Consider the following 115,343-nt stretch of genomic DNA (forward strand, 5'->3'; position numbering starts at 1 on the left):
CAGCTTCTCCCCCAAAGGTTCTACTAACAAAATTGAGTAGCTTGTTCATTATAGATTATCGGGTTGGTTAATATTTTTATTGTTAGGATTTTGTGCATTAAGAGAAGTGATGTAGAGAAGGATTTCTCCAATAGCTTCATACGTCGACTCTGGAATAAACTTCAACTCTTTTCCTTCATCCCAAAGCTGATGCGCCAAAGGCACATTCCTCATGATAGGAATACCATATTTTTCAGCTTCTGTGATGATTCTTTTTGCACGTAAATTAATTCCCATAGCAATAATCCATGGAGCTTTATATTTTTCCGGCATATAACCGATAGCTACAGCTATGTCCTTAGGATTAGAGACTACCGCACTCGCATGCTTAATTTGAGAAGAGGTATCTTCATAAGCGATTTCTTGAGCAATTTGACGACGGCGTCCCTTGATCTCCGGATTACCTTCTGTATCCTTAAATTCCTGTTTAACCTCAAACTTTTCCATTTTTAGTTCTTTAGCAAAGTTCTTTCTTTGATACACTAAGTCAAGAACGGCAACGACTAAGAAAAAAATACCAATTGATGTGACCGCTTTATAAAGTATCTGTTTAAAGATGACGGCAATAACAATTGGAGAGACTCCTGCAGTTTCTATAATCAACGGCACACGGTTTTTTAGTGTAACGTACAGAATTAAGGCGGCACCAAAAATTTTTAAAATAGACTTTAGTAATTCGATTAAAGTCTTTACTTTAAATTTTTGTTTTAAATTTTCAATAGGATTGAACTTTTTTAAGTCGGGTTTGAAAACCTCGGTAGAAAAAGTTGGGCCTACAACAAGAAATCCAACAAGAATACCAACAAAGCCTACTGCTCCAAGTAATGGAAGAGAAGTCGTAAGAATTAAAGTTAAGCAGCTATGTAAATAGTATAACGTGACTCTAGGATCGTGATTTGTAGGAGCTTCCTTAAAAATAGAAACTAAAAAACTACCAAGATGTTTTGCGAAAAATGACGATAAATAAAATGTTGTGAACATCGAAACGATAAAAGTCACCGCGGAAGGAAAATCCTGAGATTTTGCTACCTGGCCTTTTTTTCTAGCGTCTCTAAGACGCTTCGGGGTCGCCTTTTCTGTTTTTTCACCCATCGCTTGGCCAAATTTAAATAAAGAGCATTAAATAGGAATAATCTGGAAATTACCTTATAAGCGTGTTTTTAACAAGAGAGAAGCCTAGGGGATTGAATCTTAATCATTATAAATTTGCATTTCCTTGATAAGAGTTTTTTAGATTTTTTTAGAAAGATCTAATAATAAGTTGTTAAGAAAATATTGGTCGGTAAACCTCAAATCCTTTATTGTCTTTAGTGATCACACTAAAGGTGCTAGGTTCGAAATATTAAAGAGCCTAGTGCAAACTCCCACAGGCGTAGGATCAACGATCCTAATGTTTGTGGGAATTCTTCCCTACTGAAAGGTGAACATTAAACAAAAGATGACATATGGGGCATACAGAGTGTGGGATCGTAGGACTTCCTAATGTAGGTAAGTCAGGGCTATTTAATGCCCTTACTGGAGCACAAGTAGCTTCTTATAACTATCCCTTTTGTACAATTGATCCAAATATCGGTATTGTTCCGGTTATCGATAATCGTCTAGATATTTTGGCTAAGATGAGCCAAAGTCAGAAGATTATTTATGCTGATATGAAATTTGTTGATATCGCAGGTTTAGTAAAAGGAGCCGCAGACGGTGCCGGATTAGGAAATAGATTTCTTTCTCATATTCGCGAGACTCATGCTATAGCTCATGTTGTTCGTTGTTTTGATAATGATGACGTTACCCATGTATCTGGAAAGATAGATCCTAGTGACGATATTTCAGTCATAAATTTAGAGTTAATTTTCTCTGATTTCTCTTCAGCAACAAGTATTCGTAGTAAATTAGAAAAGCAAGCCAAGGGTAAAAAAGACCTCGGGATTGTCTTACCTTTATTAGATAGGGTGATTAAGCATTTAGAAAGCGGTCAGCCTGTACGTACTTTAGATTTGTCTTATGAAGAGGAGGTACAGTTAAAGCCTTATCCATTTTTAACAGCGAAGCCTATGTTATATATAGCCAATATAGGAGAGGATTCTATAGCAACTATGCATAATGATTATGTTGCTGTTGTTCAAGAGATTGCTAAGAAGGAAAATGCTCAAGTAGTTCCAATTTGTGTCCAATTGGAGGAAGAAGTGATCTCTTTGCCCACGGAAGAGCGTCAGGATTTTTTAAATAGTTTAGGTCTTGAGGAATCGGGCTTGAATCGACTAGTGCGTGCTTCCTACCAAACACTTGGATTGATTTCGTACTTTACAACCGGACCGCAAGAAACTCGAGCTTGGACTATTCCTATAGGATCTTCGGCTTCAGAAGCCGCAGGGCAGATTCATACAGATATTCAAAAAGGATTCATTCGTGCAGAGGTTGTTACTCTTGAAGATATGATAACGTATGACGGTCGTACAGGAGTTCGTGAAGCTGGTAAATTACGCGCAGAAGGTAGAGATTATATCGTTCAAGACGGCGACATTATGCTTTTCTTACATAATTAGTATTAAAAAATATTTTCGCATCAATCATGTCTTTATGAATAGCTGTTGATAAATCTTCTCTAGAAGGAAATTTTTTTTCTTTCCGAAGGAATTTCTTAGGAGTTACAGAAACTGTCTCGCCATATAAGTTCCCAGAAAAATTAAATAGATGGGCTTCTAAGCATAGGAAATCCCTACCTACTGTAGGAGCTTCTCCAAGATTCATAATTCCTTGATATGAGGTAGTACAATGTTCTATTTCACATGCATATACTCCGTAAGGCAGCAAGCACTGCTCTTGAGGAAGGTTAATAGTGGCAACTCCTAATTTTGTTCCCAAACCATAACCTCTTTCGATTTTTCCTATATATTTATAGGAATATCCTAAATGCCGGTTCGCATTATCTAGATCGCCTTCTGTTAAAAATTGGCGAATTTTTTTACTAGAAACTATCTCATTATCAATTTTATATGGAGGTATCTCGATAATTTCGATTCCTAAAGATTTTGTCAGAGGTTGCAATGTTGTGGCATTTCCTTGTCCTCCCTTGCCCAATCTAGAATCATATCCTAATATTAAACGTTTACATCTTAAGGTCTGATGTAGGGAAAGTATGAAATTTTCAGCAGATTGATTAGCAAAATCCTTCGTAAAAGGAAGAATATATAAATAATCTATAGAGAAATCTTGTAAAAGGAGGAACCTTTCTTTTGTACTTGTAATTAGCTTAGGATTGAGTGGTTGTAAAATCGCTTGAGGATGTAAATCGAAGGTAATTATTCCCGATGTCCCAGGGAAAGAAGATAGGGCAGTAAGCAGCTGTTTATGACCTAAATGACAACCATCAAAAAAACCTATAGTTATAGAATCCACAGAATGGGGGATCGATATTAAACTATAGAATGTTTCCATTGAAGTCTCTTAGGTAAGGAGATATGTCAAATTCAGGACAGTCTAAAAGACAACCGTCAATACATTGATCTATAGAAAAACTTCCACTACGTAAACGTCTGAGTTCTTCCAAATAAGCTCCACAGCCTAACATGTTTCCTAGTTCATGAGCAATACTACGAATATAAGTTCCTTTACTACACTGCACAGAAAAATGTAATAAGGGATATTCGTATTTTGTAATTTGTAGACTTACCTGAACTGTAGATTGGCGACGCTCTATTGATAACCCTTGTCGGGCGTATTCATAGAGTTTTTTCCCATTGATCTTTTTTGCAGAAAACATTGGAGGGATTTGTTGGATTTCTCCCTGAAAATATTGCGAAGCTTCGATTATTTGTTCATAGGTTGGCACCTTTTTTGACCTACCAACAATTTTACCATCGCAATCATAAGAATCCGTAGTTGTGCCTAGATGGGCAACTGCAGCATATTCTTTATCTTCAAATAACAAAACATCAGAAAGTCGTGTAAATTTACGACCTATTAACATGACCATCACGCCTGTAGCAAAAGGATCGAGAGTCCCCGCATGACCAATTTTTTTTACTCCGATTGATTTTGTTAAAGTGCGAATGAGACTAAATGAAGTTCTTCCTTGAGGCTTATCTACTAGAAGGATACCTTCTTTAAGTTCTGTAGCAAGTTCCATAATGATGTCGTCAATGTTAGATGATCTTTCTAGGCAGATAATATTAATTCTTATCTTGTTCTCGTATTTTCCAGAGCAAGTTTTCTATATGATCTTGTGGAGAAAAAATATCTTCGAGATAAAAATGTATCTCAGGAAAATACTTAAGTACAACGCCTTTAGAAGCTTTATAACCAATATATCCTGCTGATGCTTTTAACGCTTCCAAAGTTTCTGCTGATGTATTTTCGTGAGGCATAATTGAAACATAGACACGAGCTGCATGTAAGTCTTTAGATAAACACACCCTAGTAACTGTAATCCAACGATTCGAAATTTTCGGGTGCTTTACATCTTTTAAGATCACATTGGCAATCGCTTCACGAAGTAATGAATTAACCTTTTTTATACGTCTATTTTCAGTCATAGTATTTTAAAGTTTTTGTGGATGATAGATTACTTCGTAGCATTGTAGAATATCGCCTACCTGAGCATGTTGATATCCCTCTAATAAAATACCACATTCAAGCCCTTTCTTAACTTCTCTAACGTCTTCTTTAATTCGTTTTAGAGAGGATAAGTTGCCCTTCCAAATAACTTCATTATCACGTACAACACGAACTTTTTGATTTCTAGTCATTATACCTTCAGAAACCAAACAACCATAAATTGTACCTAATTGGGAAGATTTAAAGGTTTCTTTGATTTCGGCAGCACCTAGATTTTTCTCTTCAGCAATAGGGTCAAGTAATGCTGTCATCATTTCCTTAACAGCATCTACAGCGTGGTAGATAATATTAAATAGTTGAACCTTCACCCCTAAGTTCTTGATTAGAGATTCGGCGTGACTTTCTATCCCAGTGTGGAAACCAATGATAACGGCTTTAGACGCTGCAGCCAAACGGATATCTGATTCAGAAATCTCTCCAACGCTATTAGAAAGAATTTCTGCACTCACTTTATCGGATACGATCTTTAAGATAGAATTGGCTAAAGCTTCGATAGATCCTTGAACATCGGCTTTGATAATCAGTTTCAATATTTTTTTATTTTGCAACATAGCGTCAAAATTAGGACGTTTTTTCTGCAAGGCAAATTTTTGTTGACCGGCAAGTCTAGCTCCAATGATTTCTTTAGCTGTTTTTTCGCTCTTAACAACTACGAAAGGATCACCAGCTTTTGGCATGCTAGATAATCCAGTGATTAAAGCAGGAACGGAAGGGGTAGCCGCGGTCATTAGCTGATTATGCTCGTTATGCATTGTTTTAACTTTACCGTAGCAATCGTTAAAGACTAATGCTTCACCAAGATTAAGAGTTCCGTTTTGTACTAAGATAGTCGCAACCGCACCTAAGCCTTTATGTAGCTCAGATTCAATAACGATTCCGCGAGCACGAGCAGATGGGTTAGCTTTGAGTTCCAAAACTTCTGCTTGTAGAGCAAGCATTTCTAAAAGTTCAGATAAACCTTCCCCAGTTTTCGCAGAGGTATTAATTGTTACAGTTGTGCCGCCCCAAGCTTCTGGCAATAGTTCGATTTCAGAAAGCTGTCTGTAAATAGTTTCTGCATTAAAATTGGGTTTATCGCACTTATTAATAGCTACAACGATTGTAATATTTGCAGCTCGAGCATGTTTGACAGCTTCTAATGTTTGTTCTTTAATTCCTTCATCACCAGCAACTACGAGAACGATAATGTCACAAACTTCTGCTCCGCGAGCTCTCATAGCAGAAAAAGCTTCGTGGCCAGGGGTATCTAGGATAGTAAGATTACCAACAGGTGTTGAACAACAGAAGGCTCCCATGTGTTGAGTAATAGCTCCAGCTTCTACAGCTGCTACATTAGTTTTTCTTAATGAGTCAATCAAAGTAGTTTTTCCATGATCAACGTGACCCATAAAAGCTACAATGGGCGGGCGAATAATCAGTTTGCGTGGATCTGTTTCTTGGATTTCTTCTTTAACAGTATTACTTTCAATACAGAGTTTATCTTGTTCGGATGAATCGATATCGATTGTACAACCAAACTCTAAACCAATAAATTGCACAGTTGTTTCATTATCCACAATATCGTTTACAACATAAGTCATACCATGAATAAACATCTTCTGAATAAGCTCAGAAGCCTTGAGCTTCATCTCTGCTGCAAGATCTTTGATCGTGATAGGCAGAGGTACTTTAATGTGCGTAGGCCGTTGTATAGTGTGTTCGTCATAGTGTTTTTTTGTTTTCTGAACACGTTTTTTTCTCCACTTATCATCGTCGCTACTATCATTCAGTCCATAGCGATCTCTTCCAGTAAATGCTTTAGGATTGTCATCTTTTTTCGCACGATCTCTAAAATCAGATCCTGGTTTTTTGGACATGTCTCTACGGTAAAATGGTTGAGATGTCCGATTATTTGGAGAATGTTGTTTATCGTTTGTAGTCTCAGAAGATTGCTGAGGCTTTGCCTGAGGTGTTCCTGTTCGTTCTTTTGGAACGGGCTTGTCCTCTTTTTTTGGAGCTTTAAACGTTTTAGCTAACAAATGATTAATATGCTTCCCAGTAGGTCCAAAATTAGATTTTATAGAAACAACATTCCTGGGAGGCTCTTTTTTAACTACAACTTCAGGCTCTTTTTTCGGAGCAGGAGGCTCTTTAGCAATTGCTTCAGGTTCTTCAACTGCAGAAGAAGGAGTTGACTCTGAGATTTCTTGCTCTCCATCTACGAAAGAATCCGATTCTTCTATTGCAGAATCCGACAACATAGCAGCGTCAGAATCCTCTGCAACTGAGGAAGAAGTATTTAAATCCTCAGACACAAATGATGAACGATTTTTAGCTCGAATTCTACGTGGAGAAATTTCAGTAGAGACGGGCTCAGTCATCGTAGGCACACTTGGATCTACAACACTCTTTTTCTTCACGACTTTTTCTTTTGTAACTTTTTCAGGAACCTTTGTTGAAGGCTTTTCTGAAGAGTTTTTCGTGTCTGAAGATCCTGCCTGAGCTAATTTTTGCTTTAACTTGTCTAATCCAGCAGCTTTCGTTAATTGAGCGTTTTTAATCTTCAATTTTAGGTTTTTCGTCAACTTTGCCTTCTCCATATTTGCTGACTTGCTCAAGGATCTTATAAGCAAGTTCTAAACTGATTCCAGGAACAGAAGCAAGATCATTAGCACTAGCTAATAATACCTTTCTGATCGTGTCGTATCCTGCGTGTACAAGATTCTGGACAACCAACTTACTAATGCCTTCCATATCTAGCGGCTCATCTAACTGAGGATTATCAAATTCCGCTAACTGTAGGCGTTGAATTTCTAATAGTTTATTGTATTCGCTCATACGTTGGACTTCGAGCTCGTAATCTAAAATTTGACTAATTAATCGAGCGTTAATTCCTCGCTTACCGATTACTGTTGCATAATCAGCATCTTGAACGACTATAGCAATAACCTTGTCATCTTCTAAGATCGCAATCTTTTGAATTTCTATGGGGCAAAGCAAATTTTGTAACAATTCTGTGCTTACGGGAGAATAGTTTACAATATCTATTTTCTCGTCGTTTAGCTCTCGAATGATATTCTTCACTCGAGAACCTCTCATTCCAACAAAAGCTCCTACAGGATCTGTTTTGGGATCGGATGAGCTTACAGCTAATTTAGTTCTGTAGCCTGCTTCACGAGCAATTTTAACAATTTCTACAGAACCTTCTTCCAGTTCTGGAACTTCTTGTAAGAAAAGTTGTTTAACAAATTCGGGATGGCTACGGCTAAGAATAACTTCAGCACCACCATTTTCAGATTCTTGAACTTCGTATAATAAAGCGTAAATCTTATCACCGACTTTGTGTTTTTCTGTTTTTGGATAACAACGGGCGGGTAGAAGTCCTTCAACTTTTCCTAAATCTATGACTAAATTTGATCCTTTGGCAAATCGTTTGACGACACCAGAAAGGATTTCATTGACCCTATGTCGATACTCTTCATAGACAACATCTCTTTCAGCATGACGTAGTTTTTGACCGATAATTTGTCGGGCTGCATGAGCAGCGATTCTTCCGAAATGCTCAGAAACAAAGGGGACGTCCATATATTGCCCGACCTGGCATTCAGGATCATACTCTCTAGCTTTGTCCAAAGGAATCTCTTTACTAGGATTCTCACATACTTCTACGATTTCTTTCTCGCAGAAGACTTCTATATCACCAGTTCGAGAATTAATATTTACAGAAACGTTAGCATCATCTCTTAGTGTTTTTTTTGCTGCAATTTTTAAGGCTGATTCAATGGCACCTATGATAACAGGGCGTTGAATTCCTTTTTCCTTCTCCATGTAGTCAAAAATAGCTACAAGATCTTTATTCATTATACTCCTCTTATAAATAAGGAAACAGACAGAGTGCTAAACCAAGGCAAGCTTATGTTATAAAGAACATAAGCTCAACCTTTTAAGTGTATATTATTTCCCTTTTTTCTTTTTGTCTGAACCAACTAAATCTTCTAGGTCCAAATTATTTAAATCTGTATCCATATGATTATGTTGTTTATCAGATAAGTATTCTTTCACTGAAAGAGATACTTTCTTGTGATCCGGGTCGAGTTTGATGACTTTTGCAGACACAGAATCGCCAATTGAGATAATGTCTTCAATTTTTGAAAAAGGTTTTTCAGATAGTTCTGAAACGTGAATCAGACCTTCAATACCATTTTGTAGTTCTACAAATGCGCCAAATGCAGTAATTTTTGTTACTACGCCAGAAATATTACTTCCTGTTGGGAACATTTCTTCAATTTCATTCCATGGATTTGAACTTAATTGTTTAACTCCGAGAGTGATTTTTTTACTTTCTTTGTCTACAGAAAGAATAACAGCTTCAACAGTGCTACCTTTTTTGAAGAGTTCTGAAGGATGTGATACTTTTTTTATCCAGCTCATATCAGATATGTGAATAAGACCTTCGATACCTGGCTCCAATTCAACAAAAGCTCCGTAATTCGTTAGATTTTTGATTTCTGCATGTACATGTAGACCGATAGGATATTTCTCCTCGATATTATCCCATGGATTATGCTCTGTTTGTTTTAGACCCAAGGAAATTTTACCTTCCTCTTTTTGAATCGATAGAACGATAGCCTCAACTTCATCGCCTTTGTTTACTACTTCGCTAGGATCAACAACATTTTTCACCCAAGACATTTCGGAAACGTGGATTAAGCCCTCGATACCTTCTTCAATCTCAATAAAGGCACCATAGGGGAGAAGTTTAACAATTTTACCAGTAACACGTTTTCCTGGAGGATATTTCTTCTCAATATCTTCCCAAGGATTATGTTCTTTTTGCTTAAGACCTAGGGCAACGCGTCCTTTTTCTTTGTCAACGCTTAAAATAATGACTTCAAGCTCTTGATTGAGTTCCACCATTTCAGATGGATGACGGATTCGTTTCCATGTCATATCTGTAATATGTAAGAGACCATCAATCCCGTCTAGATCTAGGAACACACCAAAATCTGTAATGTTTTTAACAAGACCTCGGCGGCGTTCACCAATATTAATTTGCTCGATAAGTTCTGCTTTTTTAGAAATCCGTTCTGCTTCTAGGAGTTCTCTTCTTGAAACAACAACATTTCTTCTGTCAATGTTGATTTTAAGAATTTTAAACTCGCAGACTTTGCCTACATAATCATCTAAGTTTTTAATTTTCTTATTATCGATTTGTGATCCAGGGAGAAAAGCTTCCATCCCAATATCAACAATAAGACCACCTTTGACTTTGCGTATAATTTGTCCCTTGACGATAGAGCCTTCTTCACAGTGAGCTAGAATATGTTCCCACTGTCTTTGGCGAGTAGCTTTTTCTCTAGATAAAACAACCTTTCCTTCTTCGTCTTCAGTTTGGTCTAAGTATACCTCTACTTCAGCACCGAGAACTAAACCTTCAGAAGAATCTATGAATTCTGACATTGGAATGACTCCTTCGGATTTTAATCCAACGTCAACGACTACGAAGTCCTTATTGATATCAACTACAGTACCTTTTAGGATGGCGCCAGGTTGTATCTCACTGGTAGTTTCCTCGTCGCTTGAAGTAATTCCGTGTGTTGAGCATAGAAGATCTTTGAATTCAACAACGTCTTCCGAGAGGCAATCTATAGTATCAAGAATTTTTTTGGATCCCCAAGTGTATTCGGATTGTTTTGGCATTTAATGTTATTCTCCTAAAAACTACAAAGTCAAAAAAGATAGTGTAAATATAAACCTTAAAAAAGGCAAGATCTCCCTTGCAGCAGTTTTTTATTCTAATTTGTTGCTTAAAAATTTTTTATTTGTTTTAGATTTTATTTCTAAATTATTCGGTAGGGTAAAAATAAATGACTCACACTAAAGTAATTATTATTGGTTCTGGTCCTGCAGGTTATACCGCAGCGATTTATGCTTCAAGAGCACTTTTAAGTCCTATTTTATTCGAGGGATTCTTTTCTGGGGTTGCTGGTGGTCAATTAATGACTACTACCGAAGTAGAAAATTTTCCCGGATTCCCTGAGGGCATATTAGGTCAAAAGTTAATGGATAATATAAAATCTCAATCTAGACGTTTTGGAACTCAAATTCTTCCAAAAGATGTCAGTTCGGTTGATTTCAGCGCACGTCCTTTTGTGGTAATGTCCAATGAAGAAAAATATACATGTGATACATGTATTATAGCAACGGGAGCTTCCGCAAAACGTTTAGAAATTCCAGGAGCATTGGATAATGAATTCTGGCAAAAAGGTGTTACAGCATGTGCTGTGTGTGATGGGGCTTCTCCTATTTTTAAGAATAAAGATTTATATGTGATAGGGGGAGGAGATTCTGCTTTAGAGGAAGCAATGTTTTTAACTCGTTATGGAAAACGTGTATATATTGTTCATAGAAGGGATACTTTAAGAGCCTCTAAAGTCATGATAAAAAAGGCAGAATCCAATGAAAAAATTACTTTTCTCTGGAATAGTGAAATAGTGAAAATTTCTGGAGATTCTATTGTTCGCTCAGTTGATATTTTAAATAATGTTTCTAATGAAATCTCTTCATACGATGCTGCGGGTGTGTTTTTTGCTATCGGGCATAAACCAAATACAGATTTCTTGGCTGGTCAATTGGCTTTGGATGAACATGGTTATATTATTACTGATAAAGGAACATGTAGAACTTCTATTCCTGGGGTATTTGCAGCAGGAGATGTTCAAGATAAACATTATAGACAAGCTATTACAGCTGCGGGAAGTGGTTGTATGGCTGCTTTAGAAGCTGAACGTTTTTTAGATTAGAGCTATAGCCACAGCTGTAGCGTATTCACGACTATGGCTAATGGATAGCAATACTTTAGAGATTCCTAATTTTTTATATATCCTTGAAGGTAAGAGGACTTCGGGTTGTTTTGATGATTTAAGAATCTCTATGTCTTTCCAGGAAACGATCTTTCCTATTCCTGTTCCTAAAGCTTTAGACACAGCCTCTTTTCCAGCAAATCTTGCTGCAAAAGAAGGATAGGGATTAGTTAGTCTTAAACAATACTCTTGTTCCTTTTTGGTGAAAATTCTATCCAACATTCTTCGGTTGTGAGTTTGTATTGCTTTGCGAATTCTAGAAATTTCAATAATGTCTGTTCCTATATGTGCAGTTTGCATGATGAAAATCTATATTTAAATACTTTCTAAGAACGTTTTGTGAGATTTAGCGAAATAGGTCAAAGCCGTTTTAATAAGAGCGTAACCAATAGTAGAGCGAATGAAGAATAGAATAGCTTGGTTATCAATATATCTACGTAGCAATAAAGATATAGAAATCATTGCTATCATGATTAAGAAGCGTTTGGAAATAAAAGATTTTTTTATGTAAATTTTCTTTGATATAGTTTCCGAGAGTAGTTGGTAGGAGAGTTCATTTTGAGAAGATACGGATTTTAATAATAAATACCGGTACTTCAAAGATGCAATAATCCATGCTCCCATAGCTAGGGGAGCAAAAATTTTAAAGGAAAAGTCAGGTTGATAGACAACCACGGAAGCTTTTAAAAGTAGTTTAACTCCTGCTGACAACCAAAGAATGCCTGGGAGACAAATAAGTAAATAATTTTTATTATTAGTCATATGTTTTGTCTGTTGTAGTTTAACCATTCTATATGGAAGTTATATTTTTTTCTATTTTGGATTGAGTAATGCGAGTCTTCTTATCAGTAATATATTGGAGTCATTCAAAATTTTTATGGAATTCAGATAATTTACCTATTAGAGTCCCTTGGTATGGTCTCTGCTTTTCTTTAGGTATTTTACTTGCTTCTATACTTGGTATTTATCTGGCATTATCTTCTTATCATATGGAAGATAAAAAAAGATTTTCCAAAAATCAGCTTCGTGAAGCTTTAGAAAATTTCGCTCTCTACTCTCTTTTATTCATCATTCCAGGATCACGGATTGCTTATATTCTATTTTATGGAGGTGATTTTTACTTTAAACATCCCCAAGAGATTTTAAAAGTTTGGAATGGGGGATTGGCAAGTCATGGAGGTATGGTAGGTCTAATTCTCTGGGCTATTATTTTTTCTTGGAGATATAGGAAAAAAATCCCTGTCTTAACCTTTTTATTCCTTAGCGATCTTTGCGCTTCTGTATTTGGATGCGCGGCCTTTATGATTCGTATTGGAAATTTCATGAATCAAGAAATTATAGGCAAGCCTACAAACCTACCGTGGGGGATCATTTTTTCATCTCCTACACAAGGAAGTTTGGGAGTGTCTGTGCATCCTGTACAGTTATATGAAGGAATTGGTTATTTATTACTTTCTATAATACTGTTTTTCTTAAGTTATAAACGTTATTTTCGTTTAGGTTCTGGATGGGCGACATCTCTGGGATTAATAGGCATATCTTTAATCCGTTTTTTTGCTGAATTTTTTAAAAGCCATCAAGGTAAGGTTATAGGTCCAAATAGTTTGTTGACAATGGGACAAATTCTATCATTACCTTTATTTATATTTGGTGTGTCTTTGGGGGTGGCTTGTTTTATTAAAAATAAAAAGGGTACATCTTCCACTTCATCTATAAAATAGAAACAGTTTCATGTGTAGTTAGGAATCTCTTATGGGAGATAAATAGATACTATGGTATTTTAGCTTTTTAGTTTAATTTTTCAGAGTTTATCAGATGAATAAACGTTCGTTGTTGTTTGTTTCTTTAGTTGGCGTAGCTTTTGTAGGGTGCCAGATCTTTTTTGGTTATAATGATTTTCGTTCTTGCAAGGCTCTCACAGAGAAACAGAAAACAATTTCAGAACAAGTACTTGCTGCAACAAAGTCTGCGGGATTAAGTGTTTCTCCTTGGACTGCATCTCTTGAAGAAGAGATAAATAAAAATCATTACGCTGTGCGTGTTGGAAATAAGTTGCTCCTTTTGAATCAAGGAGGATCGGCAAGTTCAGTTTATTCTTCTGGAATTCGTTGGGATTTTATAGAAGAAACAACAGCTTGTGATAATATTCATGTTGCTTTGTATAGTGAAGCCAACGAATCCTCAGATCCTTTAAATACAGGAAAAGTATTTCTTCCGGTAACTACCGAAGCCCTTCCTGTTTTAGTTGTTGAGTTTCGTAATAATCAAGAACCTGTTGTGTTCTTAGGTCAATATAAGCAAGAACAGGGTAAGATTTATAATAAGGATAGTGTTGTTTATGGGACTTCTTTGGTCTTTTGGAGATCGGGGAATGAATATCTCCCTTTAGGTATTTATAATTCCAAAGAAGAAAGACTAGAATCCTTAGATCTCCCAATTACTAAGGCTGCTATTTTTAATGATTCCCAATCATCAAGTGTCGATCTGAATTCTAGGCAACATTTTGTTCTTTCTAATGAATATATGCAGTTGGTTGTTTCTCAGGAGAGTGGTTCTATAGAAGGAATAAACCTCCCATTTTCTTCTGAAGATAATAAGAGTATAGTCAATGAAATCGGCTTTGATAGAGATTTAAAAGCTCAAGTTCCTAGCGAGGCTTCTTTTCCCGGGCTTCCTTCGATAGATGCGAATAAAAAAGAAATTTCCGATACTATAGGAGGATATTATCCTTTATTACGTAGAGGGATGCTTTCTGATGTTAAAAAACGCACTCCTTCTAGTTATCATGCTTTAAATATTGTTTCCGGAAGGGATCTTGTCAAATCCGTGGCTTCGGGATACCGTGTTTCTATTTTTAATAGTACTGTGTTGGAATTGGAAAGCAATGACGGTTCTATTAAGAAAACTTATAAATTACCTGAAAAGCAGCCTTATGCTTTTGAAGTTGAAGTTGGTATAAATCAAGCTGGCGACGACATGTGGATAACTTCTGGAGTCCCCGAAGTTGAAATTATGTCCAACGCATTTACTCCATCTATTAAATACCATGTTATTAAAAAGAATAAGGGACAATTAGATAAGGTGAAATTACCTAAGGCTAAGGATCCTTTAGCTTTGCATAGTGGAGTATATCCCCAATGGATACTAAACTCTAATGGATACTTCGGTATTATCTTATCTCCACTTACAGACGCGCCCGCAGGATATGCTGCCTCCTATGTTTCTGGGAGTTCTGTCCCTACACGTTTGTCTCTATTATCTCCTAAAAACCAAGCTTATCCTGCTTCTAAATATCCTGGATACGAAACTTTACTTCCTTTGTCTAACCAGAAAGGAACACATCGTTTCCTCGTTTATGCAGGGCCTCTAGCCGAACCCACTTTACGCGCTCTGGATCAAGCTTATACCAATTCTAAAGGTGAGAGTCCTCAGTATCTTGATTGTATAACTTTCCGAGGATTATTCGCGTTTATTACTGAGCCTTTTGCAGCTTTACTTTTCATTATTATGAAGTTTTTCAGAATGATCACAGGATCATGGGGGATTTCTATCATTCTACTTACAGTATTCTTAAAATTACTGCTGTATCCACTGAATGCTTGGTCAATACGTTCTATGAGACGCATGCAAAAGTTGTCTCCCTATATTCAAGAAATTCAACAGAAATATAAGAAAGAGCCTAAACGTGCTCAAATGGAAGTCATGGCTTTATATAAGACTAATAAAGTGAATCCTATTACAGGCTGTCTGCCGTTATTGATTCAGTTACCGTTTCTTATAGCTATGTTTGATTTATTAAAATCCTCATTCTTACTTCGAGGAGCATCTTTTATACCTGGATGGATTGATAATTTAACAGCTCCAGATGTTTTATTCTCTTGGACTACACCAATTTGGTTTCTTGGAAACGAATTCCATCTTCTTCCTATCTTATTAGGGATTGTAATGTTTGCTCAGCAGAAGATCTCTGCTTCGAAGAAAAAAGGACCTGCTACGGATCAACAAAGACAGCAGGAAACAATGGGAACAATGATGGCTATCTTGTTTACCTTTATGTTCTATAATTTCCCTTCAGGTTTAAATATTTATTGGTTTTCTTCTATGCTTCTTGGATTGATCCAACAATGGGTTACCAATAAGGTTTTAGATAGCAAACATCTTAAAAATGAAATTTCTGTTAATAAGAAAAGACAAAGGTAACAACTGAAAAAAAAGCTTTTTTATATTAAAAAAGATATATGAAAACTATTTAGATGAGATAGTTTTATGCGGGCGTGGGAAGACTTTCTTTTGCTACAAGAAAAAGAAATTGGTACAACTACTGTAGACAAATGGTTAAGGTCGTTAAAAGTCCTGTGTTTTGATGCGTGTAATCTATACCTCGAAGCTAAAGATTCTTTTCAAGTGACCTGGTTTGAAGAACATATACGCCATAAGGTTAAAGCTAATTTAGTGAACAATAATGGAAAGTTGATCCGCGTTCACGTAACTTCTTTAGATAAAACCACGCCTTTTTATAAAGAAAAGCAAATCCAACAGGAAAAAACTGCCTACTTCACTATGCAATACGGCAATGTAAATCCTGAAATGACTTTTTCTAATTTTCTTGTAACTCCTGAAAATGACTTGCCGTTTCGTATTCTACAAGAATTTACTAAGCCCGGAGAAGATCCTACGGGTTTTCCATTTAATCCTATTTATCTTTTTGGACCCGAAGGTTCTGGAAAAACACATTTGATGCAGGCTGCTGTAAGCGCGCTTCGAGAATCTGGAGGAAAAATTCTTTATGTTGCTTCAGATTTATTTACAGAACACTTAGTCTCAGCTATACGTTCAGGAGAGATGCAAAGATTTCGTTCTTTTTATCGTAATGTCGATGCTTTATTTATAGAAGATATAGAGTTATTCTCGGGTAAAGGAGCTACTCAGGAAGAATTTTTCCATACGTTTAATTCCTTGCAGACAGAAGGTAAATTGATAGTTGTTTCCTCTGCATATGCACCCGGAGATTTAAAGGCTGTCGAAGAGCGACTTATCAGTCGTTTTGAATGGGGTGTGGCCGTTCCTATTCATCCTTTAACAAAAGAAGGGTTAAGAAGTTTTCTTATCCACCAAGCCCAACAGTTATCTATTCGAATAGAAGATACTGCTTTAGATTTCTTGATTCATTCTCTATCTTCCAACGTAAAAACATTAATAGATGCCCTCACGTTGTTATCGAAACGCGTTGCCTACAGAAAATTAGCGCAGCAACTACTCTATGAGGATGATATACAATCTTTGCTCCATGATGTGTTAGAGGCTGCAGAGAGTGTTCGATTAACTCCCTCAGGAATTGTTCGTGCTGTTGCTAAATATTATGGCGTGTCCCCGGAAAGTATTTTAGGGCGTTCGCAATCTCGAGAATATGTATTGCCTAGACAAGTGGCTATGTATCTATGTCGCCAGAAATTATCTTTATCTTACGTGCGTATAGGAGATGTCTTCTCTAGAGATCATTCAACAGTAATTTCGTCAATACGCACTATTTCTCAGAAGGTGGAGGAAGGTGGGCACGACATTAGTATCGCTACACAAGAACTAATGAAATCTCTTACTTCAGCGTATAAGAGCCTTGAATTCTTCCCCGAAGAAGGAATCCCTTGTTAGTGGTTACTAATCTTGTCCACAGAATTTAGAGGTAATCTCTTTTCTATACTTAATAATTAAGCAAGTAATAGATATGATTATTAAGACAATTTGTATAATTAATGCCACAATAATCGTAGGCATTGAAAGACATCCACTCGCTAACAATAAGCAAGCTGATAAAGCAGCAGTCAATCCTAAAATCACCCATAGAGCTGTATGCTGAACCATTGGACATGTGGGATGTCTGTCGACGCAAGGCCTAGCTATACTTACTGTACGCCCGGTTGTGCCTCTGGAAGTTGTAGGAGCATCAGGGTCGCGTTTTTTAAAATCATCTAATGTAAAAACGTTTCTACTTGAACGTCCAGCAAATGCTCCATACCCGTGGGCCGCAGTCATAATATTCTCGCGAATAAAAAAATCCTCAAGAAATTTAGCATATTTTTATTTTCAAATCAATTTAAACGAGATGTATTTCTTTGATTTCTAGCTTTTTAGGATGAAAAAAATTCTTACTTTTAAAATTAAAAAATCAATACTTTATAGAGAATACAGCATGTTTTTTTTAATTTTATTTCTTCTCTTTTCTAAGTGCTTTCCTTTTTTTTAGATTTTTCTTATGGAAATACAAAAATCACTTCCTAACTACTCTTTGATTTGGACGACTTATGAGTTTTGATAAGAATTTGGTAAATATAGAAACCATGAAGCAGGCGATTTTAAATCGTCTATATTTTGGAGTGGTGCAATCTCCAGAATCTGCTTCGACTAGGGATATATTTACAGCAGTTTCAAAAACTGTAATGGAATGGTTAGCCAAAGGTTGGCTAAAGACTCAGAATAGTTATTACGAACAAGATGTTAAACGTGTCTATTATATTTCTATGGAGTTCTTACTTGGTAGAAGCTTAAAGAGTAATCTTTTGAATTTAGGAATATTAGATCTTGTTCGAGATGCATTAGCAGAGTTAAATTACGATTTCGATAGTTTATTGCAAATGGAAGCAGACGCAGGATTGGGAAATGGAGGTTTAGGAAGACTTGCAGCGTGTTATTTGGATTCTATGGCAACATTAGGAATTCCAGCTTATGGTTATGGAATTCGCTATGATTACGGAATTTTCGATCAGAAAATTGTAAATGGATATCAAGTAGAAGCTCCTGATGAGTGGTTGCGTTATGGAAGCCCTTGGGAAATATGTAGAGGAGAATATCTTTATCCAATTCGTTTTTATGGTAGAGTGATTCACTATACAGATGCTAGGGGGAAAGAAGTTGCAGATCTTGTAGATACACAAGAAGTATTAGCTATGGCTTATGATGTACCTATTCCGGGATATGGAATAGATACTGTGAATACCTTGCGCTTATGGCAAGCGCAGTCTCCACATGGATTTGAATTCAATTATTTTAATCATGGGAACTACATTCGTGCTATAGAGGATATTGCATTAGTAGAAAACATCTCAAGAGTGCTCTATCCAAACGATTCTATTTCGGAAGGTCAGGAACTCAGATTAAAGCAGGAGTACTTTTTAGTCTCTGCAACAATTCAAGATATCCTTCGTAGATATACAAAAATGCATATTTCTTTAGATAATCTTCCTGATAGAGTGGCTGTTCAGTTAAATGATACACATCCTGCTTTAGGAATAGCAGAAATGATGCATATCCTTATCGATAGGGAAGAGCTTGCCTGGGATAAAGCATGGGATATGACAACTCGTATATTTAATTACACGAATCATACGATATTACCTGAAGCTTTAGAGCGTTGGTCTATAGATCTGTTTTCACGATTATTGCCTAGGCATTTAGAGATTATTTATGAAATTAATAGCCGATGGTTAGAGCAAGTTTCTCAGAGATTTCCTGGAAATAATGATAAGCGAAGAGCCTTATCTATCATTGAAGAAGGAAGTGATAAACATGTGAATATGGCAAGCCTAGCTATTGTAGGCTCTGCTAGAGTTAATGGTGTATCTGCTTTCCATTCTCAACTTATAAAAACAACCTTATTTAAAGATTTCGTAGAATTTTTTCCTGATAAATTCATTAACGTAACTAACGGAATTACTCCGAGACGTTGGTTAGCTCTATGCAATCCTCGTCTAAATACATTATTAGATCAGACAATTGGAGATGCGCATCTTATAGATCTTTCTCAAATTCATAAGGTGATACCTTTTGCTAATGATGTGAGCTTTAGAGAACAGTGGCATCAAATTAAGCTAAAAAACAAACAAGACTTTGCATTGAAACTTAAAAAAGAAATCGGAGAAAAAATAGATCCTGAATCTCTTTTCGATTTTCATGTAAAGCGTATTCATGAGTACAAACGTCAATTAATGAATATCCTTAGAGTTATTTATCTTTATAATGATCTTAAGGAAAACTCTGTATCCAAAATTGTTCCTACAACAGTAATTTTTGCTGGTAAAGCCGCACCAGGATATGTCTTTGCTAAACTCATCATTAAACTTATCAATAGCGTTGCAGATTGTGTAAATAATGACCCTCAAGTTAATGAAGTTTTAAAGGTTCTTTTTCTTCCTAATTATCGTGTGACCATGTCCGAAATGATCATGCCTGCTTCTGATATATCAGAGCAGATCTCAACAGCGGGAATGGAAGCTTCTGGTACCGGAAATATGAAATTTGCTTTAAATGGTGCTCTAACGATAGGGACTATGGATGGAGCTAACATAGAAATGTCAGAATATATTGGTCGCGACAATATGTTTATTTTCGGTTTATTAGAAGAAGAAATAGCAAAAATGCGTCGTGAGTATTACCCACAAGGAATATGCAACGATAATCCTAAGATTGCACATGTATTAAAATTACTAGATCAAGGATTTTTCAATACTTCGGATAAAGATCTTTTCAAACCTATAGTGCATAGGTTGCTTCACGAAGGAGACCCTTTCTTTGTTTTGGCAGATTTAGAATCTTATATTCGTGTTCATGAATCTGCAGCCAATTTATTTACACAAACTGACGAATGGGTTAAGAAATCTATTTATAATGTTGGTGGTATGGGGTTTTTCTCCAGTGATAGAGCGATTGCCGATTACGCTAAAGATATATGGAATGTCCCTACGAATTATAACTTTTAAGTAAAAAGAGCTTCTATTTTAGATGGGAGTTCATCTTATTAGAAACGCTTTCTACTATATCAAACAATGATAAGCATATCTTAATTTAATAAAAGTACTGAGGGTGCTTCTAATATCTTTTGTAAGCGTTTCATAAACATCGCTGCAGGATAACCATCGATCACGCGATGATCTATGGATAATGTCAACATGCATGTAGAACCAATCACAATGTCTCCATTCACTACTACAGGTTCTTCGTGAGTACTACCTACAGCAAGAATGGCGGCTTGGGGAGGATTAATAATTGCTGTGAATTCGGTAATTCCTGTCATGCCTAAATTAGAAACGCAAAAGGACCCGCCCTTAAACTCTTCCTCTTTTAAGGATTGAGATTTAGCTTTAGAAGCTAAACTTTTAATTTCTGCGGATATCATTCCAATATTCTTACGATCAGCACAACGTACAATCGGAGTAATTACGCCGTCAGGGATAGCCACAGCTATGGAAATATCAATAGTTTCAAAACGTACAATTTTATTGTCTACGCTGTTGAATCCTGAATTTATCTCTGGGAATTCTTTCAAGGTTAAAGCACAGGCACGGACGATACAGTCGTTGATAGAGAGCTTGATTCCTTGGATTTGTAACTCCTTAAGCAGAGCCAATAGTGGTGAGGTATAAACTTTTTGCCGTACATAAAAATGAGGTATGAAAGTTTTTGCAGCTTGTAATCTTTGTGCAATAATTTCTCGAACAGGAGAGAGAGATTCTTCATTATAGGCTCCTGGGTGGACTTCAGGAGCTTCAGGATAACCGAAACCTGCAATACCTTTAGCCGGAGCCTTTTCAAGATCTTTTTCAACTATACGTCCTCCAGGACCGCTACCTTTAATTCCAGAAATATCCAAATTTTTTTCTTTGGCTACGCGTTTAGCTAAAGGAGAAACCGGGGATTTTGAAGAATCCTGTTTTAAAGATAGGGGTTTAGAAAGAGGAGGTTCGGGTTTAAACCCAAAAGACACTATCATTGAGGAACCCTGATGAGATATATCAGATAGGGCTTCCTCTTTCTGTTCGCTATTTTCTGGAGAAGGTTGTGAACTTGGAGATTTTGGAAGTAATTCCTCTAAATTAAAAGACTCGTCTTTTTCAGAAGATATGACAGCTATGGGTGTACCTATTTGTACCTTTGTCCCTTCTTTAATAAGACATTCTCGAAACCAGCCGTCTTCAGATGCTGTATGCTCTAAAACAGCTTTATCAGTCGATATTTCGACGAGAACATCACCAAACCCTATCTTATCACCACTGCTTTTATGCCACTTTACGATTGTTCCAACTTCCATAGTTGGAGAGAGTTTGGGCATCTTTAATAGAGAAATCACAAATTTACCTCATGATTTTTTCGATAGTATCTAAGATACGATTTACATTTGGGAGAGTCGCTTGCTCTAGAGTCTTATTATAGGGCATAGGAGTTTCTTTTTGACATACCCTTAAAGGAGGGCTGTCCAGGCAATCAAAAAGGTGTTCTGTAATTTCAGTGATGATTTCCGCAGAGATTCCCGCAAAGTAGTGGCCCTCTTCTACAACTATACAATTTCCTGTTTTCTTTACTGAAGAAAATATTCCGGAGATATCTAGAGGTTTAATTGTGCGTAGATCAATAATCTCTATAGAAAGACCGTAGCGTTGTTTGGCTACCTTTACAGCTTGTTTTACTATAGAAACCATACGGCCATAAGTAATAATTGTCAGGTCTTTACCTTCCTCAATAATATGAGATTTCCCAATAGGAACTAAATATTCTTCAATAGGAACTTCACCTTTTAGATTGTATTCCAACTCATTTTCTAAGAAAAGAACAGGGTTATCATTTCTAATTGCGGATTTCAATAATCCTTTAGCATCATAAGGAGTTGAGGGAGAAATGACAATTAAACCTGGAATATTAGCGTATAGAGCTTCTACGCAATGAGAGTGCTGACAAGATACTTGTGCTGCGGCTCCATTAGGTCCACGAAATACAATGGGAACAGAAAATTTTCCACCAGTCATATAGTGCATTTTTGCAGCATGAGAAATAATCTGATCTGCGGCGACTAGAGAAAAGTTCCAACTCATAAATTCTATAATTGGACGCAGGCCTGTTAACGCGGCTCCTATACCAATACCTGTAAATGCTGCTTCACTGATTGGTGTATCAATAATTCTTGATGATGACCATTTGTCTAAAAGTCCTTTTGTAACTTTATAAGCACCGTTGTATTCGGCAACTTCTTCTCCTAATATGCATACATTAGGATCCCTAGTCATTTCTTCATCAATAGCTTCTCTAATAGCTTCTCGGATTTCTAATGTAACGTATTTAGGCATAAACCCCTTCTTCTAATGTGGCAATCGCTGGTTCCGAATCTGATTTTGCTTCAGTGAAAGCCCGTAAGACTTCATCTTTACATTCTTGACGCAGCTCTTGAAATTTCTCTTCTGAAAGCACTCCCAGTTGGGTTAACCAATTTTTCGCAAAAGTAATAGGATCTTTTTTTATGAGACATTGCATCTCTTCTTTACTTCTATAGAGATTAGGATCAGAAATGGAGTGTCCTCTAAATCGTGAGCATAAACACTCAATGAGGACGGGAAGATGAGTCTTTTGCATATATTCGTAAGCTTCCTTAAAGCCTAAAAGACAATTAAAGAGATCAAAACCATTTAAAGTAAATGAACGTATTCCATAAGACGATCCTTGAGATTCTCCTATGGGCTGCTTTGCAATAGCACGTTTAAGAGCTGTGCCCATACCCCAACCATTATTTTCTATAACAAGCATAAGAGGAAGACTGTGTAGGGAAGCAAAATTTAATGTTTCATGAAATAATCCTTGGGCAACAGCACCATCCCCAATAAATCCTAGAGAAATTTTATCTTCACCACGATATTTCATAGCAAATGCTGCTCCAGCAGCTAAAGGAATTTGTCCTCCTACAATACCAAATCCTCCGGGGAAATTTGGACCGCACATATGCATAGATCCACCTCGACCTAGTGCACAACCCGTTTCTTTCCCTAATAATTCTGCTGCAAGTGAACTTAGGGGAATATTTAATAATACTGCTAGAGCATGACAACGATAGGATGAGAAAAACCATTGATCTAATCCCGTATTGGCTAATGCCGCAGTGGCAACAGCCTCTTGACCACTATAGGAATGGTAGAAACCACCAACTAATCCTTCTAAATACGCTTCTTCACCACGAGCTTCGAATTCACGAATTAATAACATATTTTTCATGAATTTTAGACATCGATCTATGCCGTAGATAGCAATAATATTTTCTATTGTAGCCTCATCTGATTTCTTAGAGGCGATGTTGTAATGAGAAGAGTCGGGCATACTTGATACGAGAGTTGCGTCAAGGATTAAGTTTACCCCATTATAAAGTCATGGATTTGAAAAGACAAGACCAAAAAAGTAATTAAGTTTTTTTAAAAAAGAAAAATCTTTAATATCTTTCCATTTGTATATTTCCGACCAAGAAGTAAAGGACTGTGGACACATGGACGTTTTTAGCAGACTAAATCGTCAGAATCATTTTTATGTGGAACAGATAGATAGTGTCATGAGAGACCCGAATTCTCATGATGACAACAATAAGAAAGACAATGAATTAAAGAAAAAATTATTAACCATAACGAAGCGAGTTGTTACTTCAGCTCAAGAATTTCAGCGTGGAAGAGAGGGAGCTAGTAATTATTTAAAAAAAACCCAATGGATGCCCTATAAAAATGAAGAGCTAGAAGAGACTAAAGAGCTATTTTCGATGCTTACCTCAATAGATAGAAAATTAGCTCAGTTATTTTTTTATGCCCCTTCTTGTGGTTTAGAATGGGATGACTTTACTACAACCGTTAACCAAATTGAAGAGAACCGTGGATTAGGTGGTGTATTATTATCCTGTGGTTCTTTTGACAAGCAATGTAGATATATTCACGATTTCAATAAATCTCAGGCGATTCCATTACTTTTAGGGTGTTCTATATCTCATAGTTTACAGTTCTATTTATCCTATCAGAATTTATCTTTGATGGATTGTAAGAATCTATATGACATAGGAGTCAACATAGGAACACTACTCAAAGATTATGGAGTGGCTATTTCTTTAATTTTTAAAGAAATTGTTAGTATGGATTTGACTAATTATTCTGAATTGGTGAGGGGATTAAAACATTCGGGGAGTATACAAGGAAAATTACATCATTGTGATTTTTCTTCTACAACAACTACACCCAGTCCTATCGCTTTACGTTATAGCTTGGCAAATACTATTCGTGGCCTAGCTATAGACGTAGATTTTTCCAGTATGAAATTTATGGGTTGCTCTATGCTTGCGAATATTGAGAACACGATTAAAGCATTAAATTATGGAGTCGAGTGTTTTACTTTTTCTAGTTTGAAGGAGCTTCGAGAGGGTATAAAGGCATTAACACAACTAATCTCTTTAGGAAAAATTAGCCCGGCAATCATCAATAAAAATGTAATCAAAGTATTAACTCTTAAAAGACGTTTTAAAACGATGAAAGTATAATTTAACTAAGGGATTATTGGTGCTTCTTCGGATTTTGCTGATAATCCCTTAATCTTTTCTTCTAACATTCCTAAACGTTCTTCTAATTTAGGTAGACTGCGGATCTTTGCAATTTGACGATGAATTTCTTGATAGGGGCGTGCCGGAGCTCCTCCATAGATTCCTGGAGAAGAAATAGATTTAGTAACTCCTGTTTGAGCCATCATAATTACATGGTCCGTTATGGAAATATGACCTGTAATTCCTGTCTGCCCGCCAATAATAACGTGGTTACCAATTTTTGTAGAACCTGCGATTCCTGCCTGGGCAACAATCATGCTATGTTTCCCGATCTCCACGTGATGAGCTATCTGAACTTGATTATCGATTTTCGCGCCTTCACGTATGATGCTATTTTTGAAACGACCTCTATCTATGGTAGTATTCGCTCCTATTTCAACATCGTCTTCAATAATTACCTTGCCAAGGTGTTTTAAATGCTTATGACGACCAAAAGCATTAGTTATGTAACCAAAACCACATGATCCAATAACAGCTCCGGGTTGAATAATGACTCTTTTGCCTATTTCAACACGTTCACGGATAACTACTTTAGGATGAACAAGACAACTTTCTCCGAGAGCTGAATATGCCCCTATAACACTCCCTGCTCCAATATATGAAAAATCCCCAATATAAGCATTTTGACATATAACAACATAGGGTTCTATACAGACATTTTTGCCGATATGTGCTGTAGGGTGTATAACAGCTGTAGGGTGAACTCCAGGAAATCCTGATTTAACATGAGGGATAAATAGCTCTATACATTTCTGGAAAGCTATTGATGGGAACTCAGAAACTATAAGAAAGTTCTTATTTAAATGCCCATACTTTTGAGCTTGAGCTTTTGACAGAATAATAGCTCCAGCTTCAGTAATTTTTATAAAACGAGAATACTTCTCATTATCTAAAAAAGTAACATGATGAGCTTGAGCTTCACTTATTTCTTCAACACCAGAAATAGGAGCTTCTGTATTTCCTTGAACTTCAACTTTTAATAAGTCCGCTAACTGTTGAAGAGTATAGACCTGTTCCTGAGGCATACAAAACTCCTTGGTTCTTGAGGTATCTTAATTATTTTTGAAAGATTCATCAAGAATTTTGATAATCTCATTAGTTTTATCAGCACTAGAAGCAATGGATAGAACCACTTCATCATTAAAAATAGCTAATAAACCTTCTTTCACACGTACTACTTCAGAAGCTTTTTTTACTTCCTGTATCAGTTTCTGCACTCTTTTCATATTGCTTTGGTTCAACATTTGATAATATTGAGACTGTAAAGCATTATATTCTGCAGAGAGGTTTTCAAACTTTTTTCTTAGCTCATCAGCAGCTGAAGAAGAGAGGCTCTCGATGTAGTCTTCGTCTTGTAATTTATTATAAAGTGCTGTCAGTTCTTCTTCCATTTTCTCGGAATTCTTTGAGAACTGTTCCTTCATATTTTCGAGTTCTTCTGTTTCTTTTTTTCCAAAAGCAGATTCTTCTAAACAACGCTTTAAGCTAACAACACCTAAATTACCCTCAAGAGAGTCGTTGTCAGCAAAAACTTGTTGTGTACCTGCTAAAGTTAGTAAAGCTAGAAAAACAGAGCGTAATGATTTTTTCATATTAACCTTTATAAGATCTAAGAGATGAAGAGCTTTAGATTAGCAAAAGCTCTCTCTGAAGACAACCAAAGATTTAGAGTTTCTTTTACTTTCTTGCTTAGCTATATTTAGAAGACGCCTCCTAACGCAAAGAAGAAGCGTTGTGAAACATCGATCTTTTCACCTTCAAATACTTCTGTGGGACGGAATGGCCAACCAAAACCTAACATAACAGGCACGTTGTTCATTACGTCGAAGCGTAGACCAAATCCTGCACTACCACAAAGATCTTTTAATCGGATAGTGTATTCTTTAAGTCCAATAAATCCTGAATCTAGGAAAACAAAAGCACTAACGTTAGGCTGATTGATCAAAGGATATTGGAACTCCTCAGTAAGTAGGAGAGAGGATAGACCTCCCTGAGGTTCTGTAGGAGAGAATTTAGGACCAATAATAAATGGTTTATACCCACGAACTGTAGTTTCTCCACCTAAGAAGAAACGTTCGCTAATGGGGATACCTTCTAGAGTCGTATCGCCAAACGGTTTAAGAAATTGGGCTTCTCCCTTAATTTTCAATACACCTTTTCTTGTCAGTTTTCGGTATATCGAGCTGTTTATGGAGAGCTTTGTAAAATGGTATGTACCACCAAGACCGGAAACTTCAAAGTTTATACCACTGCGTATTCCTGTAGTCGGGTTTCTAGGGTTATTTACAGAATCGTAATTTAAATTTACCCCAGCAGCAGATACGAAACCTTTATTGGCAGCAAGATCTGGTCCTGCTTGATTTCTTTTCTTTTTATGTAAGCTAGTTTGAGTACCGCGATAGTAGATTCCATATTTTAATTGTTGATTTAAGATATATGTAGTGCTGACATTTCCACCATAAGTCTCAACAGAATAATCTTTAGAGAGAGCTCTATTGATTGATTTGTCAAGCTCAACACCTAGAATCCATGGCGTATTTAAAAAGTGGGGCTTAGTCCATTTAACAGTATAATCAGTAACCTTATCTCCAAAATTAGCTTTTAGAAATAGATATTCTCCACCACCTCTTAAGCATTTAAAGCCTTTAGAGAATAGATGTCTAATACCTAGAAGATCAAAATTACTTTCAGATAATTCAACACCTCCAAACAAATTATCTAAGGAGCTAAATCCTAGAAATAGTCCTAAGTTTCCTGTTGTGGTTTCTTTAACATCTATAAAGATGTCACGATATTCTTCAGAATTATCCAAAGGATCTAATTGAGAGCGTACCGTGTAAACACTGACACTTTGGAAATAACCTGTATTTCTTAACCGTTGCTCTGTGTCTTCAAGTTTTAATCTATTGAAAGTGTCTCCTGGAAATAGACTGCTTTCGTGTAGGATAACATCGTGTTTGGTATGAGTGTTTCCTGTAATTTTGATTAAACCAACTTTATACGGAGATCCTTCACTTACTTGATAGGTTACGTCATACACAGAACGTGATGCATGAGGAGAAAAAGTTACGTCAACATTAGTGTTGATATATCCATATTTAGCATAGATATTCTTAATTTTTTGAGCACCATCCCATATGTTTTCCGGACAGTAAATATCATTAGGACCTGCGGATAATTGTTTTTCTACAAGTCGTTTAGGTAGTAAATTAAATCCTTCAATATGAACATGTCCTAAAGTATAAAGAGGACCTTTGTCTACATCCATATAAAGTATGATATTTCCACATTCATCAACTTCACGTTTTGGAGTAACCGTTGCATCTGCATAACCTAAATTATGTAAGTAATTAGTAATTGCAAATGAATCTTGTTCAACAACATCTGGATGATATAGACCACTCCCTGTAAACCAACTAGTAGTTTTTGAATACTGCTTAGTAAGGATAATTTCTTTGACATCAGCCTTTTCACATCTATTAAGACCACAGATCTCTAATTTTTTAATTTTACCACAAGGACCTTCTTGAATTCGAACAGTGATATCAATATAGCCACGATGTTCGTTATGATCTAAGTCATAGGATAGATTAGACTCAAAATAACCACGCTTAAGATAATAAACCCTAAGTTCATCAAAATTTTTTAAGAACTTCTCTCTATCAAATACATCATTTTCATAGATTTGTAGAGTTTTGAGAATCTTGTGATTAGGTACGGCTTCATTTCCTGTAATGCAAATCTTTCGAATGCAAGGTTTGGCAATAAGAACTAAAGAGATCGTAGTCTTTCCATTGGAAAAATCAACTTTTGGCTCTACTCTATCGTAGTCTTTGGATAGATTCCGTAGATCTTCATCAAAGTCCGCTTGAGAAAACAAAGCTCCACTTTTTGTCTTTAATTTTGGTAGTGGATGTTTGTTTAAAGAATTTTCACCTTCAGTTGTAATCGTAATAGATTCAACTAGTGTATATCCTTCCTTAACTGTTTCTGTAGCCAATAGAGCCAACGGGGCTTGGATTAGCGCTAAAACAGTAAACCGCAGAATAACTTTATTTCGCATCATGAACATTCGAAAGAATTTCCCCTAGGACAGAAAAACTTGTTTATTGAAGTAAGCACAAAAATAAGGACTAGGATGTTTTTTAACAAGATCTTACTATCTTGAATATTTACAGTGCTTCTAAAGATACTTATGTTTTTATAGTCAAAAAAATTTAAAAATAGAAAAATTTTATTTCAAGTTTAATATGGATTTCTTCCAGAAAATGCTCTGGCAAGCGTGCCCGAGTCTATATAATCAAAAGACAACCCTATAGGCAAGCCTAAAGCTAAACGAGAAATGGAAACTGAAAAATCAGCAAGTTCTTGTTTTAAAAAAAGAGCGGTAGCGTCTCCTTCTAGAGTGGCATCTAGGGCTATAATAATTTCTTTTGGTTTTAAAAACTCTATACGCTGTTTTAATAAATTCATTCTTGCTTTATCGATACTCTTTCCTGTTATTGGAGATAATAACGCTCCCAAGACGTAATAATGACCTTTGAAAATTTGAGAACGTTCTAAAGAAAAAATATCTTTAGGAGTTGCTACGATGCATAACTTAGAGGTGTCTCGGTTGGTTTGACAAAACTCACAATTGCTATCTGGAAAATTCTTTAAGGAAAAACAGGTGGAACAGTGACTTCGTGCTGAAGACACTTCATAAAAAGCTTGACTCATAGCCTCTAATTGATCTTGATCCCAGTCCAATAATTCAAAGGCTAATTTTTCTGCTGTCTTAAATCCTATTCCTGGAAGTTTCCTAAGAAAAGAGATCAATTTGGATAAATAATCTGGGTACTTTAACATTTTAGAACTATCTATATTTTTTGTTTTTTCTCAGGACTTCAGAACAGACTTAAATACCTAAAATAAAAGTTAGGGTATAAACTCTTTGAATAGTATACTAGCTTTTTTCTTTATTTATGGTCGTGTGTGAAAAAAACAAGAAAGGCATCTATCTGGGCTACGGGTTCTTATCTACCCGAAAAAATCCTATCTAATTCTGATCTTGAACAGATGGTAGATACTTCTGATGAATGGATAGTAACAAGGACCGGAATCAAAGAAAGACGTATTGCTGCAGTTGGTGAATATACATCGATTATGGGAGCTAAAGCAGCAGAGAAAGCAATCCAGAAAGCTGGCCTCACAAAAGACCAAATAGAATGCATTATTTTTTCCACCTCAGCTCCCGATCATATTTTCCCATCTAGTGCGGCTTTAGCTCAAGCTTATTTGGGGGTAAAAGAAATTCCTGCATTTGATTGTATGGCTGCTTGTACTGGTTATTTATACGGCTTATCAGTGGCTAAAGCCTTTATTGAATCGGGAATGTACAACAACGTTTTACTTATTGCAGCAGATAAACTTTCTTCTTTTGTAAATTATGAAGATAGAAATACTTGTGTGCTTTTTGGTGATGGGGGTTCTGCCTGTGTTATTGGAGAAAGTCGTCCAGGAGCTTTAGAAATCACTAATGTGAATTTAGGAGCTGACGGAAGTGTAGCGGATTTATTAAGTTTACCTGCTGGGGGTAGCCGTATTCCTGCTTCTATAGAGACTGTAACAGAAGGTAAGCATTTTATTGCTATGGAAGGCAAAGAAGTGTTTAAGCATGCAGTAAGACGGATGGAATTTGCAGCCAAAGCATGTATTGCTGAGGCAGGTCTAGGGGAAGATGATATAGACTGGTTAGTTCCACATCAAGCTAATGAAAGAATTATCGATGCTATAGCTAAGCGTTTCAAAATAGATGATGCTAAGGTGTTTAAAACTTTATCCAGGTATGGGAATACGGCAGCCTCTTCTGTATGCATAGCTCTAGATGAATTGTTGCAATCGCATGTAATTAATTCTGGGGAATATCTGCTTCTAGTTGCTTTTGGAGGTGGATTATCTTGGGGGGCGGTTGTTTTACAACAGGTAGAAGGTTAATTCATGACAAGAAAAATAGGATTCTTATTTCCCGGCCAAGGTAGTCAATATGTTGGTATGGGTAAAGATTTGGTGGAACATTATCCAGAGGCTGCTGAAATATTTGCTTTGGCTGATGAGACATTAGGTTTTTCTTTGTCTTCAATTATGTTTGATGGACCTGAAGAAAAATTACTTGAAACAGCTTACAGTCAATTATCTATATATTTACATAGTTTAGCTATAGTAAAAATTTTAGCTTCAAGAACTTCTATAATACCTACTGTAGTTTCTGGATTAAGTTTAGGAGAATATAGCGCTCTAGTTGCCTCTGGACGTATTTCTCTAATTGATGGTTTTAATGTCATTAGTAAACGTGCCCAGTTTATGAATCAAGCTTGTAAACAAAGCCCTGGAGCTATGGCAGCGATCCTTGGATTGACTGCAGATATTGTTGAGCAAAATCTAGAAAGCTTGGGAGAGGGTATTTGGATTGCTAACTATAATGCTCCTAAACAGCTTGTGATTGCTGGGTTACGAGAAAAAATAGAAGAGGCCATTACATTATTTACGGATTTAGGAGCAAAAAGAGCAATTTTTTTAAAAGTATCAGGTGCTTTTCATACGCCGTTAATGCAGACAGCAGAAGACGAATTGGCTCCTTATTTGTATAATTTAGATATGAATAGTTCTGAAGTGCCTTTCGTATCTAATGTGGTGGCAAATTTTTTAACGAATAACGATGAAATTCGTCAGTGTTTAGTGAAGCAGATGACTTCTCCTACATTATGGTATCAAAGTTGTTCTAAGATAGATTTAGAAGTTGATGAATTTTTAGAAATAGGCCCGGGCAAGGTTCTTGCAGGCTTAAATCGTTCTATAGGGTTAAACAAACCCATTAAAAGTTTAGGCACAGTAGAAAGCATCAATAATTTTTTAGCGGAGCTATAGATATATGAATAATGTATTGTTGGGGAAAAAAGCGATCGTTACAGGAGGATCTAGAGGTATAGGATTTGCCATAGCCAAGCTTTTTGTTCAGCAAGGTGCTGATGTTGAAATATGGGGAATAAATGTTGAAGGTGGTAAGCAAGCCGCTGAAGAATTATCTGGAATAGGAAAACCAGTAACCTTTGCCAAGGTTGATGTTAGTAATAATCAGTCTGTAAAAGATGCTGTTCAGAGTTTTATTGGAGCACATGGTACTATTGATATTTTAGTAAATAATGCAGGGATTACTCGAGATAATCTTTTAATGCGTATGTCTGAAGAAGAGTGGTCCGCTGTTATCAATACGAATTTAAATTCCCTATACTACGTGTGTTCAAGTGTAATTCGTCCTATGATTAAAGCTCGTTCTGGATCCATAATCAATATTAGTTCTGTTGTTGGTTTAATGGGTAGTCCGGGACAAACTAACTATGCAGCTGCAAAAGCAGGTATTATAGGATTTAGTAGAGCTTTAGCTAAGGAAGTTGCTGCGAGAAATATTCGAGTGAACTGTATAGCTCCAGGATGTATTGATACCGACATGACTAAAGTGTTAAATGATAATTTAAAAACAGAATGGTTAAAAAATGTTCCTATGGGGAGAATGGGTTTCCCAGAAGAAATTGCTAATGTTGCACTATTTCTCGCTTCACCCTTATCTTCTTATATCACTTCTCAGGTAGTGAGTGTTGATGGAGGCATGACACACTAACATAGATTACAAACGATCTAGATTGAAAAATTGGATTTTTGTGATACTAGATGTTCTTCTCTTTTTCAGGAATTTTTAGATAATTGTGTAGATAAAACATAAGGATATAGCAATGAGTTTAGAAGATGATGTAAAGTCAATTATTGTTGAGCAGCTTGGCGTAGATGCAAATGAAGTAAGTGAAAGTTCTTCATTTATTGAAGATCTTAATGCTGATAGTTTAGACTTAACAGAGTTGATAATGACTTTGGAAGAAAAGTTTAACTTTGAAATTTCAGAGCAAGATGCAGAGAAATTACGTACTGTAGGTGACGTCATTATGTATATTAAGACACGTCAGGGTTAGTAATTTTATACAAACCTTTTGGGGTGCGTTGGTACCTTAGTGCATCATCTTTTCACTAAAATAGCGCACCATTTCATTTTATTTTTTTCAGTTTATTCTTATTTTTTAAGTTGTATTTTTAGATGTGCTTCTATGATGAAGGATGTCTAAAAGTGATTTGCTTTGCGTAGAGTTCTAGAAGTGACAGGGCAACAGAGGGGCATTCTTCAACAATACTAAGAAACTGTCCTTTGCTTAAGATTAGCGTGCGTACTTGAGTTATAGCTTCGGCGTTATATTCTCGAAGTTTATTACTAAATAAACTTTCCTCCCCAAAACAATCCTGTGACGAAATCGTAACCGATAAAGAGGAGTTGTTATCAGTAATTTTAACATAACCTTCTACTATAATATACAAGCTGAAGCTGGGTTCTTCTGTTGAGAAGATCTTTACCCCGGGTTTGAAAATCATAATCTCTGTTTTATCTGAAATAGCGAGGAGAACATCCATATCTAAAGAATTAAAAATAGGATTCTTCTTTAGAAGGAAGGCGCGGTCAATTAGATTCATTAAGAGACTCCTGGCTAAATAGTGAAGAAGGGAACTAGACTGTCAGAGTCGTCTTTATTATGATGATCATACTCTTCATCTAAAGTTGAATAAGGTGGTGCTGGTTGAAAATCAGCATCACAGTTTGCTAATTCTTCCTTTAACTGTCTTGATGTAAGTTTGCTTAAATACGAAGGAGAGTTTTCCATCATATTCAATAATTCTTTTAAAGTTAAAGGAATAACCCCGCATTTGAGGTAGTATTTTTCACTGCGCTTTCCTGTATCGTTAATAAATGGATCAAGTAGAGAAAATAGATAATCTTCACAGTTTTTCTCTAGAGATTCTAAAGCTTGAGCCTTTGCCTTTTTATTTTTCCCTGTTAGTGCTCTTATAAGAATATCAGAATGTTCTACAGATCCTAAAATACCTAAAAATTCAAACATAAAGTTAACTTCTGATTGGTAATTAGATTCTAAAGTATTAACTAATAGGTTGAGATTGTATTTTGGATAGGATTTTTGAATATAATTTTTATGATAATCATAAAAAATTGCTTTAAGAGCTTTAGATTTTACAATTTTATAAGCATTTTTTTTGAATAGCTTATTGTCAATTTTGCAGAGAGCTTTTGCGGCAAGAATTCGACAGCGATTATGTGTGCTATTATCAGAAAGGATCTGAAGAAATGAGTTTGCTGTCTCTTTAGGAAGTTCTATGATTATGGCCTCAGCATATTTTCTTGAGGCGCTTTTTAATAAAGATGAGGTGATAAGGAAGTCTTTTACTAGGGAAGCATCTAAGATTACTCCAATTGTTTTTAGTAAATAATAACAGGCCTCATCGTTATGCACATTCTGTTTTAAGACTTGTATCAATTTTTTACAGTAGGGTTTATGAGTAGCCTTTACAGATGCTTGTAGCGCTTTGCATATTTGAATGAAAATTTCATTACCCACGTTATCTAGAAACTCAATTAAAATTGGGAAATTATCAGGATTTCTTTCTAGAGTTAAAATGGAAAGACCAATGGATACTGTTTGAGGATCCATAGAATTGAGAAGTTCTTTAAGTCTTGAATCTGCAATATCACGATATTGCCCACTAATTTCTTGCCGGCGTACGGTAAGAATCGCAGCCAGAAGTCTATCCCCCGGTTCATCATAAAGATCTTCGGAAATATCAGATATTCGCAATAGATCATGTTCCGCAAAATAGAGGTGGATTCCTATGGCTATTGAAGGGTGTGGAGTGGTCGATGACCAGCGTTTCAGGAGTTCCAGAGTAAGAAAATCTTTTGCCCATAGACTATTCTTTAACATTTCCATAGTCTTTAGCTTGCTAGGCAAGCTTAGCTTATTCATATGAGCTAGTAGGCTAGGAAGGACACTGCGGCTTCCTAAATTTAATAAATGTTGAAAAGCAAATATCTGATGCCGTTCATGTTGATGCTTGAGATGTGTAAGTAATAAGAGTTCGATTTGTCTTCTCTCTTTTGAAGTCATGGCTTTTATCCATTCCAACATTGTCTTTTTTAAATGGATGGCTTGAGAAGAGAGATTTCTTAGAATAGCCCGTGCATAATATGAACGTAATAAATAGGCGAGAACTACTGTAATCAAAGATATAGTTAGACAAACTGTGTATTGATAAGAAATAGCGAAACACACCAGAGCCCATACAAACATGCCTATAGGTTCAATAAAGCATTCTATCGCGATTCTAATTTGATTTCGTATACTATTTGGAACACCGTAAATCAATAATTGTAGGTTGTTATCATCTAGTGCGTAGGTAAGTCCTTCTCGAGCCACCATACCAATAGTTGCAATTGCAATTGATGTTTTGAAAGACCAGCAAAGGAATAGATTGGTGAAACATAGGGGGGCGAATAAGATGATATTATTCACGCCTATGTTTTTTACTATCCTACTATAGGCAAACAGAGCGAAACACATGTTGGTTAGAGAAATCCAGGAGGACCACTTAGTTATATGTGCTGTAAGTTCGTATGTATTTCCATTTGCAAAGTGAGTTTCAAAAATTTTTAGGTAATTGAATTCTGTTGCAATAGCAAGTAGCTGCATTAGGAAATAAAAACATAGTAGATAAAAAGTATAGCTATCCTTCAGACAGAGTTTAAAAGCTTTGGATACAGATGGGGGGTGACCAGTATCTAAGAAGTGATCATGATCTTCTGATAACTCCTTCAAAGATTTAGATACATAGTGCACTAGTGGGTAGCAACTTAATAGAATCACTATGAAGAGTATCAGAATCGTTTCTATACCTATATATTGGATACGATTGACAATTCCGGAACCGATAGCATCTCCTAGGAATATGATGGCATTGAATATACTGAAATGTCTTTTAGCATCTTGAAGATTAAAGAATTGATCTACAAATCCCCAAAAATTTGTATATGCCAATATAATCAAGCTCCAAGAGAGCATGCGATAAACAAGTAGAGGTGTTGAAGGAATTTCATTGCATGTTGTTGCGTAACAAAAGAGATAGAGGTTACATACAATTATGCTGGTTATAGGTAGTAAAAATAATGTTTTAGGTGAAACTCTTTTTTTGAATAAATTATAAAGAATTAGTGAGGATAGAAGACATAAAATGGAAGATGAACCCAAGTAAATGGAGGGTAGACCTTCAGTTCCCACATTTTCAAGAAAAAGCCCTTCGCTTAATGCAAGGGACCCGTAGCATCCTATTCCCCAGATTAAGCCTAAAACCAGGAATAGAAGCGCTCTTCTCTCTTCTCCATGATGCAAATTCAATAGCAGACGAAGGGCTTTTTGCATAACAAACCCACCTAAGAAAATAATATATTAACTGATGAAATCAATTAATTTCAAGGTGAGTTGAGAGATTAAACAAAGAATAAATTTAATATAATTTATTTTTTAATTTCCCGCAGGTCCAGTTTCAATAGGTAAGGGTTTATGGTGTCGAATTAGCGTTACGCATAATACGCTAATTAGGCAGATTACCGCGACTATCGAAGCGCTAACAATAGCCCATACAGTGTTTGCTGTATTAACTAAAATAGCTGCGGCTTGAGGTAATATACCTGCAAGGCCTAAAGAGGCTAAAACAATAATGATAATGGCGACTAAAGAGATGGCTAAAAGAAACGAGGCTAAGGCCATAGGACCGCTGCAAACACCTGTTGGGGTAGATAACCCCTGCATTCTTGTTTTCATTGCAGTAACTTCGGTTCTTAATTCGGACACTGTTGCTGAGGTAGTTGCCATATGAGACTGCATGATACGCATTAGATAACTCTGATCTATAGCAGGTCCTGTAGGATGTTGTGGCCAGCCACCTAAAGGATGTTGTTGTATCCCGGCTAGAGCCGTTTGAAGATTAGATAACTGCGTTGCAAGATCACCCGGATTTAATAAAGAAGATGAGAGTGCGGTGGGATCGGACGGATTTAAATCATTTCTTACAGAGGTCATAACGCTTAGTTTCTCCTAAATATTCTTTTATAATAATTAAGATCCTATTTGAGAATTATTGATCATATAGATTGCAGGTTTGCTTCTTAATAAAGAGCTGATAGACAGTGAGCAGAGAATCATGAGTGAAACTGCGGCACATGAAATAATAGGTAGAGATATACAAGCGCCAACTGTGTACATGTTAAGTAGAGAAATGAATACTGGAAAACCACCGCAAACAGCAACGATACAAATAATAAGTATAGCGATAGCAATTAAAGCTAAAATTGTTAACGCTAAGGCCATAAGTTTAGAGCAGGTAGAAGGGGGTGTGCGTCCTATTATGTAACTGGTGCCTTCTGAACGAGGCGTAGCTCCGGGGATTCCTGAAAAGCCTGGTTGAGTTAACAAGCCTGTAACTGCAGTTAGGCATTCTTTTAGCTTGTCAACCTCATCTCTTAAAAGAAATAGATCTGTCGCCACGTTATTACCCGTAGTAAGGGCTAGGGAAGAAACTCTATCCATTTGGTTGATTTTGCTTTCAATGCCTTCTACTTTCCTGTTTAAATCATTTATTTTTCCATTGAAGCTCAGCAAAACTCTATCTAGTGAACCCTCTTGATTTTGTGCTTGATTTGGTGAAGATACTGATGTTGTTGACATATGCTTCCTTAATTGTCTTGAGAAAAATAATAAAACTTAAGATAGGATATCTTAAGGAAGAGAATATATCAAGATCTAACCTTTTAATTTTCTAAGTTATAGAAAGAAAAGCGTTTGGAAATTTTTTTATTTAATGACCATAAAATAATTAATCCAATAGACCACTGTAAAATCAAACTAGAAAGACTGTATATTGATATAGGATTCCACCAGTACCCATCTTCAGGGAAAAGCCCTTCGTAAAAATACCATAAAAGTAAAACTATTCCTTCAATAGGAAGTAAATACTTTACCATAGAGTCAAATGTTTTATTGAGATGAATATCTCCTGGAACTGCGTTAATGATCTTCTTTTTTAAATGTGTGAGCCCGTAACTGATTGCGGCGTAGATAAAAATAAGACCGTTAATAATTAATCCAATGCCCCAAACAGTATCTTGGTTTGCAAATACAGCAAGACTTAAAGATGAAGGCACACCAAGAATAAAAGCTATGATTGTCGCTGAAGATTCCGCTACATGTTTTTTTATTCCAAATTCCGAAAGAGTTTGTGATAACAAAAATAACATTGAAATCATTGATGAGAGGGCTGCCATAGCAAAGGCAAGAAAGAATATAGAACTAAAAATGGCCGGTAAGTATGTAGATCCGGGAATTCTTGTAAATAGTTCTGGTAGATAGATAAAAGCTATGCCTATGCTTGAAGATCCCGCGCCTTGTTGTAATTGTGTGGTCCCTAAAATATCTAAAGAAGAGCATGTGGCAAATACAATAATTCCCATAATTAGGGAAACCAAGTTATTCGATATAGCAGTAAGAGCTCCATTGCTAACGACGCCAGTTTTCTTTGAAGCAAATCCAGAATATACTAGGAGCAATCCCCATCCAGCTCCTGTATCCCAAGCGTTTTGTGTTAGAGCTTCTAACCATAACTTATAACTAGAAAGAGAGGCGAAATCAAAAGTAAAAAGTTGTTTGATTCCTTGAACGGCGTTAGGAAGAGTCACTGCTCTAAGGAGTAGTACCAGAGTACAGACAAAGAATGAGGGGATAAGAATTTTATTACATTTCTCAATACCCTGTACAATACCTTTACGAATAATCATATAGGCTAAAAATAGAGATAAGAAATGAAATAGTAGTGGGAAAGAGCTTTGATAATGAGTTTCCCATAATTGGGAAAAATTATTTCCAGAGTAAATTTTCCCAGAAATTGAGTAGTAAAAATAGCTCAGACCCCATCCAACGATATTAGAGTAGTAGGCTAAAATACACGTTGTTACTAAAGTAACAAATCCTCCTAACCATGCGTATTTAGGCCCCGCTGTTTTAATTAAGGTGCCTATAGGGGCTTTTTTAGTTAATTTCCCTAGAGAAAGCTCTATAATAATCAGTGGAATTGACCAGATAAATAGGAATAGAAGCCAAATCAAAATAAAGGCCCCACTACCATTTTGTGCTGCAATTCTAGGGAAACGCCAGATATTTCCAGCACCAACAGCTATTCCCATCATAGAGAAAATAAAACCTAGTCTTGAAGAGAATTGTGTCTGATTTTTGTTCATTATATTTACTCTAGTTCAACAAATTTATCTGAAAAGTGCTTGTCTGTCACACTAACAACGCAGCAATCGGACCATACATTTAATGATGTTTCGATCATGTCTAATATAGTGTAGAAGGGAAGAATTAATCCCAATAAATGTAGCGGGATATGCATCGAAGTGATCAAAGAAGATGCAAGAAAGAAGCATCCCATAGGCACTCCGGCATTGCCAATCGCACATAACGTTGCAATGAATATCCAACCAATCATCGAAAATAAAGAAAAACTAAGGCCGTTAGATATTCCTACAAAGAGCACCGTAATTAAAATAAAGGCGGCACAACCGTTCATATTGATAACAGAACATAGAGGGAAGGCTAGTCTTGATAACGAGGGTTTAATTTTCAGTTCCTCTTCAGCTAATTCCATCGTTAGAGGGAGAGTGGAGGCTGAAGATTTTGAAAAAAATGCTGTAACTAATGCCGGAGACATTTTCCTGACAATTTTCAAGGGTGAAAGCTTATTTGCTTTCAAAAGCCATGGCAAAACAATAAACCCTTGGATTAGATTGGCTCCCACTACGCAAAGAAGGTACTTGCTAAAGATAACTAAGTTTCCTTGACTTTGTGTGACTTCCTTATAGAAGAGAATAGAGAAAGCCAGTGTGGCCGGAGCGAGTAATTTAAGAACGCCTTTAGCAATATTCAAAAGTATAGAAAAGAATGTTGAAAATAGGGTCTGAGTAAAATCTTTTTGTTTTTCAGGAAGAAATAGGGAGGCAATTCCTAGTAAAGCAGCTAAAAATGTAGCTGAGATAACATTATTATCTATAAATGGCTCTAGAATATTCCCAGGAATAGTATTTGACAATACTTGAAGATATCCGGTTGAACATGCGGTTGAAGATGTTTCTAAATTCCCTTCTAAAGGCATAACAGGATAGATAATAATAAATAATCCTAGGCCAATTGTGGCAGCTATAATTGTAGTGAGTAGTGTATAGTATAGTATTTTTCTTCCCAGAGACAACATTATCTGAAAATTTTTAATTGATGTAATCGTTGCTCCGATAGCAAAAAATACTAGAGGAAGACTTAAAAACCTTAACAGTTTTAAAAAAATTCCTGATATAATTTCTGCACTTTGAAAAATTAAGGGGGAATTAAGGGAGGCTAGAACCAGCCCTATTAACATGCTTCCCAGTAGTAGGAGATTATAATTCGATTTTGCGATTTTCTTTCTCATGAATGGCACTAAAAAATTTTAATAAAAACGTAATGAGAGTATAGTGGTTCGAGAATTTCTTTTCTTTGAAATTGAAATAAAATAAAACTTTTTAAAAGTGTAACATGTCTTGTTTTAATTTGCCCACAGTTAATGAAAAATTAATGCCCGTTAGATCTAGTAATTTTCCAGATCAAGAAGAATGGGAGAATACTTTCCAGACAAAGATCACGAAGAATTCGGGCACTCATTTGAATCTAGAAAAGTATCAAGCAAATCGTCAAATACGTGTTGCTTTATTGGCACTATCTGTGTTGATAACTTTAGTTTTGTTGGCCATGCTTCTTGGTACCCTACAATTCCAAGCGTTTGTCATGACCTGGGTCTCAGTTGTGGTGGCAGTGGCTATTCCAACTATTTTATTGACCGGTGGAATGTACATTTTACATAGAATTAGCAAAAAGGTGGATATTTTATCGGGCTCAGTAATTAAACCTTTTGGGAATAGAATCTGGGCTTCTATGCCCATATGTTACTATTCTACACCTAAGGCGGATGAAAAGGAAAATATTCAAGAGATAGTTCAGGAAAACCATATAGATTTATCTACTTTAGATGCAACTAACTCTGGTGTGGCATTAGTGTATTATTATCAAGATGGTGTGGATTATAGAATTACAACTTTTGTTTTCCCTATACTTGCCACACCCTCTCTTGTTCTTATTAAGATGATCTATAACTTAATTAGATTTATTGTGATTCCTTTCCACATACTGTTGCAAATGGTTATCCAATACTTTTCTAAGAAGGATATTTCGATAGAAGACCGTTTTATTTTAAAAGATATTGTTAGAGAAATGGGACGATCTTTGGTTAATATGTTTAAGGCTCCTTTTTATGGCACAGCTTCAATGATGACAGTCTTTTATGGATTACTTAATCCTTTAGGCGGTCGTGTTGCCTATGCATGTGTAGAAAGGGACTGGAATGATGACGTCATACGTTCTCGTGGGTTGTGGTTAGCTAATCCTCAACGCAACTTTAAATTCGAAGGTGGTGGTACACGCCAAGGATTGGGACAATTTAGTCACTACTTAATTGGATGTTTCCAGCCGATTTGTATGTTCTTATTTAAGGATGGGCAGATTATTTCAGGATCGCATATATCTGCCCAATATTATCCAAATGCGCACCTTCCTGTTTATCCTGGAATAGCTGTTGTTACTGCTCCAACTCCAGAGGATAGTGAGGATAATAATGAGACGGAGACTAACGCTAGAGACACAAGGTCTTAAAGCGTTGTAAGGATTGGATTTCTTTTAGCATTCTCATGTAAAATATTTTTGATGAAAAACTTAAATAAGCTAAACTAGTTCCAAAGTTTTTCTGTCAGACGCTTTTATATTTAATATCTAAATACATCAGTTTTGAAATTCTTAGCTTTTCGTCTCGGAAAATCTTAAACAATAGTATATTATCTGGGATTGTATCCTGTGTTAGGGGTAGAAATTCAATCTTTTAGAACATCCTCTAGATTATATGAGGAAAAGAATATGACAGTACAGCAGTCACAAGATGGGATCATCCTTACCTTTCATTTCTTCTAAAAATTTCCATAGACAATCCGATGTATTCCATGAATTCGGTTGCTCTGAAGCATTTGTAAATTTTCTTATTTCTGAATTGATAGATTTAGAGGGAAGTTCTGCGATCGGGGAGGGATATTTATCTCTGTCTGAGAGTTTATTAATGCTTACTTGTGATCACGTTGTGATCCTGAAGAAGGTTATCTTCTATGGAATGCATTATGGTATTAATAAGAAGAATTCTCAAATTTTAATTGATACCTTGTCATACATAGACCTTTTATTTAAAAAATTAGGGATAAGTTCTTCAGATAGACTATCTTTATGCTCAGCTAAAATATGTGCGAATTTTGAGTTATTTTCTTTAACTGGGGATACCAGATTTCTTGATCACATTGTTAAAGATTTTCATGTGATGGAGCAGCTATTAAAAATTAATCCTCATTTAGATAATAACTTGGGTTGGCAACATTTTTGTCGGGGTGAAAAACATGAAGAGACTTCTCATTCAGCCACTGCCTATGTATATGAAGTTATAGGAAAAACTTTTTTAACTTTATACTACAAGAATAAAGAAAAGGAAACTCTAATACGAAGTTCCAATTCTTTTTCTAGGGTATTAAATTTGCTTCCACATCGAGCAAGTGCTCATGCGGATTATGCTGAATGCCTACAAATTCTCGGATTAGAGTTTGGAAACTCATCATATTTACAACAAGCTATAGATCACTTATCTAAGGCGATTTTCCTAAGTTTTAATCGTCATATTGATAACTCTGCTTATGAAAATTATCGCTATAGCTATGCTGTGGCTAAGGTAAGACTATTCGACCTTACTTATGAGAAAGAGCATTTTCATCAGGCAAATAGAATATTGTATCAAACTGTTCAAGCTTTTCCTCATATTGCTGAATTATGGGTTTTATGGGGGGAATTATTAATTCGTTCGGGTTGGCTTAACAGTAATATGAAACATATAGAGATGGGGTTAGATAAGTTAGCGTCAGCTCAGAGGAAGGGGGCTGATCCGATTATTCTTTCTGCTTTGTTGGCTAATGGTATAGCTGTATTAGGATTATACTTAGATGAACCAAATTTATTTAGAGAAAGTCGTACACGATTAGTTGCTGCTATGAGAGCTTTCCCAGGAAATCCTCATTTAATTCACGCTTTAGGATTAGTCCAGCTTTGTTCTGCTTTATATTTCAGCGATGATGCCAATTTCGCAGCTTCTGCTTCTTGTTTTAAATCTTGTATTGAATGGGATTCAGAAAATATCAACAGTTGGCAAAAATTATTTGATGTATATTTTGCATGGGGTGTGAGAAAAAAGAATGTAAGATTACTTCAGAAAGCTGTTGAAGTAGTGAAAAGACTATGTTCTTTACGTCCTGAAGTATTTTTATTTTGGAGTGATCGAGGCCTTGCGTTAAAATGTTTAGCTGAGGCAACAACAGATCTTGTTTATAAGGAAATTTATTTAGAAGAGTCTTTATTATATTATCGTAAAGCTTGGGATATTACTCATCGAATGGAGATCTTGGAATTATGGGGACATTCTTGCTATTTGCTGGCCGATCTTCAAGAATCTCAAGATTATTATGACGAGGCGTACACCCTATTATCTAATATAGATGAGGAGAAGCAGTCTTTTAGAGCTAAAATTATTCTTGCTTCTACCCTTTTAGGAAAAGGAAAACTATTGCAAGATGAGGCTCTAGTCGAAGAAGCTTTAATTATTTTAAATTCATTAATCGATGCGTATCCTGATCAAGAGGATTTATTACTCTTATTAGGAGAAGCCTGGTTATTTTTATTCTGGAAGCGACGTTCTTTGGAATCCGAAGAATTAGTTAGGGTATACTTAGAACAGGCGATTGCTTTAGGTTGTAGCGAGGCTTACTATACCCTAGGCAAGTTCTATGCTGTTAAAAAAGAGATTGGCCAGGCTTGGGCTATGGTAATGCGTTCTGTAGATTTTGGTTTCAAAATCACAGAATCACGATGGCTGAATGATCCGTGTTTAGCAAATTTACGGGCTGGACATGCATTTCATGAAGTCGTAGCTAATCAAAGAGGTAAACTATGGTGGGCGAACAAAACAGAGGCGAAGAGAAACTAGATGCGGCTCTTGGTTCAGGAAACTTAATGGATTCGAAAACTAGTCATCTCGATGATGAACTAAGTTTTAAGTTAGAGAAAGCGTTTACCTGTTTGTCTACGGATATACATTCTCATGATCTTTCCAAGATTGTCAGTGAGTATAATCCTATAGATTTAGCCTATGCTGTTTCTTGTCTTCCTCCAGATTCTCGTGCGATTCTTTATAAAAATCTCTCATGTATAGCATCGCGTGTGGCTTTTATTATAAATACAGATTCTGCTTCTCGATGGGCTATTTTTCGTAAATTGACCGACATAGAAGTCTGTGCATTAATTGATCAGATGCCTCCCGATGAAGCTGTATGGGTATTAGATGATATTCCTGATCGACGTTATCGCAGAATATTAGAATTAATAGATTCTAAAAAATCATTAAAAATTCGTGACTTACAGAAACACGGCCGTAATACTGCAGGAAGACTTATGACTAATGAATTTTTCGCATTTTTAATGGAAACTACCGTTAAAGATGTTTCTGCATGTATTAGAAATAATCCTGGGATAGATTTAACTCGACTCGTTTTTGTTTTGGATTTTAAAGGAGAACTTCAAGGTGTTGTTACTGATAGAAGTTTAATAATTAACCCTCCTGAAATTTCTTTAAAACAGATTATGAATCAGGTAGAACATAAAGTTTTGCCTGATGCAACTAGAGAAGAGGTTGTCGATTTAGTAGAACGCTATAAGATAGCTGCTCTCCCTGTTGTTGACGAAGAGAATTTCTTAATAGGTGCTATTACTTATGAAGATGTTGTAGAGGCTATAGAAGACATTGCTGATGAAACAATAGCTCGTATGGCAGGGACTACGGAAGATGTGGGGTATCACAGCTGTCATGTTGTTCAGAGATTTCTACTTAGAGCACCTTGGTTGCTAGTAACTCTCTGTGCGGGGTTGGTGAGTGCCTCAGTAATGGCATACTTTCAAAAAATTGCCCCCTCGTTATTAGCTCTGGTTATTTTCTTTATTCCTTTAATTAATGGGATGTCTGGGAATGTTGGTGTTCAATGTAGTACGATTTTAGTTCGAAGTATGGCTACGGGAACGCTTTCTTTTGGACGTCGTAGAGAAACAATCTTTAAAGAGATGAGCATTGGTTTATTGACAGGAGTTGCCCTTGGGATTCTTTGTGGGATTGTTGTTTATCTTATGGGTTTTATAGGTATGAATCTTTTTTCTGGAGGAGGGTTGCAGTTAGGAGTTACTGTAGCAGCCGGAGTGTTAGGAGCATCGTTAACAGCTACAACTTTAGGAGTTCTTTCACCATTTTTCTTTGTAAAATTAGGAGTGGATCCAGCTTTAGCCTCAGGACCTATAGTTACTGCACTAAATGATATTATGTCGATGGTGATATTCTTTTTAATCACAGGATTTCTGAACTTTTTCTTTTTCAGTTAATAATCCTTCTCAAATTATTATTTGATCACTTAATTTCATAAAGGTCCTTATTTCTTCTATATTTCACTTACATTCTAAAAAAGATCATCCAGATCTATCTTTAGATACTCAAAGGTACAAGCGATGTGTTTCTAGAGATGTCATTATTATGGTCATCTTTTTTTCTATCATCGCTGTTCTTGCCATTGTAGGTGTAGTACTTGTTGGATCTAATGTTCTTACATCTTTGATCGCGTTACTTTCCTTTGCTTGTATTGCTACATCAGTATCTTTGATAGGTCTAGTTCTAATTTTCATTTTAAATGCAGAAAAAAGAATTTTCCCGAAAATCGTTCTTCCTGATGAGATGGAATTTTCTAATGAGGAACAAACTTTTCTACAAACATTACAAAAATTATCTATTCCTGAGCAGATTAAAGAGAGGGAAATTCCAATATTATCAGAAGGTATTCCTGAGCGTGTGTTTATTAGTGGAACATTTTACCGGGAGAATCCAGAGTATAGGAATAATATTTCTACACGAGTAGAAAGTCTAGGAACATCTCTAATGAATTTTGCTAATACCTTCACTAAAGCTGTCGTACATTGCGGTAAGGAGTCGGGAAACTTAATTCAAGGGATAGTTAAGGAAATTAAGTATCTATTTATTCCTTCAATACATTCTAGGAAAAAAGAGACTTCACTTTGCTATTGTTTACAAATTTGGAGTGAGCTGTTAATGCAGCACTCTTTTGTAGACTTTATTGTTCTTGTTCTTGAAAAACCAGATATTAATCGTTTCTTAATTGAGAATTTTATAGAAATTGCTGAATCTTGGCGTATCAATCACGGAGATCCCGCCTATATTTGTAGAGCCCTACAGTCATTTAATCTTTGGCTTTATGGTTTATATATGGGTGAGCCGTGTATCGATATGCTAGAATCTTATAATCCTGATCTTCTTACTGAAGATGTTCGATCTTATTTAGAAAGTGGCAATTTTGTTCAGCTAATTTTCTCGCGAGCAGAGCCTGATTTACGTGATAAATTTGCTGAGTTTTTGGAAGGATCGATTCAGGCTTTAGCTGCTACAGAATGTCATAAAATTCGTCGCGGGATAAACTCTGATGGATATATACAAAATGATCCTTCGTTACGTTCTGTAATCGATAATCTAAACTTAAGAATGAGCTTTTGCTTGAATTTACCTTCATTTTCTTCTTGGAACTTTAGATTTGCTTTAGCAAGAAATTTAAACGGAATTTTCAATTTAAACGAATTTATTATCGATAACTATTATGACTTAGTTGCTAATCCCTTTCTGCTTATAGAACTTCTTCATAGTCATTCTAAATACCAGAGTTTTATTCAAGGATTACTCATAAAAGCCATGCCTATAAGTCATTGGAAATCTTTATTTAAGCCGATGATTGTAGGCTTATTCAGCGCAGGGATAGCTAATAAAAGAGAGTTAGAAGTAATGGCAAATCACCTAGGAGTAAGTATAGAAGATTTAACTGATGTAATTTCTTCAAACCGTTTTTTAGAAGTCTTATTTTCCAACTTATTCGAAGAATAGTTATTTAAATTCAATTTTGTGTTTTTTGGCAGAGAAGGCTGGGAAACAAGAAAAATATGAAAAAGCAATTCCTCAAAACTTTTTAAGGAATTGCTTCCATGGTTTTATTAAACCTATTTGATTAGTTTCTTATGAGCATAGTAAATACCAAAAGGTATCATGCAGTTTATAGAAAAGGCTAATAGTAGAAAGGCTGAATAACCTATTTTACCAGCTCCTGACAACTGCGTAACCTCTTCAGGAGGTAAAAAGCTAATCCATAAGGCAAATAAACAGGAAAGTATTCCTAGGAACGAAAGTAGACAGATACCAAAAAATTTTCCAGGAACTGAATACAAACGTTGTGCTTTTGGCTCCTTAATACGAAGAACTGGACCTGCAATAAATAAACAAATGTACATAGCTAAATACATTTGTATGCTTAATGCACTAAGAATCCAATAGGCTAGGTCTGCTGAATCTAAGCATAAAAAGATCAAAGTAAACAAAGTAACTACAATTGCTTGAAATAGCATAAGGTTTGTAGGAACGTTTCTTGAGTTTACTTTTTTAAACATTTTAGGAAGACAATCGTTTTGTGTAGAGACAAATAGTCCTTTAGTTCCAGCGAACATCCATGCATTCAGTTCTCCCAAGGATCCGGCAATTGTCATAACAACAACAATACTAGTCATCCAAGAAAGATTATACTTATCAAAGAATAGGGAGAATGCTTTAACAAGACCTGAAACTAGGCTAATTTCTTCTTTAGGAATAACGATAGCTATAGAAAGTGATCCTAAAACTAAGATGGCAAGTGTGGCAATTGCTCCAATAAATACTGCTCTAGGGTAATTTTTTCTAGGATTTACCATATCTGAAGCTAGGTTGGCATTTGCTTCTAATCCACAAAGCGCTAAGAGCATGCCTGCAAGCAATACAAAGGACGACATACCATTAATTTCAGGGAGTAGATCGCCCCAAGAAAGAGAAATGGCTATGGGATTTCCGGAGACGATCCAAAAAATAGCTAGAGCAACTAAAATTGCTCCTGGAATTAAAGTTCCTATAATAACACAGACTGAGCTGAAAAGAGCCGACGTACTAATTCCGAAGAAATTAAAAAAGGTCAGTCCCCAAAATCCAGCAAGGATAACTGTTGCTAAATAGATTTTATTATGGGCTAGATCTGGATTGATTTTATATACAAGTGTACTTGCAATGAAAGCAAGCATCGCAGGATACCAGGTCATATTATGAAACCACTGCATCCATATAGAAAAGAACCCCCACCATTTGCCCAAGGCATCACGAGTCCAGATATAGATTCCTTGAGGTTTAAAAGATGCTAATTCGGCTGAAATAAGCGCGTAGGGGATCATAAAACAGCCCACGGCAAGAGCATAAAAGAAAAGCGTTGATAAGCCGTGTTTTGCTGTTAGGGGCAAGTTCCTTAAACTAATTACTACCGCTAGAGATAACATTCCAACAGTAAACGTGCCCAGGGGTTTTGAGGGTTTTGAATGGGTATGCATAAGAGCCTTCTTTAGATTACGCTATTGTAATACTCGGGTCTAAGTAAATATCTTGAATCAAATTTAATAATTGTACGCCTTCAGTAAGAGGTTTTTGAAAAGCTTTTCTTCCCAAAATTAGCCCCATACCTCCAGCTCTTTTGTTAATCACAGCAGTTTTCGCAGCTTCTGCAAAATCATCTTTTCCCGAAGGACCTCCGGAATTAATAAGACCTACCTTACCACAGTAGCTATTCAGTACTTGGTAACGACAAAGGTCAATTGGATGATCTGAAGAGAGTTCGGAATATACTCTATCATCTGTTTTACTAAATTTGATAGCTTTAAAACCGCCATGGGATGTAGGCAGCTTTTGTTTCACGATATCAGCGCCTAAAGTTGCTCCTAAATGATCTGCCTGACCAGTTAGATCTGCGGCTGTATGATAATCTATACCATTAACAATAAAATTAGGGTTTCGTAAATAACACCACAATACTGTAGCTAACCCTAATTCCCTAGCTTTTGCGAACGCTCGAGAAACTGCGACAATTTCTTCAGAAGATGTCTTAGAACCAAAATAAATCGTTGCTCCCACAGCAACAGCTCCCATGTTATAAGCACTTTCTACTTGAGTAAAGAAAATCTGATGATATGTTGTTGGGTAAGATAGAAGCTCGTTATGGTTCAGTTTCAACATAAAGGGGATTTTATGAGCATATTTTCTTGAAAGTAGGCTCAAAACCCCGTAAGAGGAAGCTACAGCAGAGCAACCTCCTTCAATGGCTAATCGAATGATATTTTCTGGATCAAAATAAATAGGGTTTGGCGAAAAGGATGCTCCGGCTGTGTGTTCCACTCCCTGATCCACTGGAAGAATTGAAAGGTATCCGGTATTTGCTAATCTTCCATGAGAAAACATAGATTGTAAAGATCTTAATACAAGATTGCTTCTATCAGAGTAAGAGAAAACTTTATCAATAAAATCAGGGGAGGGGAGGGTAAGATTTTCTTTAGGAATATGTTTGCATTCATATTTCAACAAATTTTCCGCGTCATTGCCTAGCAAATCATATATCTTCGACATACAGTTCAGACTCCTTAAGTGGTAACAATGGTCAGTTTGTGGTTAATCAGTAAGATTTGTCAAGAATCTTTATAAAGTAATGATTAAAAAATAAAAAAGTATATTTTTAAAAATCTTTCAACATTTAAAATAGAAGGGCACTTCGTTTGTTTTAGAGTGAAACTAAATGTCACAACCCACAATTAATCCAAATTCTCATCCAGATAATCACGCTGAATCACTTCCTATTACTCCTAAACAGAAAGACACTGCTTGTAAAATACGACAATCGCAAATTATTAGCTTGATTTCAGCAGTAGTCGCAGCTGTTTTGTTGTTGACGATTCTTATTCTTCAATTGATTCCAGGAGTTCCCGTCGCCTTTAGTATAATATTGGGTTTAGGTCTTATTGTTGCCGCAGCAGTATCTTTAATATTTTTTGCTTCTTATTTTCTCCAAATTAGAAAAGTACTTTTTGAGCTTTCCAAAGCTTCAACAGAACTTCGAGAAGCTTTTGCTAATTTTTCCTTGGATTTAATACGGAATATAGAACCACAAAGAATTACACGACCTCCACGATATGGTTTGAGAACTCGACCTAGAGGTCCGAGATTGATTTCAACTCAAGTGTCTTCACCAACACCCACACCAGCTCCTACACCAACTATACAGACAGTCTCTCCAGAGCCTCCTCAAGAACAACCAATAGAAACTCTCCCACCAACTCCTAGAGAAGAACCTTCATTACCTCCAGAAGTTCCAATTCAGGTTGAGGAAGGAGCGGTTCCGGGTATTGTTCCTGAACCTGTTGCTGGACCATCAGTAGAAATGGACGTAGATTCCCTATTTCAAAGTAATCTATTGCGGTTACTTGATCTTGCTGAGGGAGGAACTATATATCCCGGCATAGATAAACATCCGAAATACCAAAAAGAGCATCAAAACGCCTGTAAAATATTTTCTAACTTTTGCGGAGGAGTGGCGAGACTTTTGGATAAGATGAGAAAAGGAGAGGTACCCATAACTCATGGGGAAATACTCTCAATGTTTACTCCCCCAATTTTTGGTAGGGATAGCCACTCAATATTATGTATTACCTGTAACGGAAAAAATGCATTTTCAAGCGACTTTTCAGGCGCTTTTTGGTTGCATAATGCTTTTAAAGATTCTAAACATACAAAAGGCTTATTTGATATTGTTCGGATCTTGAAAAAATCGAATCAGCTAATGGAAAACGTTGAGGATCAACAGACAGCCTACACAGCAACTCTAGTCAGTCTAAACGTATTGTTATCTGGTTGGTGTCTATGTAATCAGAGTCTTGCTGCGAATATCGTGGGTTCTGTACAGGCATTAAGAAGATCTGAAGAAGATAAAAGGATCATCCTTGAGATGTTGAATTCTGGAAATGTTCTTGGAGCTTTGGTGTTTACGCACGGCGATAGAAATCCGGATATAAAAGCGATTATGCGCATCAATGATTTAGATTTAGAAGGTGAACCTCTACCAAATCCGCAAAATGCGCTTGAAATACTGTATGAACATATCGATCCTTATAACGTGCGTGCAATTACGGTAATGGGAGACTTGGCAGAAACATCTTCAGAACAAAATGAGAATCTTATCAGACAATCCCGGAGTATTTTCGAGAAATTGGGTGAAAGCTTGCCAACGACTGCAGCGGGATTAGGTTATGATATATGGAAGCGTAGTAATGTAAATCTAAATGCAAGATATAATGAAACAAGGAGATTCTTAGCTGAGCATCCCGCCACATCTACATCTATGATATTTTCATTCCTACGAGCTATTCGTGGCGCACCAAAATTACAATCACGTATAAAAAATTATCTTCCTTATGCAGGTAAGGAGGCTGTGGGTTCTCTTTTATCGACATTAATATTGGGCGGATACTCTTTAGGGCTATTTACCTATCGACAAATTGAAGGGTTATGCAATGCTCTAGAGATTTCTGAGCGAGACTTAATCCGGCTCATTGTGTCTAGAAAAATAGCAGAAACGATCCTTCCTAGATTGTTGTAATAAAAATGAATTTTAGCTTTATAAGCGGTATCATAAATAGGGATTTTGATAATTTAATCCCTATTCACTTTTTATATTTCAAACATTAAACTTGATCTTAAAATATAGCCCTCATGTTAATAGCATAGACTTAATTTTTATAAAATTTCAGGTTTACTTCGTGTTTGAGAAAGACTCTCCTATTATTTCTGTGAAAAATTTAAATAAAGAAATAGGGCATCATCGTATTTTAAATGATATTTCTTTCTCTGTTTATTCAGGTGAAATTTTTGGGGTTATCGGACATAGCGGTTCTGGGAAAAGCACATTATTGCGTTGTTTAGATTTCCTTATTTCACCAACTTCAGGATCTATCTCTATTGCAGGATTTAATAATCTTAACTCAAACAAAAAAATTTCTCGTTTAGTCTTTGCCAAGCGTGTTGCTTACATTTCTCAAAGTTGCGGATTATTTTTAGCAAAAACGGTATTCGAAAATATAGCTTATCCTTTGAAAATTCGTTATCCTGATATGACGAAATCTCTAATTGAAGAGAAAATAGACGATGCTTTGCATTTCCTAAATTTGTATGAAAGGAAGCACGCATACCCTAGTAGATTAAGCGGAGGACAGAAACAAAAGGTCGCTATCGCGATAGCTATTGTATCTGATCCTATTGTTTTACTTTGCGATGAAATTACCTCAGCGTTAGATCCAAGATCAACTGAAGATATTACTGATAAATTATTACAGTTAAATGAGGAAAGAGGGATTACTCAAGTTTTTGTTTCTCACGAAATTGAGGTAATTAAAAAACTCTGTTGTCAAACTTTAGTTATCCATCAAGGTGCTATTGAAGAATTAGGTCCTACAGATAAGCTTTTTTTAAATCCTCATAGCTCGGTTACTGAAGAACTTTTTCATATGAATTCGATTGCTAAAGGAATTTACGATCATAGAGAGAATGAGGAAATTTTGAGACTAGGTTTCCCAAAAGGTTTAGCAGTTCAAGGGATGATCAGTCAACTGATTCAAAATGGAGAAATAGCTATCAATATCCTTTCTGGAGATATCAATCTCTTTCGTAAGATTCCCTTGGGTTTTCTGATTGTGGCTTTATCTGGAAGTAGAGAACAAAGAGAGCGGGCAAAAGAGATTCTTGTAACAAAGGGAGTTATTGTACAACAATTCCAGAAGTCAAGATAGTGGGGGATGAAATATGCAAAGAGATATGATCTATCTATTGATTAAAGAAACAGGAAGCACCTTATATATGGTGGCCGCGTCTTTTTTCTTCTCATCAATTTTAGGCGGACTTTTAGGATTGGGACTTTTTGTAACAGCTCCCTATGGGTTAAAACCAATGAAGAGCATTTATTCTGCAACTTCTGTTGTGTTGAGCTTCCTCACGGCTATTCCTTTCGCTATTTTAATTGTTATCCTATTCCCGGTAACGCGATGGATAGTGGGAACATCTTTAGGAGCAACGGCCTCTATAGTCCCTTTGACTTTGGGAGCGTTACCTCTAGTGGCTTCTTTTGTGTCCGATGCGTTGCGTACAGGAGCATTGACATGTGTTGAGCCCTCCATTGCTTTGGGGATACCTAGATTAAAAATAGTAAAAGACATTCTTTTCCCAGAAATTTTTCCGCAGCTGATCTTTTCATTAAAATCCTTAATTGTGCATCTAATTGCTTGTTCTACCTTTGCTGGATTCGTTGGAGGTGGAGGATTAGGGCAGATTTTATTGCAATATGGTTACTATCGCTTTGACTTTTCCATAACTTTATCTGTGTTGGTTATTACTTTGTTTTTTATTGAAGGTATCCGGATTTTGGGAGATACTTGGGGCCGGCGCATATTAAGACGTCGGGGGATTTTATGAAAAAAATAAAATTACTAGCGCTAGTTGCTTTGCTAGTCTCTTTAACTGGATGTAATAGAAATTCTGAAGAGATTTTACGCATTGCTGCAAGTCCTACACCACACGCAGAGCTTCTCTACAACTTGCAAAAAGAAGCAAAATCCTTCGGATTATATCTCAAAATACTTCCTGTAGATGATTATCGTGTGCCCAATCGTTTGCTTTTAGATAAACAAATAGAGGCTAATTACTTTCAACACGAAGATTTTTTAAAAGATGAATGTAAACGTTATCATTGTGAAGGAAAGCTTGTTGTTTTAGCTAAAGTTCACTTAGAACCTATGGGGTTATATTCTAATAAAATTCAGTCTCTTGAAGAGCTTAAAAATAAAAAGCAATTACGCATAGCTGTTCCTGTAGATAGAACAAATGAACAACGTGCCCTGGATCTATTGCGAGATTGTGGTTTAATTGCTTATAACGAAGTTTCTAATCTAGATATTACTGCGAAAGATGTTTGTAGTTGTGGAGATAGAAAAGTTGTTATTATAGAGATAGCAGCACCTTTATTGGTATCTTCGTTACCCGATGTAGATGCTGCCGTTATTCCTGGAAATTTTGCTGTTACTGCCGGATTTTATCCCCATAAAAATAGTCTTTGCTTAGAAGATGTCCACACATCTAAATATACTAATATTGTTGTCGTGCGTGCTGAAGACGTAAATGATCCTCAGATACAAAAACTACGTCAATTGTTTGAAAGTGATTCAGTGAAAGACTTCTTTAACACAAAATACAAAGAAAGTTTTTTACTCCAATAATAAATCGAACCCACACATTAAAGTGGGCTGAATGAATTGATAGGTTCCTCTATAAAAATATACATTTTCAGATAGTAATTTTTCTTGAGGTATTTCTTGTTGTGACCTATCCTTTTCCCTGATTATTAGTAATTTGAAAAGAAATAAGGGCGGGTCTATGTCAGGTTTTATAAATTTAGGTCCTAAAACTCCTCTAGGCTCTCCTTTTGAAGTCTCGTTGTTGCCTGATAACGCAGGAATCAATATTTTAGGCTCAATTCCTATAATCGGAATATGGTTTGGTTTAAAACGCATTGCTGCAATTTCTGAGTATAGTACAATTTTTGGACCTCATACGGGAATCAATCGAGTTATTATCAAGGATCTGGGTAGTGGAAATTATCATACGCAAAGTATAACTTCTTATACGCGAGGCCACTATTTCAGAGGAATTGCAGAAATTTCAGGTTTAGGGGTTGTTCTGACAATTCTAGAATTCATAGCTAGTGTCCTTCAACTTATTATTCTGATTGCGCTTCTTTTGACCGCAATTCTTACACTTATTGTTGTTATTCCATTTACTTTTGTGTGTTCGGCGGTTTTAGCTAGAAAGCAGATCATTAATAAGTATAGATTCCAAGATATGAGTGAAAGCAAATATGAAAAGAAGATAAAAGAAGAGAATGCAAAAAAGAATAGAATTGGTTGGCATGAAGAGCCAGTGAATTTGATATCAATATTTAATAACATATTGTTCTCTTCTTAAATATTCTGTCTGATTATTGTTTAATTTTTATCAAGAACACGACATGAATAAGTCATGTTGTTGTCTAGAAAAGATGGCTAAAAGGAACGTTTAAAGCTGTATTGACTTTTTTCGTGTTGCTGGATATAAGGCATTCTTTTAATGCAACGTATGATTCGACATTTATGTTGTATTTCTTTTAGGTGTTTTATGTTTCCTTTCTTTAAAAATCGAGAGTTGCACAAAACGAAAACTTCTAAAAAAACAGCTTCTACAATTAAACATGCAAAGCATTACTTAAACGGGTATTTAAAGAAAATAGAGCACATTGTTGCTGCCAAACCTAAAGAAGTGATAGAAGCATGGAATGAAATGTTAGGAACCAAGTATAATGGAATGTTCCAAGCTTTAGGATTTAAGGATCATATTCTATTAGTAAAGATTTACAATTCTTCTTTATACGCTTCACTAAAGCAAACGCATCAAAGTAGTTTAATCGCTCGCTTGCACCAAGTAGTTCCTCACGCCAAGATCAAGGAAATACAGTTTTTGTTAGGATAATGTATGGACGCAAAAGAAAAAAGTTACGACGCCTCAGCTATTACCGTTTTAGAAGGGCTTCAAGCCGTTCGTGAGCGTCCTGGGATGTATATTGGAGATACTGGGATTGCAGGACTTCATCATTTAGTTTATGAAGTTATAGATAACAGTATTGACGAAGCTATGGCTGGATATTGTTCTGAAATCCATGTGAGGATTTTAGAAGATGGCAGTATTACTATATCTGACAATGGTCGAGGTATTCCAATACAGATTCATGAAAAAGAATCTAAAAAACAAGGTAGAGACGTTTCTGCTTTGGAAGTTGTTCTCACGGTACTTCATGCTGGAGGGAAATTTGATAAAGATAGCTATAAAGTATCTGGAGGATTGCACGGTGTTGGAGTATCTTGTGTTAATGCTTTGGCAGAAAAACTTGTGGCAACGGTTTATAAAGATAAGCAAGCTTATCAAATGGAGTTTTCTAGAGGGATTCCTGTAACAGCTTTACAAGCTTTAGGAGCTACGGATAAGCAAGGAACAGAAATCACTTTCTATCCCGATAATAAAATTTTTTCCTCTTGTATTTTCGATCGTTCTATTCTCATTAAAAGAATAAGAGAACTCGCGTTCTTAAATCGAGGCGTGACCATCATTTTCGAAGACGATCGTGATGTGAGTTTTGATAAGGTTGTTTTTTTCTATGAAGGAGGAATTCAGTCTTTCGTCAGCTATTTAAACCAGAATAAAGAGAGTCTTTTCCCCGAGCCTATTTATATTTCAGGGATTCGAGCGGGGGATGACGGCGATATTGAATTTGAAGCAGCTCTTCAATGGAATTCTGGATACTCTGAATTAATTTATTCTTATGCAAATAATATTCCTACCCGTCAGGGGGGTACGCATCTTACAGGATTTTCTACAGCATTAACTCGTGTACTTAATGCCTATATTAAAGCTCACAATCTAGCTAAAAATGATAAGTTGTCCTTAACAGGAGAGGATATTCGCGAAGGACTCACCGCGGTGGTTTCCGTTAAAGTTCCCAACCCTCAATTTGAAGGTCAGACTAAGCAAAAATTAGGAAATAGTGATGTAGGCTCTGTATCGCAACAGATCACAGGAGAAACGTTAACGACATTTTTTGATGAGAACCCTCAGATCGCCAAGATGATTGTGGAAAAGGTTTTCATTGCAGCTCAGGCTAGAGAGGCTGCGAAGAAGGCTCGAGAGTTGACGTTAAGAAAAAGTGCTTTAGATAGTGCACGACTTCCAGGGAAACTTATCGATTGTTTAGAAAAAGATCCTGGAAAATGTGAGATGTATATTGTGGAGGGAGATTCTGCTGGAGGCTCAGCTAAGCAAGGTAGGGATCGTCGTTTCCAAGCTATTCTTCCTATTCGAGGTAAAATCTTAAACGTAGAAAAAGCTCGTTTACAAAAGATTTTCCAAAACCAAGAGATTGGAACAATCATAGCAGCTTTAGGTTGTGGCATCGGTTCGGACAATTTCAATTTAAGTAAGTTGCGCTATCGACGTATAATTATCATGACAGATGCTGATGTTGATGGTTCCCACATTCGCACACTACTATTAACATTCTTCTATCGTCATATGACTGCATTAATTGAAAATGAATGCGTCTATATAGCCCAGCCTCCTTTATATAAAGTAAGTAAGAAAAAAGATTTCCGCTATATCCTTTCTGAAAAAGAAATGGATGATTACCTCTTAACACTAGGAATTCGAGACAGTAAACTTGTTTTCAAAAATGGAGATCGTGAAATAAGCGGAGAGGCTCTAGATAACTTTGTAAAGCTTATTTTAAACGTAGAAAACTTTATAGTTGCTTTAGAGAAAAAAGCGGTGCCTTTCTCTGAATTTTTAGAGATGCGAAAAGAAACTTCTGGATATCCTCTATACTACTGTCCTCCCAAGAGTGGCAAGCAAGGAGGACGTTATTTCTATTCTACTGAAGAGAAGGATCAAGAAATTCTAAATTCTGAAGACCCTGATTCTGTAAAGGTTATCGAATTATATAAAACAGCTGTTTTCGCAGAGATTCAAGAAGAGCTTCGAGACTATGGTTTAGATATCCGTCATTATCTTAACCCAAAAGATTCTGAGATGGTAATTATAAATGAAGATTCAAAAACACTTCCATATACTTGCTATACTTTGAAAGAAGTTATCGATCATCTTAAAACCCTCGGAAGAAAGGGAATAGAGATCCAGCGTTATAAAGGTCTTGGAGAGATGAACGCAGATCAACTTTGGGATACAACTATGAATCCTGAACAAAGAACTTTAGTACGTGTATCATTGAAAGATGCTGTAGAGGCTGATCATATCTTCACCATGCTTATGGGAGAAGAGGTTCCTCCAAGAAGAGAATTTATCGAAAATCACGCTCTATCAGTTAAGATGAACAATTTAGATATTTAGGAGACAGTTATCATTATGTTTAACAAAGAAGAAATCATTGTCCCTAAAAATCTAGAAGAAGAAATGAAGGAAAGTTACCTTCGTTATTCTATGTCGGTAATTATTTCCCGAGCACTTCCTGATGTTCGTGATGGTTTAAAACCTTCACAGAGACGCATTCTTTATGCAATGAAACAGCTAAATCTTACGCCCGGAGCCAAACATCGTAAATGTGCTAAAATTTGCGGTGACACCTCTGGAGACTACCATCCTCATGGTGAAAGTGTTATTTATCCCACATTGGTCCGTATGGCTCAAAATTGGGCGTTGCGTTACCCATTGGTAGACGGTCAAGGAAACTTTGGTTCTATTGACGGTGACCCCGCAGCTGCTATGCGTTATACAGAGGCTCGTCTAACACATAGCGCAATTTTCCTAATGGAAGATTTAGATAAAGATACCGTAGACATGGTCTCGAACTATGATGAAACGAAACATGAGCCTGTTGTCTTTCCTTCGAAATTCCCTAATCTTCTTTGTAATGGTTCTTCAGGTATTGCTGTCGGTATGGCAACAAATATCCCTCCGCATAATCTTGGGGAATTAATTGAGGCCACCCTATTAGTATTGAGTAACCCTAATACTTCTATTGAAGAAATCTTGGAGGTCATGCCTGGTCCTGATTTTCCAACAGGAGGATTAATTTGTGGTGGTGAGGGTATTCGCTCTACTTACCATACAGGAAGAGGAAAGATAAAAGTCCGCGCACGTCTTCATGTAGAAGAGAATGCAGACAAGCATCGGGAGAATATTATTCTTACTGAGATGCCTTATAATGTAAATAAGTCCAGATTAATCGAGCAAATTGCAGATCTTGTTAATGATAAAACATTGGCAGGAATTTCAGACGTTCGAGATGAATCAGATAAAGATGGTATCCGAGTTGTTCTTGAGCTAAAGAAAGGAGAATCTTCGGAGATTGTTATCAACCGTCTCTACAAGTTTACTGATATTCAAGTAACCTTTGGTGCAAATATGCTGGCCTTGGATAAAAATCTTCCAAGGACCATGAATATTCATAGAATGATTTCTGCCTGGATACGTCACCGTACAGAAGTCATTCGCAGAAGAACACGTTATGAATTGAATAAAGCTGAAGCACGTGCGCACATTCTTGAAGGTTTCTTAAAAGCTCTTTCTTGTTTGGATGATGTTGTTCGCACAATTCGTAACAGTGACAGCAAGGAACATGCTAAGCATCAGCTGATTGAGAATTTCGGATTTACCGAGTATCAATCTGTAGCTATCCTTGAATTGCGTTTGTATCAACTTACAGGATTAGAAGCTGAGAAAATTCAAAAAGAATACGATGAGTTACTAAATAAAATTGCCTATTATAAACGTGTTCTTTCTGATGAAGGTTTAGTCAAAGATATCATTAGAAATGAACTACAAGACATTCAGAGAGTTCATAAAACTCCTCGTAGAACTACGATAGAATTTGATGCTGATAATATTCGTGATATTGAAGATATTATCAATAATGAACCTGTAATTATTACCATATCTGGTGATGATTACGTAAAAAGAATGCCTATAAAAGTCTTTAGAGAGCAGAAACGTGGTGGTCACGGGGTTTCTGGATTCGACATGAAGAAAGGTTCAGATTTCTTAAAAGCGGTATATTCAGCATCCACAAAAGACTACCTATTAATCTTTACCAATTTTGGCCAATGTTACTGGCTAAAAGTATGGCAGTTACCGGAAGGTGAAAGACGCGCTAAGGGTAAACCAATTATTAATTTCCTTGAAGGTATCCGTCCTGGAGAACAACTTGCTGCAGTTCTTAATGTTAAGAATTTTGAAAATGCTGGATTCTTATTCCTGGCGACAAAGCATGGTGTTGTTAAAAAGGTGGCTCTTGATGCTTTCAGTAATCCTAGAAAGAAAGGTATTCGTGCTTTAGAAATAGATGATGGAGATGAACTCATCGCTGCTGCTCATATTACCAGTGAGGAAGAAAAAGTTATGCTCTTTACTAGATTAGGTATGGCGGTACGTTTCCCTCACGACAAAGTGCGTCCCATGGGAAGAACAGCGCGTGGTGTACGTGGTGTTTCATTGAAAAATGAAAATGATCGTGTAGTTGCTTGCCAAATTGTTAAGGATGATCAATCTGTTCTTGTTGTTTGCGATAACGGTTTTGGAAAACGTTCTCAAGTGGGAGACTTCCGAGAAACTAATCGTGGTGGTGTAGGAGTCCGCTCAATCCTTATCAATGAAAGAAATGGGGATGTTCTTGGAGCTATTTCTGTTACAGATCATGATAGTATCTTATTGATGTCAGGACAAGGACAAGCTATCCGTATTAATATGCAAGATGTACGTGTTATGGGAAGATCTACCCAAGGCGTGCGCTTAGTTTATGTTAAAGATGGCGATATCCTGGTTGCTATGGAAAAACTCTCTTTAAATGAAGATGAAACTCTATCAGATATTGAAGAAGAGACCACCACACCACAAGTATAAAGGAATAATGCTGTGTTTATAGTTATTGAAGGATGTGAAGGTTCAGGGAAAAGTTCCTTAACAAAACTTCTAAAAGATAGACTAATAGCTGAGGGGAAAGCAGTTGTCGCTACTAGAGAACCCGGAGGGTCTCCTCTAGGAGAGCAGGTGCGTAATTTAATTTTAGCTCCATCCACAACATCAATTTCCCCTTATGCGGAATTATTTCTATTTCTTGCTGCACGCGCACAGCACATAACTGAAAAAATACTTCCAGCTTTAGAATCAGGAAAAATTGTCATTTGTGATAGATTCCATGATTCTACAATTGTCTATCAAGGAATAGCCGAGGGATTAGGTAAAGATTATGTGACAAACCTTTGTCACCATGTCGTAGGAGAGAAAAAGTTCCTTCCTAATCTTACTTGTCTTTTAGATATTCCTCCTGACGAAGGGCTAAGAAGAAAACAACAACAAAAATCCTTAGATAAATTCGAAGATAAGCCTTTGGTATATCATACAAAAATCCGTGAAGGATTTTTATCTCTTGCGGAAGCACACCCTCATAGCTATCTTATTTTAGATGGGAGACAACCCATCGAAGAGTCTCTTAATAAAGTTATGACTGCCTATACAGAATTAGCGTTATGCAAATAGAAGAAAAGGTTGTTAATCAACCCTGGGAAGCCTTACTTCATAATATTAATCAAGGGAAGATCTCTCATGCAATTTTATTGCACGGGAATTCGTTAACTTTGCTTTCACAATATGCATATAATTTAGCAGCGCATATTCTTCTTAAAGATACCCCTGAAGCACAATATAAGATTTCCCAACGAATCCATCCTGACATTCATGAATTTTTCCCCTCTGGGAAAGGAAGATTGCATTCTATAGAGATTCCTAGGGATATCAAAAAAGAGATAGGAATTCTTTCCTATGAAGGGTGTTATAAAATCTATATCATTCATGAAGTAGATCGCATGACTTTACCAGCGATCTCTGTATTTTTAAAAGTACTTGAAGATGCACCTTCGCATAGCGTGATTTTACTCACATCTACAAAGCTACAGCGTATACCCGCTACGATTCTTTCTCGTAGCTTATCTATATACATTCAAGGTGACGAGGATATAGCTCCTAATAAAGATGATCTTGAATATCTCTTAAAATATGCTTCTGGAAAAATGAAAATCACAGAAGTAGGACAAATAGTCAAAGGTAATGCTGATACAGATAAGCAAGTTCTTAGAGATAAAGCAAAATACCTTTTAGAAGTTCTTCTTAAGTTATTTAGAGATCGATTTATGCTTTCTTTAAATATTAGCGCAAGCGCAATGGCATATCCTAAATACGCTGAGGATATTCTTAATCTACCCATTCTACCTTTAGAAAAGGTGTTGATTATTGTGGAGAAAGCTTATCAAGCTTTAGATAACTCTTCATCAGCGACAAGTTGTATGGAATGGGTTGCCCTACAACTCGCATCACTGAATAATCGTTTCAAAGGATTAACTTAAAGCGTTGTCCATAGAGGAATAGTTTCTTGCATTCTTTGTAAAACAAGAGCGGGAATCTCATGACCTCCATTAAAAGAAATGAACTCTCCCTGTAGACGTGAGGATAAGAGTTTATTTAATCTTTCACCATGATAATAGGGTAGAATGGTATCTTGATACCCATGACTTTGAATAAAGGGAACTTTAGCACAAAGATTCACATTATTTTCCCAACCCTTATCTAATAGTAAAGCTCCAGAATAAATTAAAACTCCTCTATAGGGAATTTTAGAAGATAGCACAAGATGTGTTGTCATCATAGCACCCTGACTGAATCCTCCAAGAATAACGTCATATCGAGGTCGATCCAACTCTTCAATAAGATTTTCTAAAGCTATTTTTGGTTTTTCAAAATCTATATTAAATAATGTTTGGTATTGCTGCTCTGTTTCTGGATTAATATCAGGATTCGAAATCAAACTTTGAAATAAAGGAACATCTAAAGGAAACCATGCTCTTCCGCCACCAAATTCATAAGGAAGTTGTTCTATCCCGTGGGGAAATATCCATGTGGGGCGTACACCTTTGAAAGGGCATGCTGAAGGAAAAAACGCTAGGTTATCAGCATCTGCTCCATAACCATGACAAAAAATAATAACAGGATCATCGGGATCTCCAGGACATACTATGGCGTCTAATCCAGCAAACTTACGACGAAAAAATGAATACTCCATGAATGCTCTCAAAGGTGATTTTTTGTGAAATTTTAGATGAAGTTAGTCGGATTGATTTTAGAGATCAAGACTTTCTTATAAGTCAGTAAGTATAAAAAAATTAGAAATTTTCTTCCATAAACGAAATGATTAATCTCATTTATATTAAATAACTTTAACCTTCTTTATAAAATAGAAGCTGTATTTAAAAAACTTGGATTTAGAAATATGCCTATGATAAAGTCTCTTCAGGAAAATATTAAACCAGCTTTTTACTAAGATAATCGTTTAATTTTCGCTTAATAAAGTACTAAGAGTGATTAATTCTGGAGCTTTTATGTCCGTTACTGATCCAGATTTTTGTTTGAACCAAGCTTCAGATTATTTACATCAGGGAAAGATTGTAGCCTTCCCTACAGATACTGTCTATGGTTTGGCCGTAGCATTAAATTCTCTAAATGCAGAAGAACATATTTATTCTCTAAAACATAGGGATAAAGGAAAATCTTTAGTCATTTATGTAAACACACTTGAAGATATTGAAAAACTCTCAGGTTATCCTTTATCTTCGCAAGCGATCAAACTTGCTCAAGAGTTCCTTCCAGGACCTTTAACTTTACTTGTGGATCATAGAAATTCTCGATTTCCTCAAGAAAAATTGGGATTTAGGATTCTCGCTCTTCCTATAATAAATAGATTGATTGATCTATCAGGTCCTTTACTTGGAACCTCTGCAAATATTTCCAATTTTCCCCCAGCAATAATTTCTGATGAAGTTATCGACGATTTTCCAAATGAAGATATTTTTATTATTCCTGGCCAATGTTTCTATGGATTGGAATCGACAGTAGTATCTACGGATCCATTAAAGATATATCGTGAGGGAGTAATCTCTCGTGATACCATCGAAAAGGTTATGGGGAAAAGTATAGAATCGTGCTTGGCTCACCATACATTTTCTCAACATGTTACAATTTATACTGTAAGGGATGATAAGGCATTAAAAGAGTTTCTTCAACTCCACTCGAATTTTCAAGGTCTTATTTGTGAAGATCCTCAATCATGTAATTTTTATCCTACCTTGCGAAAAGCATTGAGATCTTCGAAACCAGAAGTTGTATTTGTTTATAATCAACACACATCTTTATACCCCGAACTTATTTCTTATTTAGCACCTTATACCTATACGCATCCCAGGTGAATTTCATGATCATAGATATGCACTGCGACCTTCTTTCTCATGAAACTTTTTCTGATCAAGATCCCTTTGTTCGCTGTTCCCCTAGTCAACTACTTTCTGGGGGAGTTAATAAACAAGTGTGCGCTATATTTACTGAACATAGTGAAAGCTCTCCGAGTGCTGATAAACAAAATCAATTATTTTTCAGCCTTCCAGAATCAGATAAACATATCCAACTCATCTCCTTTGATTCCGACATTTTAGATAAAGACAACAATAAAAACTCTCTCTCACTTGTTCGTAGTATAGAAAATGCCTCTGGATTAGGTTCCGATTACGAAAATCTTAGGGAACTTTTGAATAAGCTAATTGATCTATTTTCTATGGGACCCATTGCTTATTTAGGTATCGTCTGGAATGGAAGAAATCGTTTTGGAGGTGGTGTTTTTGATCCCCATAAACTGACTACCGACGGTAAACGTTTATTAGAGGTTATGGAACAACTAGCTATTCCCATAGATCTCAGCCATTGTTGTGATAGGCTTTCCGATGATATTCTAGATTATACTCTAGATAAATTGCCTACTATGCAGGTTCTCGCTAGTCATTCCAACTTTCGAGAAGTTCAAAACATCCCCAGGAACCTTACCAGTGCTCATGCAAAAGAAATTGCATCTAGAGGCGGGGTAATTGGTTTAAACATCGTGAACTACTTCGTGGGATCATCTTTAAAAGATTTGCAAAAGCATATTCACCATGCTGAAAAAATTGGGATCTTGGATAAACTTGTCCTAGGGACAGACTTTTTCTATTCTGATGAACAAAAGAAGTTTTTCCCTGAATGTTCTACAGCTAAAGATCACCCGAACATTCATAATATTCTACGAGATAGTTTGCGTACAGAAGATTCGGAAAATATACTTTGGCGATCTGCTCAGATATTTTTAGATCAAACACTACGTCGTCAACGAGGAAGAAAAAAAATCCGTTTAGATATATAAAAAAGCCCGAAGGGCATACTTCGAGCTTTTCTTAAGATAGTGCCTAAGAAGATCAATCTTGTGAGTCTTCTTCAGTTTCTTCTGTCTCATTATTTTGTTGGTTCCTTTCGTCAGAAGAATGATCGGTTGAAGACGAACTTTCAGAAGTAACTGCTTCAGATGATGAACTATTTTTTGTCTTCTTCTTTTCCCACCAGCTATTAAGACGACTGCGTACAGTTGGGCTACTACCAGCAGCATTTAACGAAAGATTAGAGCTACCTCTTCTTACTGGGGTAGGAGCTAGCATTTGTTCGGCTCTATTTAATTGTTGCTGTATTTGATCAATTGTTGATTTAGCTGCATCTAATTCTGCTGTTTTTTCTAATAATAGACGACGGGATCTAGCAATTTCTGTATCAAAATCACAATTCAATCTCTCTATCATGCTGTGTTGGTTTGCAACAACTCTAGAGAGATCTTCGTTAAGATTAGCTATACGAGCTGCTTTTTTTTGGGTATCCGCAACCAGATCTCTAATCCTATCTTCAAGTTGCTGTACTTTAACTTTTTCATTAGCCAATTCAACCTGAAGCACTTGAATTTGTTGTTCTTGTTGCTGAATGGTAGTTTCAGCTTCTTGTAGACGTGTCTGAGGTAGAGTATTTTCTTCGTTAGCCCGCCTTAACCCTTCTTCAGCGTGCTGTAAACGTAATTGTAGGTCAACACCAGTTTGTTTTTCTATTTCAAGTTCTCCGGAAACTTCTGCAAGCTGTCTTTGAGATTCATCTAGTTCTGTTTGTAGACGAGAGATCTCTGCTATTTTCTGTTCGACGACTCCCCTAGTTCTTATAATTTCGCTAGCCAGCACATCTTCTTCTTCATGGGGTGAATAGGGCTTTTTAAGAATACGCATGGCTATCCCAAAGGAGATCAAACTTGTGCCTAAGGCAAGAACTGTGGCTCCCAAAGCAATAGAGAATGCAGAAGGTAAACTAGCAATCGTAAGAGTTAAAAGTAAGATCCCGGATATAACTAAAATAACCCCCACAGCAATAAGAGTGATACTCACAATCTTACGACTGATATGAGAATTCTGACAGACCCGCTTTAATACGGAAACCTTTTCTATTGCCTCTTCGTGAGAGGAGGAACGTGATATAGGAGAAGTCATAATTGAAACTATTTAAAATAATAAAATCGATGAAAATTTTAACAAATATGTTATTAATTTTCAGTATATAATAAAGCTTTTAATTCTTTAAACCCAAAGGGTTATTAAGATTTCTTTGCAATTAAACACTATTGCGTCGGTGCGATTCCGTGACAGGGAATTCTTCTTCGGCATCTTCAAAATCAGCATCAGATTCATCGTCATCACTTGCAGAAGTTGGGAGAGTAATAGCTAGTAAAGTGCCAGGAGTGCTTCCTTCTGGTCCTGGAAGAGGAGCAGTGGTTTCTTGCATACCAGGTAGGAAAGAACCTAAAAATTGCGATGTGGATGAAATGGATGAAGAAATTGTACCTAACCATGACGAGGTTATAGGAGCCGGGGCCGGGGGAATCGATTTCTCTAGTTCTAAACTGGAAATTCGATTTTTATAGTGGGTAATTTGAGCATTTTTTGAAGTGATTTCAGTATTCAGGTTTAAATTTCTAGTATTGACTTCCTGAAGATTACGCTCTAATAGGGTTGAGCGCGATACCGCACTTTCTAAACTTTTTTCGAATATCGTTCTTTCGGTTTTTCTTAACTTGTGTTCATATTGCGTTAAATACAGATGGGTGACTCCCTGAGCGCTTAAACTAAAGGCTCGGATATCTTGAAGACCTCCAATAAATAGGGCAGCTCCTGTAATACCTAGGCCTAAACTAATTCCAGGACGGAACCAGGAAGTTATTAAAAGCTCTGAAATAACAGCGCTGACTATGCAACCTATGCCGAGAATAATTTCAATCAGGGCGATTAATGTTCTAGTTTTTCCCATACAATGGACCCTACCATAGGTTAACACATCTAATGAGGAGGGGAAGAGTATAGATAAAACGGGTGCGGTATTCTTTTCTTTTGGAATGGGTAGACCTTGATCTCTAAGAGAACTTTTTATTTCCAGGTAGTTCTTTCTCCAAATGGCGTTTTGGAAATAGACAACCCTGAGACAGTAGGCAATAACCGCAGAGCCTATAACGATTGCGGAAACCCCTAGAGAAATACTTAAAGCTGAGGGGAGTCCTAAAGGAAGGATTAATACGCATACCCCAACAAGAAGTAGGATAATACCTAGAGCAAAAGCGCCGACAACAGCTAGAAAAGTCTGCCTTTCATTTTTAATGAAGTTTCGGTTATTGGCCAAAATAGAAATATTTCTTACTTGATTTTCTGAATTTTTAATTTGAATCTCATCGGGAATAGCCATAAAACTAACAAAAAAACTTTCTTAAAAGAAATATGCTACCATCTGATTATAAATCGTGCAAATCTAATTTTGTTTTAAAAACCCGAAGTTAGTTTGCATTATTATTACAATATAACGAAGCGTATATAATACTATTTTTTTGAAAAAATTGAGAAATGAGAGTGGCTCCACCTGCTTGTGGAGCGGGCTCTCAAATTTTGATTAATTAGAAGAAAAGCTACAAGACTGGTTCTTGTAATGAGATTGAATAATTTCTACAGCATCTTCTGATGAATCAACTAGGTATAAATTTTTTGGACATGTATGAGTATAGTGTAAATTTTTTATCCACTCTACTAATGGCCCCCAAAACTGTGTACCTACAAGGACAACTGGGTTTGGCACCTCTTGATATCTAAAGTTATCTAAAGCAAAGAAGACCTCATCTACCGTACCTAGCCCCCCAGGAAACACGATGCAACCTGAAGAATTGCCGATCATGCCTTGTAGACGGTGGGAAATATGGGAAACCTGACAATAATTTCCTTGAGGTATATGATCATTCAAATCCTCACCTTTTAAGATGAATCCTAAAGATGTTCCTCCAGCCTGTGCAGCTCCAGAGTTAGCCGCTTCCATAATTCCAGGACCGGATCCTGTAACTACGGAATAACCGTTCTTAGCTAACAAATCCCCTGTATTTTGAGCCTTTTTATAATTTTCATGGTTAGTATAACATCCTCCTGCCACAACTACCCAAGGACCATGATCTTGATGGAATTGAGTTGAACAAACGATCTGTTCACAATCATGAATAGGCTTAGCTTCCCAATCCTGAGAAGATGCTACTGATGCGGGGATACACATCAATAGTGCAAAATAAATAAAGCGCGTTTTACAAGAAATTGATTTCATAAACAAACTTAAACTTAATATACAAAGCTAACTATTTTAGTGATTTAAGCATATAAAAGTCTATGTGCAAGACAGTATTTTATAAAGTTTACACAATTTTAATTATAAGATAGCGTGTATGTCACATTCCTATTTCAGGTGTATAGTGAATCGTGAATCAGAGATATTTTTAGAGAATTTATTAACTAAATAATTTAAGAATTAAAAAGTTTTTATTATGCAAATGAAATATTTTAACCAGTTATTAAACATGAAATATGCCTTATTTTCGGCAATATTTCTATCCACGACCACAGTATTTGCTTTGACATTCCCTGAAATTTCATCAGCATTTTCTGAAAAGGGATTGATAACACTATGGATTGGGGGATTTGCTTTCTTTTGTGCCAGAACAGTAGGAATCTTAATAAACCAGATCATCGATTACAACATAGACAAAAAAAACCCTAGAACCTCTTTTAGGGTATTACCTGCAAAAAAACTCTCATTCAACTTTGTTTCATTAGTTACAGCTATCGCTTTGTTCTTCTTTGTCATTCTATGTATGTTTTTAAATAAGGAATGTACGTGGTTAGCTTTAATATCTACGATTCTTATGGTTGTTTATGCTTATGCAAAACGTGTTACTTACTTATGTCATTGGATGCTGGGATTAATTTATTATCTGGCAATTCTTATGAATTTTTATGCCCTATCTTCAGGCCCTCTTTCTTTAAAGATGTTTGCCATAGTTTCTTTATGGGGAATAACAGCAGCCATGATTATTGCTGCTAATGATATTATTTATGCGATTCAGGATTTGGATTTCGATAGAGAAGAAAAGCTTTACAGCATTCCTGCATGTTTTGGAAAAGAAAAGGCAGTCCGCATTGCTTCAGTATGCTTAGTAATTAGCTTAGCATCCTATATAGCAATGTCTTTGCTTGCATCTTTCACTAAATTAGGTCTTGTATTATCTCTTTTCCCAGCCCTGGTCATTTGTAAAACCATTAAAAACTATCATGAAATGCACAAGAATAAAGCTAATCCTGAAAGATGTTTCTTTAGGGGAAATATTTACCTTGCTTTATCCTTTTTCTTGGTCATGGTAAGTTTATTACTTTCGTAATGTTAATGGATACGCATGAAACGTTATATTGTAGGTATCTCCGGAGCTTCTGGAATAATCTTAGCTGTAAAGCTGATAGAAGAACTATCCAAAATGCAACACAATGTCGAGGTGATTCTTTCCGCGGCTGCTATGAAAACACTTTATTACGAACTTGATGCTTCTTCTTTGCTTTCTTTAATTCCTGAAGAAAATCATTCCTATATTCATCAACACAATATCAAATCTATAGAGAACAAATTAGCTTCAGGATCTTATCGTGTGGATGGTACTGTTATAGTTCCTTGTAGCATGGCGACAGTTGCAGCTCTTTCTGTGGGATTAGGAGATAATCTATTAAGAAGAGTAGCTGATGTCGCTCTAAAAGAACGTAGGAAATTGATCTTAGTTCCCAGAGAAAGTCCCTTACATGCAATTCATTTAGAAAACTTACTCAAATTATCTCAAAATGGAGCCGTTATTCTTCCTCCTATGCCCATGTGGTACTTCAAACCACAAACAGTCGAGGATATTACTAATGATATTGTTGGGAAAATTCTATCTCTACTAGATGTAAAAACCGACTTAGAAAAAGTTTGGGTGAATCCTGCTTAATTCGTGCGTTTACCATTAATTACTTCATGAAGATTTTCAATCGCAATAAATGCATAGGGATCTTCCCTGTGGACGATTTCTTTAAGTTGCGAAAGCTGTAAGCGTTCTACAACAATATAAAGAACATTTCTAGGTTCCCCAGAATATCCACCTTCAGCATGGATATAAGTAAGACCAACACCCAAGTTTTCTATTAGAATACGGCCTAATTTTCTTGGAGAAGAGGTGATGATAGTGACAGACTTTGTATCTTCAAGTCCCAAAATCACCATATCCATAACCTTCGTTGCAATGCCATAAGTTAAGAATGAGACGAATGCTGTGTGCCAATTTTGATAAACAATTCCGGCTAATGCAAAGATGAAAAAATTCGCAAAGAGGATAACTTGACCAACAGTATAACCTCTTTTTTTATTGATGATAATACCTAAAATCTCAGTGCCATCTGTAGATCCTCCATGACGGATAATCAAACCACAACCCACACCAATAATAGCCCCGCCAAAAACTACGGTTTCCATCTCGGATCCCTTGAAAACTATAGGATTGAAACCAAACCATAGAGGGAGGGAGTCAATAAGCCATAGGGCACAAGAAAAGATGATTACGGCAGTCATCATCTGGATTACAAAATATTTACCAATTTGTTTAAAAGCCAGGATAACAAAAGGTAGGTTAAACAATATCAAACAGAAGGGAAGGTACTTGTGACCAAAAAAATGGGAGGCAATAAGAGATAAACCTACAATACCGCCGTCGATAAGTTCATTAGGAACTAAGACCATTTGAACGCCACAAGCAGCAAGAACCCCCCCAAGAATAAACCAACTAAGGGTCTTGGAAAAGTACAGAGGAAAGCTAAACTTCGTTAAACGAGTTCCATGGGGCATTTTCAACCTCTGATTGAATGTTCGCGAGAGACGGGGCTTGAACCCGCAACTTCCGCCTTGACAGGGCGGTGCTCTAACCAATTGAACTACTCCCGCAAATGGACACGACAGGATTTGAACCTATGACCCCCTGTGTGTAAGACAGGTGCTCTAACCGCTGAGCTACGCATCCAAACAAGATTAGGTGTATACATTAACAGAAGAAATAGTTTAATCACAACCATTTTTACTCCGATAATGAAGAAAGCTCACTATTCTAAGTGAATGCTAGAGAAATTAATCTTATTTTCGCCCTCAAAGAGATATAAAGGCATATTTTCCGTATATCTTAGTTAGATAAGAATGATCTATATATAAGAAACTAGGGCCACAGGTTGGCCCTAAAAACAAGAATCTAGAGATTATTTTCTCATAGCAATAGTATTGGCAAAATTATGAAATCCTGCTTGTAATTGTTGAAATTCTGATTCACTAGTTAAAGCTAGTGGAGAATTTCTTACCAATAAAGGAACTACTGTAACATAGTTATCCAAAAGAGAGCGGCATTCATCAGAAATATCTTCATCTGTTACTATCTGACAATCACTTAGAGAAAAGCTCTTGCGTTTACCATCGCTGCTTAAGAGTTTGGGTAAACCGCAAGCAAATTCTTTCCCTGTAGCAACAAGTCGCATTCCTTTCCAGGCCTCATTACGTTCACTAGCAGGAAAATTGACATTAAAACCTGTAAGAATAGGAAAGGGAATTGATAAAGCATATAATGATAGCTTTTTCAATAGTTCAGGAGCAGAATCTTCTTGAAAGAAGGATATATGTTGCTCTTGAGAAAATGCTATTGCAGGAATGCCTGATAAAATAGCTTCCATAGCTGCGCCAGCAGTTCCGGAATAAAAGATAGTTCTTCCCGCATTAGATCCGTGATTGATTCCCGATAATACGAGATCAGGTAAAGAATCGCGGAATAAATCACCCAAGGCAAGTTTCACACAATCTACAGGAGTCCCAGAAACAGACCAAGCACCTGCAACAGGTTGTGGATAATCAACATTTTCGATAGAGACCGGTTGTGTGTAGGAAAATGACATGCTTTTTGCAGACTGCTCTGTAGCGGGAGCTACTATATATAAATCCGCAAAATCAGCTTTTAATAAATTGGCGACTAAAAGACTCATTCCTTTCGCCGAAATACCATCGTCATTGGTTAATAAAATCTTAATTCTTTTTTTGCTCTGATCAGACTTCTCTGAAATACTAAGCGCTCTTTCTTTAGAGAAAGCAGTTGTTAGTGGGAAGCATAGTAATAACGCGCAAAAAAGATATTGAATTCTAAAAAAATGAATTTTCATAAAAAATACTTGGTTAGACTATCTAGGGCACAAAAAATAAACAGATGGAATCATAAATAGCCACGGTAAAATATCTGTATAATATTTAAAAAATTAATTTACGGGAGGACAAGAAGACTTATAAAGCACTTATGCATTGTGAGAAATGCTACAACACCCATTTCTTATATGAAATACAAGTCAAGATCTATGCTAGAAACGAGACACGCATATTTTTGGTTAAAGAATTTATGAAGTAGATAATCTTAAACGACCCTGAAAGTGGTTTTCTATCGGAAATACCTACCCCATCATTCATTTTAGACATCAGATAATCTAGTGTTAGCTTCAGAACCAATAAACTCTTCGAAATTTTCCTGTAGTTGTTGAAATTCTGATTCACTAGTTAAAGCTAGTGGAGAATTTCTTACCAATAAAGGAACTACTGTAATATAGTTATCCAAAATAGAGCGGCATTCATCAGAAATATCTTCATCTATTACCATCTGACAATCACTTAGAGAAAAGCTCTTGCGTTTACCATCGCTGCTTAAGAGTTTGGGTAAACCGCAAGCAAATTCTTTCCCTGTAGCAACAAGTCGCATTCCTTTCCAGGCCTCATTACGTTCACTAGCAGGAAAATTGACATTAAAACCTGTAAGAATAGGAAAGGGAATTGATAAAGCATATAATGATAGCTTTTTCAATAGTTCAGGAGCAGAATCTTCTTGAAAGAAGGATATATGTTGCTCTTGAGAAAATGCTATTGCAGGAATGCCTGATAAAATAGCTTCCATAGCTGCGCCAGCAGTTCCGGAATAAAAGATATTTCTTCCCGCATTAGATCCGTGATTGATTCCCGATAATACGAGATCAGGTAAAGAATCGCGGAATAAATCACCCAAGGCAAGTTTCACACAATCTACAGGAGTCCCAGAAACAGACCAAGCACCTGCAACAGGTTGTGGATAATCAACATTTTCGATAGAGACCGGTTGTGTGTAGGAAAATGACATGCTTTTTCCTGATTGTTCTATACTCGGAGCTACTATATATAAATCCGCAAAATCAGCTTTTAGTAAATTGGCAACTAAAAGACTCATTCCTTTCGCCGAAATACCATCATCATTAGTTAATAGAATCTTTAATCTTTTGTTCATAGAATTACCGAGAAAATAAATCTTACTATAAATGTTTTAGTAAGACTAATCTATAAAAATATGTTTAATTGGTTTTAATTTTTTGTGCTTTTGACAGCCCTTGTTGTTCAATTGCTAAAGCAATGTTATGTCGTGCTTGAGGGAAAACATCTTCTAACAACTTTAAAGCAGCCTCTGTTTTTGTTCTTAAAGAGACAACAGGACAACGACAGGTAACACGAGCAAAGCCACTTTCTTTAGCAAATTTACGTATCCATGATTCACGGGTAAGAATCAAAGGACGTAAAATTGTAATATTAAAATGTATCATATCTACAACGGGTAGCATCCCTGCAAACTCTGCTTTATGTAAAAGATTCATTAAAGCTGTTTGCACCACATCATCTCGATGATGCCCAAAAGCTACTGCTGTAGCTCCTATTTCTTTTGCTGCTTGAAAAAGTAGTCGTCTTCTAACCTGAGAACATGAGTAGCATTCTGGAATCTCGGGATCATAAGGAGAAGTTATAGAGGTAAAGGGGACCTGAATTTTATCACAAATATTTGCTAAATATTTCTGGCTAACTTCTGCACCACACGAATATTTCCCACCGATATTAACGGCATAAAGATCAAGTTCAGGAAAACCTCTTCCTGAAATTGCCTTGAGCATCAAAAGTAACGAAAGGCTATCTTTACCGCCACTAAGAGCCACAACAATCTTAGTGTGATTTTCTAGCATAGAATAAGTATATAAAGCTTTGCGCACCAAACTTTCTATGCGTTTGCCTGTTTTAATCCAAGGTGGATGTAAGTGCAGAATAGACATAGAAAAATAGTAAAAGGATAGAACAAAGCTTGCAATACAATCTTAGTTTATAGGAAAACTTATAATTGGTTTTTATCCTTATCTTATTTAAACTTTCCTTTAAACGATTCGCTTTGAAAAGGATTACATGTCAAAAAAAGTTAATAGAAATGATCCATGCCCATGCGGTTCTAATAAAAAATATAAGCAATGCTGTCTTGCTAAAGATAGTCAACCTGTACGTTATACTTCTGAGGGTAAGTTCAAATTTTCTGCGGAAGTTCTTACTTCAGGTCAAGAAGGGGATAGTTGTACACAACTATTTCAACGTCTATCTGAAAGATTAACATCTGAGCAAAAGCAAGCGATTGATAAATATCACGAGATTACAAAGAACAAAACAGCACCTGGGAAAAAAACTGTTAAAAAAGCTCAAACTAAAGAAGATCGTTTGGTTTCAGAGCAACTTAAAAAGCATAATTTTCAAGTTATGGAGACGAATCTTTCTGCAGAGCATTCGATTGGACAAGCTAATCAGGACACAAGTTTTGTTTCTGAAGACTTTATTCCTACACAAGAAGACTATCGCATATCAGAAAATACTGATTCTGACTTGGAAGAAAATAACCAATAGCGTATAAATTGATTTCCTATTGATTAATAATGTTTTCTCTTCAAACAATAGGTTTCCCAAGTTTTTCGCTGGAGTAGCTCAATTGGCAGAGCATTCGATTTGTAATCGAACGGTTGAGGGTTCAAGTCCTTTCTCCAGCATTTTTTGGGGGTGTCGCATAGCGGTCAATTGCATCGGACTGTAAATCCGACTCCTTACGGATACGTTGGTTCAAATCCAGCCACCCCCAACCTCTTTTTTATTCCCTTCTCTTTTTTATTACCAATTTAATTATTAAAAGTTAATTTATTTTAAAATAAATAAACTAAACATATTAAAATTGACCAATATTTTATTATCTGATTTTTATTAGAAAAAATTGGAATAATAAAATAATAAATGAATACTTCTAATTCTAATGATAATAATGACTGCTATTTCTATGTAGATTCTACTTTAGAAGGTAACGTTGTTGCCGGAAATGTACAAACGAACGACACCAAAGCTGATTCGATAGTTTCTACAAATAGCTTTTCTGTAACAGCACCAGGGCATGCTTCTTTCAAAGGAGCCATAAATGTTTCCGGTCTTACATCAGCTACTTCACTTAACATACAGAATCAACAGGGGAATGCTTCTATAGATTTGCATGGCAATAGACTGAGTAACGTAGCTCGACCTACTCATGATTCTTCACCAGTTCCAGCAAATTACATACGTTCACCTGAATATTTTTTCTGCTCACTTGCTGAATTCGGAAGAATCAATGTTAATACAGCGGATCCTATTCAGATTATAGGTCCAGATAGAACGGTGTATCAATCACAAAATATTTTTTCTCATATAAGGTTCGTTGATTACAAAAAAGGAAGCAATTCCAAAGTTAGACATCCAGGAACTCGCTGGGTACAATTACTCAGCAAAGGGGTCTATATGATAGATTACGGAATTAATAAGCGTTGGGGCTGGAACAACGGCTGGGGAGGAGATATTTACCTAGAAAACGCTGCTGGTATCGTTTATAGCAAAAACAATATCTATAGCGGGGGAGGTTATGCAGACCAAGCAGCTTTAAGCACATCAATACATTTCACACATGTTCCCTCAGATCCGAATGCCAACGTTTCTAATTCGAATAACGTAGGAAAATCTCTATTCTCTGCACGTTTGATAGAAAATACTGCGGTATTAACCGGGTTCTATTTCGGTCTCATTTTTTACCCAGAGGATCGCTCATAGCCATGAACAATAAAAATAACGATATTTTAAGCTCTACCCCAGCAAATCCAGATAATAAAACTGTGGAAGCAGATGCAACAGGGGTAAAAGATCAAAATCTCTATTTAAACAATGCCACATTAAATATTGAGGGGAAATTAAACATCGAAGATCAGTTTAATGCTGACTCACTGACTGTACAAAAAGATGTCAACTCAAATTGTGATTTCTTTATCGGTGGAAATCTTTCGGGAGAAGATAGTTGCTCATTAAAAGAAACTATCCTTAACGGAAGTATTACCGTCACATCTAATTCTAGTACACAACCGCTTTTTAATAATATCGCGGATCCTGTTTCCCAACGTGATGCTATCACATTTAATTATTATAAAAAGAGTTGTGTTCAAGCTTACACTTGTTTTATAGATCATCGTGGCACATTTAGTCTCAAAAAAGATTCCTTAGTATATTTAAAAACACAATCTTCAAAGGATTTTGAAAATTACACCCCAATGTATCGAAACTATTTTTATGTTGATCCACAACATATTCGAATTCGAAGTCCAGGTATCTATCAGGTAACTTTTGAAATAACAAGAATGGGTGGACAACACTCTGGAAATGATGAGGTAAATTTATTCTTAAGATTAAATTCAGGTGGACAATCTGAGAATTTATGTACAGCAGATACTCGTGGACATTACAGGACAGATAGAACGTGCACCTCTCTATACGCCATTTTCTCTATTACAGATGTACCTAGTTCCAATTTACCCTCGGTCAGTGTCTTTACAGGGGGACATATAAACAGTATGTTTTCCTCTGTAAGCGTAATTTGGTTCCCATTTGCAGCAAGATTTTCCGAGGAGGATTAAAACACTATGTCAACACCTAAAACTAATATCAGCTTCCCTACATTTGTTCGTTTTAATATCTACTCTAAAGACTTATCAAATGACAAAAAAACCCGAGCTCTTACTGTAAAGGATAACATAACATCAAAGAACACCACTGTTACTAATCTGACTTGCACTGCAGGAAAACTTAACTGCAGTCAAGATCTATTTGTCGGTGGAAATATGAATATTAAAATTGGAGCTAATCAAAAGATAGATTTCTACGGAAGAGTAAATCTAACAAACCATACTGTGAGATATGCCAATGGACTTAGTAATAATCAGGAGTATAACCAGCAGTATGTTTCCTATGGACGCTTTAAACAAACAAGAACCTCTGTTTCTATGCGTTCAGGAACTTCAGGGGGACATGTAAAAACAGGAGATGTAAAGGGGGGGCCTTGGGATATTCCTTGGAATAGATTTGATCTGCAAACTAGTCAGATGGAAATTCCTAATTTCTATATTAGCTCAGGTAAACCTGCAGAATTACACTTTCAAGCAAGTTCATCTAATCCCAAGCTTTTCCGAATTACAGTCATTATGGCAAAACATAGAGGATGGTTAGATAATGGAATAGGCGGCGAGTGTCTCTTAATGGCCGTAGTTGGAGGAAGGAAGATATTTTTACAAGGTTCTACATGTTCATCAACAAGTTACTACAGAGCTAAACCTATGAAATGGGTTGCAACTACATACTTTGCCACACAAAATGGGTTCTTCGTATTGAGAAACTTAAGTTATTGGTGGCGTGCTGCTTCATTTTCTTGGAATGTAGTTCAGCTACCTTATTTTAGATAAAATATTGAACTACAATTTTGCCCGGTAAAACTTATTCTCCGGGCACTTTTTTTATTACTCGACCAACAAGATCATAACCTACATAACCTGTAATCTCGATTAAATAACGCTCTCCGAATCCTGAAACCAAACGCGCTTCATTAACAATAATACAAGGATCAACTTCAGGAGCTTGTCCATAAAAACGAGCTGTTAATAAGAGTTCGCTATCAGGGTGATATCCATCAATAACAGCCTCAACAATCTGTCCAACAAGTTGTTTGTTATGCCTCTCGACATTTTTCTTTTGTATTTGAGAAAGAATCTTGAGCCTTTTTGATTTTACTCTCTGAGGTATTTGCTCAGGCATTTTCGCAGCTACAGAACCTTCTTCTTGAGAATAAGAAAATATTCCCAAATTATCGATCCATCCTTCACCAACAAAATCTACAAGATCTTGAAACTCCTCATCGGTCTCTCCAGGAAAACCGACGATAAATGAAGAGCGGATATAAATATGTGGAATACGTGTGCGTAGCTTAGTTAATAAATCTAAAATTTGTTCTTTAGATGTTGTTCTCAACATATTTTTTAAAACGCGATTATTAATATGTTGTAGAGGAATATCCACATAGGGGAGTAAACGAGGATCGCTTTCCATAAGATCAATAATCGTGTCATCAACTTCATCGGGATATAGATAGAGCATACGAATCCAATAATCCCCAGGCTCTTTGAGCATCTCCTTTAATACACTGTCCAAACAAGATTTGCGGTCTGTTGAGAGATCTTTACCATAATCACCCAAATCCTGAGCAATTAAAATGATCTCTTTAACCCCCATCTTTAATAATAGGCGAAATTCTTTAATAATTTGATCTAGGGATTTACTTCTTAAACCGCCCTTAATCGTTGGAATAATGCAAAAAGCACAACGTTTACGACATCCCTCAGCTATTTTTAAATAAGCATAGTGCTTGGGCGTTGATAGTTTTCTAGGGATCTCTCCCATTTCCAAATAACTTTTCGAAGATAACTTTTCTCCTGCTTCCTTAGATTCAATCGCAGATAGGATATGTTCTACATCTCCAGAACCTAAAACATAATGTATATAGGGAAGCCACGGCTTTAATTCCTCTTTGTGCTTAGATACCATACAACCAGTTAATATAATCTTCGCATCTTCTTTTTTTGCTTTAATTATACGTTGAAGATAATCTATGGATTCATCCCGAGCTGCTTTTAAAAAAGCACAGGTATTCAAAATTAAATAATCAGCTTCCTGAAGCATTTCTGTAGCTTCATAACCGGCTTTCAATAAGATGCCGAGCATTACCTCACTGTCTACAAGATTTCTAGAACATCCCAAACTAATAAAATGAATTTTATTTTTTGAAGTTGCCTGGTTAAAAAAAACCTGTTCTTTAGTCGCCATGAAAATTCTCTTCTAAATTATGGGGAAGTTTTCTTGATTCTTTTTGAAAATAAATATAGTATCATAAGCGATTTATCATTTTCTTAAAAGGATTCATCAATGGCTAGTAAGAATCGTGAAATCATTAAATTAAAAAGTTCTGAAAGTTCCGATATGTACTGGACTGTTAAAAACAAAAGAAAAACAACAGGTCGACTAGAACTCAAAAAATATGATAGAAAACTGCGTAGGCACGTAATTTTCAAAGAAGCTAAGTAAAATATTTTATTTACCTGCTAGCTTCTATTCTAAGTTGTTGAGTAGGTCATGAAATTAGAACTTCTAATCGCTTTTAAGTATCTAATACCAAGAAAGAAAAGATTATCTTCTGCCGTTGTTTCTATATTTTCAATAGGCATCATTTCTTTAGTCACTTGGTTATCCATTGTTTTTATTTCCGTAATTTATGGTTTAGAACAGCGTTGGATTCATGATCTTTCCCAGCTTCATTCCCCAATAAAAATCTCACCCTCAGCTGTATATTACGATTCTTACTACTATCAAGTAGATAGGCATGCGGATCTTTCACAATATACAACAAAGACTATAAGAGAAAAACTCGCTTCACCTTTTATAGATCCTTATGATCCAGATTTAGATTACTCTCTTCCTGAAAATTTCCCAATACCTGATACAACTCCAAATGGAGAGTTAAAGGATCCTGTAAAAATAGTCTTCGAATCTCTCACTCCTTATCTAAATCAAAATCAAGCACAGCTTTTGGAATTTGAAGAAGGTATTGGTTACGTGCAAATGGATAGGATTATAAATCCTAGTAAATCAGAATCTCGAACATTTTCCCAATTTGTTGCTTATCACTCAGATAAGATTTATAAAGACAGGGTGCTTCCGTATGATCATACGGATTATAGCTCTGAGATTTTAAACCTCTTCAACAATTCTAATGAAGGTTGGGGAAAGGATTTTGAGAATTTACAAAATATTTATCGGGGATCTTCTGTCATTCTTCCCACTAACTATCGTGATATAGGCTATAGAGTAGGGGATAAGGGTAATCTTAGTATTTTCTCTCCAGAGACTCAAAAGGAAATTCAACATCCCGTATATGTTATTGGATTCTATAATCCTGGGTTATCTCCCATGGGCAGTAAGATTGTGTTCATTGATATGGATTTAGCTTCGCTAATTCGCTCAGAATCTACGGGATTAGGAATGCATAACGGCCTGCATGTTTTCTTCCCTAGTACTAAGCAAATAAATCCAATTAAAAATCAGATTCAAACTATTTTAAATCAAGCCGATGTAGATCAATATTGGGAAGTATCATCTCTTTATGATTATCAGTATTTCAAGCCTATTTTAGATCAGCTTCGTAGTGATCAGGTACTATTTTTATTGGTTTCTATTATTATCTTGATCGTTGCCTGTTCGAATGTGGTGACTATGTCGATTCTTCTAGTAAATAATAAGAAAAAAGAAATAGGAATCCTTAAAGCTATGGGAACACCTTCGCGTAGCTTAAAGGTTATCTTCAGTTTTTGTGGAGCACTTTCTGGAGCAATTGGTGCAGTTCTTGGAACAACTTTTGCAATTATAACAATGAAGAATCTCTCTTTAATTACCCGTGGGTTAAGTTATTTACAAGGCAGAGAAGCTTTTAACTCCACATTCTTTGGTCAAGGTCTGCCTCAGGAAATCCATATCCCAACAATTGTTATACTAGGATTAGGAACCCTAATTTTAGCGGCTATTTCCGGAGCTTTGCCAGCAAGGAAAGTTGCTAAAATGCATGTCTCGGATATTTTAAAAGCGGAATAATCATGCCACCTCTTATTCAAGCGAAAAATCTTTCCAAAATCGTTCAACAAAGCAATCAAAATATTGAGATATTACGCAATATAAGCTTCGACTTACATCCTGGAGAAGTGGTTGCTATCACAGGAGCCTCAGGAAATGGGAAAAGCACGCTCCTACATTTGTTGGGGACATTAGATACACCGTCATCCGGCGAACTTCTTTTTTTTGGCAAGGAGAAGGAAAATTATAATCTTTCTCAGCTTAGAAACCAGCATATTGGTTTTATCTTCCAAAACTTCTATCTCTTAGAAGATGATACTGTAATCAAAAACATCTTAATGCCTGCAAGTATTGCTCGAAAAAGTATTTCTAAAGGATCTTCAGCTTATAAAAAAGCCTTACAATTGATAGAATCTGTAGGCTTATCTCATAGAATACACTCACGATGTTGCAATCTATCAGGAGGAGAAAAACAACGTGTGGCTATTGCTAGAGCATTAATAAACGATCCATCAATTTTACTCGCAGACGAACCTTCAGGAAATTTAGACGATCAAACTTCACAATACATTCATAATCTTCTTTTATCTCAATCACATGATTCACGTGGAGTGCTTATTGTAACGCATAATAAGCAACTCGCACGTCAATGCCACCGTGAAGCGATTTTACAAAATGGAGAACTCTTTTTCTAATATCATTCTTTTTTTGCTCCCGTAGACACGTCTAAAGTATATCTAGGAGGATGCTTTAGAAGAATCTCTTCACTTAATAGATCTATAGATGTGTGATAACGCGATTGTCTGTTAAAATATTTAAGAAGTCTATTTTCAGGATTTCTTATTTCTCCCATAAAAATAGATTCCTTTTTCAACCCTAAGTTATCAAAATCCTTCCAAGTTAAAAGAGAAATCAAAGGTTCATATAAATGATGCCTTTCATCGGAAACTTCTCCAAGACAAGGAACGGCAAATTTGCGTACGCCTTGTTTATTCCCATCAAGAGCACACAGAAAATCCCAATTCTCAAAATCTAATGATTTAATTAAACATAGCTGTTCCCAAGAAACACCATGTATACATAATTCCAACAGAGAGTTTTGAATTCCTTTAAAAAATCTTGTAATGTCAATACCTAAATTTTCATCGCCTTGTCTTACCACCTCTAAACAAGCATCTGATATTCTATGTTTTATTGCTTCTAGCTCCTCATTTTCCCAATCTTCATTACGAACATATAAACAGCATGTATTAAAATCCTCTCTAGTTATTTTCTGAGCGATAAAATGGGTATTTTTTAAAAAAATAGTTTCGGCATTCTTACAACCTCCTGCTCTTCCTAACCAATAAGACGCTATTTCTTCACGAGATAGATTAGCAAGCCCTCCAGCAGGAACATTTGGAGCTATTTCTATAAATTTCTTTAACCAATATATAGGACAGTTTTTAGTTAATACAGTATCTAAAGGAACAAGCTCTCTTTGTTCAAGACCATCTGTAAATTTAGAAATTCCATATTTATTTAAGTCTGTCCTTAACTTTTTAGGGAAAGCTACTAAATATTTATCGAAAGAAATATCCTGATCTTTAACCGCTTCTTCTAAGCCGTGGAGCAATAAACGTGTTTCCTGAATAGTAAGTTGTTTTTTCTGAATGAAATCACAAAAAGCTTCGGGATAATTTTCCTTAAAAACTGCCTTAAATCCCTCAGGCATATTCTTTCTTAAGTAATTTGTTAAGATTGTAAAAATAAATAGCGCGAGAGCCAAACCACCAAAAATTCCAGCCCAAATGAATCCTATAGGAGTGGCCATAATAATTGCAGGAATAATTGCTAAAATCAAACTAATGGAAGAAATAACAGCCATAATAATGGCTACAGTCAAACGATCTTGAATGCGCTTATCAAACGAATAAGAAGCATGGCATCGGCAATCATTTTTAAAAAGAGAATGTAAAATAATTCCTGACATAATAAGCACCCTAGGACACGCAGATTTTGATAATTAAAATTATGATTGAGCTTCTATGAATTAGGATTGAAAGAATCCTATAACAAGGTGTCTGTAAGCACACGAACGGAAATCGAAGTGTGTTCTTTATCTCAGGTAGTATAGCAATCAGATAGTTCTACTAAAAACTTTATTGTAATGATCCTGTGTTTTGCTTATTATAACCTTGTAAATAAGGTTCTTAAAAAAGACAAAGATAATAGCTGTCATCTCATTCTGTAAAATAAAGAAATAAATCCATCTTATTTAGAGTGATGACATTTAATAGCCCATGAATCTAAGAGGAACGCCTTCCTGCGGTTCTCTAAGCATGATAAAGTGGATTTGATTTACCTTTCAAAAAATGATCAATTTATATTAATTATCTTTTGGAAATATGCCTGAAGATTGCTTTTGTTGCTTTTTATTTGGAAAAAAAATTGCACAGATTTATAATTCTTTCTTCTGATAAGGCGGTTATATTACTATGGAAAAAAGAAAAGACACGAAAACAACCATTGCTAAAGCATCTGATGCTCAGAATAAGTCTTGGTATGTTATCGATGCTACAGGCAAAACCTTGGGAAGACTTTCTTCAGAGGTGGCAAAAATCTTGCGGGGCAAACACAAAGTAACTTATACGCCTCACATAGCAATGGGTGATGGTGTTATCGTTATCAATGCTGAAAAAGTGCATTTAACAGGCGCTAAGAAAGGTCAAAAAATATATCGATACTATACAGGATATATTTCAGGAATGCGTGAAATTCCTTTTGAAAATATGTTAGCTAAAAAACCATCTTATATTATCGAGCACGCAATTAAAGGTATGATGCCCAAAACTCGCTTGGGTAAACGTCAGTTGAAATCTCTAAGAATATTAAAAGGAGATTCCTACAAGACATTCGAAGCTCAGAAGCCGATTTTATTAGATGTTTAATTTGGGGTAAGTTGTGGTAAAAAGTACAATAGAAGAATCAGTAGCTACTGGAAGAAGAAAACAAGCGGTATCTAGCGTTCGCCTTCGTCCAGGAACTGGTAAGATTAATGTAAATGGAAAAGCTTTTGATGAATATTTTCCTTTGGAAATTCAAAGAGTTACCATTCTTTCCCCATTAATGAAAGTTCTTGGAAACATTAATGAATTTGATCTAGTTATCCGTATAAATGGTGGTGGAATTCAAGGACAAGTAATTGCAACTCGCTTAGGGTTAGCAAGAGCTTTATTGAAAAAGAACGTTGATTCAAAACAAGAATTAAAAAGTCACGGTTTTCTTACTAGAGATCCTAGAAAGAAAGAACGTAAAAAATACGGACATAAGAAAGCACGTAAGAGCTTCCAATTCTCCAAACGATAAAGTCCGTTCTTTTTTATCAAAAGCAAGCGAGTTTATTTCTTACAATTCGCTTGCTTTTTTATTTTCTAAACCTACAACAATCTTAAAAATTCTTTAATTGATAGCTTATCTAAAAAAAGATCTTCCTTTTTCTAGGTATTCCGAAAAATGCTTTTCCTTGGTGATTCAGAGTTTGGAACCTATCTTTACTAAACTCTATATCTACTCCTAAAGAAAAATGTACAATCTTACCAAGAGTTTGAACTGCATGAATTAAACATGTTGAACTTTTCTTTAACATTACGTGAGAAATTTGTGTGTCTTGATCATTTTGAAGAAAAACAAAACCTCCGAGAGGAAGATCTTTAAAACCCTCAACTAAGTCACAATCTTTATATTGATCTCTAGCATTCCTAGGAATACTCAATCCATTCGCTTGAAATAGAATATTCACAAATCCTGAACAATCTAATCCATAATTTATAAGAGAGTGGTGAACACAACGTCCTCCCCATAGATAGGGAAGATCTAAAAAGCTCTCGGATTCTTTAAGTAAAAGATCGATAGATACTGGTGCACCACAAAAACGTACGTGATTGACATTACAAAAAGGAACTTCCTTATCAAAAGGACATCTCATTCCATTTTTAATTTCTTCAGGAAGGTTTACTTTACCTCGAGAATCTATCGATAACGGAGAACCATAGGGCAAGGGTATGTGCCATGGCTCTAAAAAAGCGTTAAAGGACTTAACAACCGCATTGGGTAGAATGTATTGAGTTAGGAAAGAAAATGAAGTTTTTGAAGATACCTGTTTAACTGGATAAGGACGCCAAATACCGTGATCACGAACCAATTGAGAGTAAGCGTAGTATGTATTCTTATTAAAAAGTAAACGCTCTCCAAAAAGTAATTGCGTCTCTAAATCACCATTTTTAGATGAAAGGTCTGAAACAGATGCATAAAGTTGATAGTGTTTCATCTTTCTTATCCATAGTAAAAATTTACTTGCAAATCTAGACTTTGATGGAAGATAGGATACTTTGGAAAACTTCATCAGGAGATACTTCAGAAGGAATACGTTTTAATTTTCCTAGATCTTCATAATAATTAATTAAAGGAGCTGTAGATTTTTCATAACTTTCTAATCTTTTATGAATAACCTCTAGATTGTCATCAGAACGACGAATTAACTTAATACGACACGTTGGGCATTCATTAAAACCTTGGCTTTGATTATATACGTAATTACATGAAGGGCAAATAAATCGAGAATGAATTCTACGAATAATCTCCTCATCAGAAACATCCAATTGTAGCACAAGGTAATCTGCATTAGATTTAACCAAGAAATCATTAAGAAAAACCGCCTGATCTAAAGTTCTTGGAAATCCATCGATAATACATCCACACTGACATTCTGGTTTGATTAGAGTCTCTTCTACAATCTCACAAACAAGATCGTTCGGAACGAGCAGACCCTTATCTATATATTCTGCAGCTTTGATTCCTAGGGGAGTCGCTGATTTTATAGCAGATCGAAAAAGATCTCCTGAACTAATGTGGGGGAGGCCCAGCTGATTAGCAAGACGTTGCGATTGTGTGCCCTTGCCTGACCCTGGAGGCCCCATAATAATATAAAAAATATTCTTTAGCATAACCGCCATCAAATCTTTGCCTACATAGGGCACTTACATAAAGGTGGGATCTTAATTGTTGTAAATGAGCATCAAAGAAATGCTATTTAATAAAACTTTTAGAAATTAAAAATACAGAAATAGGATAGGAAAATTACTCTCTATTTGCAATCAAATAATTTTTATAAAAATAACTCAACACCTTATGTTCATTTTCAAAATTATTTGAAATATAAAGGTTATCGGAAATATAATTCCTAGTTGATTTCATATTTGATTATTAAAAACAACTCATAATGGCAAATCCTATAGATAATCTTAATCCTAACAGGATGGTTTTAAATTTCTTAGATTCCATTACAACGAAGAACTCTATTTATGAAATCACAAAATATGAATACGGCCCCCTAGCTAAACTAATAGATTCTCAGTCTGTTGAGAATCTTGATGTCAATAATCTAGCGATCATAAATAATGTTTTCACTTTAGAAACATCTCCTCAATTTCAAAGAGAAATTCACCCTGCTGTACAGCTTGGGTCAGAATATTCGATAGACTCTTCTTCACAAGGAAGCTTTTGTTTTGACTTATCAGAAAATTCTAATCTTTTTCTCACGCTTATTCATGAACTCTGTTCTGTGATTAATGTTATCTATCAAAATACTATCGGTAGCGTAATAAGAAACACGATTAATATTTGCTCACTGGTGCAAAAGAGTTTCCTTTTCTATCGTAGTGAGAAGAGAATTATAAAATTCCTTAATGAAAGTAATAACATATCTTCGTTTAAACGAGGTGGGTATCTAGCTTCAGCAGCAGCTTTAAATCACGCTAGAAAATCTGCATTATCTTTACTTGCTTGGAAAATATTTTCTCTAGCTACAGCAATACTTTCAGTATTAGCCATTATAGCATTTGTTTTAGGATGTATATTTGCATTTAATTCTGGTGGCATTTTTTCGGATGTATTTTTTATGTCTCCGGCAGCATGGACACTGGGTGGAGGAGGGCTCGCCTTTCTTCTTTTAGGGATGCTTTCCATCCCATACGCTCACTGTAGCCATAACCGCCGAAAATCTGCAATTGATTCTATTCACCGTTCTCTCTTGTGTCTGCATATTAGCGAACAAATTCGTGTATCTGCTCAAGATTCTAATAATCTGGCTTCTATAGTAGCTAGAAATTGTTTGAGTCCCCACAGCGATCTTTTAGATCCTCAAGTCTTTCCTCTTTTCACTCCTTCTGAAGAATCGATGAGAGGGCGTAATATAGAGCACCCAGAACATGTACAGAGAACTAGAATAGAGGAGATCCCTACCTCTGTCCCAACTTCAACTTCTCATAGAGGAAGTTTGATGCCGTCGCCTCCTATTCCTCCTCCTTATGCAGAACTTCCGCCAACCTATGAAGAGGTTGTGAAAGAAGATAGAATAAGAAATCAAAGTAATAGAAATTAATACTTATCAAGTTTGAGGTTTTACTATGGCGTGTTATTTAACTTTCGGTAATGAAGATATTAGCGATTATTCAACTTCGCAAAAAGCTTCGTGCGTAGCTTTTGATCTCATTACATTTCCTGTAGTTTCTGTAATTGTGAGTATTTTAGCCTCGGCTATTTTACTTATAAAAATAATTGCCAAAACATTAAAATTCTTATTCCAGCTCATTACTGCTCGATGCAGAGGGGATGAGGAAGTATCTCTAAGACAAGCTTTTGGTGGATTAAGAACAGAAATGATCACCGAGCATTTAATACTTTTACCTTTAATAGGTTCTATTCTTCACGGATTGGCACTCGTTTCTAAAGCCGATCAAAATGGATATGCGGACCTAGGATCCTTAGATTCAGCTGTTTATTTTATGGAAAGTACGCCGGCATACTTGAACAATCTGATTAAATGGTAAAAAATTCTTAAAAAACCAAGAGATTGTAAAGATCTTGGTTTTTTTAATTAAAAATATAATCTTGAGATAAAAGTTGAAATAATTTATAATTCTGTCCTGGTATATTTAATATACATAAGAAATATGACAGCTACTTCTTTAAATAGTAAGCTTTTAGCATCTAACGAGGCTGCCCGAAGTGCGCTTGTAAACCTTACGGATCAAGGGTCTCTTGATTTTATAGAATTATCTCCGAATTCTCCGGCAAAACATTTTTTGCTCAACCGCTTTAAAGCGACCTCTGCATCAATAAATAAATTGGCTACAACGAGCTCTGCTTTGCAGCCTACAGGCACGGCTCCTGATGAAATAGAGCTAGCATTTGCCATGATGTCCACTTCAAATGCAGTGTGTCACTGTATTGAGCACATTCTTTGGATGCATGCTCTATCTAATTTATGTCGTGGTGGGGGATCAGGGAGCAATGCGGATTCTATCATTGTTGTTTTTGTTTGTAGTATTCTTGTTATTTTAATTTTAGCGATTTTTGGTTCTTCCTTAGGGTCAGCTATTTTAAGCTCTATGAAAATCCATAGTGCTTCTAAAGAGATCTTTAGATTAGAACGTACTAACAAAGATATTATCCACAGTTTAGTAGACTTCCGTATTAATGATGAGACTGGGGCCAGATCGAAATCTGCTGCTCTAATTAGTTTAGAAGCAAATAAAGAGTTAATTTCTGCCTACAAAAATTACAAAGCCTCTAAAATTGCCTTCTTGGTTTGTGCTATTATTTGCTCTATTGCTCTATTAGCATTAGCTGCGGGAGCTATATTAGGTATTTTCTTCTCGGGACCTCTAGCTGCTGCCGCTATTACTGCTGCTATTATTGGTTGTTGTGCTGGGGGAGGAGGCTTATTACTTATCGGATTGATAAGCTTTATGATTGCTTCCGTATACATGGCTAAAAAACAACAAGCCGCTGTTTTACATTTAAATAGCGCCACTCTCCATTCTATGGTTGCGGATCAAATCCTGAATAATCCTGATGAATACAAGAGAAACACGATCAGTCAGACGGTTGTGCAGCAGACTCTAGTAAAATATCCTCAAAAGCTATTTAATCAAACGGAACGCGCATATCTAAATATGGGACATTCCTCGCGCAGCGCGGAACACACATCTCCGTCCCCAAGCGCTCCTGCTTACTCGGATCATCCTCCTTCCTATTCTGATTGTTTAGCACTTCCACCGAGTTATGAAGAAGCAACAAGATCGGGATCGAATTAAGGAAGAAATTTTCTTGTCTTAGATTGGAAATGTAAATTTATAACTTAGATAACATCTAATTTATAAAGCGAGGAAATCGAGTCGAAATCTTTCGAATCATAAGCATCTACAGAAAGAATCCAAAATAAGGGAGTTTTCGCTTGTCCAATGAGCTCTATAGGATAAGGCTGTGACTGCTTATCTTTAGGGAAAAATATACTACTAACAATAGTTTTTTTATTCTCTCCTTGAACATAAACGACTATATGTTTCGCTTTGTCGACAACAGGTAAAGTAAGGGTCATTCTTTCAGTTTCTAATTGAGGAACTTTATTAAACACGACTAGACGCTCGTGTTCTTTTAAAGCTTGTGTATTTGGAAATAATGAAAGGGTGTGTCCATCTTCACCAAGCCCAAGCATAATCATATCAAAACTTGCTTCAGGAATTATAGACTCTATGAGATCCTGGTATTTTCTAGCTCCATCAGGATCTTCAGTTTCCATACGAAAAATCTGTTCCTCTGGAATATACAAATCCCGAAGAATGCTCATAGCCTCTCCGTAATTACTTTCGTAAGATGTATGAGGAACACTTCTTTCATCTCCCCAAAATAGAAAGATCTTTGTGGGATCAGAAATTTTTTCTTTATTTTTTACAATCTCTTTAAAAATTTCTAGGGGAGTCCTTCCTCCAGAAAGAGCAACGTAAAAAGCTCCTCGTTGTTTGATTGATTTATTAGCACTCGCTATCCAATCTTTACTTGCCAGATCAATGAATAATTCTGGTTTCTTTATGAGGAGGAGTTTATTTGTATCGTTAAAGTTAACTAATGTTGCCATAATCGTCTCAAAATAAAGTTAAGTTACAGGGGGCGCCAACTTCTTCCGTCTGCTTGTAGTAGTTTCTCTGCTTCCTTAGGGCCTGAAGACCCAGCAACATAATTAGGGAAATACACATCAGAGGAATCTTGCTCCCAGCGCTTTAGAATCGGTGTAAATAGTTTCCAAGAATCCATAACCTCATCGCTACAGGTAAATAAAATCCTATCACCTAGAATACAATCGCAAAGCAATCTTTCATAAGCTTCTGGCGCCGTTGTTTTAAAATAAGTATCATAGCGAAAATCCATTTTCACAGGACGTACAATATTATTCATTCCAGGAACTTTACAGTTAAATTTTAGTGCAACGCCTTCATCTGGTTGTATACGGATAATTAAAAGATCGTTTTCTACAGGACATACGGGACAAGATTCAGATTCAAATAAAGTGGAGTAGGATTTTTTGAAAATGATAGAAATATCTGTAGAACGTTTGGAAAGACGTTTTCCTGCTCGAAGATAAAAAGGAACTCCCAACCAACGCGGGTTGTCGATAAACATCTTTAATGCTACATAGGTCTCCACCATAGAATCTGGGGCCACATTTTCTTCTTCATGATAGCCAAGAACAGATACACCTTGCACTTCTCCAGGACCATATTGACCACGGACAACATCTTCTTTAGAGAATGGATGTACTTTTTTAAGAATATTGATTTTCTCTTTTTTGATTTCTTCGGAATTGAATATTGAAGGGGGTTCCATGGTTAATAGGCAAAGTAACTGCATCATATGGTTTTGCACCATATCACGAAGCATTCCCGATTTTTCAAAGAAGTTACCTCGGGTACCTATGCCTATAGATTCGCTAACACTAATTTGCACATGATCAATGTATTGGGAGTTCCAACAAGATTCAAATAGAGTATTAGCAAAACGTATCGTAAGGATATTTTGTACAGTTTCTTTCCCTAGATAATGGTCTATGCGATAGACAGAATCCTCATCTAGATTATCGTCTATATACTTTTGCAGTTCTTCAGCGCTTTGTAGGTCGACACCGAAAGGTTTTTCTATAATTACACGCGACCAAGGTTTACCTTCTCCTTGATCATGATAGAAAAGGTTGTGTTTGTTAATGTTTTCAATAATTTCGGGGAAGTAATCTGGGGGTGTTGATAGATAAAATAGACGGTTCCCTTGTGTCCCGTATTTCTTATCGATATCTTCAAGTCTCTCTTTCAATGAAGCATAGCCTTCCGAAGAAGAGAAGTTTGATTCGTGATAAAATATACGGGATTCAAATTCTTCCCAAATACGAATATCAAGCTCTTGAGCACGTGAAAAATTTTGTATTGCTTGCTTCATTTCTTCGCGAAATTGTTCATGGCTTTTCTTTCTCCTAGCAAAGCCTACACAAACAAAATTTTCAGACAGCCTTCCCTCTTTAATCAGATGATACAATGCTGGAAATAACTTTCGTGCTGTAAGATCTCCGGTAGCACCAAAGATCACCATGACACAGGGGGGACATGGGGGCAAAGTTCTCCCACCATCTTTATTTTCATTACTTGTCATTTCCATCGTGCTTAAGGCCTCGTGACATAGCTAAAAATGCATAGAATAACAAAAAAAGAATAAAAATAACCACGAAGAAACTTACTTATTTCTATATGAGAATTTAAATTAAATTCATATCGGCAAGAAGACGAACCTGTTTAGGATCCAAAGATCTAGAATCGTCTCTCATATTAATAGACAGACTTTTAGAATTCTGAAAACCTGTACATCCGTGAAATAATGTGGAGGAAATAGTGAAGGGATTTTTCTATCTATAAGGGGGATTACGGTGCTTTAACGTAGCGAAAATCCACGACTCCTGTAGGAGAAAAATTAAAATTCGACAGCTTTTTATTTAATGCGAAATGAAAAGCATCATGATAAATCGGCTCGATAATATGGAAAGTTTCTAAATATAGAGATGCTTGTGAAATTAGTTCGTTACGCTTTTTTAGATCCCTTTCTTCTTGAATAGTTGTTAAGAGTGTCATGAAATCTTTATGGTTCAATACATAGGGGGGCACTCCCGAGGGATGAGCAAAAATTGTTAGAAATGCCATAGGATCAGAGAAATCCGCGAACCATCCTCCTGTAGCTAATGAGAAATGTCCTGAGGCTAATTCCGTTTGTAAGAGAGCAAATTCTTTTCCTGCTATAGGAATAGAAAATCCCAAGATATCTTTCCATTGCTCACGAATCATCTGAACAAGTAAAGCACTTGCAGAAGAACCTGCGGGGAAGACTAGGGAATGACTCTCTAAATCTTTCGCTGAGATATTTAGCTCTTCTAAAGACTCTCGGAAGAGTTTTTTAGCTAGATATCTGCGTTGTTCTTTAGAAGGAAGTTCTAAACTTGGGTAGGTGTGTAAACTATTTGGCAGTAGATGCTGGGCAGGCTTCGCTCTATCCAAAAATATTGTAGAAACCAACGATTCTTTATCTAAAGCTAAAGAAAGAGCTTTTCTTAGCTTAGTATGGTTAAGAGGAAATTTATTCACATTAAAAGTTAACCAAGAAGTTCCTGCAACATCGAATGAATGGAGACTTCCTTTAGATTGTAGACGTGATAGAGTTTCTGTCGGGATACGCTCTCCCCAAGGAGGACCTTGCCAATGCAGCTTACCCTGATTAAATAATAAAGCAGCAGTATTTGCATCAGGGATAAAATGGACAGTGATTGTTTGAGTTTTAACTTGTTCTTGATTGTAGTAGTAAGGGTTTTTCTCTAAACGCAACCACTGCTTTTGTTTAATTTTTTTAGGATAAAAGGCGCTACTAGCAATAGGTAAAACCAATTGTGACTGTCGTTGAGCTTTATGAACAGGGAAAAAAATAGGCAAAGCTAAAAGCTTTAAAAAATGTGAGGTTGGGGATTCTAATTCGATAATTAATGTTTTATCATCTTTAGCATGAAAACCTACGTCCTCTTTAGAGAGTATTCCCTGCTGGATTTTCTTAATATTTTTAATAGAATCGAAAGCAAAGTTATAGACTCCTGAAACTTCTTGATTTACAACTTGTTTCCAAGAAGCAATAAAATCTTCAGCAGTTAGGGGATCACCATTACTCCAATATGCTTGCCTTAGATGAAAGATATATGTCTTTCCGTCATCGGATAGAGAATAGCTTTCTGCGAGTGCAGGTTCTAAATTTCCGGTATGAGTATTTTCCTGAACTAATCCCTCATAAATATGCTTAATTAAATTAATATCAGAAAGCAAACGGACTTCGCGAGGATCTAAAGATCTCGGATCGTCTTTCATATTTATAGAGAGATGATCTTGTGATTTGCGAAAATTTTTACATCCATGAAGCGTTAAGGAAGAAGAGATAAGGAAGCTGAGACAGATTCCCAACGATATCTTGCGCATGGAGTAATTCCTAAAGTAGTTTTTTCTGACAGAAACAGTTCTCGTCCTAATCCTGCTATCATGGCAGCATTATCGGTACATAACTTAGAAGAAGGAAAGTATAAAGGCAAATTTAGAGTGCCTTTCAATAAGTTTTGGAAATACCTATTGTTTGCTACTCCCCCTCCGACAAGTATCGATCTGCACGAAAATTTTTTTACAATATTAGGAAGTTTTTGTGCAATGGTCATGAAAGCAGCTTTTTGAAAAGACGCTGCAATATTATTTTTTTCGCTTTCAGAAAGCTCTGGAAGAGGTGTCCGATTATTACTATTATTGCCCTTAATTGCATAAAGAACGGCGGTTTTTAATCCGCTAAAAGATAAATCATATCCAGGAACTTTAGAAGGAGAAAAAGGGAAGGATTCCTCACATCCAAGAAATGCAATTTTTTCTATTAAAGAGCCTCCGGGATAAGGAAGTCCAAGGAATCGTGCCACCTTATCAAAAGTCTCTCCTATAGCGTCATCTCGAGTTTTCCCTATTAACTTGTAAGTTAAAGGATCTTTCATTAAAAACATAGCTGTATGGGCTCCAGAAACCACTAATCCTAAAGCAGGGAATTCCACATTTTCTGCTTCCATATGGGCTGCGTAAAGATGCGCTTCGACATGATTAACACCGACAACCGGTTTTTGGCATCCTATAGCTAAACCTTTTGCAAAGTTCACGCCTATAGCTAAGGAACCTATTAGTCCTGGTGTATTTGTTACTGCAATAAGATCAATATCCTCTAAAGAAACTCCTGACTCTTTTAAAGCAGATTCCACAACAGAAGGGAGTACCTTTAAATGAGCTCGAGAGGCTAATTCCGGAACAACTCCTCCATAAGATGCGTGATCTTCTTGTGAAGAGATTACATTAGCTATGATTTGTGCGTTAGTGTCTACTAAAGCACACGCTGTCTCATCACAAGAGCTTTCCAACCCAAGGGTAAGCATAAAAACCAAAGAAAAATATAAACCAGTGCTCTATAGTAAAGTGGTCTTCTGAATATCAGCAAGGAAAACTTCAAGAGGCAAAATGAAAAAAAATGTAGCAGTTGACGAAGCTTTAAAAGAAATTTTAAATAAAGAAGGAGCTTCAACTCAGGAAGAAATTTGCGAAAAACTCTCTTCTCTAGGGATTGCAATGACACAATCTTCCGTATCTCGTTGGTTAAGAAAGGTCCACGCAATAAAAATTCCTGGGGAAAAGGGCGCACGCTACTCTCTTCCTCCTTCAATAGACGAGTCTAACATTAAACATTTGGTTGTTTCTATTCGTCATAATTCTTCTCTAATCGTTATCCGGACAGCTCCGGGATCTGCTTCATGGATAGCAGGCTTAATTGACAACAAGTTTTCAGAAAACATCTTAGGAACTTTAGCTGGAGATGATACGATTTTTATTACACTCATCTCAGAGTCAATGATTTCCTTGATAGTCAAAGACATAGAAAACTTCTTGCTAGTTTTTTCGGATTAAGCGCATGATTATGCTTTAAGAGTAAATAAATATGCATAGCTGATTTATGGAACATGTGGCTGCTACAGTAAAGGTGCTATTACGTGGTTGTGGATATACGTTATTTGTTAGCGGAATTTCCATACTCTGTGGCTCCTTATTAGGTTTAATTATCGGAACAATCACATCGCGTTATTTTCCATGTCGCATTACACGATGCTTAGGGAATCTCTATGTTACGGTAATTCGAGGCACGCCACTATTCATTCAAATTCTTATATTTTATTTTGGTCTTCCTTCTATTATTAGGCTGGATCCTACACCACTAATGGCGGGACTAATTGCTTTAAGTATCAATTCCTCTGCTTATCTCGCAGAAAATATCCGTGGGGGAATCAATGCTCTATCTGTAGGCCAATGGGAATCCGCTAAAGTTTTAGGCTATAAAAAGTCGCAGATTTTCGTGTATATTATCTATCCACAAGTTTTTAAAAATATCCTGCCCTCATTAACAAATGAGTTTGTTGCCTTGATTAAAGAAAGTAGTATTTTGATGGTTGTGGGCGTTCCAGAACTTACTAAAGTAAGTAAGGATATCGTTTCTAGAGAGCTAAATCCAATGGAAATGTATAGCATCTGCGCTGGTTTGTATTTGCTTATGACATCTTTGTTTTCTTATATCGCTAGATTGTTAGAAAGAAGGAGTGGTTATGACTGTTAAGGTAAGAAATCTTGCTTATTCGATAAATGATAAACATATTTTATCAAAAGTATCATTCTCTCTAGAGGAAGGGCATATTACACTCTTTGTTGGCAAGAGCGGTTCTGGGAAAACAACCATATTACGTGCTCTTGTAGGATTGGTGGAGCCTTCAAGTGGAGATGTCTCTATAGAAGGAGAGACTCCAGCACTAGTTTTCCAACAACCCGAGCTTTTCCCACATATGACAGTTTTAGATAACTGTATGCATCCTCAAATGATCGTAAAGCATAGAAGTAAAGAAGAGGCTAAAGACAAGGCTTTTGATCTTTTAAAACTTTTAGACATTGAAGACATTGCCACAAGCTATCCTCCTCATCTTTCTGGAGGACAAAAACAACGTGTCGCTATAGTCCGCTCTCTATGTATGGATAAACGTACATTACTTTTTGACGAGCCTACATCCGCATTAGATCCTTTTTCAACTTCTGCCTTTAGACGCCTTCTTGAATCCTTAAGAGATCAAAACCTTACATTAGGTGTCTCTACTCACGACATGCACTTTGTTCAGGGATGTTTAGATCGTGTTTATCTTGTGGATCATGGGGAAATTGTTAGCACGTACGATAAACGTTATGGAGCTTTAGAGAGTGATCATCCTCTCAATCTCTATTTAAATTCTGCACGATAAATATTTGTAATAAACAGCTGCAAAAATGCAGCTGTTTCCTAGTACTTAGTAACGTTTCCAGCTACACGAGTAGGCAGCTTGTACAATATAAAGATCTTGAGGAGATGCTCCTTCCTGATGATTTTCTAAATATATCGACACACCACCACAGTTTTCCGGAATAGTAAATACCCGAGAATTTCCAGGAGCTAACTCTACTATATCGTAGCTATGTCCTCCTATCATCATGGTTCCTGTATGATGTAGAGGTATCTCCACATAGCTTGTATTACTTTGAAGTTCTTCCTTATCATTCCAAAAGGCGTAATCATAATGGCTTTTCAATTTGATGCTGGGATGTTTGCATTCCAGGATCGAGGGGATCAGTGCCTTAAGAGTCAAATCCCAAGTATAGATTCCGGGATATTTCCCGTATAAAATGTTATCATCTAATACAAAACAATGCTGCTCCTCTCTAGATAAGAGATATTTTAAAGAATTTATAGGGAATTTCCCTGAGAATGAAGAACTTCTTGCTCGCCAAGTAAATCCTAATATTCCTTGAGAAAGCAATTCTAAGGGAAGAGGGTAATCTACCTCATGACTCAATCCTGTTGAATAAAGAAGATTGGTTTCTATATCCGTAATTTGAGGTGATGCTATAGTTTCTATGGTTCCTTCTGAAAGAGATCGCGTTTCTAAATAACGCTCGAGATAATCCAAGGATATTGCATCAGACCGTTCTTTAGGATTTGCTAATCCTGTAATTCTATAACCATCCATATCTACAATACCACGAAATTTCCCTCCAGATACTGGCATCATTTGAAAGTTAAAAGTTGTTATCGAATTATCGTGGCTTTTGGTTTTTTCATATGTTTCATTAAGCTTATTGACTATAGGACGTAATTGTGTGCCCACATATCCCACCGATGCTGCATGAGAATCTTTAGGATTCTTAGGAGTTGCCAATCCTAAAATCGTATGATTATTCATATCAATATTGCCTGTGAGCATCCCTCCAGACAGAGGCAAAAATTTCTGATAGATCTCTATCAAAACTGCCTGGACAAGATAACTGTCATCATTGAGTGAGTCATCTATTCCTTCTTCAACAAGAGTCTTTAAACCCTTCAATTCTTCTAAAAGACTATGAAGGGAGAGTTTTATAAGACTCATATCCGTTTCTAAATCCTGAACTTTCTCATCTGTTTTTTTTGTATATAAACAATCAATATCCTCAGTATGTTTTGTTAAAATTGTCTTAATCTCTTGAATGTCTGTGTGAATCTTATTGAGATCTAAATTCAAAGGATCCTGTGAATTTCCCTTTATCTTTTCTACCATTGTTATTGTTTTTTGAATCATAGAAGCTAAGGGCTCATTCTTATTGTTAGCTGTAGGGTTAAAGAAAGAGTTTCGCTTTCTCATAGTTTTATCCTATGCAAATAATTAATTATAATCTGCACATTAATAAAATAATTTTAATTAATAAAATATTATTTGTTATTAATATTGATAATTAAAAACTATTTACTTTTATTAGCATTATTATCTTCAGGCATCTCTTGAGATTTTTCCCAAGGTAATGGTGATACAGTTTGCGGGGGAGTTGAATCTCCTAAGGAGGAGAAGAGTTTATCCGCTAAGGTACTGAATGGGCTTGCGATTGTATAGCTCTTTAGTAAAGCAATACGTGCATACGCTGAGGACCAATCCACTTCTGGTGAGGAGATAGACCCTCGAATTTTGATAAGGAAGAAGTTCTTTGTTTTTAGTGAGGTATTATGGAAGTATTTTTTAATGACTTCAGGATCAATTCCCAATGTCATGGAAATCCTATCTTTAATAATATCAGTTTTTCCCCAGAGAGCTAGGCGTATTCTATCATCAATCAGTGCATCGAAGCGCTTACAAATAATAGTGCCTTTTTGTACTGAGAAGAATATAGGTGTAAACCACGATTCTACGAACTGTTTACTTTCTTCAATATCCAAAAATTTAAATAGATCATACATGGTTCCTGTATTTGCTATAGAAATTTTACCAAAGTCTAAACTTGCAGATTGGATTCGAAATTCTTCAAATGAGTAAGGAGAAATAGGAAGATAGAAATTCTCTTTACTTACTTGTAGTAAAACTGGATGTTGCGAATAGGCATTTCCTGAAATTAAAGGGTTAAATTCTTGGAAAAATGCCTTATTGATTTCTTCGTTAATATGCAGGGTAGCTACAAGGTCATCTTCTAGCAGAATGGCTTTTTCTTTTAAGATGAGGGGGATATACGCTTGAAGATTCGCAGAGTCTACTTTTACCGTTATAGGTCCCTCACCTCTAAGAAAATGATGACTCATAGCCACATTAATTCTTTGCCCTGCTAACGAAGAAACTTTAATTTTTACATTCGGAGAAATGGGAAATATTCCTGTAATAAATGCGGAAGGAATATGTTTCCATTCTGCAGTTTGCTCAAATTCCCTTTCTGATGGATTTAACAAGTGTTCGACAAAACCTTGAATAAGAAATTCTGCAGAAGTTTTATTATCTTGATTTGGAACAAGACAACTTCCCTGAAGATCATATTGCACCTTAGTATCTAGATTACTCGAATATAGAGATCCCGATAAGTTGCTAACAATGAAAGTTTCTTTAGATACATGATCATAGAAAATCAGAGGATTTGTTGATAATGATCCTTCAAAACCTCCTTCTGTAAGTAAGGAAAGACAGGAAAGTCCGGATTTTTGCTGAGCACAGGAGAGTTTATAAATATCTAGTCTAGCTGTAGCCGTCCTATGCAATGTACATGAAGGAAAGCATGAAGCTTTTTCAAAAAACCCTGCATAGCGTTCAGGAGTGATTTGCCATTGTAAAGTCCCTTGTGTTTTTGAAGATAACGTCAAAGAATCATCCATAACTAGCTTTACATCACCTTTGAGAGCCTCTGTTTTAACAGAAGAGTGAAGAACAAGCCTGTCTTCTTCTTTTGGATTATAGAGAACAGAAAATGTTATATCTCCTGTAGGGCCAATGTAGGTAGATAAATTAGCTTCTTTTTGTTGGATCCTAAGAATCCTATCGACAGGAAAATCAATAACTTCGCCAGCACTTTGAATTTTTATATTATGGATATCCATGGGTTTTTGAGGATCTAGAACAGAAACCAAAACATCAGGAATAAGAATCCTAGAAGGAGGAAGCATAGGATCTTCAGGATCTTCAATCATCAGTTGTACATTTCCTTTAGTCAAAGATCTTGCACCATCGGTATGAAAAGAAAAGCTTGCTTTAGTAAGTTGTAGAGGAATTAATCTTGAAGAAACCATACTCAAGGGAAGGCAGCAGAGTTTTCCGTGAACTAAAGTAGAAGAGGTATCAGGACGTATAGGTTCGTTAGGTCTTCCAAATTTTCCATGAATGAAAACTTCATTTTCTCCAGCAGTAATTTTTCCTGAAAACTTGGGGAAATAGAGGTGTTTTTGAGCTATTTGTACTTTTCCTGAAAATGTAGCTTCAGCGTAAGAAAATTGCTGAGAGAATTTTTTCTTTAAATTGTCTTCAAGATGGTAGGTAGCACTACCTTGAAATAACATAGCTTGTAAGGTTCCTGAAGACGTACAATTCATCTTCAGTAAGGAGTTATCTAAATCTGCTTCAGCCTTCAATTGTGAATTTTTATATTCACCTCTAATCTCTAAAGAGTAATAGGGAACTTCTAAGGGTATATTAATGACAAAAGGTCGTGGAAATAGTGCGCGCAAATATGTATGGGGCAGCATAGACTGTTGTAGAAGAAATTCTGTGCGGTGTTTTTTATTATCAATGGTCATAATCCCATTGATATAGGATTGTGCTGCGCCTCCAAATACAGCTACTGAAGATCCGCGGATATTTGTATAACGTGCGCTCTTCTTAATCCCTATATCAACATTTCTCATTTGTAAAGAAAGATTTGGGTCTTTCGGAGATAAGGAAACTGAAGGGAGATTCGCTTGTAGTGTAGCCTCTATTGTTCTCCATTGGGTAAGATCTAAAGGAATTTTAGCATTAGAGATACGCGCACGAATATTCTGGCTAGAAATTTTAGTGGGGAAGGCAAGCAACTCTGAGCAAAGCAAAGAAGCAATTTTTGGTTGTAGCTCTATAAATGAAGGACTACCTTCAACAATATAGAACATGGACTGATGAATGTATCCTTGAAGTTTTGCTTCGATTTGACTTCCTTGAGCTGTTGCTGTCATAAGGATTTTGCCATTATTATGAGAAGCTGCGGCATGGAAATCAATAATGTCCTCCTCAGAAAGAATGCGGTCCGTGATAGGAGAAGCTATAAATAGTTTAAAAAAGGATGCGGGTACGGAGTTTAATTCTGCAGTAATGTTGACTTTTGGCGAGAATATACTCTCTATGAATACCCTTCCGGTAATATTATCTTCGGTAACAACACCTTTAACGATTAACTTTTCTCGAGTCTTTTCAACATAAAATCCCGATAACACCAATGTGGAGCCCTTAACTGTCTTCATACTTATAGACCCGTGTTCGGAAAGTATAGAACTATGCGCTAAATAAGAAGCAAATACTCCGGGATCGAGATTTCCTACTGAAGGTTTGTCTATAGTTAAAGACTCATCGATTTGTAGTGACCATCCCAATAAGGCTATACCCTTGGGGCGTTTATAAAGAAGTAATCTTAATAAAGATCCATCGATTTCTATCTTCTCTGCTGCAAATAGTTCCCCAACTTTATCTTTGCCAATAATTTTTACTTTCTTAGCGTATTGAGGCCCTAACCAAGACAACTTTAAATCTTCAACATCGCAGGAAAGTCCTGTTTCCTTATGAATCAAAGATAGAAAGAGATATTTCCCTGAGCCTTGAGAAAGTAAGGGTGGTAAGAAATAAATAAACATTAGGAAAATTCCCAAGCCTATACTTATCCCTAAAGTCTTATACCAGGATCTTCGTTTCATTTTATCTTTCCAGCGATATCTGATAGAGTTAGGTTGTAAGGACTTTTCGTTGCTTGATCAAACATATCTTTCAGACTACTTTGTATTAAACTTAATGCTGTGTCTGGATGGATCTGATTGAAGGTTTTCAGGTGAAGGAGTTGCTCGACTACATCTTTAATAGTTAGTCCTGAAATATTGTGCGTCGGCTTAAACGCTTTCTTATGGGAAAGAATTAAACCCTCATTTTCTAAGACATCCAAACATTGAGAGATCTCTCCAATAGGAATCTTAGAATGCTTTGCTATAATCTTTGCTGTAGGAGGCGTCAAGGCCTTATCAAAATCTCTCGATATCATAGAAAGAATATAGGTACATATGACAAGTTTTATATAGCAATTTGGTAAGTACTTTTCTGTAGGAAGAATGAAACTACATCCTTGATTTTGAATAAGAAAAGTAAACGATCCTCCGAAAAGATAAATCATTGCATAAAGATAAAGAAGGAGTAGAAACGAAGGTAAGGCGACCAAAGCTCCATACGTGAAACTGTAGTTAAATAGGTAAAATTGTAAGCAGAAAAAAACCTTCTGAAAGATTATCCATAGAGTTCCCGCTGTTAAAGCAGCGATTAATGCTGCCGTCTTTTGCACAGCGACCCTAGGTAAAAAGGCATAACAGCAAAACAACACTAAATAAATGAACAAATAGGGAGTTAGCCGTGAAAAAACATATAAAACAGTAATAGAATGACTTAGAGAAAAGAGTTTTGCATATTCTACAGGCATGATTTGGGTAATATAAATCCATGACCCGCAAACAATAATAAAAATCATTGGGCTAACAAGCGTAATGATTAAATACGCGATCAATCTCTGCACAGATATCGGGGTCCAACCGGTTCTAAAAATCTTATTCAAACCATCTTCTAAAGACAAAAGCATAAGAATACCTGCCCAACAAAAGACAAAGAAGCTTCCCACTAAAACTAAACCGATATTGCCTGTTGTAGAGCGATATGCAGCTTCTACGATTGCTAGAATCGGTCCTTTATAATCAGGAAATTTAATAAGAAGCCATTCTTTCCAATCAAGATTGACAAAAAGATGTTGGGATAACCTTAAGAAAAAGACGAGTATCGGAATGCAGCTAAACAAACCATAATAACTTAATACACAAGCTTCTTTAGAAACCTCATTTCTCACTAAAACTTGAGGAGCAAGTAAGAATGATTTGATGATTCTGTTATTTCGAAATCCCGATTTCGGATTCTTTTTTTTTTTAGAAAATATCGAGAGCTTTCGAAACATAGTTAAATCAAAAATGCATTTTTTACTTATTTTAATAAAAAATGATTATTTAATACTAAGTTTTATAAATTTTATTTTATTAATTCTTATGAGTTTTAACACATGAGATCATTAAGAATAATGGAAACTCTTCGCGACAAAGGTTTTCCGCTTTTGCACGTGTTCCTATGGATTTTTTTGGTGATATCCATTCTTCCATATTCTCAATAACAAACCCATATTTTGATAATGCTTGGGTCCAATAACTTAAAGGAAAGTGAAAAGAAATCGAAGATTCTGACTGTTTTCTCCCAGGATGGGCGACAATTGGAACGGTTATTTTAGAAAGATAACGATCGATCTTTCTTGAAAGAAGCTTTTTATCTTCATCGTAATGCCACGAAGAGACTCTAGGAATACGAAAACAAGGATGATTCAACACTATAAAAAAGCGTCCCTCTTTGCAAAGAAGCTTTGAGGTGTTTTTGATCGCCTGATCAGGAATTTCCATATTTTGCAGTGATAAAATAGCTACAGCGTGAGAAAAAGATCGTGGAGATTCTAGTATTAGCTTTTTTGTAAGATCTTGGATTTTAAATTCATGAGTTCGTGATTTTCTCAATTTCCTGGCTATAGAGATCAAACTCGAAGAGATGTCTAAACCTAAATACCCACATTCCTTAGGAATAGCTCTTTCTAAAATTCCCTGACCACAACCAATATCGACCACAAAATCTTTAAATTGTAGATCAAGCAGAGGAAGCAATTTAGGAAGAATGACTTCTTTATGATAATAATGACCCTCTCCTTGAACGATCGTGTGATAATCCTCAGCTATAGGCTCCCAAGAGGTAGACTTTCTTTCTGTTTTCCTAGAAGAATAATGCTTTTTATTAGACGGGTAACGAGACATTAGAGAGAAAATTTATAGAGAGATAAAAAAAAAGGCAAGAGAAACTCTCTATGCCTTTTTATTAAAAATTAGAGGCTAGTGATTATTATATGTAAGGAATCCTTGCTCATGGCAATCCGTTACCTTAAGCTTAAGATCCACCTAACCCTAGCTAATTTGTTCAACCCTGACCATCTGGGCTATCTCGGTCATCATCTTGACCTATAGAACTGGTAATACGACTTTCAACTGCTTGTAAGTTAGTTGTAGAAGCACGCAGATCAACAATTGAAGCTGCTAGTGCTTTACAAGCAGCTTCTAATTCCTTTTTGCGTTCCTCTAAGAATCGTAATTGTTCTTTTCTTTGCGCTGCCTCAGATTTTAGCTCTGCTAAAACAACTTTTTGCTCTTCTATAAGACTTTTGAAACCATCTAAACTAGTTCTCAATGCAGTTACTGAGGCCATCATTTGTTGAACAGCTTCTTGAGAGAAGGTCTCTTGTAAAGCTTTAGCTAATTTCTCAAATGGAGCAAACATAACTTCAATTTTACTACCCATAGACTTGAAATCGTTTAAACTGGTTTTGAACTCTCCAAGAAGATCTCTGAAATCGCCGGTATATGTTTCAAGTCTATCACCGAAAGTAGATAATCTAATGTGTAGCTGTCTAAGTAGATCAATTTGCTCTGTGAGTTCAGCGTTAGCAGCTTGTAAAGCATTCACTTGGATATGTAGGCGCGTGTTCTCTTGGCTAAATTGCTGAATTTGCTGTTTCATGCGACGAGCAACGTGTGATGGCGTGCTATCTTGAATTGCCATAATGACGATCACAAAAGATACGAGCATAATCGCAATCATAAGAATAAGAGAAGGCGTCGACACTACGATACCAAACTGCAAGCAAATTAAAGCTGCAATACCAACAGCAAATAGTGCAACAGCAGAAATAATTTTAATAAAGTGGAAGATTTTTTGAAGTAGTGAAGCTCTTGCTTCGGGGATAACAAGTTTCTTAACTGCTGCTACAGCAGACGATGAGGAACTTTCAACCTCTGTTGTGGAATTAGAGGTATTTGTAATTGGCTCTTCACGATTTTGATCCTGATTTTCAACCAGTATTACAGAACCTGTGTTTCCTACTTGTGTTGCCATGATTTATTTCCATTTTAATAATTTAATTTTGGAGAGATTAATTATATAAACTTATAAAATCAAGCTCTTTACTAAAAGTTATGCTATTGATATTCATAGACAAAGAGAAAATGCAAAAACTAAGTTACCAACGAAAAATTGGATTTTTAGATATTTTTTGATAAAAATACTCCCTCGAAGATCTGAGAGACTATTTCATATAAAAGAAATCATCCCATATTTTTCATCTAAATCTAACAAGATCTCTAGGAATTTTAATCAAAAGATGTAAGAATCTATTGTCTCCGAAGTTTTTCTTGTGGTTATCCTATTTTAAAGGATATGGTGAGATAAATGATTTGCTAATTACACCTTAAGAGGCTTCTTTAAATTTTGATGTGTTTGCAATAGGCAATAGGTGAATAAGAAACAACGTCAGAAGACATTAATTGCTCCCTCAATTATGGGAGGAGACCTTGCATGCATAGGTGCAGAGGCAAAAAGAATAGAAGAATCTGGAGCCGATCTCATTCATATTGACGTTATGGACGGGCATTTCGTTCCCAATCTGACTTTCGGTCCGGGAGTCATTGCCGCAATCAATAGATCCACAGACATCTTCTTAGAAGTCCACGCTATGATCTACACGCCTTTTGATTTCATAGAAGCCTTTGTAAAATCTGGAGCCGATCGTATTATTGTACATTTTGAAGCCTCCGAAGATCTTAAAGAATTATTAGCTTATATTAAGAAATGTGGTCTACAAGCAGGGTTAGCTTTTTCTCCAGAAACTTCTATAGAATTCATTCCTCCATTCCTACCTTTTTGTGATGTCGTATTGTTAATGTCCGTACATCCTGGATTTTGTGGTCAGGGCTTTATTCCCGATATCCCCGATAAAATTCGTTTTACAAGACAAGCAATTAAGACGATGGGCCTAGAAAATTCCTGTTTGATTGAAGTTGATGGGGGAATAAACGAGACTTCTGCAAAAGAATGTCGTGAAGCAGGTGCAGATATTTTAGTAGCGGCATCCTATATGTTTCAAAAGGATGCGCTGACTATGGAAGAAAAAGTTTTGCTACTTCGAGGAGAAAATCATGGTATTAAGTAGCCAACTCTCAGTGGGAATGTTTATTTCTACAAAAGACGGTCTTTATAAAGTCGTAGCGGTTTCTAAGGTAACAGGGAATAAAGGGGAGTCTTTTATCAAGGCTTCGTTAAGAGCTGCTGATTCCGAAGTCATTGTTGAAAGAAATTTTAAAATTGGCCAAGAAATAAAAGAAGCCCAGTTTGAATCTAGAAATCTTGAATATCTTTATATTGAGGATGAAAACTTTCTTTTCTTGGATTTGGGGAATTATGAAAAAATTTACATTTCTAAAGAGATCATGAAGGATAATTTCTTATTCTTGAAAGCGGGAGTAACGGTTTCAGCCATGGTTTATGACGATATTGTTTTTTCAATAGAGTTACCACATTTTTTAGAGTTAATGGTATCTAGAACAGATTTTCCTGGGGACTCACTTTTAATTACTGGCGGTACAAAAAAAGCTTTATTAGAAACAGGTATCGAAATCACAGTACCTCCTTTCGTAGAAATTGGAGATATTATAAAAATTGATACGCGTACGTGTGAATATATTCAACGCGTCTAACTTCAGTCTGAGAAGATAAGAGAATATAGGTATGGATTTAAAGCAAATAGAAAAGCTCATGATTGCTATGGGACGAAATAGCATGAAGCGTTTTGTGATAAAACGAGAAGGGCTAGAGCTTGAACTGGAAAGAGATACAGGAGATAAACCTAATCAAGAACCTGTATTTTATGATAGTAGGTTGTTTGCTGGTTTCTCTCAGGAACGTCCTATTCCCACTGATCCTAATAAAACGGTTGCAAAGGATGTTGTTTCAGAAAAAACAGAAGGGGAATCACAGCAGACTGCAGGCGATTTTATTAGTTCTCCTCTCGTAGGAACATTCTATAGTTCTCCTTCTCCTGATTTTCCATCTTTCGTTAAACCTGGGGATATCGTTTCAGAAGATACGATTGTTTGTATCGTGGAAGCCATGAAAGTTATGAATGAAGTTAAGGCCGGAATGTCTGGTCGTGTTGTAGAAGTCTTAATCACCAACGGTGATGCAGTACAATTTGGATCTAAGTTATTTCGTATAGTTAAAGCTGAATAATGAAAAAAGTCTTAATAGCTAATCGTGGAGAAATTGCAGTACGTATTATACGTGCTTGTCATGATCTTGGGTTAGCCACAGTTGCAGTATATTCCTTAGCGGATCAAGAAGCTTTACACGTGCTATTAGCGGACGAAGCTGTTTGTATAGGGGAACCTCAAGCTAATAAATCCTATTTAAAAATATCGAATATTCTAGCGGCTTGCGAAATTACAGGAGCAGATGCTGTCCATCCTGGTTATGGTTTTTTAAGCGAGAATCCGAATTTTGCCTCTATATGTGAAAGCTGCGGGTTAACCTTTATCGGCCCTAGTTCAGAATCTATAGCAACAATGGGAGATAAAATAGCGGCAAAACAACTCGCTAAAAAAATTAAATGTCCTGTGATTCCTGGTTCTGAGGGTATTATTAAAGACGAGGCTGAAGGGTTAAAAATTGCTGAAAAGATTGGTTTTCCTATAGTGATTAAAGCTGTTGCCGGGGGTGGTGGCCGCGGTATTCGTATTGTTAGGGAAAAAGATGAATTTTTCAGAGCTTTTTCAGCAGCAAGGGCAGAAGCAGAAGCAGGATTTAACAATCCGGACGTCTATATTGAAAAGTTTATTGAAAATCCAAGACATCTAGAAGTCCAGGTTCTTGGAGATAAACACGGTAATTATATCCATCTTGGAGAAAGAGACTGTACAGTACAAAGACGTCGCCAAAAACTTATTGAGGAAACCCCTAGTCCTATACTTACTCCCGAACTACGTGCAAAAGTAGGAAAGGTTGCTGTAGATTTAGCTAGAAGTGCAAACTATCATTCTGTGGGCACGGTAGAATTTTTATTAGATAAAGATAAAAAGTTCTACTTCATGGAAATGAATACACGTATTCAGGTAGAGCATACAATCACAGAAGAAGTTACAGGGATCGATCTCCTTAAAGAACAAATTTATGTAGCGATGGGTAATAAGCTCACTTGGAAACAAAAAAATATTGTCTTCACAGGGCACGTCATCCAGTGTCGTATTAACGCCGAGGATCCAAGTAATAACTTTTCTCCATCTCCAGGTCGTTTAGATTATTATCTTCCTCCTGCGGGGCCCTCTATACGCGTCGATGGTGCTTGTTATAGCGGTTATGCTATCCCTCCTTATTATGATTCCATGATCGCTAAAGTGATTTCTAAGGGCAAGAACCGAGAAGAAGCTATAGCGATTATGAAACGTGCTCTAAAAGAGTTTCATATTGGAGGAGTACACTCAACAATACCTTTCCACCAATTTATGTTGGACAACCCGAAATTTATTAATTCAGACTATGATATCAACTACGTTGATCTTCTTCTCTCTCAGGGCAATTCCTTATTTTAAAGTTCTTTACAATCTTCACATCTAGGGACTCTTTCCCTAGATGTGTTTTTCTTTCTAATTAAAAAATCTTAATAAAACTAAATTATATTAAAAATAATTCTAACAATTAATGTTTTATGTTAAAATGTTTTGAATTTTTTTAACATGTTTTAATATTTATGAGAATACCAGAAAGTTTTTGCTTAAGTTCTTTTAATAGAGAACCTAGTTACTTTGAAAAGGTTTTATCTAAAGTAGATAATTATTTCTATTTCGGTGGAAGACAGATAGAAATCGTTACTAGACATGAAAGAACCCAAGAACTTATCTGTCTTTCTAATCCAGGAAGACACGTACCTCTCGTTGAAAAGGTTGTGAAGATACTTTCGTATCTCATATTCCCAATCATGTTAATTGCGCTTCTTGTGCGTTTCTTACTACATAAAGTATTACATAAAAATCATAGGGTTGTCTTAATCGATAGACAAGACCCCTGTACACCATGCGGACTCTATTTAAAAGACGCCATAGCTATCCGTGATAAATTCATGGATCTACGTTTTAAACAACCTAATAATGACGCTCTTAGAACTGCTCTACACTTGCAGGGATTAAGAGTGGTGCATTTTTATCAAGATGAAACTAGTAATCAGCTACTACTTACAATGACATCAGAGAGATTCCCCGATATAGCATTTACATTTGTAGTTCCTACTAAATCCATTGCATTGCCACAACCTGAGGACATGCAATGGTCTATAATGGAACATCTATGGAACTGTACAAAAGCAACAAACGTTGCTAAACGACAGAATTTAGATCATCTGATCATCAGCAAACCAATAGGCATTAGCTTACAAGATGGTGTGCTTATCCATCACGTTCATAACATTCTGCTAACAGAAAAATCCTTAAACAAAGAAGATGTTTCAACAAGTATTGAAGAACACAATAACTTACAAAACGGTTTAAATGATCTTGTGAATTTTACTGTCCTCACAGGCTATCCTGGGAAGGTATTTGCAAAATCACAAAGAAAATTCGTCTGTGTTGACAGCGCTGCAAATCTCCATATGGCCTTGATAATTGATCCGGGGCATACGTTTACACCACATCCAGATCAGAATACGGAAGTAGAAAATCGTGTTTCCACATTAATGCCTATACTCAAGAGTGTTCCTCCAGAATATCTCAAAGGCATGCTAAATCAGATTCCTAATTCTATAAAATCTAAGATTCAGAATTTAAATTCTTTATTATCTAAAGAATTCTTAAACAATACTTTGGATATTCAAGCCCCTCTATTTCTATCCGACCCTACACAAAGACAAATATCTGACCCAGAAAAGAAACAATTAGTGAAGAACTTCTTAACATTCATTTCGCAAAGAACCCTTGGTCAAAATGATAACGGACGCAACATGGTTGTCTTCTATAAACATGGACAAATTTATGCTGGAGGGGGAGACGGTATATTGATTAATCAGTTCAACAACTATGGATCTATGTTCTTTAAACCCGAAGACGCTCAGGAAAAATGTCTAGGAGAGAGCATCATGGATCAATTAGTGAATATAGGCATCTTTTCTGAGTATGAGAATACTGAAACTATGGTTTGTGCCTATTTTGACTAAATTAATAGGATTAAGGAGTAAAAATTATCGTCTATAATATGATACGAGCTGCTTATTCTTAGCAGACTAAAGAAGAAGCAGTTTTCAAGCAATCGAGAGCATTAAACCATCGGATAATCCGAGGAATAAGAAAATTAATAAAACGCCTTCAAAAATACTTGTAGCTACTTAAGTAACATATGAAGACAACCCCAAGAACATCATGTTAAATTCTGTAACATTTTCACCAATCTATTCTCCTAATCGAGCAGAGAAGTTTTCTGCTCTTCTCGATTCCTATTTTTATCTAGGAGGAAAGCAAACTAAGGTTATAGATAAATCAACAGAATTAGGACTTAGATTTGCTGTACAACATGAAGGACGAGCAATATCCACTGTGCAAAAAATCTTAAAAATACTCTCTTGGATTTTTGTTCCTATTGTTATCTTGGCTTGGCTATTACGGCAAGCTTTGCATTTATACTTACATATTGCTTATCCGTGTGTATATCTTGATACACCTTTATCCGAATCTCTTCAGAAAGAAATTATTACGACCTGTCAAAAAATATCATACTTTCTAAACTTTAAAACTATTTTAACGAGAGAAGATGAAGCTTATCAGGAACTAGATGCTGAAGGTATTACCATAGCAAAACCTAAAGAGGAATTCGCAAACGCTCTTCCTGAAAGGTTTTACTTAGATTCCCACAAATCTCATACGTTTTATATTTTAGGAAATCGAGATCAATTTAATACTCAGTATTTGGATCTTTATAACCTAGTTCATTCAGGAAGAAATCTTATTTCTGAATTCGAATTAACGGGAAACAATGATAAGAAATCTATAGAGAAATGCTTAAAAGATAGTTTGGGGATTACAGCAAAAATTTCTAGACTGCCTAAACAGATACAGGGGATACATGGTGGATTAAAAGCAGAATTTCGCTTTGATAGTTATCCCGACTATGTTTGCTTGCTGAATGATAATTCCATTAGTATAAATGAAATAACAAATTCATCCCAAGTTGAGTCAAAGGAAATTGCTGTTGCGAGATTCGTAAGAAATGTTCTTGAATCACGCCATATAGAGAAAAAAGGGGACAGCTCCTATATATCTTGGCCTAAGTACATCGGTTGTGATATGAGCTCCGGAATTGTCGTTTTAGATGACGAAGAAGAGCACAAACAATTAATCATTACTAATCCTCAGGGAGAGACTACGGCTAATCTAAAACTCTTTACATCTCAATCTTTTATAGAGTGCTATCAAAGTATGAAAAGTAAGCATATAGTTCCCTATATCTTGGGTGAACAAGCTGCTTTTAAACATCATCAAAATAGACATCAACTTATCATGAATGAATCTGGAAGTCGTCTACCCATGGATTCTTATGAAAATAGAAAAAATGTTATGTCTGCATTTTTACGACAGGTTCCTAGTGCTTTCTTAGGAGATGTTCTAAACAACGCAACTTTTGAGGAAGTTGGAGCGGCACTAGAATCTTTGGATCGCGAAAAAATTGCACGTTCTCTAAATCTAAGTCCAGTTACAATTCCGAGAGCCTATCTTCTTCAAAAAAGACCAGAGTTGAGAGCTCTTTCTGATAAGCAGATCAAACTACAATTAGCGATCGAATTCATCACAGAAATTTTATCCCCTACAGACCCAAATACTGTTGAAATATTTATCCCACACAAGGAACAAAATACTGCTGTGTCTGGATCTTCAACAACTTTCTGGGGAAATCTTTCTGATCCAATAAGAATCGGTTTAACGAACTCGATCCTCATACAGCTAGAAAAAATGCACATTATTGAAGGCTATACAGAAGTAAGTCGCGGAGTATACATTCGATTGAATTCTATAAAAACAGATTCTTAATTATAACCTGTATCTAAAAAGGATGACGAGCTCCCGTAGGGGAGAGGCTAAATGAATACAAGCACGCGGTCCTATGAATTATAGGGGCGCGTACAATGTCTTCCCTATTACAATAAAAGATTAATTTTATGTTGGTGTAGTTCCTGCATGTCCAAATCTACGGTTAAGGTCTGCTCTAGAATGCTTAATCAAACGACATTCTCTTTCATATGCCTCTTCCTCGTTACCAAGATACCAACGAGCTTGCTCACAAAAACAATTATATATAAATCTCCAATCGTTCTCTACAGTTCCTTCTTGATAGAATCTAGAAACTCTAGCTTCAATCAGATCTGGAGAAATATCTCCAGCACAATGCATATCTAAATGCCTTATTAAAGAGTATGCGCGTGACATCATATAGAATGTCTTATAGTAAGCTGAATTTTGTCTTGCTAAAGCTTCCAAATTCGAACTGACATCGTATCTTTGTTTATAACTGTCTAAATCTCTGAGAGAATAAAGACTAATAGCAAAAGATAGTTGTAGCAATTCTGTGACTGTCCTTGTGAATATTGGATCAGATACAGCTTCAAGACTAGGGAATGTGAGTTCTCCTGAAGCATCTACACCTAATAAATTTAAGACTGCTTGATACTTTTCAGATCTTAATTCAATTAAATAAGAAATATCGTTATTTATAGGAGGGCGTAAATCAGACCAATCACCAATTTCTATTCTACCTCTCTCCGTATCGAGTTGCGACTTAGCATAGGCAAGAGCCGCTTCTCCTTGAGCATTCAAAGGGGGTTGAATTATTTCCGATCTAGAAAATGGTATAGAAGTTGGCGTCTTCTTAATTAACTTTCCTAAAATAAAGCCTAAAACAAGAAAAGAGATACAAACTGAACCAAAAATTAATAATCCCAAACTAGCACTTCCAGCGAGTGCTAAAGCTCCTAACATGATAAAAATAATAGAAAGAGCCAACAAGCCAACCAAAACACTGGTTTTTACGGCTTTAGGACAAGAATTTCGTTGTGTTAATTCTATATTTTGCGTTAGACTCAGGCAGTTGAGTAATTTGTTCAGATTGGGCATAGTTCACCAAGTAAAAAATTAGCGCGAACATTTTCTCCCATTTACTCAATTAAATTCAAGTCGAAAAATTTGCTCCTGAAAATATCAGCAAGTTAAAAATCAGAAAAGCACTGAATGTATTTTTCTGATCTCCTATAATTTAATAGCTTATTTTATGACGTGGATGCGCAAAAAAATCAAAGAATATTCTGTTCCAGAAAGAAACAACGCAACATAACAGAAGTATTCGATTCTCAGCTATATCACAAATAGAATTCTTTCTAACATGAAGTGAAAAACCTCATAACTCTTTCTAAAGTAGTTGCAATCAAAACTAAAGAAAATTTTAGGATTATCTATTAGGTAGGAACTTTTTCCCCGCGGAATGGATTAATCCCTTAGAGCCCAGCCCTATTTAGATACACTTTCAAGACAATCATGCTTATTAAAGCGACTATAAATCCAATAGCAGCTATCCCAAGCACAACACTACCTATGATTAACAAGGGGAGGCTAGCACTTCCGGCAAGACCTAGGGCACCTACAACTACAAAAATTATAGAAAGAGTAAATACAAGAGCTTGAACTACTGTTTTTACTAGTTTTATTGCTTTTGGATGAGCTAATAATCCAAGACAAGTTTCATTAGTTTCAACATTTCCTGAAACAATTTGTACTGGTGATTCACTATTTAAAGAAGGTAAAGATGCTGACATTAAACAAACCAATTAAAAATTAAATCGAATACATTTTAAAATAATTAAAAATTAAAAACAAATATTTTAGAAGAAAGAGGTTGTAACATTTATTTCGCCCTGCTTGGGTTAAATAAACATGTAAAGGCTCAAAGTGACAAACCTGGGAATATGGTGCTCGATCTACATCAAGATGTCATTTTTAGAGTGGAAAAAGTTGGGGAAATTGCTGCAGAAGCAGAATGTAGATTAGACCCCCAACTCGGAGGTAATCATCCTTCCTAGCTGAAAAAGGTTCATCAGATATAAAAGAAATGTAAAGAATAATAAACAAAAGTAGGAAGACGAGGAAGACGACTCCAATTAGAGCTGCCAGTTAACAACGACTTTACTCATGGAGTATTGGTGTATTTCGGGTTTTTTAAGAACACCTAATCTCTCTAATTCCTTTAGCACTCGAGATCCTAATAATCCTTTCGTCAAAGGATTCTCATCCAAATAGTCAAAGAACAGAAGTTTTGCCCATAGGGCGTCCGGAGAATCTAAGGGGATTATAGTCTCTATCTTTCCGTTAGCATTTTTTTGAGATCTATAAACTAGGAAAGCTAAAAAGAGTCTAGAAAGCTTTTCAATACCTTTTTGACTGACAATTTCTCCTTCTCCCAATTCTGTCTTTAAAATCTCTCTGCAAAGTAAGGGGAAGTTTATAGGGAAGTCTGTAGGCTCCCCATGAGGGCTTTTTTTAACCTTCTTAAGCTTATCTTTAGGAATTTGAATCCCAAAAAAATCCATTTTAGTAGATAAGCTGGGGTAATCAATCCAAAAACTCATGTCATCTATTTCAGAAGACTCTAGGGAATTAAAAGCTATATAACAGTCCTCTAGCGGCAAAGAGGTGTAGACAAGGGGAAGGCGACGTATATTCTGTAAGACTTGAGGATAGAGAATCAGCAGTTTCCGTTCTTCTTTACTCACTAAGTTATCAAGACAGACAATTCGACCTTTATAAGAAAGATAAGCATACAGAAGAAACCGTATTGCTAGAGCAATAATTGTAATCGGAATAAATACTAATAAACAGAGAATTCTTAAAACCTTTTCAAATGTGGATAAGACCTGTCCTGGAACAGTCACGGACCAAGCCTTATTCTGCGGATCTCTGGCAACTATATAGGATTGCTTACCTCCTAAGTAAAGACAAAAATCTAGGAAAGAAACGGTCTTTTCTAAAAGAGAAGGTTTAGAATAGTCCGAAAAAATGAGATACGGCATTTCCCACCCAGATAATAAAATTATTTAAAAGGTTATACCACTATAAATGAAACTAGAAATAAGTGTTAAGGCATTAATAATTAATTGTATGGCTTTTCTATAAAACAACTAGCCGTGCAACATAATACATATTATCAGACCATGTAAATATTGCAAAAAATACCAGGTTAGGCTCGCCAGCCACCACCACACTAACCTTCTTCTTCCGGGAGCTCCTGAGCAATTATCCCGGCATAACCCACCAGTTCACCATTGTGATAACAAGGAACTGCCTCCAAAGAGCATATAGACAGACTCTCTGGATATGAGTGACAATCCCTGCGTAATTGTTGAAACTGCTCTTCACTTAAGTCTATCACGCTAAGCTGATTAATTCTCTCCTGAATTGTTTTGATGCCTCGTTGTCTCATGCAAATGAGATCTATATGTGCCATTGTCGTATGTAAACACCTATCAGCATAAAACTTAAATGTTGGATAATCAACATTACGGAATACGCCTAACCGGATGGGCGTCCCGACAACTCCACCGGGAGGCATGTCCTCACCAGGAATGTAGGTAAAAAGTATATTTTTTACAGTACCTCTATTTATACGGAAAGAGAAGCGTTTGTGTATTCCGACATCTCCGTAAAAACTAATCTCCATCTGATTAAGAATACTCTCTTCACAACCATATAAAAGCAGAGAAAAGACATCGTGCATTAATTCCTTCTCTATCTCTTTGAGTTGTAATGTGAGATATTTTCTCTCAATTTCTACATCAAGCAGAGGGAGGCGTTGAATTGGTAGTGTTGCTGGTCGTGGTGCTTCAGGCCTGCCCTCAATTCTAGGAATACTTGTAGGTATAGTAACTGGGGCCTTTGCCCGTTCTGGGACCTCTATTTCAATACGCTCTATAGCCCTAAACCCATATTTACAAAATAGAACAAAACGTAAGACGAGCTTAATAAATAGAAGGATAATCATAGGAATGATCAGGAGAAAGGCCAATACTCTCAAAGTCCTAATAAAAGAAGATTGATTCTCATCTCCAAGACTTGTTAAAGAAGCCCCCTAT

General features: G+C 36.1%; 101 protein-coding genes and 4 tRNA genes (1 of these 105 cut by a window edge). 52 read left to right on the forward strand and 53 right to left on the reverse strand.

Annotated elements, in window-relative coordinates; genetic code table 11:
- Positions 1-49, reverse strand: partial view of a type III secretion system export apparatus subunit SctV gene (gene sctV / locus C10C_RS02340; RefSeq protein WP_117274252.1) — the 5' end (the start) only. The gene continues 2,081 nt to the left of window position 1, outside the view; the window shows 49 of its 2,130 coding nt (coding positions 1-49); its start codon is at positions 47-49; its stop codon lies beyond the left edge, outside the window.
- Positions 49-1,131: a type III secretion system export apparatus subunit SctU gene (gene sctU / locus C10C_RS02345; RefSeq protein ID WP_117274253.1), complete on the reverse strand. Its 1,083-nt coding sequence runs from the start codon at positions 1,129-1,131 to the stop codon at positions 49-51. The genes sctV and sctU overlap by 1 nt, the downstream gene beginning before the upstream one ends.
- Before the next feature lie 353 nt (positions 1,132-1,484).
- Between sctU and ychF the strand changes: the two genes are divergently transcribed.
- Positions 1,485-2,579 carry a redox-regulated ATPase YchF gene (ychF, locus tag C10C_RS02350; protein WP_117274254.1) on the forward strand — a complete coding sequence of 365 codons (1,095 nt, stop codon included), beginning with the start codon at positions 1,485-1,487 and terminating at the stop codon, positions 2,577-2,579.
- Here the strand turns inward: ychF and C10C_RS02355 are convergent.
- The 6 genes from C10C_RS02355 to rpsA form a co-directional block, all read right to left on the reverse strand.
- On the reverse strand, positions 2,557-3,471 hold the full coding sequence (locus tag C10C_RS02355; RefSeq protein ID WP_117274255.1) for a bifunctional riboflavin kinase/FAD synthetase: 915 nt from the start codon (positions 3,469-3,471) through the stop codon (positions 2,557-2,559). The genes ychF and C10C_RS02355 overlap by 23 nt on opposite strands.
- Positions 3,455-4,162: a tRNA pseudouridine(55) synthase TruB gene (gene truB / locus C10C_RS02360; protein WP_117274256.1), complete on the reverse strand. Its 708-nt coding sequence runs from the start codon at positions 4,160-4,162 to the stop codon at positions 3,455-3,457. Before truB ends, C10C_RS02355 begins: the two co-directional genes overlap by 17 nt.
- A gap of 43 nt (positions 4,163-4,205) precedes the next feature.
- Complete coding sequence (gene rbfA, locus C10C_RS02365) at positions 4,206-4,568, reverse strand: 30S ribosome-binding factor RbfA (protein ID WP_117274257.1); 363 nt, start codon at positions 4,566-4,568, stop codon at positions 4,206-4,208.
- Positions 4,569-4,574: 6 nt separating this feature from the next.
- On the reverse strand, positions 4,575-7,229 hold the full coding sequence (gene infB / locus C10C_RS02370; RefSeq protein ID WP_117274258.1) for a translation initiation factor IF-2: 2,655 nt from the start codon (positions 7,227-7,229) through the stop codon (positions 4,575-4,577).
- Entirely contained in the window at positions 7,186-8,490 is a 1,305-nt protein-coding gene (gene nusA / locus C10C_RS02375) for a transcription termination factor NusA (RefSeq protein WP_117274259.1), read from the reverse strand. Before nusA ends, infB begins: the two co-directional genes overlap by 44 nt.
- Before the next feature lie 93 nt (positions 8,491-8,583).
- Positions 8,584-10,329 (reverse strand): 30S ribosomal protein S1, encoded by a 1,746-nt coding sequence (gene rpsA, locus C10C_RS02380; RefSeq protein ID WP_117274260.1) that lies wholly within the window; start codon positions 10,327-10,329, stop codon positions 8,584-8,586.
- A 167-nt stretch (positions 10,330-10,496) separates the two neighbouring features.
- Here rpsA and trxB point away from each other — a divergent pair, with 167 nt between their 5' ends.
- Positions 10,497-11,432 carry a thioredoxin-disulfide reductase gene (gene trxB, locus C10C_RS02385; protein ID WP_117274261.1) on the forward strand — a complete coding sequence of 312 codons (936 nt, stop codon included), beginning with the start codon at positions 10,497-10,499 and terminating at the stop codon, positions 11,430-11,432.
- Here trxB and acpS read toward each other — a convergent pair.
- Together acpS and C10C_RS02395 are read right to left on the reverse strand one after the other, a co-directional pair.
- Positions 11,424-11,792, reverse strand: a complete 369-nt coding sequence (acpS, locus tag C10C_RS02390) for a holo-ACP synthase (RefSeq protein ID WP_117274262.1) — start codon at positions 11,790-11,792, stop codon at positions 11,424-11,426. The two genes, trxB and acpS, sit on opposite strands and share 9 nt — an antisense overlap.
- 15 nt (positions 11,793-11,807) lie before the next feature.
- Positions 11,808-12,254, reverse strand: coding sequence for a hypothetical protein (locus tag C10C_RS02395; RefSeq protein WP_117274763.1), 447 nt, complete (start codon positions 12,252-12,254; stop codon positions 11,808-11,810).
- Between the two features lie 68 nt (positions 12,255-12,322).
- On the opposite strand from C10C_RS02395, the gene C10C_RS02400 reads away from it, so the two are divergent.
- The 3 genes from C10C_RS02400 (at position 12,323) to dnaA (ending at position 17,141) form a co-directional block, all read left to right on the forward strand.
- A complete protein-coding gene (locus C10C_RS02400) occupies positions 12,323-13,213 on the forward strand; it encodes a prolipoprotein diacylglyceryl transferase (protein WP_117274263.1) in 891 nt (296 codons plus the stop codon).
- A gap of 94 nt (positions 13,214-13,307) precedes the next feature.
- Positions 13,308-15,692: a membrane protein insertase YidC gene (gene yidC / locus C10C_RS02405; protein ID WP_117274264.1), complete on the forward strand. Its 2,385-nt coding sequence runs from the start codon at positions 13,308-13,310 to the stop codon at positions 15,690-15,692.
- 66 nt (positions 15,693-15,758) lie between these two features.
- Positions 15,759-17,141: a chromosomal replication initiator protein DnaA gene (gene dnaA, locus C10C_RS02410; protein WP_117274265.1), complete on the forward strand. Its 1,383-nt coding sequence runs from the start codon at positions 15,759-15,761 to the stop codon at positions 17,139-17,141.
- A 6-nt stretch (positions 17,142-17,147) separates the two neighbouring features.
- Here the strand turns inward: dnaA and C10C_RS02415 are convergent, their stop codons facing one another.
- The gene (locus tag C10C_RS02415) at positions 17,148-17,522 is read right to left on the reverse strand and encodes a hypothetical protein (protein ID WP_117274266.1); all 375 of its coding nucleotides are present in this window, start codon (positions 17,520-17,522) and stop codon (positions 17,148-17,150) included.
- A 269-nt stretch (positions 17,523-17,791) separates the two neighbouring features.
- Here C10C_RS02415 and C10C_RS02420 point away from each other — a divergent pair, with 269 nt between their 5' ends.
- Positions 17,792-20,242 (forward strand): glycogen/starch/alpha-glucan phosphorylase, encoded by a 2,451-nt coding sequence (locus tag C10C_RS02420; RefSeq protein WP_117274267.1) that lies wholly within the window; start codon positions 17,792-17,794, stop codon positions 20,240-20,242.
- Between the two features lie 80 nt (positions 20,243-20,322).
- Here the strand turns inward: C10C_RS02420 and C10C_RS02425 are convergent, their stop codons facing one another.
- Genes C10C_RS02425 through pdhA form a run of 3 tightly spaced genes read right to left on the reverse strand, consistent with a single transcriptional unit; the run spans position 20,323 to position 23,618 of the window.
- Complete coding sequence (locus C10C_RS02425) at positions 20,323-21,609, reverse strand: pyruvate dehydrogenase complex dihydrolipoamide acetyltransferase (protein WP_117274268.1); 1,287 nt, start codon at positions 21,607-21,609, stop codon at positions 20,323-20,325.
- A 4-nt stretch (positions 21,610-21,613) separates the two neighbouring features.
- Positions 21,614-22,600 (reverse strand): alpha-ketoacid dehydrogenase subunit beta, encoded by a 987-nt coding sequence (locus tag C10C_RS02430; RefSeq protein ID WP_117274269.1) that lies wholly within the window; start codon positions 22,598-22,600, stop codon positions 21,614-21,616.
- Positions 22,593-23,618: a pyruvate dehydrogenase (acetyl-transferring) E1 component subunit alpha gene (gene pdhA, locus C10C_RS02435; protein ID WP_117274270.1), complete on the reverse strand. Its 1,026-nt coding sequence runs from the start codon at positions 23,616-23,618 to the stop codon at positions 22,593-22,595. Before pdhA ends, C10C_RS02430 begins: the two co-directional genes overlap by 8 nt.
- 163 nt (positions 23,619-23,781) lie before the next feature.
- Between pdhA and C10C_RS02440 the strand changes: the two genes are divergently transcribed.
- The gene (locus C10C_RS02440; RefSeq protein WP_117274271.1) at positions 23,782-24,810 is read left to right on the forward strand and encodes a hypothetical protein; all 1,029 of its coding nucleotides are present in this window, start codon (positions 23,782-23,784) and stop codon (positions 24,808-24,810) included.
- Positions 24,811-24,815: 5 nt separating this feature from the next.
- On the opposite strand, the gene lpxD is transcribed toward C10C_RS02440, so the two are convergent.
- The 4 genes from lpxD to recR form a co-directional block, all read right to left on the reverse strand.
- Entirely contained in the window at positions 24,816-25,895 is a 1,080-nt protein-coding gene (lpxD, locus tag C10C_RS02445; RefSeq protein WP_117274272.1) for a UDP-3-O-(3-hydroxymyristoyl)glucosamine N-acyltransferase, read from the reverse strand.
- Between the two features lie 27 nt (positions 25,896-25,922).
- Positions 25,923-26,462 (reverse strand): OmpH family outer membrane protein, encoded by a 540-nt coding sequence (locus C10C_RS02450; protein ID WP_117274273.1) that lies wholly within the window; start codon positions 26,460-26,462, stop codon positions 25,923-25,925.
- A gap of 107 nt (positions 26,463-26,569) precedes the next feature.
- Positions 26,570-28,942, reverse strand: coding sequence for an outer membrane protein assembly factor BamA (bamA, locus tag C10C_RS02455; protein ID WP_117274274.1), 2,373 nt, complete (start codon positions 28,940-28,942; stop codon positions 26,570-26,572).
- A gap of 173 nt (positions 28,943-29,115) precedes the next feature.
- The gene (gene recR / locus C10C_RS02460) at positions 29,116-29,718 is read right to left on the reverse strand and encodes a recombination mediator RecR (protein WP_117274275.1); all 603 of its coding nucleotides are present in this window, start codon (positions 29,716-29,718) and stop codon (positions 29,116-29,118) included.
- Between the two features lie 126 nt (positions 29,719-29,844).
- Between recR and C10C_RS02465 the strand changes: the two genes are divergently transcribed.
- The 4 genes from C10C_RS02465 to acpP all read left to right on the forward strand — a co-directional run bounded on the left by C10C_RS02465 (position 29,845) and on the right by acpP (position 32,873).
- Positions 29,845-30,846 carry a beta-ketoacyl-ACP synthase III gene (locus C10C_RS02465; protein ID WP_117274276.1) on the forward strand — a complete coding sequence of 334 codons (1,002 nt, stop codon included), beginning with the start codon at positions 29,845-29,847 and terminating at the stop codon, positions 30,844-30,846.
- A gap of 3 nt (positions 30,847-30,849) precedes the next feature.
- On the forward strand, positions 30,850-31,776 hold the full coding sequence (gene fabD / locus C10C_RS02470) for an ACP S-malonyltransferase (RefSeq protein WP_117274277.1): 927 nt from the start codon (positions 30,850-30,852) through the stop codon (positions 31,774-31,776).
- Positions 31,777-31,780: 4 nt separating this feature from the next.
- Positions 31,781-32,527 (forward strand): 3-oxoacyl-ACP reductase FabG, encoded by a 747-nt coding sequence (fabG, locus tag C10C_RS02475; protein WP_117274278.1) that lies wholly within the window; start codon positions 31,781-31,783, stop codon positions 32,525-32,527.
- 112 nt (positions 32,528-32,639) lie between these two features.
- Positions 32,640-32,873 (forward strand): acyl carrier protein, encoded by a 234-nt coding sequence (acpP, locus tag C10C_RS02480; RefSeq protein ID WP_117274279.1) that lies wholly within the window; start codon positions 32,640-32,642, stop codon positions 32,871-32,873.
- A 130-nt stretch (positions 32,874-33,003) separates the two neighbouring features.
- On the opposite strand, the gene C10C_RS02485 is transcribed toward acpP, so the two are convergent.
- From C10C_RS02485 to C10C_RS02510, 6 genes are all read right to left on the reverse strand, one after another.
- Entirely contained in the window at positions 33,004-33,423 is a 420-nt protein-coding gene (locus tag C10C_RS02485; RefSeq protein WP_117274280.1) for a cyclic nucleotide-binding domain-containing protein, read from the reverse strand.
- A gap of 14 nt (positions 33,424-33,437) precedes the next feature.
- Positions 33,438-36,215 (reverse strand): hypothetical protein, encoded by a 2,778-nt coding sequence (locus C10C_RS02490; protein WP_117274281.1) that lies wholly within the window; start codon positions 36,213-36,215, stop codon positions 33,438-33,440.
- Between the two features lie 102 nt (positions 36,216-36,317).
- The gene (locus C10C_RS02495) at positions 36,318-36,875 is read right to left on the reverse strand and encodes a hypothetical protein (protein ID WP_117274282.1); all 558 of its coding nucleotides are present in this window, start codon (positions 36,873-36,875) and stop codon (positions 36,318-36,320) included.
- 36 nt (positions 36,876-36,911) lie between these two features.
- A complete protein-coding gene (gene incB, locus C10C_RS02500) occupies positions 36,912-37,520 on the reverse strand; it encodes an inclusion membrane protein IncB (protein ID WP_117274283.1) in 609 nt (202 codons plus the stop codon).
- An 83-nt stretch (positions 37,521-37,603) separates the two neighbouring features.
- The gene (locus tag C10C_RS02505) at positions 37,604-39,085 is read right to left on the reverse strand and encodes a sodium-dependent transporter (protein WP_117274284.1); all 1,482 of its coding nucleotides are present in this window, start codon (positions 39,083-39,085) and stop codon (positions 37,604-37,606) included.
- Between the two features lie 5 nt (positions 39,086-39,090).
- Positions 39,091-40,311: a dicarboxylate/amino acid:cation symporter gene (locus C10C_RS02510; protein ID WP_117274285.1), complete on the reverse strand. Its 1,221-nt coding sequence runs from the start codon at positions 40,309-40,311 to the stop codon at positions 39,091-39,093.
- A gap of 104 nt (positions 40,312-40,415) precedes the next feature.
- On the opposite strand from C10C_RS02510, the gene C10C_RS02515 reads away from it, so the two are divergent.
- The 4 genes from C10C_RS02515 (at position 40,416) to C10C_RS02530 (ending at position 46,995) form a co-directional block, all read left to right on the forward strand.
- Positions 40,416-41,585 carry a transmembrane 268 family protein gene (locus C10C_RS02515; protein WP_117274286.1) on the forward strand — a complete coding sequence of 390 codons (1,170 nt, stop codon included), beginning with the start codon at positions 40,416-40,418 and terminating at the stop codon, positions 41,583-41,585.
- Positions 41,586-41,865: 280 nt separating this feature from the next.
- Entirely contained in the window at positions 41,866-43,998 is a 2,133-nt protein-coding gene (locus C10C_RS02520) for a tetratricopeptide repeat protein (protein ID WP_117274287.1), read from the forward strand.
- Between the two features lie 26 nt (positions 43,999-44,024).
- Positions 44,025-45,437, forward strand: coding sequence for a magnesium transporter (gene mgtE / locus C10C_RS02525; protein WP_117274764.1), 1,413 nt, complete (start codon positions 44,025-44,027; stop codon positions 45,435-45,437).
- Positions 45,438-45,585: 148 nt separating this feature from the next.
- The gene (locus C10C_RS02530; protein ID WP_117274288.1) at positions 45,586-46,995 is read left to right on the forward strand and encodes a CT214 family putative inclusion membrane protein; all 1,410 of its coding nucleotides are present in this window, start codon (positions 45,586-45,588) and stop codon (positions 46,993-46,995) included.
- Between the two features lie 113 nt (positions 46,996-47,108).
- Here C10C_RS02530 and C10C_RS02535 read toward each other — a convergent pair whose 3' ends face one another.
- Positions 47,109-48,509 (reverse strand): amino acid permease, encoded by a 1,401-nt coding sequence (locus C10C_RS02535; RefSeq protein ID WP_117274289.1) that lies wholly within the window; start codon positions 48,507-48,509, stop codon positions 47,109-47,111.
- 16 nt (positions 48,510-48,525) lie between these two features.
- Positions 48,526-49,575, reverse strand: a complete 1,050-nt coding sequence (locus tag C10C_RS02540; protein WP_117274290.1) for a class I fructose-bisphosphate aldolase — start codon at positions 49,573-49,575, stop codon at positions 48,526-48,528.
- Between the two features lie 166 nt (positions 49,576-49,741).
- Between C10C_RS02540 and C10C_RS02545 the strand changes: the two genes are divergently transcribed.
- The 10 genes from C10C_RS02545 (at position 49,742) to C10C_RS02590 (ending at position 61,979) form a co-directional block, all read left to right on the forward strand.
- On the forward strand, positions 49,742-51,598 hold the full coding sequence (locus tag C10C_RS02545; protein WP_117274291.1) for a CT214 family putative inclusion membrane protein: 1,857 nt from the start codon (positions 49,742-49,744) through the stop codon (positions 51,596-51,598).
- Between the two features lie 160 nt (positions 51,599-51,758).
- On the forward strand, positions 51,759-52,784 hold the full coding sequence (locus tag C10C_RS02550; RefSeq protein ID WP_117274292.1) for a methionine ABC transporter ATP-binding protein: 1,026 nt from the start codon (positions 51,759-51,761) through the stop codon (positions 52,782-52,784).
- A 13-nt stretch (positions 52,785-52,797) separates the two neighbouring features.
- Entirely contained in the window at positions 52,798-53,463 is a 666-nt protein-coding gene (locus tag C10C_RS02555) for an ABC transporter permease subunit (RefSeq protein WP_117274293.1), read from the forward strand.
- Positions 53,460-54,263, forward strand: a complete 804-nt coding sequence (locus tag C10C_RS02560) for a MetQ/NlpA family ABC transporter substrate-binding protein (RefSeq protein ID WP_117274294.1) — start codon at positions 53,460-53,462, stop codon at positions 54,261-54,263. The genes C10C_RS02555 and C10C_RS02560 overlap by 4 nt, the downstream gene beginning before the upstream one ends.
- A 157-nt stretch (positions 54,264-54,420) precedes the next feature.
- Positions 54,421-55,008 (forward strand): hypothetical protein, encoded by a 588-nt coding sequence (locus C10C_RS02565; protein WP_117274295.1) that lies wholly within the window; start codon positions 54,421-54,423, stop codon positions 55,006-55,008.
- A gap of 189 nt (positions 55,009-55,197) precedes the next feature.
- Positions 55,198-55,548 (forward strand): DciA family protein, encoded by a 351-nt coding sequence (locus tag C10C_RS02570; RefSeq protein WP_117274296.1) that lies wholly within the window; start codon positions 55,198-55,200, stop codon positions 55,546-55,548.
- Between the two features lie 3 nt (positions 55,549-55,551).
- On the forward strand, positions 55,552-57,972 hold the full coding sequence (gene gyrB, locus C10C_RS02575) for a DNA topoisomerase (ATP-hydrolyzing) subunit B (RefSeq protein WP_117274297.1): 2,421 nt from the start codon (positions 55,552-55,554) through the stop codon (positions 57,970-57,972).
- Positions 57,973-57,987: 15 nt separating this feature from the next.
- Positions 57,988-60,480, forward strand: coding sequence for a DNA topoisomerase (ATP-hydrolyzing) subunit A (gene gyrA, locus C10C_RS02580; protein ID WP_117274298.1), 2,493 nt, complete (start codon positions 57,988-57,990; stop codon positions 60,478-60,480).
- A 12-nt stretch (positions 60,481-60,492) separates the two neighbouring features.
- On the forward strand, positions 60,493-61,116 hold the full coding sequence (gene tmk, locus C10C_RS02585) for a dTMP kinase (protein ID WP_117274299.1): 624 nt from the start codon (positions 60,493-60,495) through the stop codon (positions 61,114-61,116).
- Positions 61,107-61,979, forward strand: coding sequence for a DNA polymerase III subunit delta' (locus tag C10C_RS02590; RefSeq protein WP_117274300.1), 873 nt, complete (start codon positions 61,107-61,109; stop codon positions 61,977-61,979). Before tmk ends, C10C_RS02590 begins: the two co-directional genes overlap by 10 nt.
- Here C10C_RS02590 and C10C_RS02595 read toward each other — a convergent pair.
- A complete protein-coding gene (locus C10C_RS02595) occupies positions 61,976-62,692 on the reverse strand; it encodes an alpha/beta hydrolase family protein (protein ID WP_117274301.1) in 717 nt (238 codons plus the stop codon). The genes C10C_RS02590 and C10C_RS02595 overlap by 4 nt on opposite strands.
- A gap of 316 nt (positions 62,693-63,008) precedes the next feature.
- Here C10C_RS02595 and C10C_RS02600 point away from each other — a divergent pair, with 316 nt between their 5' ends.
- Entirely contained in the window at positions 63,009-63,872 is an 864-nt protein-coding gene (locus C10C_RS02600) for an L-threonylcarbamoyladenylate synthase (RefSeq protein WP_117274302.1), read from the forward strand.
- A 5-nt stretch (positions 63,873-63,877) separates the two neighbouring features.
- Positions 63,878-64,852 carry a membrane dipeptidase gene (locus tag C10C_RS02605; RefSeq protein ID WP_174222227.1) on the forward strand — a complete coding sequence of 325 codons (975 nt, stop codon included), beginning with the start codon at positions 63,878-63,880 and terminating at the stop codon, positions 64,850-64,852.
- Positions 64,853-64,904: 52 nt separating this feature from the next.
- Here the strand turns inward: C10C_RS02605 and C10C_RS02610 are convergent, their stop codons facing one another.
- From C10C_RS02610 to C10C_RS02620, 3 genes are all read right to left on the reverse strand, one after another.
- The gene (locus C10C_RS02610; RefSeq protein ID WP_117274304.1) at positions 64,905-66,005 is read right to left on the reverse strand and encodes a coiled-coil domain-containing protein; all 1,101 of its coding nucleotides are present in this window, start codon (positions 66,003-66,005) and stop codon (positions 64,905-64,907) included.
- A 121-nt stretch (positions 66,006-66,126) separates the two neighbouring features.
- Entirely contained in the window at positions 66,127-67,248 is a 1,122-nt protein-coding gene (locus C10C_RS02615; RefSeq protein ID WP_117274305.1) for a CPSIT_0556 family inclusion membrane protein, read from the reverse strand.
- A 201-nt stretch (positions 67,249-67,449) separates the two neighbouring features.
- Positions 67,450-68,094, reverse strand: coding sequence for an LOG family protein (locus C10C_RS02620; protein WP_117274765.1), 645 nt, complete (start codon positions 68,092-68,094; stop codon positions 67,450-67,452).
- 265 nt (positions 68,095-68,359) lie between these two features.
- On the opposite strand from C10C_RS02620, the gene C10C_RS02625 reads away from it, so the two are divergent.
- The gene (locus C10C_RS02625; RefSeq protein WP_117274306.1) at positions 68,360-69,250 is read left to right on the forward strand and encodes a 4-hydroxybenzoate octaprenyltransferase; all 891 of its coding nucleotides are present in this window, start codon (positions 68,360-68,362) and stop codon (positions 69,248-69,250) included.
- Positions 69,251-69,265: 15 nt separating this feature from the next.
- Positions 69,266-69,844, forward strand: coding sequence for a flavin prenyltransferase UbiX (locus C10C_RS02630; protein WP_117274307.1), 579 nt, complete (start codon positions 69,266-69,268; stop codon positions 69,842-69,844).
- On the opposite strand, the gene C10C_RS02635 is transcribed toward C10C_RS02630, so the two are convergent.
- The 6 genes from C10C_RS02635 to C10C_RS02660 form a co-directional block, all read right to left on the reverse strand.
- Positions 69,841-70,734 carry a YitT family protein gene (locus C10C_RS02635; protein ID WP_117274308.1) on the reverse strand — a complete coding sequence of 298 codons (894 nt, stop codon included), beginning with the start codon at positions 70,732-70,734 and terminating at the stop codon, positions 69,841-69,843. The two genes, C10C_RS02630 and C10C_RS02635, sit on opposite strands and share 4 nt — an antisense overlap.
- Positions 70,735-70,756: 22 nt before the next feature.
- Positions 70,757-70,830 (reverse strand) — tRNA-Asp (locus C10C_RS02640).
- Between the two features lie 3 nt (positions 70,831-70,833).
- Positions 70,834-70,906 (reverse strand) — tRNA-Val (locus tag C10C_RS02645).
- Between the two features lie 229 nt (positions 70,907-71,135).
- Entirely contained in the window at positions 71,136-72,080 is a 945-nt protein-coding gene (surE, locus tag C10C_RS02650) for a 5'/3'-nucleotidase SurE (RefSeq protein WP_117274309.1), read from the reverse strand.
- A gap of 299 nt (positions 72,081-72,379) precedes the next feature.
- Positions 72,380-73,219, reverse strand: coding sequence for a 5'/3'-nucleotidase SurE (surE, locus tag C10C_RS02655; RefSeq protein WP_117274310.1), 840 nt, complete (start codon positions 73,217-73,219; stop codon positions 72,380-72,382).
- A 64-nt stretch (positions 73,220-73,283) separates the two neighbouring features.
- Positions 73,284-74,027: a tRNA 2-thiocytidine biosynthesis TtcA family protein gene (locus C10C_RS02660; protein ID WP_117274311.1), complete on the reverse strand. Its 744-nt coding sequence runs from the start codon at positions 74,025-74,027 to the stop codon at positions 73,284-73,286.
- 127 nt (positions 74,028-74,154) lie between these two features.
- On the opposite strand from C10C_RS02660, the gene C10C_RS02665 reads away from it, so the two are divergent.
- From C10C_RS02665 to C10C_RS02690, 6 genes are all read left to right on the forward strand, one after another.
- Positions 74,155-74,640, forward strand: coding sequence for a YecA family protein (locus tag C10C_RS02665; protein WP_117274312.1), 486 nt, complete (start codon positions 74,155-74,157; stop codon positions 74,638-74,640).
- A 67-nt stretch (positions 74,641-74,707) separates the two neighbouring features.
- A tRNA-Thr gene (locus C10C_RS02670) sits at positions 74,708-74,780 on the forward strand.
- 6 nt (positions 74,781-74,786) lie between these two features.
- Positions 74,787-74,869: transfer RNA gene (locus C10C_RS02675), tRNA-Tyr, on the forward strand.
- A 149-nt stretch (positions 74,870-75,018) separates the two neighbouring features.
- The gene (locus C10C_RS02680; RefSeq protein ID WP_117274313.1) at positions 75,019-75,858 is read left to right on the forward strand and encodes a hypothetical protein; all 840 of its coding nucleotides are present in this window, start codon (positions 75,019-75,021) and stop codon (positions 75,856-75,858) included.
- Between the two features lie 2 nt (positions 75,859-75,860).
- Positions 75,861-76,712, forward strand: coding sequence for a hypothetical protein (locus C10C_RS02685; RefSeq protein ID WP_117274314.1), 852 nt, complete (start codon positions 75,861-75,863; stop codon positions 76,710-76,712).
- 6 nt (positions 76,713-76,718) lie between these two features.
- Positions 76,719-77,534 carry a hypothetical protein gene (locus tag C10C_RS02690; protein WP_117274315.1) on the forward strand — a complete coding sequence of 272 codons (816 nt, stop codon included), beginning with the start codon at positions 76,719-76,721 and terminating at the stop codon, positions 77,532-77,534.
- Positions 77,535-77,565: 31 nt separating this feature from the next.
- Here C10C_RS02690 and rimO read toward each other — a convergent pair whose 3' ends face one another.
- Positions 77,566-78,948 (reverse strand): 30S ribosomal protein S12 methylthiotransferase RimO, encoded by a 1,383-nt coding sequence (rimO, locus tag C10C_RS02695; RefSeq protein ID WP_117274316.1) that lies wholly within the window; start codon positions 78,946-78,948, stop codon positions 77,566-77,568.
- A 99-nt stretch (positions 78,949-79,047) separates the two neighbouring features.
- Here rimO and rpmG point away from each other — a divergent pair, with 99 nt between their 5' ends.
- The 3 genes from rpmG to C10C_RS02710 are packed head-to-tail and all read left to right on the forward strand — an operon-like array spanning position 79,048 to position 81,440.
- Positions 79,048-79,206, forward strand: coding sequence for a 50S ribosomal protein L33 (rpmG, locus tag C10C_RS02700; RefSeq protein ID WP_006343203.1), 159 nt, complete (start codon positions 79,048-79,050; stop codon positions 79,204-79,206).
- Between the two features lie 48 nt (positions 79,207-79,254).
- Positions 79,255-80,766, forward strand: a complete 1,512-nt coding sequence (locus tag C10C_RS02705; protein WP_117274317.1) for an ABC transporter permease — start codon at positions 79,255-79,257, stop codon at positions 80,764-80,766.
- 2 nt (positions 80,767-80,768) lie between these two features.
- On the forward strand, positions 80,769-81,440 hold the full coding sequence (locus tag C10C_RS02710; protein WP_117274318.1) for an ABC transporter ATP-binding protein: 672 nt from the start codon (positions 80,769-80,771) through the stop codon (positions 81,438-81,440).
- A 2-nt stretch (positions 81,441-81,442) separates the two neighbouring features.
- On the opposite strand, the gene C10C_RS02715 is transcribed toward C10C_RS02710, so the two are convergent.
- Positions 81,443-82,717, reverse strand: coding sequence for a DUF1389 domain-containing protein (locus C10C_RS02715; RefSeq protein ID WP_117274319.1), 1,275 nt, complete (start codon positions 82,715-82,717; stop codon positions 81,443-81,445).
- A gap of 505 nt (positions 82,718-83,222) precedes the next feature.
- Here C10C_RS02715 and rplM point away from each other — a divergent pair.
- On the forward strand, positions 83,223-83,675 hold the full coding sequence (gene rplM, locus C10C_RS02720; protein ID WP_117274320.1) for a 50S ribosomal protein L13: 453 nt from the start codon (positions 83,223-83,225) through the stop codon (positions 83,673-83,675).
- Between the two features lie 13 nt (positions 83,676-83,688).
- On the forward strand, positions 83,689-84,093 hold the full coding sequence (gene rpsI, locus C10C_RS02725; RefSeq protein ID WP_117274321.1) for a 30S ribosomal protein S9: 405 nt from the start codon (positions 83,689-83,691) through the stop codon (positions 84,091-84,093).
- A 109-nt stretch (positions 84,094-84,202) separates the two neighbouring features.
- Here the strand turns inward: rpsI and C10C_RS02730 are convergent, their stop codons facing one another.
- A complete protein-coding gene (locus C10C_RS02730) occupies positions 84,203-85,054 on the reverse strand; it encodes a C40 family peptidase (protein ID WP_117274322.1) in 852 nt (283 codons plus the stop codon).
- Positions 85,055-85,088: 34 nt separating this feature from the next.
- Positions 85,089-85,730 carry an adenylate kinase gene (locus C10C_RS02735; RefSeq protein ID WP_117274766.1) on the reverse strand — a complete coding sequence of 214 codons (642 nt, stop codon included), beginning with the start codon at positions 85,728-85,730 and terminating at the stop codon, positions 85,089-85,091.
- A 275-nt stretch (positions 85,731-86,005) separates the two neighbouring features.
- Here C10C_RS02735 and garD (C10C_RS02740) point away from each other — a divergent pair, with 275 nt between their 5' ends.
- The 3 genes from garD (C10C_RS02740) (at position 86,006) to garD (C10C_RS02750) (ending at position 88,883) form a co-directional block, all read left to right on the forward strand.
- Positions 86,006-87,166 (forward strand): inclusion membrane protein GarD, encoded by a 1,161-nt coding sequence (gene garD, locus C10C_RS02740; RefSeq protein WP_117274323.1) that lies wholly within the window; start codon positions 86,006-86,008, stop codon positions 87,164-87,166.
- A 25-nt stretch (positions 87,167-87,191) separates the two neighbouring features.
- Positions 87,192-87,614: a hypothetical protein gene (locus tag C10C_RS02745; protein WP_117274324.1), complete on the forward strand. Its 423-nt coding sequence runs from the start codon at positions 87,192-87,194 to the stop codon at positions 87,612-87,614.
- A gap of 123 nt (positions 87,615-87,737) precedes the next feature.
- Complete coding sequence (gene garD, locus C10C_RS02750; protein ID WP_117274325.1) at positions 87,738-88,883, forward strand: inclusion membrane protein GarD; 1,146 nt, start codon at positions 87,738-87,740, stop codon at positions 88,881-88,883.
- 44 nt (positions 88,884-88,927) lie between these two features.
- Here the strand turns inward: garD (C10C_RS02750) and pgl are convergent, their stop codons facing one another.
- The 4 genes from pgl to tsaD form a co-directional block, all read right to left on the reverse strand.
- Positions 88,928-89,704 (reverse strand): 6-phosphogluconolactonase, encoded by a 777-nt coding sequence (gene pgl, locus C10C_RS02755; protein WP_117274326.1) that lies wholly within the window; start codon positions 89,702-89,704, stop codon positions 88,928-88,930.
- A 23-nt stretch (positions 89,705-89,727) separates the two neighbouring features.
- A complete protein-coding gene (zwf, locus tag C10C_RS02760; protein WP_117274327.1) occupies positions 89,728-91,269 on the reverse strand; it encodes a glucose-6-phosphate dehydrogenase in 1,542 nt (513 codons plus the stop codon).
- Between the two features lie 260 nt (positions 91,270-91,529).
- Complete coding sequence (locus C10C_RS02765; protein ID WP_117274328.1) at positions 91,530-93,116, reverse strand: peptide ABC transporter substrate-binding protein; 1,587 nt, start codon at positions 93,114-93,116, stop codon at positions 91,530-91,532.
- A complete protein-coding gene (gene tsaD / locus C10C_RS02770) occupies positions 93,062-94,096 on the reverse strand; it encodes a tRNA (adenosine(37)-N6)-threonylcarbamoyltransferase complex transferase subunit TsaD (RefSeq protein ID WP_117274329.1) in 1,035 nt (344 codons plus the stop codon). Before tsaD ends, C10C_RS02765 begins: the two co-directional genes overlap by 55 nt.
- A gap of 82 nt (positions 94,097-94,178) precedes the next feature.
- Here tsaD and argR point away from each other — a divergent pair, with 82 nt between their 5' ends.
- Genes argR through C10C_RS02785 form a run of 3 tightly spaced genes read left to right on the forward strand, consistent with a single transcriptional unit; the run spans position 94,179 to position 95,992 of the window.
- Positions 94,179-94,622 carry an arginine repressor gene (gene argR, locus C10C_RS02775; RefSeq protein WP_117274330.1) on the forward strand — a complete coding sequence of 148 codons (444 nt, stop codon included), beginning with the start codon at positions 94,179-94,181 and terminating at the stop codon, positions 94,620-94,622.
- Between the two features lie 46 nt (positions 94,623-94,668).
- A complete protein-coding gene (locus tag C10C_RS02780) occupies positions 94,669-95,322 on the forward strand; it encodes an amino acid ABC transporter permease (protein WP_117274331.1) in 654 nt (217 codons plus the stop codon).
- Entirely contained in the window at positions 95,312-95,992 is a 681-nt protein-coding gene (locus C10C_RS02785; protein WP_117274332.1) for an ATP-binding cassette domain-containing protein, read from the forward strand. Before C10C_RS02780 ends, C10C_RS02785 begins: the two co-directional genes overlap by 11 nt.
- 45 nt (positions 95,993-96,037) lie before the next feature.
- Here the strand turns inward: C10C_RS02785 and C10C_RS02790 are convergent, their stop codons facing one another.
- From C10C_RS02790 to C10C_RS02810, 5 genes are all read right to left on the reverse strand, one after another.
- Positions 96,038-97,402: a hypothetical protein gene (locus C10C_RS02790; RefSeq protein WP_117274333.1), complete on the reverse strand. Its 1,365-nt coding sequence runs from the start codon at positions 97,400-97,402 to the stop codon at positions 96,038-96,040.
- 98 nt (positions 97,403-97,500) lie between these two features.
- Entirely contained in the window at positions 97,501-100,944 is a 3,444-nt protein-coding gene (locus C10C_RS02795; RefSeq protein ID WP_117274334.1) for a hypothetical protein, read from the reverse strand.
- Positions 100,941-102,233, reverse strand: coding sequence for a YihY/virulence factor BrkB family protein (locus tag C10C_RS02800; protein ID WP_117274335.1), 1,293 nt, complete (start codon positions 102,231-102,233; stop codon positions 100,941-100,943). Before C10C_RS02800 ends, C10C_RS02795 begins: the two co-directional genes overlap by 4 nt.
- A 79-nt stretch (positions 102,234-102,312) precedes the next feature.
- The gene (locus C10C_RS02805) at positions 102,313-103,125 is read right to left on the reverse strand and encodes a class I SAM-dependent methyltransferase (protein ID WP_117274336.1); all 813 of its coding nucleotides are present in this window, start codon (positions 103,123-103,125) and stop codon (positions 102,313-102,315) included.
- Between the two features lie 160 nt (positions 103,126-103,285).
- A complete protein-coding gene (locus tag C10C_RS02810; RefSeq protein WP_117274337.1) occupies positions 103,286-104,257 on the reverse strand; it encodes a coiled-coil domain-containing protein in 972 nt (323 codons plus the stop codon).
- Positions 104,258-104,654: 397 nt separating this feature from the next.
- Between C10C_RS02810 and rpe the strand changes: the two genes are divergently transcribed.
- From rpe to C10C_RS02840, 6 genes are all read left to right on the forward strand, one after another.
- A complete protein-coding gene (gene rpe, locus C10C_RS02815; RefSeq protein ID WP_117274338.1) occupies positions 104,655-105,350 on the forward strand; it encodes a ribulose-phosphate 3-epimerase in 696 nt (231 codons plus the stop codon).
- Positions 105,337-105,894, forward strand: a complete 558-nt coding sequence (locus C10C_RS02820) for an elongation factor P (protein ID WP_117274339.1) — start codon at positions 105,337-105,339, stop codon at positions 105,892-105,894. Before rpe ends, C10C_RS02820 begins: the two co-directional genes overlap by 14 nt.
- A gap of 31 nt (positions 105,895-105,925) precedes the next feature.
- Positions 105,926-106,426, forward strand: coding sequence for an acetyl-CoA carboxylase biotin carboxyl carrier protein (gene accB / locus C10C_RS02825; protein WP_117274340.1), 501 nt, complete (start codon positions 105,926-105,928; stop codon positions 106,424-106,426).
- Entirely contained in the window at positions 106,426-107,781 is a 1,356-nt protein-coding gene (gene accC / locus C10C_RS02830) for an acetyl-CoA carboxylase biotin carboxylase subunit (RefSeq protein WP_117274341.1), read from the forward strand. The genes accB and accC overlap by 1 nt, the downstream gene beginning before the upstream one ends.
- A gap of 158 nt (positions 107,782-107,939) precedes the next feature.
- On the forward strand, positions 107,940-109,394 hold the full coding sequence (locus C10C_RS02835) for a DUF648 domain-containing protein (protein ID WP_117274342.1): 1,455 nt from the start codon (positions 107,940-107,942) through the stop codon (positions 109,392-109,394).
- Between the two features lie 202 nt (positions 109,395-109,596).
- Positions 109,597-111,258 (forward strand): DUF648 domain-containing protein, encoded by a 1,662-nt coding sequence (locus C10C_RS02840; RefSeq protein ID WP_117274343.1) that lies wholly within the window; start codon positions 109,597-109,599, stop codon positions 111,256-111,258.
- 126 nt (positions 111,259-111,384) lie between these two features.
- Here C10C_RS02840 and C10C_RS02845 read toward each other — a convergent pair whose 3' ends face one another.
- From C10C_RS02845 to C10C_RS02860, 4 genes are all read right to left on the reverse strand, one after another.
- Entirely contained in the window at positions 111,385-112,338 is a 954-nt protein-coding gene (locus C10C_RS02845) for a hypothetical protein (protein ID WP_117274344.1), read from the reverse strand.
- Between the two features lie 377 nt (positions 112,339-112,715).
- Positions 112,716-113,033 (reverse strand): hypothetical protein, encoded by a 318-nt coding sequence (locus tag C10C_RS02850; protein WP_117274345.1) that lies wholly within the window; start codon positions 113,031-113,033, stop codon positions 112,716-112,718.
- 342 nt (positions 113,034-113,375) lie between these two features.
- Entirely contained in the window at positions 113,376-114,284 is a 909-nt protein-coding gene (locus C10C_RS02855) for a DUF648 domain-containing protein (RefSeq protein ID WP_117274346.1), read from the reverse strand.
- A gap of 191 nt (positions 114,285-114,475) precedes the next feature.
- On the reverse strand, positions 114,476-115,276 hold the full coding sequence (locus C10C_RS02860) for a hypothetical protein (protein WP_145980453.1): 801 nt from the start codon (positions 115,274-115,276) through the stop codon (positions 114,476-114,478).
- Between the last annotated feature and the right edge of the window lie 67 nt (positions 115,277-115,343).

The organism is Chlamydia poikilotherma, assembly GCF_900239975.1.
Classification (GTDB): domain Bacteria; phylum Chlamydiota; class Chlamydiia; order Chlamydiales; family Chlamydiaceae; genus Chlamydia; species Chlamydia poikilotherma.

Coding starts and splice junctions, on each gene's coding strand:
- C10C_RS02545 (WP_117274291.1), top strand. CDS start 49,742: ATGTCACAACCCACAATTAATCCAAATTCTCATCCAGATAATCACGCT.
- C10C_RS02820 (WP_117274339.1), top strand. CDS start 105,337: ATGGTATTAAGTAGCCAACTCTCAGTGGGAATGTTTATTTCTACAAAA.
- C10C_RS02690 (WP_117274315.1), top strand. CDS start 76,719: ATGTCAACACCTAAAACTAATATCAGCTTCCCTACATTTGTTCGTTTT.
- surE (WP_117274310.1), bottom strand. CDS start 73,219: ATGAACAAAAGATTAAAGATTCTATTAACTAATGATGATGGTATTTCG.
- rplM (WP_117274320.1), top strand. CDS start 83,223: ATGGAAAAAAGAAAAGACACGAAAACAACCATTGCTAAAGCATCTGAT.
- gyrB (WP_117274297.1), top strand. CDS start 55,552: ATGGACGCAAAAGAAAAAAGTTACGACGCCTCAGCTATTACCGTTTTA.
- gyrA (WP_117274298.1), top strand. CDS start 57,988: ATGTTTAACAAAGAAGAAATCATTGTCCCTAAAAATCTAGAAGAAGAA.
- fabD (WP_117274277.1), top strand. CDS start 30,850: ATGACAAGAAAAATAGGATTCTTATTTCCCGGCCAAGGTAGTCAATAT.
- rpsA (WP_117274260.1), bottom strand. CDS start 10,329: ATGCCAAAACAATCCGAATACACTTGGGGATCCAAAAAAATTCTTGAT.
- C10C_RS02800 (WP_117274335.1), bottom strand. CDS start 102,233: ATGTTTCGAAAGCTCTCGATATTTTCTAAAAAAAAAAAGAATCCGAAA.
- lpxD (WP_117274272.1), bottom strand. CDS start 25,895: ATGCCTCAGGAACAGGTCTATACTCTTCAACAGTTAGCGGACTTATTA.
- C10C_RS02590 (WP_117274300.1), top strand. CDS start 61,107: ATGCAAATAGAAGAAAAGGTTGTTAATCAACCCTGGGAAGCCTTACTT.
- C10C_RS02415 (WP_117274266.1), bottom strand. CDS start 17,522: ATGACTGCGGCCCACGGGTATGGAGCATTTGCTGGACGTTCAAGTAGA.
- C10C_RS02430 (WP_117274269.1), bottom strand. CDS start 22,600: ATGCCTAAATACGTTACATTAGAAATCCGAGAAGCTATTAGAGAAGCT.
- C10C_RS02595 (WP_117274301.1), bottom strand. CDS start 62,692: ATGGAGTATTCATTTTTTCGTCGTAAGTTTGCTGGATTAGACGCCATA.
- truB (WP_117274256.1), bottom strand. CDS start 4,162: ATGGAACTTGCTACAGAACTTAAAGAAGGTATCCTTCTAGTAGATAAG.
- C10C_RS02795 (WP_117274334.1), bottom strand. CDS start 100,944: ATGAAACGAAGATCCTGGTATAAGACTTTAGGGATAAGTATAGGCTTG.
- C10C_RS02705 (WP_117274317.1), top strand. CDS start 79,255: ATGAAATTAGAACTTCTAATCGCTTTTAAGTATCTAATACCAAGAAAG.
- C10C_RS02685 (WP_117274314.1), top strand. CDS start 75,861: ATGAACAATAAAAATAACGATATTTTAAGCTCTACCCCAGCAAATCCA.
- C10C_RS02620 (WP_117274765.1), bottom strand. CDS start 68,094: ATGTGTATCCCCGCATCAGTAGCATCTTCTCAGGATTGGGAAGCTAAG.
- C10C_RS02605 (WP_174222227.1), top strand. CDS start 63,878: ATGATCATAGATATGCACTGCGACCTTCTTTCTCATGAAACTTTTTCT.
- C10C_RS02440 (WP_117274271.1), top strand. CDS start 23,782: ATGGACGTTTTTAGCAGACTAAATCGTCAGAATCATTTTTATGTGGAA.
- tsaD (WP_117274329.1), bottom strand. CDS start 94,096: ATGCTTACCCTTGGGTTGGAAAGCTCTTGTGATGAGACAGCGTGTGCT.
- C10C_RS02420 (WP_117274267.1), top strand. CDS start 17,792: ATGAGTTTTGATAAGAATTTGGTAAATATAGAAACCATGAAGCAGGCG.
- pdhA (WP_117274270.1), bottom strand. CDS start 23,618: ATGCCCGACTCTTCTCATTACAACATCGCCTCTAAGAAATCAGATGAG.
- nusA (WP_117274259.1), bottom strand. CDS start 8,490: ATGAATAAAGATCTTGTAGCTATTTTTGACTACATGGAGAAGGAAAAA.
- C10C_RS02845 (WP_117274344.1), bottom strand. CDS start 112,338: ATGCCCAATCTGAACAAATTACTCAACTGCCTGAGTCTAACGCAAAAT.
- C10C_RS02395 (WP_117274763.1), bottom strand. CDS start 12,254: ATGACTAATAATAAAAATTATTTACTTATTTGTCTCCCAGGCATTCTT.
- infB (WP_117274258.1), bottom strand. CDS start 7,229: ATGGAGAAGGCAAAGTTGACGAAAAACCTAAAATTGAAGATTAAAAAC.
- C10C_RS02735 (WP_117274766.1), bottom strand. CDS start 85,730: ATGCTAAAGAATATTTTTTATATTATTATGGGGCCTCCAGGGTCAGGC.
- sctU (WP_117274253.1), bottom strand. CDS start 1,131: ATGGGTGAAAAAACAGAAAAGGCGACCCCGAAGCGTCTTAGAGACGCT.
- pgl (WP_117274326.1), bottom strand. CDS start 89,704: ATGGCAACATTAGTTAACTTTAACGATACAAATAAACTCCTCCTCATA.
- C10C_RS02615 (WP_117274305.1), bottom strand. CDS start 67,248: ATGGCTATTCCCGATGAGATTCAAATTAAAAATTCAGAAAATCAAGTA.
- C10C_RS02765 (WP_117274328.1), bottom strand. CDS start 93,116: ATGCGCAAGATATCGTTGGGAATCTGTCTCAGCTTCCTTATCTCTTCT.
- yidC (WP_117274264.1), top strand. CDS start 13,308: ATGAATAAACGTTCGTTGTTGTTTGTTTCTTTAGTTGGCGTAGCTTTT.
- fabG (WP_117274278.1), top strand. CDS start 31,781: ATGAATAATGTATTGTTGGGGAAAAAAGCGATCGTTACAGGAGGATCT.
- zwf (WP_117274327.1), bottom strand. CDS start 91,269: ATGGAAATGACAAGTAATGAAAATAAAGATGGTGGGAGAACTTTGCCC.
- C10C_RS02450 (WP_117274273.1), bottom strand. CDS start 26,462: ATGAAAAAATCATTACGCTCTGTTTTTCTAGCTTTACTAACTTTAGCA.
- C10C_RS02630 (WP_117274307.1), top strand. CDS start 69,266: ATGAAACGTTATATTGTAGGTATCTCCGGAGCTTCTGGAATAATCTTA.
- C10C_RS02610 (WP_117274304.1), bottom strand. CDS start 66,005: ATGACTTCTCCTATATCACGTTCCTCCTCTCACGAAGAGGCAATAGAA.
- C10C_RS02715 (WP_117274319.1), bottom strand. CDS start 82,717: ATGTCAGGAATTATTTTACATTCTCTTTTTAAAAATGATTGCCGATGC.
- ychF (WP_117274254.1), top strand. CDS start 1,485: ATGGGGCATACAGAGTGTGGGATCGTAGGACTTCCTAATGTAGGTAAG.
- C10C_RS02665 (WP_117274312.1), top strand. CDS start 74,155: ATGTCAAAAAAAGTTAATAGAAATGATCCATGCCCATGCGGTTCTAAT.
- C10C_RS02560 (WP_117274294.1), top strand. CDS start 53,460: ATGAAAAAAATAAAATTACTAGCGCTAGTTGCTTTGCTAGTCTCTTTA.
- C10C_RS02710 (WP_117274318.1), top strand. CDS start 80,769: ATGCCACCTCTTATTCAAGCGAAAAATCTTTCCAAAATCGTTCAACAA.
- C10C_RS02780 (WP_117274331.1), top strand. CDS start 94,669: ATGGAACATGTGGCTGCTACAGTAAAGGTGCTATTACGTGGTTGTGGA.
- C10C_RS02810 (WP_117274337.1), bottom strand. CDS start 104,257: ATGGCAACACAAGTAGGAAACACAGGTTCTGTAATACTGGTTGAAAAT.
- mgtE (WP_117274764.1), top strand. CDS start 44,025: ATGGATTCGAAAACTAGTCATCTCGATGATGAACTAAGTTTTAAGTTA.
- C10C_RS02565 (WP_117274295.1), top strand. CDS start 54,421: ATGTCAGGTTTTATAAATTTAGGTCCTAAAACTCCTCTAGGCTCTCCT.
- accC (WP_117274341.1), top strand. CDS start 106,426: ATGAAAAAAGTCTTAATAGCTAATCGTGGAGAAATTGCAGTACGTATT.
- C10C_RS02555 (WP_117274293.1), top strand. CDS start 52,798: ATGCAAAGAGATATGATCTATCTATTGATTAAAGAAACAGGAAGCACC.
- incB (WP_117274283.1), bottom strand. CDS start 37,520: ATGTCAACAACATCAGTATCTTCACCAAATCAAGCACAAAATCAAGAG.
- C10C_RS02485 (WP_117274280.1), bottom strand. CDS start 33,423: ATGAATCTAATTGACCGCGCCTTCCTTCTAAAGAAGAATCCTATTTTT.
- C10C_RS02840 (WP_117274343.1), top strand. CDS start 109,597: ATGTTAAATTCTGTAACATTTTCACCAATCTATTCTCCTAATCGAGCA.
- C10C_RS02510 (WP_117274285.1), bottom strand. CDS start 40,311: ATGAGAAAGAAAATCGCAAAATCGAATTATAATCTCCTACTACTGGGA.
- C10C_RS02855 (WP_117274346.1), bottom strand. CDS start 114,284: ATGCCGTATCTCATTTTTTCGGACTATTCTAAACCTTCTCTTTTAGAA.
- rimO (WP_117274316.1), bottom strand. CDS start 78,948: ATGGCGACTAAAGAACAGGTTTTTTTTAACCAGGCAACTTCAAAAAAT.
- C10C_RS02745 (WP_117274324.1), top strand. CDS start 87,192: ATGGCGTGTTATTTAACTTTCGGTAATGAAGATATTAGCGATTATTCA.
- C10C_RS02495 (WP_117274282.1), bottom strand. CDS start 36,875: ATGACCTCTGTAAGAAATGATTTAAATCCGTCCGATCCCACCGCACTC.
- C10C_RS02530 (WP_117274288.1), top strand. CDS start 45,586: ATGGTCATCTTTTTTTCTATCATCGCTGTTCTTGCCATTGTAGGTGTA.
- C10C_RS02540 (WP_117274290.1), bottom strand. CDS start 49,575: ATGTCGAAGATATATGATTTGCTAGGCAATGACGCGGAAAATTTGTTG.
- garD (WP_117274325.1), top strand. CDS start 87,738: ATGACAGCTACTTCTTTAAATAGTAAGCTTTTAGCATCTAACGAGGCT.
- trxB (WP_117274261.1), top strand. CDS start 10,497: ATGACTCACACTAAAGTAATTATTATTGGTTCTGGTCCTGCAGGTTAT.
- C10C_RS02625 (WP_117274306.1), top strand. CDS start 68,360: ATGCAAATGAAATATTTTAACCAGTTATTAAACATGAAATATGCCTTA.
- C10C_RS02660 (WP_117274311.1), bottom strand. CDS start 74,027: ATGTCTATTCTGCACTTACATCCACCTTGGATTAAAACAGGCAAACGC.
- C10C_RS02785 (WP_117274332.1), top strand. CDS start 95,312: ATGACTGTTAAGGTAAGAAATCTTGCTTATTCGATAAATGATAAACAT.
- C10C_RS02515 (WP_117274286.1), top strand. CDS start 40,416: ATGTCTTGTTTTAATTTGCCCACAGTTAATGAAAAATTAATGCCCGTT.
- recR (WP_117274275.1), bottom strand. CDS start 29,718: ATGTTAAAGTACCCAGATTATTTATCCAAATTGATCTCTTTTCTTAGG.
- C10C_RS02535 (WP_117274289.1), bottom strand. CDS start 48,509: ATGCATACCCATTCAAAACCCTCAAAACCCCTGGGCACGTTTACTGTT.
- acpS (WP_117274262.1), bottom strand. CDS start 11,792: ATGCAAACTGCACATATAGGAACAGACATTATTGAAATTTCTAGAATT.
- C10C_RS02505 (WP_117274284.1), bottom strand. CDS start 39,085: ATGAACAAAAATCAGACACAATTCTCTTCAAGACTAGGTTTTATTTTC.
- rbfA (WP_117274257.1), bottom strand. CDS start 4,568: ATGACTGAAAATAGACGTATAAAAAAGGTTAATTCATTACTTCGTGAA.
- C10C_RS02490 (WP_117274281.1), bottom strand. CDS start 36,215: ATGCAAAAAGCCCTTCGTCTGCTATTGAATTTGCATCATGGAGAAGAG.
- C10C_RS02835 (WP_117274342.1), top strand. CDS start 107,940: ATGAGAATACCAGAAAGTTTTTGCTTAAGTTCTTTTAATAGAGAACCT.
- C10C_RS02400 (WP_117274263.1), top strand. CDS start 12,323: ATGCGAGTCTTCTTATCAGTAATATATTGGAGTCATTCAAAATTTTTA.
- rpmG (WP_006343203.1), top strand. CDS start 79,048: ATGGCTAGTAAGAATCGTGAAATCATTAAATTAAAAAGTTCTGAAAGT.
- C10C_RS02520 (WP_117274287.1), top strand. CDS start 41,866: ATGGGATCATCCTTACCTTTCATTTCTTCTAAAAATTTCCATAGACAA.
- bamA (WP_117274274.1), bottom strand. CDS start 28,942: ATGTTCATGATGCGAAATAAAGTTATTCTGCGGTTTACTGTTTTAGCG.
- garD (WP_117274323.1), top strand. CDS start 86,006: ATGGCAAATCCTATAGATAATCTTAATCCTAACAGGATGGTTTTAAAT.
- C10C_RS02805 (WP_117274336.1), bottom strand. CDS start 103,125: ATGTCTCGTTACCCGTCTAATAAAAAGCATTATTCTTCTAGGAAAACA.
- C10C_RS02790 (WP_117274333.1), bottom strand. CDS start 97,402: ATGAGAAAGCGAAACTCTTTCTTTAACCCTACAGCTAACAATAAGAAT.
- C10C_RS02600 (WP_117274302.1), top strand. CDS start 63,009: ATGTCCGTTACTGATCCAGATTTTTGTTTGAACCAAGCTTCAGATTAT.
- surE (WP_117274309.1), bottom strand. CDS start 72,080: ATGAAAATTCATTTTTTTAGAATTCAATATCTTTTTTGCGCGTTATTA.
- C10C_RS02355 (WP_117274255.1), bottom strand. CDS start 3,471: ATGGAAACATTCTATAGTTTAATATCGATCCCCCATTCTGTGGATTCT.
- C10C_RS02680 (WP_117274313.1), top strand. CDS start 75,019: ATGAATACTTCTAATTCTAATGATAATAATGACTGCTATTTCTATGTA.
- acpP (WP_117274279.1), top strand. CDS start 32,640: ATGAGTTTAGAAGATGATGTAAAGTCAATTATTGTTGAGCAGCTTGGC.
- C10C_RS02635 (WP_117274308.1), bottom strand. CDS start 70,734: ATGCCCCATGGAACTCGTTTAACGAAGTTTAGCTTTCCTCTGTACTTT.
- dnaA (WP_117274265.1), top strand. CDS start 15,759: ATGCGGGCGTGGGAAGACTTTCTTTTGCTACAAGAAAAAGAAATTGGT.
- argR (WP_117274330.1), top strand. CDS start 94,179: ATGAAAAAAAATGTAGCAGTTGACGAAGCTTTAAAAGAAATTTTAAAT.
- C10C_RS02850 (WP_117274345.1), bottom strand. CDS start 113,033: ATGTCAGCATCTTTACCTTCTTTAAATAGTGAATCACCAGTACAAATT.
- accB (WP_117274340.1), top strand. CDS start 105,926: ATGGATTTAAAGCAAATAGAAAAGCTCATGATTGCTATGGGACGAAAT.
- C10C_RS02730 (WP_117274322.1), bottom strand. CDS start 85,054: ATGAAACACTATCAACTTTATGCATCTGTTTCAGACCTTTCATCTAAA.
- C10C_RS02570 (WP_117274296.1), top strand. CDS start 55,198: ATGTTTCCTTTCTTTAAAAATCGAGAGTTGCACAAAACGAAAACTTCT.